This window comes from Aeromicrobium tamlense, assembly GCF_013408555.1.
GTDB classification, from domain to species: Bacteria; Actinomycetota; Actinomycetes; order Propionibacteriales; family Nocardioidaceae; genus Aeromicrobium; species Aeromicrobium tamlense.
Window position 1 is genome coordinate 1622918 of sequence record NZ_JACBZN010000001.1, and the last position, 113928, is coordinate 1736845.

The following is a 113928-nucleotide window of genomic DNA, read 5'->3' on the forward strand; positions in this document are numbered from 1 at the left end:
CCGTGAGGTCATGCCCCCGGCGGCTGGTCCGTCGGCGGCACGTCCTGCGTGGAGACCGGCGACTCCGCCTGCTTGGCGGCCCGGATGGCCTCCTCGACCGCGCTGGACGTCTCGGCCGGGCCGGACGACGCCGTCTCGACGGGCTCGTCGAGGTCGACCCGCTTCTGCGAGCCGCCACCGTCGACCGGGATCGACCCGACGACGTTGCCGATCGAGCTGAGCGCGGCGGTGACCTCGGCCGGGATGATCCACGTGGAGGCGTTGTGCCCCTGGGCGATCTTCGGCAGCGTCTGCAGGTACTGGTAGGACAGCAGCTTCTGGTCGGGGTTGCCGTCGTGGATCGCCTGGAAGACGGTCTCGATGGCGCGGCCCTCGCCCTGCGCGGTCAGGATCGCGGCGGTCTTCTCGCCCTCGGCGGTGAGGATCGCCGACTGCTTCTGGCCCTCGGCGGTGAGGATCGCGGCCTGCTTCTGGCCCTCGGCGCTCAGGATGGCCGACTGGCGCTCGCCCTCGGCCGTGAGGATCGCGGCGCGCTTGTCACGCTCGGCGCGCATCTGCTTCTCCATGGCGTCGATGATGGTCGGCGGCGGATCGATGCTCTTGAGCTCGACCCGGCTGACCTTGATGCCCCAGCGGCCCGTGGCCGCGTCGAGCTCGGCGCTCAGCGTGCGGTTGATCTGGTCGCGGCTGGTGAGCGCGTGCTCCAGCGTCATGCCACCGATGATGTTGCGCAGCGTGGTGGTCGTGAGCTGGTGGATGCCCTCGATGTAGTTGACGATCTCGTACGTGGCCGCCACCGGGTTGTTGACCGTGTAGAGGATGACCGTGTCGATCTCGACCGTCAGGTTGTCCTCGGTGATGACGCCCTGCGGCGGGAAGGAGACAACCTGCTCACGCTGGTCGACGCGGTACTTCACGCGGTCGAGGAACGGCACGATCAGGTGCGGCCCGGGGGTCAGGGTGGTGCGGTACTTGCCGAGTCGCTCGACGATCCCCGCGAAGTTCTGCGGGATGATCTTCAGGCTCATCGCTGCGGTGACGATCAGCAGGACCACCAGCAGGACGAAGAAGATCACGAGGGCGGATTCGAACATTCAGCTCTCCTTCCGGACGACGCGGGCCACCGCACCGTCGATGTCGGCGACGAGGAGCTCGTCGCCAGGTTCGTAGGTCGCCTCGGGGTCGATCGGGCGAGCGGTCCACAGGACGTCGTTGATGACGACGCGGCCGGCGTGGCGGCTCACCCGCTCGTCGACGATCGCCAGCTGCCCGACGAGGCCGTGCTGGCCCAGGGGCAGCGAGGGACCGTCGTGGACCCGGGCGGCGATGCGCGGGCGGACGAGCGCCAGGAGCGCGACCGAGAGGATGCCGAAGAGCGCCATCTGCAGCACGATCGGTGCCCCGAAGCCGGCGGCGAGGGCGGCCGAGAAGGCCGCGATGCCGAACATGAGGAAGATCAGCTCGCCACTGGCGAGCTCGATGAGGCCCATGAGCACGCCGAGCGCAGCCCACGTGAGCCAGATGTCGTCCCCGAACCAGTCCATGTGCCCTCCTAGTTCGCCCGCCGGCGCACCGGGGGGCGTCGTGCCGAGAATCGTCCCGCGTCGTGCGTGACATCGAGGCGCTGGCGGAACGCCGTCGACAGGTTCTGCGAGGTCAGGACGTCGGCGATGGGGCCCGAGGCCACGACGCCGCCGCCGGCCAGCAGCAGCGCATGGGTGAAGCCGGGCGCGATCTCCTCGAGATGGTGCGACACCATCACGAGCGACGGGCCGAGCTCGTCGGAGGCCAGCGCCTCCAGGCTCTCGACGAGGTCCTCGCGGGCGCCGACGTCCATGCCGGCCGCGGGCTCGTCGAGCAGCACGACCTCGGGATCGGTCATCAGGGAGCGCGCCAGCAGGACGCGCTTCTTCTCGCCCTCGGACAGCGTGCCGAAGGTGCGGTCGGCCAGCGGGGCGATCCCCAGCTCGGCCAGCATCGACATGGCCCGGCGGTGGTCCTCGTCGTCGTACTCCTCGTTCCAGCGACCCAGGACCGCGTAGGCCGCGGAGAGGATGAGGTTGCGGACGCTCTCCCCGGCGGGGACGCGCTCGGCGATCGCGGCGCTGGTGTGGCCGATCCGGGGGCGCAGCTCGAACACGTCGACCGCGCCGAGGCGCTCACCGAGGATCTCCGCCGACCCGGACGTGGGGTGCATGTTCGCAGAGGCCACCTGCAGGAGGGTGGTCTTGCCCGCACCGTTGGGCCCCACGATGACCCAGTGCTCCCCCGGTTCCACGCGCCACGAGACGCGGTCGAGGAGAGTCTTGCCCGAGCGCACGATGGTGACGTCGGTCAGGTCGAACACGGCGGTCACACCACCAACCTATCGGTTGGGCTCAACGTTCTGCCGATACCCTCGACACGATGAGCACGCCTGACTCGGGACACGTCCCCACGCTGCACCTGACCGAGCCCACGGTGCTGGTGACCTTCAGCGGTCCCGACCGCTCCGGCGTCTCCGGTCGCGTCTTCTCCGCCCTGGCCGCCCACGACGTCGAGGTCATCGACGTCGAGCAGCTGGTCGTGCGCGGCCGGCTCGTGCTGAGCGTCCTCGTGACCACCCCGGGCGAGCTCCCGGGCTTCCAGTCCGATCTCGACGCAGTGGGCGCCGACCTGGGACTCGAGGTCGAGGTCGTCCACGGCACGGGCGACAACCGCCCCCGGCGGGTGGGCCGCTCGCAGGTGGTCGTGCTGGGCGCCCCGCTGCGACCCGAGGCGATGGCCGCGCTGACCAAGGGCATCAACGCCCTCGGCGGCAACATCGACCGCATCGTCCGGATGGCCCGCTACCCCGTCACCGCGATCCGCATGGAGGTCTCGGGCGCCGATCCCGACGCGCTCCAGTCCGAGCTGGCCTCGATCGCCCACGACCACGGCACCGACGTGGCCGTGCAGGAGCACGGCATCCTGCGGCACGCGCAGCGGCTCGTGGTGATGGACGTCGACTCCACCCTCATCCAGGGCGAGGTCATCGAGATGCTCGCCGCCCACGCCGGCTGCGAGGAGGCCGTCGCCGAGGTCACCGAGCGGGCCATGCGCGGCGAGCTCGACTTCGCCGAGTCGCTGCACGAGCGCGTCGCCCAGCTGCAGGGGGTGCCCGCCGCGGCGCTCGACGAGGTCTACGAGAACCTCTCCTACACCCCCGGCGCGCGCACGATGATCCGCACGCTCAAGCGTCTGGGATACCGCTTCGCGCTGGTCAGCGGCGGCTTCACGCAGATCATCGAGCGGATCGCCGCCGACCTCGGCATCGACTACTTCGCCGCCAACGACCTCGAGGTGGTCGACGGCGCACTCACCGGCCGCGTCCTGGGCCGCGTGGTCGACCGCGCGGGCAAGGCCGAGGCCCTGCGCGACTTCGCGGCGCAGGCCGGCATCAACGTGCGCAACACCGTGGCCATCGGCGACGGCGCCAACGACCTCGACATGCTGGCCGCCGCGGGGCTCGGCATCGCGTTCAACGCCAAGCCGCTCGTGCGCGACCAGGCGCAGACCTCGGTGAACGTCCCCTACCTCGACGCGATCGTGTACCTCATGGGCATCACGCGCGAGGAGGTCGAGGCGGCCGACGCCGCCGACGTGACGACGGCGCCGTAGCCGTTCCTACTCGTCGTCCTCGAGGCGGAAGCCGATCTTGAGGGTGACCTGGTAGTGCTCGACCTCGTCGTCGACGATCTGGCCGCGGATGCCCACGACCTCGAACCAGTCCAGGTGCCGCAGGGTCTGCGACGCTCGCGCGATGCCGCTGTCGATGGCCTCGCTGACGCCCGCCGGGGAGGTGCCGACGATCTCGGTGACTCGATAGGTGCGGTTGCTCATGGGCTCATCGTCCCACCCGGCGGCGGGTGCCGTGCAGGACCCACGGCGTAGACTCGGGACATGGCCCGGCGCGAACCCGAAGAGGTGCACTCGATCACGAGTGCGCGCGAGCCCTACAGCTCCCAGGTCGACCATCGCGAGCGCAACTACCTGATCTCGATGGCCGTCCGCGTCGCCTGCTTCATCGGCTTCGTCGCGGTCGATCACTGGACCCGTTGGATCCTGCTCGTCGGCGCCGTGTTCCTGCCGTACGTCGCCGTCGTGATCGGCAACTCCGCCATCCGGAGCTCCGGCGACGGGCCGTCACCGTTCGGCGTCGACCGCAAGCAACTGGACCAGTAGGTGCTGCGCTTCCTGGTGAGCCCGCGCTGGATCGGGCTCGCGATCTTCGTCGTGCTGATGGCCGTCACGTGCTACGTCCTGGGCGGCTGGCAGTACGACCGCTGGGAGCAGCGCAAGGCCGACAACGCGATCGTCGAGGCGAACGTCGCCGGCGACCCCGCTCCGGTCGAGGACGTCCTCGCCGACGGCTGGGACCCCGACCTCGAGTACCGCACGGTCACCGCCACGGGCACGTTCGACAGCTCGCGCGAGATCACCGTCCGGTTCGCCCACCGCGACGGCGCCCCGGGCGTCCAGGTCATCACTCCCCTGCGGCTCACCGACGGTCAGGTCGTCCTGGTCGACCGCGGCTGGATCGCGGGACCGCGCGACGGCACGGCTCCGGACGACGTGCCGGCCGCCGCCCAGGATCCCGTGACGATCACCGGCTGGCTGCAGCGCGCGAGCACCGCCGACCAGGCCGCCACCACGCCGCGCGACGGCCAGGTCCGTGCCGTGAGCGGCGAGCGCTGGACCGACTTCCTCGGTGCCGAGCCGCTGCCCGGCTACGTCGCACTGACCTCGCCGGAGCAGGAGGGCCTGACCGGCCCGCCGCAGCCCGACCTCGGCACCGGACCCCACCTGTTCTACGCGATCCAGTGGTGGTTCTTCTCCGGCCTCGCGGTCGTCGGCTACTTCCTGTTCGTCCGCGCCGAGCTGCGCGAGCGCCGCCCGAAGGCGTCCGCCGAGATCACGCCAGGCTGATCAGGTCGGCGTACGAGTCGTTCCAGATGTCCTCGTCGCCGTCCGGCAGCAGCAGCACCCGGTCGGGGTCGAGCGCGCGCACGGCGCCCTCGTCGTGGGAGACCAGCACGATGGCGCCCTCGTAGGAGCGGATCGCGGCCAGCACCTCCTCGCGCGACGCGGGGTCGAGGTTGTTGGTCGGCTCGTCGAGCAGCAGCACGTTGGCGCTCGAGACGATGAGTCCCGCCAGCGCCAGTCGCGTGCGCTCGCCGCCCGACAGCACTCCAGCCGACTTGTCGGAGTCGTCGCCGGTGAACAGGAACGCGCCCAGCACGCTGCGCGCCTGGGTCTCGGTCAGGTCGGGCGCCGCCCGCTGCATGTTGTCGAGCACGGTCCGGCTCAGGTCGAGCGTCTCGTGCTCCTGGGCGAAGTAGCCGATCTTCAGGCCGTGCCCGGGGACGATCTCGCCGGTGTCGGGCTGCAGCGTGCCGGCCAGCATGCGCAGCAGCGTGGTCTTGCCGGCGCCGTTGAGGCCCAGCACCACGACGCGGCTGCCGCGGTCGATCGCGAGGTCGACGTCGGTGAAGATCTCCAGCGATCCGTACGACTTCGACAGACCCTCCGCCATCAGCGGGGTCTTGCCGCACGGAGCGGGCTTCGGGAAGTCGATCTTGGCGACCTTGTCGACCTGGCGGACGTCCTCGAGGCCAGCCATCATCTGCTCGGCGCGACGCAGCATCTGCTGGGCCGCGGAGGCCTTCGAGGCCTTGGCGCGCATCTTGTTGCCCTGCGCGATGAGCCGCTCGGCCGTCTTGGTGGTGATCTCGCGCTCGCGCTTGCGGCGCGCCTCGTCGGACTCGCGCTGGCGCAGGTAGTGCTTCCAGCCCATGTTGTAGATGTCGATCGTGGCGCGGTTGGCGTCCAGGTAGAAGACCTTGTTGACGGTCTCCTCGACGAGGTCCACGTCGTGGCTGATGATGATCAGCCCGCCGGAGTAGGTCTGCAGGAAGCCGCGGAGCCACACGACCGAGTCGGCGTCGAGGTGGTTGGTCGGCTCGTCGAGCAGCATCGTGTCGGCGTCGCTGAACAGGATCCGCGCCAGCTCGATGCGCCGGCGCTGACCGCCGGAGAGGGTCTGCAGCGGCTGCTCCAGGACCCGGTCGGGCAGGCCGAGGGCGTGCGAGATCGTCGCGGCCTCCGCCTCCGCGGCGTATCCACCCGCGGCGCCGAAGTCGGCGTCGGCGCGCGCGTAGCGGCGCATCGCGTCCTCGGCGACCGACGAGTCCTCGGAGGCCATGTCCTTCTCGGCCTGGCGGATGCGGCGCAGGGCGTCGTCGAGTCCGCGCGCCGAGAGGATGCGGTCACGCGCCGTGATCGACAGGTCGCCCGTCTTCGGGTCCTGCGGCAGGTAGCCGACGGTGCCCGACCGGGTGATCGAGCCCGACGCGGGCTCGCCGCCGGCGCCCGCCAGCATCTTCGTCAACGTGGTCTTGCCGGCGCCGTTGCGCCCGACCAGGCCGATCTTGTCCCCCTTCGTGACACGGAAGGAGACGTCGGACATCAGGACGCGCGCGCCGAAGCGCAGCTCCACGTGGGAAGCGGTGATCATGGAAGAGCCTTCGTGAGGGGTGAACGGGGCGAGGACGCGGGGTCGAGCAGGTGCTCGTGCGTCACTCCAGCCGGATCATGTCCACCGAGCCAGTCTACGGACCCAGCACCGGTGGCGCGAAATCCCGCCGAGCGTGGCTCGCCCGTTCCCACCTTTGGAACGCGATGCACGCTTTCAGGGGCGCGGACGGTGCAACGCGTTCCAAGAGTGTCGGGATGCGGTGGCGCGTCAGCCGATGTTGAAGCCGAGGGCGCGCAGCATCTCGCGGCCGTCGTCGGTGATCTTGTCCGGGCCCCACGGCGGCATCCAGACCCACTCGATCCGGAAGTCGTTGACCAGGCCGTCGAGCGCGGCGCGGGTCTGGTCCTCGATGACGTCGGTCAGCGGGCAGGCCGCGGACGTCAGCGTCATCTGCAGGATCGCGTTGCTGTGCTCGTCGACGTGGACGCCGTACACGAGGCCGAGGTCGACGACGTTGATGCCCAGCTCGGGGTCGACGACGTCCTTCATGGCCTCCTCGACGTCCTCCTGCGTGGTGGCGCCGGGGGCGACGGCGACGTCGGGCAGATCGCTGTGATCGGTCATGCTTCCTCCTTGGCCGAAGCCTGGGCGACGGCGTCCTTCCAGGCCATCCAGGACAGCAGGGCGCACTTGACGCGCGCCGGGAACTGGGCGACGCCCGCGAAGGCGATGCCGTCCTCCAGCACGTCCTCGTCAGGCTCGACCTGTCCGCGGCCCTGCATGAGCTCCTGGAAGGCGTCGAGTGTGGTCAGGGCGTGGTCGACCTGCTGGCCGACCACGAGGTCGTTCAGGACCGAGGCCGAGGCCTGGCTGATCGAGCAGCCGGCCGCGTCGTAGGACACGTCGGCCACCCGGCCGCCCTCGAGGTGCACGCGCAGCGTGATCTCGTCGCCGCACGTGGGGTTCACGTGGTGCACCTCGGCCTCGAAGGGCTCGCGCAGGCCCGCACCGTGCGGGTTCTTGTAGTGATCCAGGATGATCTCCTGGTACAGGGCGTCGACGTTCGATGCGTTCATGGTCAGGCTCCGAAGTACGACTGGGTGTGCCGGATCCCCGCGACGAGCGCGTCGATCTCGGCCTCGGTCGTGTAGAGGTAGAACGAGGCACGGGTCGTGGACTGCACCCCGAAGCACGCGTGCAACGGCTTGGCGCAGTGGTGACCCGCGCGCACGGCGACGCCCTGCGAGTCGAGCAGCTGCGCCACGTCGTGCGGGTGCACCCCGTCGATCGTGAAGCTGATCGCTCCCCCGCGGTCGACCGGCTCCTTGGGGCCGACGATCGTCACGCCGGGCAGGTCGTTCATCGCCTCGAGCGCGTACGCCGTGATCTGCTGCTCGTGCGCGGCGACGTTCTCCATGCCGATCGCCGAGAGGTAGTCCACGGCGGCGCCGAGTCCGACCGACTGCGCGATCGGCGGCGTGCCCGCCTCGAAGCGGTGCGGCGGCGCGGCGAAGGTCGTGGCCTCCATCGACACCGTCTCGATCATCTCGCCGCCGCCGAGGAACGGCGGCAGCTCGGCGAGCAGGTCGTAGCGACCCCACAGGACGCCGATGCCCGTCGGGCCGACCATCTTGTGACCCGTGAAGGCCACGAAGTCGGCACCGAGCGCGGCCACGTCGACCGGAAGCTGCGGCACGGCCTGCGACGCGTCGATGACGACGAGCGCGCCGACCTCGTGCGCGCGGCGGACGATCTCCGCGACCGGGTTGATCGTGCCGAGCATGTTCGAGACCCACGTGACCGAGACGACCTTCGTCCTCTCCGTCAGCGTGAGCGAGTCGAGGTCGAGACGGCCCTCGGGCGTGACGCCGTACCAGCGCAGGTCGGCACCCGTGCGCTGCGTGAGCAGCTGCCACGGCACCAGGTTGGAGTGGTGCTCCATCTGGGTGACGACGACCTCGTCGCCGGCGCCCACGCGTCCCGCGTCACCGAGGACGCGAGCCACGAGGTTGAGCGCCTCGGACGCGTTCTTGGTGAACACGACCTCCTCGCGCCGCGGCGCGCCGATGAACGACGCCACCTTGTCGCGACCGAGCTCGAACGCCTCGCTCGCCTCCGCACCGAGCTGGTGCATCGCCCGCGCGACGTTGGCGTTGTGCTCGAGGTAGTGACGCTCGATGGCCTCGACGACCTGACGCGGCTTCTGCGACGTGTTGGCGCTGTCCAGGTACACCAGAGGGCGGTCCCCCGCCATCGTCCTGGACAGGATGGGGAAGTCCTTGCGGATCGCCTCGACGTCGTAGCCGGCCATGATCAGACGGCCGCCTTGGTGAACTTGTCGTAGCCCTCGGCCTCGAGCAGCTCCGCGAGCTCGCGGCCGCCGGTCTCGGCGAGCTTGCCCGCGACGAAGACGTGCACGTAGTCGGGCTGGATGTAGTTCAGGATGCGCGTGTAGTGCGTGATCAGCAGCACGCCACGATCGCCCTGGCCCGAGTAGCGGTTGACGCCGTCGGAGACGACGCGCAGGGCGTCGATGTCCAGACCGGAGTCCGTCTCGTCGAGGACCGCGAACTTCGGGTTGAGCAGCTCGAGCTGGGCGATCTCGTGGCGCTTCTTCTCGCCGCCGGAGAAGCCCTCGTTGACCGAGCGGGAGGCGAACGACGGGTCGAGCGTCATCCGCTCGAGCGCGGCGTTGACGTCCTTGACCCACGTGCGCAGCTTGGGCGCCTCACCGTCGATGGCGGTCTTCGCGGTGCGCAGGAAGTTCGCGACCGAGACGCCGGGGATCTCGACGGGGTACTGCATCGCCAGGAACAGGCCGGCGCGGGCACGCTCGTCGACGCTCAGCTCCAGGATGTTCTCGCCGTCGAGCAGCACCTCACCCTCGGTGACCTGGTACTTGGGGTGGCCGGCGATCGAGTAGGCCAGCGTGGACTTGCCCGAGCCGTTCGGGCCCATGATGGCGTGGACCTCGCCGGAGTTGATGGTCAGGTCGACGCCGCGGAGGATCTCCTTCGCGCCGTCCTCGGTGTCGACGGACACGTGGAGGTTCTTGATCTCCAGAGTGCTCATGCGTTCTCTCCTTGGTTGGGGAGGTCGACCCAGACGGTCTCTCCCTCGATCTTGGTCTGGTAGACGGGGACCGGTTCGGTGGCCGGCAGGCCCAGCGGCTTGCCGGTGCGCAGGTCGAAGCGCGACCCGTGCAGGAAGCACTCGATCTCGCAGCCCTCGACGTCGCCGTCGGACAGCGGGATCTCGGCGTGCGAGCACCAGTCCTGGATGCAGTAGACGGTGTCACCGTCACGCACCAGGGCCAGGTCGTGGCCCTCGAACTCGATGCCGAGCGCCGCGCCCTCGGGGACGTCGGCGAGCTTCGCGACCTCCTGGAAGGTCATGCCGACACCGCAGACGGGTTGCCGACCACGGCGGCCAGCTCGTCCTCGATGGCGGACATGAGGCGCTCCTGCAGGTCCGCGACACCGATCCGGCGGATGATGTCGTTGAAGAAGCCGTGCACGACGAGGCGCTTGGCCTCGGTGGGGTCGATGCCGCGGCTCTGCAGGTAGAACAGGTGCTCGTCGTCGAATCGACCGGTCGTGGACGCGTGGCCCGCGCCGGCGATGTCGCCGGTCTCGATCTCCAGGTTCGGCACCGAGTCGGCGCGCGCGCCGTCGGTGAGGACGAGGTTGTCGTTCTGCTCGAACGTCTCGATGCCCTCGGCGACCTTGCGGATCAACACGTTGCCGATCCAGACGGTGTGCGCGTCCTGGCCCTGCAGCGCGCCCTTGTACTCGACGTTGCTGCGGGTCTTCGGGGCCGTGTGGTCGACGAACTGGCGGTGCTCGAGGTGCTGGCCCGCGTCGGCGAAGTAGATGCCGAGCAGGTCGACGCTGCCGCCGGATCCGCGGTAGTCGACGTTGGTCGACGAGCGGACGAGGTCGCCACCGAGCGTGAACTCGAAGAAGCGCACCGTGGCGTCGCGACCGACGCTGATGCCGTTCTGCACGGCGTGGACGGCGTCGTCCTCCCAGTCGGCCAGGTTGACGACGTCGAGCTGGGCACCGTCGCCCACCACGTAGGTGACGTTCGTGGCATAGGTGGCCGAGCCGACGTGGTCGAACGCGATCGTGGCCTTCGAGAACGGCGCGACCTTGACCACGATGTGACCCCACACGGTCTCGTCGACCGAGGGGCCGGTGAGCCGGATGCGCGCCGGGGCGTCGAGCTCGCCGTCGATCGACAGCAGCGTGGCACCGCCGGCGTTCTGCACGGCCAGCGCGGCGAGGCGGTCGAGCGGCGCGATGCCGCCGAGGGCCTTGGCCTCGTCGGTGGTGATCGTGGAGAGCGAGGCGCCCGCGGGCAGCTCGTCCTTCCACTCCAGGCAGGCGTCGGACGGTGTGCCGTCGAGCAGGCCACGCAGGCGCTTGAGCGGCGTGAAGCGCCAGATCTCCTCCAGGCCCGTGGGCTTGGGGTGGGCCTCGACGTCGTACGACGGCTCGGGGTGCAGGTGGGACTGGACGTGGTCCAGCTCCAGCGCCGCGGCCAGGCCGTTGTCGGTTCCCTCGATGGTTGCGGTCATCCGACAGCACCCTCCATCTGCAGCTCGATGAGTCGGTTCAGTTCCAGCGCGTACTCCATGGGCAGCTCGCGAGCGATGGGCTCGACGAAGCCGCGCACGATCATCGCCATGGCCTCGTCCTCCTCCATGCCGCGCTGCATGAAGTAGAAGAGCTGGTCGTCGCTGACCTTGGAGACGGTGGCCTCGTGGCCGAGGGTCACGTCGTCCTCGCGCACGTCGACGTACGGGTACGTGTCCGAGCGGCTGATCTGGTCGACCAGGAGCGCGTCGCACTTGACCGTGCTGGCCGAGCCGTAGGCGCCCTCGTTGACCTGGAGCAGGCCGCGGTAGGACGTGCGGCCGCCGCCTCGGGCGACGGACTTGCTCAGGATCGAGCTGGACGTGTTCGGCGCGACGTGCACCATCTTGGCGCCGGTGTCCTGGTACTGGCCCTCGCCGGCGAACGCGATCGACAGCGTCTCGCCCTTGGCCTGCTCACCCATGAGGTAGACGGCCGGGTACTTCATCGTGACCTTGGAGCCGATGTTGCCGTCGACCCACTCCATGGTGGCGCCGGCCTCGCACGTGGCGCGCTTGGTCACCAGGTTGTAGACGTTGTTCGACCAGTTCTGGATCGTCGTGTAGCGGACGCGAGCGCCCTTCTTCACGATGATCTCGACGACCGCGGAGTGCAGCGAGTCGGTCTTGTAGATCGGGGCGGTGCAGCCCTCGACGTAGTGGACGTAGGAGTCCTCGTCGGCGATGATCAGCGTCCGCTCGAACTGACCCATGTTCTCGGTGTTGATGCGGAAGTACGCCTGCAGCGGGATGTCCACGTGGACGCCCTTGGGCACGTAGATGAACGAGCCGCCCGACCACACGGCCGTGTTCAGTGCGGCGAACTTGTTGTCGCCGACCGGGATGACCGTGCCGAAGTACTCCTCGAAGATCTCGGGGTGCTCCTTGAGCGCCGTGTCGGTGTCGAGGAAGATGACGCCCTGCTGCTCGAGGTCCTCACGGATCGAGTGGTAGACGACCTCGGACTCGTACTGCGCGGCGACACCGGCGACGAGGCGCTGCTTCTCGGCCTCGGGGATGCCCAGCCGGTCGTACGTGTTCTTGATGTCCTCGGGCAGGTCCTCCCACGACTGGGCCTGCTTCTCCGACGAGCGGACGAAGTACTTGATGTTGTCGAAGTCGATCTCGTCGAGGTCGGCGCCCCACGTCGGCATCGGCTTGCGATCGAAGAGCTTGAGGCCCTTCAGGCGCAGGTCGAGCATCCACTGGGGCTCGCTCTTCTTGCCCGAGATGTCGCGGACGACGGCATCGTTCAGGCCGCGCTGGGCGCTGGCGCCGGCGACGTCGGCGTCGTGCCAGCCGAACTCGTAGTTGCCGACCTCCTTCAGTCCCGGGTTCAGGTCCTCGATCGAGGTCGTGTCGTTCGTGGTCGTCATGACGACTCCCCTTCAGTTGGAGACACAGCGTTGGTGGTGGTCTGGGTGGCGCGGGGCAGGTGAGTGGTGCACACCCCGTCGCCGTGGGCAATGGTGGCGAGACGCTGGACGTGCGATCCCAGCAGCTCGCCGAAGATCTCGGTCTCGGCCTCGCACAGCTGCGGGAACTCCTCGGCGACGTGGGCCACCGGGCAGTGGTGCTGACAGATCTGCTCGCCGAGCGGGGTGGTGCTGGCGGAGGCGGCGAAGCCGTCGTCGGTGAGCGCCCGGGCGAGCACCGCGGCCTGGTCCTCGACCGGGACCCCGTGCAGCAGTCGCTCGTAGCGCTGGCGGAAATCGGCGAGTCGGTGTCGCGCGAACTCCATGACGGCCGTGTCGCCACCCGTGGCGCGCAGGAAGCGCAGCGCCTCGGCGGCCAGGTCGTCGTAGGAGTGGGCGAAGGTGTCGCGACCGGCGGCGGTCAGCCCGAACACGCGGGCCGGACGGCCACGGCGGCGCTGGCCCCGGACCCGCTCCTCGCGCGACTCGACGAGACCCTGCTCGACGAGGTGCTCGAGGTGGCGGCGGACGGCCGCGGGAGTGAGTCCGAGCCGCGTCGCGAGGGTCGTGGCGGTGCTGGGACCGTTCTCCAGGATGCTCTCGGCGACGCGCTCGCGCGTGGAGAGGTCGTCGACGGACGACACCTCATGATTCACGCGCATGCTTTTCACAACACCATTGTGACGTTAATGATTCCCCCCGTTCAACGAAGGCTCGCCTCAGTGAGCCGCGCCTCACCACGCCGTTTGGCCATAAGGTCGGCCCATGGGGGCATCCGCAGCGGAGGTCGAGGCCGGAGGGCGCACCGTGCGCGTCTCCAGTCCCGACCGCGTGATCTTCGAGAAGACCGACCACACGCCGGACATCACGAAGCTCGAGGTGGTCGAGTTCTACGTCGCCGTCGGCGACGGGCTGATGCGCGCGCTGCGCGAGCGGCCGACCACCCTGGAGCGCTGGCCCAAGGGCGTGCGCGAGGACATGGTGATGGCCACGCGCGCCGACGGGCACGGCGACGCGTTCTACCAGAAGCGCGTGCCCAAGGGCGCTCCCCCATACCTGGAGACCGTGCGCATCCACTTCCCCTCGGGGCGTCGCGCCGACGAGATCTGCCCCACCGAGATCGCCGTGCCCGCCTGGGCTGCCCACATGGGGACGATCACGTTCCACCCCTGGCCCGTGCGCCGTGCCGACGTGGACCATCCCGACGAGATCCGCATCGACCTGGACCCGCAGCCCGGCACCGACTTCCACGACGCGCAGCGCGTCGCCCGGGTTGCCAAGGAGCTGCTCGAGGAGATCGGCATCCGCGGCTTCGCCAAGACCAGCGGCAACCGCGGGGTCCACATCTTCGCGCGCATCGAGCCGAAGTGGACGTTCACGGACGTGCGCCATGCCGCGCTGGCGTTCGGACGCGAGCTGGAGCGCCGCGACGACGGCGTCACCACGGCCTGGTGGAAGGAGGAGCGCGGCGAGAAGATCTTCGTCGACTTCAACCAGAACGCCCGCGACCGCACGATCGCCAGCGCGTACAGCCTGCGACCGAAGCCCGGCGCGCCCGTGTCCACTCCCCTGACCTGGGACGAGCTGTTCGACGTCGACGACCCGCGCACGCTCAACCTCACGACCGTGCCCGGCCTGCTCGAGCAACGTACGGACCCGTGGAGCGAGATCGACGACGTCCACCACTCCATCCAGACGCTGCTCGACTGGTACGACCGCGACGAGGAGAACGGCCTCGGCGAGATGCCGTACCCCCCGGACTACCCGAAGATGCCCGGCGAGCCCCGCCGCGTGCAGCCCTCGCGCAAGAGGACCGACTGAGCACGCGGAACGGGGGCCGACCGCCGCGCGGCCGACCCCCGTTCCTGCGTCACCTCAGCGGCGGACGGTGAGCCTCACCGCCTTCTTCGCGGACTTCACGTGCGCGTTGCCCAGGTAGGACACCGTCACGCGCTTCGTGCCGCTGCTCAGCCGCGGCAGCTTGACCGAGCCGCGGCCCTTCGCGTCGATCGTGACCACGTAGGAGCGCGATCCGACCTTGACGAGCGCCTTGCCGCGGACGTGGGCGCCCGGGGCCTTGACCGTGACCGTGACCCGCGCGCGCGTGCCAGTCGTGACCTTGCGCGGCGTGATCTTCACGCCGACCTTCGAGGACGCCTTCGTGACGCGCAGGACCACGGGGCTCGACGAGCTCGCGCCGACGTCCTGGGTGCCCCGGTAGGTCGCCGTGACGACCCGGGCACCGCTCGTGGCGAACGGTCCGAGAGGCGCCGTGGCGCGGCCGTTGCGGTCGAGCGAGACCGTCCGGTGCCGGACGCCGTCGACGAAGACGTCCACGACGCCCTTGCCGGCCGTCACGTCGCCGTCACGGTCGACCTTCACCGCGATGCTCGACGTCGCCCGCTTGCCCGCCGTGATGCTCTTCGGCGAGACCGTCAGGGCCACCGCGGCGCTCGGGACACCCGGCGCGGCCACGACCTTGAGCGCGACCGGCAGCGATGTGCTGCCCGCCAGCTCGGCACTGCCGCCGTAGCGCGCTGTCACCAGCTGGCTGCCGACCGCGCTGAGCGCGGGGAGGGCGACCTGCGCCCGCCCGCTGCCGTCGAGCTCGGCCGAGCCGACCGGCTCGTCGCCGACGTAGACCGTGACGACGCCCTCGGGATCCGGCTGGGCGCCGGCGCCCGTGGCCGCCACCTCGATGGCGGCGGTGACGCCGGTCTGGCCGGCGCGGATCTCGTCGCGATCGAGCGTCAGGGTCGTGGAGGACGCCGGGAGCGGCTCCTCGTACCCGACCTCGGCCACCCACGTGCGGTAGTTGCCCTCACGGCCCGGGACGAAGCCACGCTCCACGTTGCCGCGGGCGTCCACCGTGATCCAGCGGACCTCGGTGCCCTCGGCCACGCGGAGGCGCTCGCCGCCCTCGCGCAGACCCGCTGCGGCGTACATCGTCGACCGCAGGTTCGGGACCGTGCCGTCGGTCGTGTAGAACACGCTCGCCGGCTCGCTCGTGGCGAACTCCACGTTGACCTGGCCCTCTGTCGCGCTGGACGTGACCTTGACCTCGCTGGTGGGCGCGACCGTGTCGGTGTCGTGGTCGCGAGCGATCCGCAGCATCTCGACGAGGCCGTTGGAGAACTCCATCGCCTCCTGGTGGGCGCCGGCGCCCGTGGGCGTCTCGGCCTCGAACGGCGGCTGGAAGGTCGAGCCGACCTCGAAGTCCCAGGCGTAGATGCCGTACTTGTACCAGAGCATGTCGCCGGAGTTGCCGGCCGCCGAGTACAGGGTGTCCACGACGCGACCGGTGCGCGCCGGGGTCACCGACAGGCCGCGGTGCCGCTTGATCGCGGTGAGGATGCGCGACGAGGCGCCCTGGAACAGCGACTCCTCCTCGAGCGTGGGCTCGGGCGCGGTGATGCGTCCGGGCGTCCGGTAGGCGGCGGGCGACCACATGAAGTAGTTGCCCGAGCTGTGCACGTTCATCGACCACTTCATGTTCGGGTGCGCGGCGACCCAGTCGACGTTCTTGGCCTCGGGCTCGCTCAGCTCGGACGGACCCGCGTAGGTGTCGCCGTTGCAGTTGTTGGAGGCGCCCGAGTAGCCGTCGAAGAAGCTGTACTCGTCGTAGTTGCGGTTGACGTCGACGCCCCACTGGTTGCGCGCGTTCGCGTCGGTGTTGCCGCCCGCCGTCGTCCCGCAGTGCATCGTCATGTTCCGGCGCTGCGAGTTGAAGTCGTAGAACGAGTAGTGACCGCCGTCGGGGTTGACCGACGGGAGCACCCAGATCTCCAGGTTGTCGACGAGGTCACGCGTGGCCGCGTGCGAGTCGTAGTTGCGCAGCAGGCGCTCGGCCGTCTCGATCGTGACCAGCGGCGGCACCCACTCACGGGCGTGCTCCTGCGCGTAGAAGAAGACGCCCGGCTTGGACCCGTCGCGGACCTTGCCGATCTTGATCGCGTAGACCGCGTGCGGGTCGCGCGAGACGTTGGCCGGCGCGTTCAGGAAGTCCGAGAGCGCCACGGTCGCCGCGGGGACGACCCCGGCTCCCGCGTTCCCGCGGTAGGTCGCGGCCGACACCAGCGTGCTGGCCTCGGGGTGCGCGTTGATCGCCGCGGCGATCTGGGCCGCCGTGCTGGTGGCCGCACCGGAGCCGTCCGTCGCGGACGTCACCACGACGAGCGAGCCGTCGACCGCGACGGTCAGGGCCTGGTCGGCCGCCGTCGGGTGGTCGACCCGGACCGAGAGGGCGTTGCCGCCGTCCGAGCCGTAGGCCTTCGAGGTGATCGCGAGGCGGCGCGGGTTGTCGGCCGTCGCGGTGCCGGCGGGGATGACGGCCTGCGAGTGACGGCGGTAGCCGTTCGTCTTGTTCGGCAGCTCGACGATCTCGGCGAGGTCCGGGTGGTCGGTCGCCAGCTGGCGGATGCGGTCGTACAGCTGCGTCGGGTCGAGGTAGGACGTGATGAAGTCCTCTTGGTAGCCCGCGCCCTTGAACGGGTCGGCCTCGTCGCCGGTGGGCAGCCAGTCGGTGACCTTCGCGATCGCGACGTCTCCCGTCGGGCTGGTGATCCGGATGCGGTCGGGACGGCTGGTCAGCGCGGCGGCGCCCGTCGTGGGGCTGGCGCCGCGGTGGTAGAGGTAGACGCTCGCGTCGACGAAGCGCGAGATCGTCTGGGTGCCGCCGCTGCCGAACGCGGTGCCGGGACCGCTGTCGCGCTCCACGGTGAGCGTGGTGGTCGCGGTCTGGCCCTCGGCCCACTTGGCCTCCACCGAGAGGATCGGCACGCCGAACGACGTGAAGTACTCGGCGCGGGTGATCTTGACGTCCGACACGTCGGGGTGCGTCGCCTCGTCCGCGAACTCGGCGTTCTCGGCCTTCGCGGCGCGGATCGTCGCGGCGCGCTGCTCGAGCGCGTCCTCGGTGTCCTCGGCCGTGTAGAGGGTCTCGCCCGTCTCGAAGCCGGCCTGGCGCAGGGCCTTGGCCTCCGTGGGCGTGATGATCGCGCGCACCTCGAGGCCGTCGGGCCGCTGCTCCACGCCGTGGTCGAGGTCGACCCCGGTCGCCACGAGACGATCGAGCTCCTTCGTCCCCGGGACGGTGATCTCGACGACGTCGGGGACCTCGTCGGGCAGGCGCTCGAGGACCACGTCGGTGGGCGTCGAGGAGGACGAGGCGAGGGCGCTGGGCACGGCGGACACGGCGAGCAGACCGGGTGCCGCCAACGCGAGCGTCACGACCACCGCCTTCCTCCGCATCGAGAGGGATGAGGGCATGTGGCTTGTTCCTGTTCGTGTAGGACGTGTCAGGCGTCACACTAGGCCCAGCGAACAGCGCTGCACCAGCATCAGTTTTTCTTGCGGCTCCGGGCCGTGTCGCGCTTCGGGGCGGAAAGTGGGACAGAGCAACTGAGGGTTACGTCATGTTTTCCCACGAACCCCGTTCCACTGTCACGGGCCGTCCCGTCGGGCTCCCTCCGGCGGGGCGGTTCGCTACGCTCGGCGCGTGAATCAGCAGCAGCCGCCCGCGGGCTGGTACGACGATCCCGCCGGCAGCGGCGGACGTCGCTACTGGAACGGCTCGGCCTGGACCGAGCAGGTGCAGGGGGTCCCCACGCCCAGCAGCACCGATCGGCGCGAGCGCGTCCCGGAGGGGTGGATGCTGCTCAACGGGCAGCGCGTGCCGCTCGGGCAGACCCAGCCGGTTGCCCAGCGGCGACCCTCCGGCATCGGCGGCAACGCCGTCGCCGCGCTCGTCGTCCTGACCGTCGCCGTGCTCGCGCTCGTCACCGCGGGCCTCCTGGCCTCCGTCGACACCGACCCCACGCCGGTCGAGCAGCCGACCTTCGAGGTCGAGGAGCTCGATGACTACCAGGACTTCGAGGACCTCGAGCCCTGGTGAGTCACTGCAGCACGTCGCCGAGGTCGTAGCGGGCGACCTCCTCGAGCTGGGCGTACGTGCACGACTCGGGCTCGCGGTCCGGGCGCCAGCGCTGGAACCGGCCCATGTGGCGGAACCGGGCCTGGTCGCCCTCGCCCTCCATGTGCTCGTACGCGACCTCGAGCACTCGCTCGGGGCGCAGCGGCACGAACGACAGGTCCTTGGTGCCGGTCCAGCGGCTCTGCCCGCCGGGCAGTCGGCCCGAGGCCTGCGCCGCCTCGTCCTGCCAACGGTCCCACGGGTGGCTCTCCCCCTCCGCCAGCCGCAGCGGCTCGAGCTCGTCGACGAGCTCGGCCCGACGCGCCTCGGTGAACGACGCCGCCACGCCCACGTGCTGGAGCCGGCCGTCGTCGGCGTAGATCCCGAGCAGCATCGACCCGAGCAGCGGGCGCTCGGCCGTGGAGTTCTTGTGCAGCCGGTAGCCGGCCAGGACGACGTCGGCGGTGCGCGCGTGCTTGATCTTCAGCATCGTGCGGCCGTTCGGCGCATAGGCGCCCTCCAGCCGCTTCGCGATGACCCCGTCGAGCCCCGCGCCCTCGAACGTGGTGAACCAGTGCTCGGCCTCGTCGGGGTCCTCCGTGACCCGCGTGACGTGCACCGGCGGCTGCGCGGGCGCCAAGGCCTCCACGAGCGCCGGCCGACGGACCGAGAGCGGCTCGTCGACGTACGAGCGGTCGCCCAGCGCCAGGAGGTCGAACGCCACGAACGACGCAGGCGTCTCGCGGGCCAGCATCGTCACCCGTGAATCGGCGGGGTGGATGCGGTTCGACAGCAGGTCGAAGCTCAGCCGGCCATCCTGGGCGATGACGATCTCGCCGTCGAGCACGCACCGGTCGGGCGTGTGCGCGCGGATCGCCTCGACCACGTCGGGGAAGTACCGCGTCAGCGACTTCGTCGACCGGCTGGCGATCTCGACCTCGTCGCCGTCGCGGAACACGATGGCCCGGAACCCGTCCCACTTCGGCTCGTAGAGGTGGCCGTCGTCGTGCGGCACCTTCTTCGCGGACTTGGCGAGCATCGGCGCCAGCGGCGGCATCACGGGCAGGTCCATGGCCTCAACCTGCCACACCTAGAATGTTCTGGTGCCCTCGACGACGATGACTCCCGCCGTGGAGGTTCGCGACCTCGCCATGCGGTACGGGCGCGGCGACGCCGAGGTGCGCGCCGTCGACGGCCTGAGCCTGAGGGTCGAGACGGGCACCGTCACCTCGATCTTGGGACCCAACGGTGCGGGCAAGACCACCACCATCGAGACGTGCGAGGGCTTCCGCCGTCCGCAGTCCGGGCAGGTGCGCGTCCTGGGCCTCGATCCCGTCGCGCAGGCGGCCGAGCTGCGCCCTCGCGTGGGCGTCATGCTGCAGTCCGGCGGGGCCTGGCTGGGCGTCCGAGCCGGCGAGATGCTGCACCACATGGCGTCGCTCTACGCGAACCCGATGCCGGTCGACGCCCTCGTGGAGCGCCTCGGGATGGCGTCGTTCGCCCGCACGTCCTACCGGCGTCTGTCGGGCGGCCAGAAGCAGCGGCTCTCGCTCGCCATGGCGATCGTCGGCCGGCCCGAGCTGGTCTTCCTCGACGAGCCCACCGCCGGTCTCGACCCGCAGTCGCGCCGCGCCACGTGGGACCTCGTCGACGAGCTGCGTCGCCACGGCGTGACCACCGTGCTCACGACGCACTACATGGACGAGGCGCAGGAGCTCTCCGACCACGTCCACATCATCGACGCCGGCCGGGTGATCGCCTCGGGCACGCCCGACGAGCTCGTCGCCGCCGGCGCCCAGAACACGATCCGGCTGCGCACCCGCGCGGGCCTCGACACCGACTCGCTCGTCAAGGAGCTGCCCGAGGGCGCCGTCGTCGTCGAGACCGAGCCCGGCCAGTACGTCCTCTCGACCGAGGTCGACCCGGGCGTCCTGCACCGCATCACCGGGTGGTGCGCGGCGCACGACGTGCTGGTCGAGTCCGTCCTCGTCGAGCACCAGACCCTCGAGGACCGGTTCCTCGAGCTGACCGGCCGGGAGCTGCGATGACCGCCCTCGACCTCTCCCCCGCGCCCGGCGCCGCGTCGCGCCTGCGCCGCGTGTGGGCCCAGACCGCGATGGAGTTCCGGCTGACGGTGCGCAACGGAGAGCAGATGGTGGTCACGTTCGTGATCCCGGTCCTGCTGCTCGTGGTGGGCTCGCGCTCCGACCGCTTCTTCGACGGCGACGATCCGCTCGACGTGCTCGCGCCGGGCGTGCTTGCTCTGGCGATCGTCTCGACCTCGTTCACTTCCCTGGCGATCGCGACGGCGTTCGAGCGCCGCTACGGCGTGCTCAAGCGCCTCGGCGCCACTCCCCTGTCGCGCGGCGGACTGCTCGCGGGCAAGGTCGGCGCCGTGGCGATCCTGCAGGTCGCCCAGTTCGCCGTGCTCGGCGGCCTCGCGGTCGCGCTCGGCTGGCGGCCCGAGGCACCCGTCGCGGGCACGCTGTGGCTGCTCGTGCTGGGTCTGCTCGGCACGATCGCGTTCGGCGGGCTGGGTCTGCTGCTGGCCGGCACGCTACGGGCAGAGGCCACGCTCGCGCTGGCCAACCTCGTCTACGTCCTGCTGCTCGTCGGCGGCGGCCTCCTGCTGCCGCTGGCCCAGTACCCCGAGGCCGTCCGCGACCTCCTCTCCGTGCTGCCCTCGGCGGCGCTCGGCGAAAGTCTGCGGGAGGCCTTCATGACCGGATCGCCCGGTACGTTCGCTGTGGTGGTGCTCGCCGTGTGGTCCGTCGTGGCCGCGGCCGCCGCCGGAAGGTGGTTCCGATGGGAGTGAGCGCTGTCTCGCGGCGCACCGTGTCGCGCGCGACGGTCGAGAAGTGGGCCTGGGCCAACCTCGTCGCCAACACGCTGATCATCCTCACGGGCGGTGCCGTCCGCCTCACCGGCTCCGGCCTGGGCTGCCCCACGTGGCCGCGGTGCACCGACGAGTCCTTCGTCCCGCACGGCGCGCTCGGCTGGCACGGCGTCATCGAGTTCGGCAACCGCACGCTGACCTACGTGCTGATCGTCATCGCGATCGGCACCGTGATCGCCACGTGGCGCTGGGCCGACGCGACGCGGACGCAGCTGCGCCTCGTGCTCGGCATCGCCCTCGGCATCCCGTTCCAGGGCGTCATCGGTGGCATCACCGTGCTCACCGACCTCAACCCGTGGGTCGTCTCGCTGCACCTGATCCTGTCCATGGCGCTGGTCGTGGCGGCCACGGTCTTCCTGGTGAGCCTGCGTCCCGACGAGGGCACCGCCTCGCCGCGCGCCGCCTGGGTCGTGCGGATCGCCTACGGGGTGCTGCTCGTGGCGATCTACCTCGGCACGATCGTCACGGGAAGCGGCCCGCACGCCGGCGACGCCGATGCACCGCGCAACGACCTCGACCCCGTGTGGTGGAGCCGCGTGCACGCGCTGAGCGTGTGGACGTTCATCATCCTCACGGTCGTCGCGATCGTGCTGCTGCGTGGCCAGGCGCGCAAGGTCGGCCTGCTCGTGCTCGGGGCCGGACTCGCGCAGGGCCTGATCGGCTACGTGCAGTACTTCACTGATCTGCCGATCCTGCTCGTGGCGGCCCACCTCGTGGGTGCGGCCGTGCTGCTGGCGCTGGCCACGCGCTGGTGGATCGTGGCACGTCCCGTCGCATCGTGAGGGTGCCCTCGGCGTCCGGCGGAGCACCCGTCAGCGCGAACCCGCAGCCCTCGTAGAACGCGATCGCGGCGGCGTTGTCCGCCATGACCCGCAGCCGCAGTGGCCGTCCTCCGGCCTCGGCGACGACCGTCTCGACGAGCGCTCGCCCGACCCCGCCGCGGCGCGCCTCGGGCGCCACCCACATCGAGATCAGCTCGGGCTCGTCGCCGGGCGCCAGCCCGATCATGGCGACGTCGTGGTCCTTCTCGGCGGCCAGGTAGAGGCGGCCCGGCGCGGCGATCCGCTCACGCCACCGCTGCTCGGTGTCGCCGCCCTCGAGCCAGGCATGGGCGCTGCAGGCGAAGGCCGCAGCGTCCTCGGTGAGGGCACGCAGGCGAACGGCACGCCACCGCTCCCAGTCGTCGGGCTCGACGACCTCGATCCGGGCGCTCACGGCGCGGGGCGACGGCCCTCACGCCGCTGGCGAGCGGCGGCCGTGACCGTGACGACGACGACCGCGCCCACGATCGTCCCGAAGACCACCATGATCCAGCCGACGGCGAACATGCCGCTGTCGTCGTCGGACCAGCTGGTCCAGCACGCGGCGGCCACACCGACGACCGCGGAGACGATCACGCCCAGCAGCTCGGTGCGACGGGCCAGCCAGCCGCAGGCGACGCCGATGGCGACCAGGACGACGACGAGACCCGCGACCTGCAGCACCGTGTACTGGTCGTCCTCGTCCGTCCCGAGGAAGACCCACCACGCGGCGAACGTGGCGGCGGCGGGAAGGATCCAGGCGAGGAAGGCGCGCATGTGCCGAGCCTACGGCGCGTGGGTCGCTCAGCCGATGAACGGATCGATCGCGGCGGCGACGAACAGCAGCGCCAGGTACGCGTTCGAGAAGTGGAACAGCCGCATCGGCTTGATGACCGAGAGCTCCTCGGTCTCGCGGGCACGGGAGCGCAGGTCGTACGCCTCCAGCAGGAAGACGATGCCCAGCAGGATCGCGATCGACGGGTAGAACCAGCCCGTGTCGGCGACCGGCCACACGAGCACCGAGGTCAGCACGGTGGCCCACGTGTAGCGGACGATCTGGCGACCGACCTCGGCCGAGGTGGTCACCGACGGCAGCATCGGGACCTCGGCGGCGGCGTAGTCCTCGCGGTAGCGCATGGCGAGCGCCCAGAAGTGCGGCGGCGTCCAGAAGAAGACGACGAGGAACAGCAGGACCGGGGTCCACGCCAGCTCGTTGGTGACCGCGGTCCAGCCGATGAGCGGCGGGAAGCAGCCGGCGGCGCCGCCCCACACGATGTTCTGCGTGGTGCGTCGCTTGAGGATCATCGTGTAGCCCACGACGTAGAAGACGTTGGCGGCCAGCGCGAGCGCCGACGACAGCCAGTTGACCGTGAGGCCGAGCCAGAGCGTCGACAGCACGCCCAGGACGAGGCCGAATCGCAGCGCGTCCTGGGTGCCGACCTGGTGGCGCGGCAGCGGCCGGCGCGACGTGCGGCGCATCTTCTGGTCGATGTCGGCGTCGACCACGCAGTTCAGCGCGTTGGCCGATCCGGCCGACAGGGAGCCGCCGATCAGGGTGGCCACGACGAGCCACAGGTCGGGGACGCCCTTCTGCGCCAGGAACATCACCGGAACCGTCGTCAGCAGGAGCAGTTCGATGATGCGAGGCTTGGTGAGAGCCACGTAGGCGAGCACCACATCACGGCGGCTGGGCCGATCGATACGGGTGTGCTCGTCGGAGGCATGCGGGAGGACGGTCACGTGGCACAGTCTAATGCCCGACGGATAGGCTCGAGACGCAGACCTCGCTCGACCAACCTCGTGACGACCCAGGAGTGCCGCGGTGACCCACACCCCCCATGCCACTGAACCGACGATCGACTGGTCGGACGTGGACGACCGCGCCGTGAACACGGCGCGACTGCTGGCGGCGGACGCCGTCCAGAAGGCCGGTCACGGCCACCCCGGCACCGCGATGAGCCTGGCGCCCGCGGCCTACCTGATCTACCAGAAGCTGATGCGGCACGACCCCGCAGATCCGCAGTGGATCGGCCGCGACCGGTTCGTGCTCTCGTGCGGCCACTCGAGCCTCACCCAGTACATCCAGCTCTACCTCGCCGGCTACCCGATGTCGCTCGACGACCTGAAGGCGCTGCGCACGTGGGGCAGCCAGACCCCGGGTCACCCCGAGTACGGCCACACGCCGGGCGTCGAGGTCACCACCGGTCCCCTCGGCCAGGGCGTCGCCAACGCCGTCGGCATGGCCATGGCGGCACGCCGCGAGCGCGGCCTCCTCGACCCGTTCGCGGGCCAGGGCGAGAGCCCGTTCGACCACGACATCTACGCGATCTGCTCCGACGGCGACCTCCAGGAGGGCGTGTCGGGCGAGGCCTCCTCGCTCGCCGGCCTGCAGCAGCTGGGCAACCTCACGGTGCTGTACGACGACAACAAGATCTCGATCGAGGACGACACCGACGTCGCGTTCACCGAGGACGTCGCGCTGCGCTACGAGGCCTACGGCTGGCACGTGCAGACGGTCGACTGGACCCACGGCGGCGGCGAGTACCGCGAGGACGTCCACGCCCTCGCCGACGCGTTCGCCGCGGCCAAGTCCGTCAGCGACCGCCCGAGCCTCATCGTGCTGCGCACGATCATCGCCTGGCCCGCGCCGAACGCGCAGAACACGGGCGCAGCCCACGGCTCGGCCCTGGGCGCCGACGAGATCAAGGCCACCAAGGAGCTGCTCGGCTTCGACCCCGAGGTCGACTTCGCCGTCGACGACGCGGTCATCGAGCACACCCGCGGCGCGATCCAGCGCGGCGCCGAGGCCCGCGAGGAGTGGCAGACGCGCTTCGACCTGTGGGTCACCGCCAACGGCGAGCGCAAGGCCCTGCTCGACCGCCTCCAGTCGCGCGAGCTGCCCGAGGGCTGGGATGCCGACCTGCCGGTCTACGAGCCGAACGAGAAGGGCGTCGCCACCCGCGTCGCCTCGGGCGACTTCCTGTCCGCCGCGGCCCCGCACCTGCCCGAGCTGTGGGGCGGCTCGGCCGACCTCGCCGGCTCCAACAACACGACCCCGAAGGACCAGCCGTCCTTCCTGCCGCCGCAGAACTCGACGAAGAAGTTCAGCGGCGACTGGTACGGCCGCGTGCTGCACTTCGGCATCCGCGAGCACGCGATGGGATCGATCATGAACGGCATCGCGCTGCACGGACCCACGCGGCCGTACGGCGGCACGTTCCTGGTCTTCAGCGACTACATGCGCCCGGCAGTTCGCCTGGCCGCGCTGCAGGAGCTGCCCGTCACCTACGTGTGGACGCACGACTCGATCGGTCTCGGCGAGGACGGCCCCACGCACCAGCCGGTCGAGCACCTCGCCGCGCTGCGCACGATTCCCGGCCTCGACGTCGTCCGTCCCGCGGACGCCAACGAGACCGTGGCGGCGTGGAAGACGATCCTGCACCGCCACCACCGCCCGGCCGCCCTGGCGCTGAGCCGCCAGAACCTGCCGGTGTTCCCGCGCGACGGCGAGTACGCCCCGGCCTCCGACGTGGCCAAGGGCGCGTACGTCCTGCTGGACTCCCCCGCCGACCTGCACCACGCCACGCCGGACGTGATCATCGTCGCGACCGGCTCGGAGGTGCAGCTGGCCGTCGCCGCGCGCAGCACGCTGGCCGAGCAGGGCATCGGGGCGCGCGTCGTCTCCATGCCGTGCCGCGAGTGGTTCGAGGAGCAGGACCAGGAGTACCGCGACAGCGTCATCCCGCCGCACGTGCGGGCGCGTGTCGTGGTCGAGGCCGGCGTCGCGTTCGGCTGGCGCGACATCGTCGGCGACGCGGGGCGGATCGTCTCGCTCGAGCACTTCGGAGCCTCGGCGAACTACAGCGAGCTCTACGAGCGGTTCGGGATCACCGCGGCCACCACGGTGGCGGCCGCGCAGGAGTCCATCCAGGCCGCACAGCACGAGGGGGGCGTCCCGGTCTTCGCGCGACCGACCGGACCGGTGCTCCCCGACACGACCCACTGACACACCATCACAGGAGTGATCGACATGACCGAACGACTGAAGGCACTCAGCGACGCGGGGGTGTCGATCTGGCTCGACGACCTCTCCCGCGAGCGGATCGAGACCGGCAACCTCGCCGACCTGGTCAAGGAGCGCAGCGTCGTCGGCGTCACGACGAACCCGACGATCTTCGCCTCGGCGCTGGCCAAGGGCGAGCGCTACGAGAAGCAGGTCGCCGAGCTCAAGGCCTCCGGCGCGGACATCGACGCCACGGTCTTCGCGCTCACCACGACCGACGTCCGTGACGCCTGCGACGTGCTCAAGCCCGTCTACGACGCCACCGGCGGCTTCGACGGCCGCGTCTCGATCGAGGTCGAGCCGGGCCTGGCCCGCGACACCGACGGCACCGTCGAGATGGCCGAGCGGCTCTGGAGCGAGATCGACCGCGAGAACCTGCTCATCAAGATCCCCGCCACGCGCGAGGGCCTGCCGGCCATCGCGGCCGCGATCGCGAAGGGCATCAGCGTGAACGTGACGCTGATCTTCTCGCTCGAGCGCTACCGCGGCGTGATGGACGCCTACCTCTACGGACTGGAGCAGGCCGCGGCAGAGGGTCGCGACCTGTCGAAGATCCACTCGGTGGCCTCCTTCTTCGTCAGCCGCGTCGACGCCGAGGTCGACGGGCGCCTCCCCGAGGACAGCCCGCTGCGCGGCAAGGCCGCCCTGGCGAACGCCTGGCTCGCCTACGCGGCGTACCAGGAGGTCTTCGGCTCCGACCGCGCGAAGGAGCTGCTCGCGAAGGGCGCCCACCCGCAGCGCCCGCTGTGGGCCTCCACGGGTGTCAAGGACCCGGCCTACCCCGACACGATGTACGTCACCGAGCTCGTCGTCGACGGCACCGTCAACACGATGCCCGAGAAGACGCTCGAGGCCTTCGCCGACCACGGTGAGGTTCGCGGCGACACGGTCACCGGACGCGCGGCCGAGGCCCAGCAGGTGATCGACGACCTCGAGGCCCAGGGCATCTCGTACGACGAGGTGGTCGAGAAGCTCGAGGACGAAGGACTCCAGAAGTTCGACGACTCGTGGGCCGAGCTCCTCGAGACCGTCAAGGCCGAGCTCCACAAGGACTGACGATGACGAACCGGCTCCGCATCCAGACACCCCAGCACGAGTCGGTCGAGAGTGCCGTCGAGGCTCTCGTCGCGGAGCGGTTCGCGTCACGGCTCTTCGCCGAGGACCCCACCCTGTGGGGTCCCGAGGCGGAGTCGGAGGCGGCGATCCGCCTGTCGTGGGTGACCCTGCACGAGTCCTCGCGCGCGCTCGTCCCCGACATCGTCGCCCTGCGCGACGAGCTGCGCGGGCGCGGCGTGAGCCGTGTGGTCCTGTGCGGCATGGGAGGCTCGTCCCTGGCCCCCGAGGTCATCTGCGCGGCCGAGGGCGTCGAGCTCGACGTGCTCGACTCCTCCCAGCCCGACATGGTGCGGTCGGCGATCCACGACCTCGAGTCGACCGTCGTGGTGGTGTCGAGCAAGTCCGGCGGCACGGTCGAGACCGACAGCCAGCGCCGGATCTTCGAGCAGGCGTTCACCGACGCCGGCCTCGACCCGTCCGCCCACATCGTCGTGGTCACCGACCCGGGCTCCCCGCTCGACGAGCAGGCCACGGCCGCGGGCTACCGCGTCTTCCGGGCCGATCCGCACGTCGGCGGCCGCTACTCGGCGCTCACCGCGTTCGGTCTCGTGCCGAGCGGTCTGGCCGGCGCCGACATCGCGGCGCTGCTCGACCAGGCCGGCCAGGTCGTCGCCGATCTCGAGGACGACGCGGCCTCCAACGACGGACTGCGGCTCGGCGCCCTGCTCGGCGTCGCCGCGCGCGAGGGCGTCGACAAGGTCGTCCTGTTCGACCACGACGGCCGGGGGCTCGGCGACTGGATCGAGCAGCTCGTCGCGGAGTCGACCGGCAAGGACGAGACCGGCATCCTGCCCGTCGTCGCCCTCTCCCCCGGCGACCCCGTCACGTCCGACGAGATCGTCGTCCACCTCGGCACCGAGGACCTGCCGTCCCAGCCGTGGTCGGCCGCCGTGCAGGGCTCGCTGGGTGGTCAGTTCCTCATCTGGGAGGTCGCCACGGCCGTCGCCGGGCGGATCCTCTCGATCGACCCGTTCGACCAGCCCGACGTCGAGAGCGCCAAGGCCGCCGCGCGCGAGCTGCTGGGCGGAGACGCCTCGCTGCCCGAGCCCGACCACCGTGGCGACGTCGCCGACGTCTACGGCTCGTCCGCCACGAGCGTGGCCGACGCGATCGGCGAGCTGCTGCAGCAGGTCGGCGACCGCGAGTACCTCGCCCTGCAGCTGTACCTCGACCGCTGGGCGCTCCAGGGCCTCGAGTCCCTCGCGCCGCGGCTGGCCGCCCGCCTCTCCCGGCCGGTGACGTTCGGCTGGGGCCCGCGCTTCCTCCACTCCACCGGCCAGTACCACAAGGGCGGGACACCGGTCGGCGTCTTCCTGCAGGTCACGTGCGACCCGGCCGAGGACCTGCCGGTGCCCGGACGCGACTTCACACTCGGCCAGTTCATCGAGTCGCAGGCCGCGGGCGACGCCCAGGTGCTGCGCGACAAGGGCCGACCCGTGCTGCGCCTGCACCTGCACGACCTCGAGGCCGGACTCGCCGCGATCAAGGACGCCCTGGCATGAGCCCCAACCCACTGCGCGACCCGCGCGACCGCCGCCTTCCCCGGATCGCCGGACCCTGCACCGTCGTGATGTTCGGCGTCACGGGCGACCTCGCGCGCAAGAAGCTGATCCCCGCGATCTACGACCTGGCCAACCGCGGCCTGCTGCCGCCGGGCTTCGGCCTCGTCGGCTTCGCCCGTCGCGACTGGGGCGACGGAACGTTCGCCGCGCTGCTGAAGAAGGCCGCCAAGGCCGGCGCCCGCACCGAGTGGAGCGAGACCGTCTGGAAGCAGCTGGCCGCCGGCATCAAGTTCGTCCCGGGGCAATTCGACGACGACGACGCGTGGGAGGAGCTGGCCAAGACCCTCACGAAGCTCGACGAGCGCCAGGGCACGGGCGGCAACCACGCCTTCTACCTGTCGATCCCGCCGGGCCTGTTCCCCACCGTCGTGTCCAAGATCGACGAGCACGGACTGGCCAAGCCCGGCACGGGCTGGCGCCGCGTGGTCATCGAGAAGCCCTTCGGGCACGACCTCGAGTCCGCCAAGGAGCTCAACCAGCTGATCGGCAACGTCTTCGAGTCCGAGTCGGTCTTCCGGATCGACCACTACCTGGGCAAGGAGACGGTGCAGAACATCCTCGCGCTGCGGTTCGCGAACCAGATGTTCGAGCCCGTCTGGAACGCCCAGTACGTCGACCACGTGCAGATCACGATGGCCGAGGACATCGGCATCGGCTCGCGCGCGGGCTACTACGACGGCATCGGCGCCGCCCGCGACGTCATCCAGAACCACCTGCTCCAGCTGCTGGCCCTCGTGGCGATGGAGGAGCCCGTCGCGTTCGACGCCTCCAGCCTGCGGGTCGAGAAGCAGAAGGTCCTGCGCAGCCTGCGGCTTCCCGCCGACCTCGACAAGCACTCGGCGCACGCGCAGTACGTCGAGGGCTGGGCGGGCGGTCAGCCCGTCGTCGGGTACCTCGAGGAGGAGGGCACCGATCCGAAGTCCCTCACCGAGACCTATGCCGCGCTGCGCCTCGACATCGAGACGCGCCGCTGGGCCGGCGTCCCGTTCTACCTGCGCACCGGGAAGCGACTGGGCCGGCGGGTCACCGAGGTCGCGGTCGTGTTCAAGAAGGCGCCGCACCTGCCCTTCGAGAGCAACGACGTGACCGAGCTCGGGCACAACGCCCTCGTGATGCGCATCCAGCCCGACGAGGGCGTCACGATGCGGTTCGGGGCCAAGGTGCCCGGCACCACGATGGAGATCCGCGACGTCAACATGGACTTCGTCTACGGCGGCTCGTTCGTCGAGAGCAGCCCCGAGGCGTACGAGCGGCTCATCCTCGACGTGCTGCTCGGCGACCCGCCGCTGTTCCCGCAGCACCGGGAGGTCGAGCTGTCCTGGAAGATCCTCGATCCGGTGATCGAGCATTGGTCGCGCAAGCGCACGATCGACACCTACCAGGCCGGCACGTGGGGCCCGCAGTCCGCGGTCGACATGCTGGCTCGCGACGGCCGCGTCTGGAGGCGACCCTGATGGACCTGACCCTCGAGGACACCAACGCCGCGTCGGTGGCCAAGGCCCTGACCAAGGGACGCTCGCTCGCGGGCAGTCCCGCGATGGACATGGTGCTCACGTTCCTCATCGTCACCGACGACGAGAACGTCGCTGAGGCGATGAAGGCCGCGAACGTGCTGCAGCACGAGCACCCCTCCCGCGTCCTGGGCGTGATCCTGGGCGACGGGCGGGGCAAGCCGCGCCTCAACGCTCGCGTGCGCGTCGGCGCCGGGTCCCCGGGCGAGTCCGTGCTCCTGCGCATGTCCGGCCCGCTCGTGAAGCACGCGGAGTCCGCCGTGCTCCCCCTGCTGCTGCCCGACTCCCCCGTGGTCGTCTGGTGGCCCGGCGTGGGCCCGCTGGAGCCGTCGCTCGATCCGATCGGCCGCCTGGCTCGACGCCGGCTCACCGACTCCGAGCGCACGCCGGCGCCGGTGCAGTGGCTGCACAAGCTCGCGCCCGGCTACGACCCGGGCGACACCGACCTCGCGTGGACCCGTCTCACCCTGTGGCGCGCCCTGCTGGCCGCCGCGCTCGACCAGACCTCGGGGTCGGCCACCGGTGGCCGCATCCTGGCCGACGACATCAACCCCGTCGCCGTGCTCCTGCAGGCCTGGCTCGAGTGCCGCCTCGGCGTGCCGATCGAGTTCGTCGACGACGACTCCGGCTCGCAGATCCAGCGCGTCACGCTCTTCACCGACGTGGGCGACATCGACATCCGGCGCACCGACGAGATGGCCTGCGAGTTCAGCGTGCCGGGATCGTCGCCGCGCATCGTGCCGATCCGACGCCGCACGATCCCCGAGCTGCTCGCCGAGGACCTGCGCCGCCTCGACGCCGACGAGATCTACGGCGAGACCCTGCAGCACCTGGTCACCGGAAAGGACCGATGAGCCGATGACGATCCAGATCTTCGACAGCGCGAACGACCTCGCCCTCGCGGTGTCACGCCAGCTGGCCGCACGCGTGCAGTCGGTCACCGCCGCCGGCCGGCCGCCGCGGATCGTGCTCACTGGCGGCACCATCGCCGGGAGGATCTACGGCCGATTGTCCGGCGAGAACGCCGACTGGACCCGCGCCGAGTACTGGTGGGGCGACGAGCGCTTCGTCCCCGAGGGCCACGAGGACCGCAACGACCGCCAGGCGCGCGAGGGCTTCCTCGACCGCCTCGGCGTCCCGGCCGACCACGTGCACGCCATGCCCGCGCACGGCTGCGACCTGTCGATGGCCGACGCCGCCGACGCCTACGCGAAGACGCTGCCCGAGGACCCGTTCGACGTCGTGCTGCTCGGCGTCGGGCCGGACGCCCACATCGCCTCGCTCTTCCCCGGCCACCCCCAGGTGCACGAGACCGAGCGTCGCGCCGTCGAGGTCCTCGACTCCCCCAAGCCGCCGCCGCAGCGCATCACGCTGACCTACCCGGCGCTCAACCACACGCGGGCGACCTGGTTCGTCGTGTCGGGCGCCGACAAGGCCGAGGCCGTCGCGAGGGCGATGAGCGGCACCCCGATCGACGAGGCGCCCGCCGCCGGCGCCCGCGGCCTCGAGGAGACCCTGTGGTTCCTCGACACCGCCGCGGCCTCGAAGCTGCCGCGCTGAGCCGGGACGCTGAGGGCGCGGTGAGTCCTCAACCCTTCCCCGCGCTCCCCGGTTGGCCGTCAACCGCATGGGGCACCGTTGAGGTTGACAGCTCACCGCCTCCTCCGGCGGCCCGCCATGACGAAGGCCCGTCACCGCAGGGTGACGGGCCTTCTCAGATGGTGCTCAGAAGATGATCTCGCCGGTCTTGCGCTTGCTGCGCAGGGTGTCGAGGGCTTCCTTGAGGATGTCGGCGGCCTCGGTCTCGGAGCGGCGCTCCTTCACGTAGGCCAGGTGCGTCTTGTAGGGCTCGGTCTTCGGCGCGTCGGGCCGGTTGTCCGAGTCCATGCTGGCGGGCATGCCGCACTTCGGGCAGTCCCACTCCACCGGCACCTCGGCCTCGATGGCGAAGTTCAGCGTGACCGCGTGGTCGTTCGTGCAGAAGTACGAGACGGCCTGGCGCGGTGCGGCCTCGCCACGCTCGGCCTCGCCCATGGGGCCGGCGCCGATGCGGCTGCCGCGAATCGCTCCGGCGGCCATCAGTTGCTGACCTTCAGCAGCAGGCCGAGCGCGAAGACGCACACGACCCACACGACGGCGACGCCGATGGTGATCCGGTCGAGGTTGCGCTCGGCGACCGACGACCCGCTGAGCGAGCTCGAGACGCCGCCGCCGAACATGTCGGAGAGACCGCCGCCTCGGCCCTTGTGCATCAGCACGAGGACGATCATGAGCAGGCTGCTCAGGGCGAGCAGCACGGAGAACGCGATGACCACGTCGCTCCCTTTCGGTCAGGACCCCTGGAGGTCTGGCATGTCGTAGAACCGGGCGATCCCGGCGAACTCCTCCGCGACCAGACTCGCCCCGCCGACCAACGCTCCGTCGACATCGGGCTTCGCCATGATCGCGGCCACATTCGCCGCCTTGACCGATCCGCCGTAAAGGATACGTGTCTGCTGGGCCGCCTCGGTACCCCAGGTCTCCGCGAGTCGTCCACGGATGGCCGAGCAGACCTCCTGGGCGTCCTCGGGAGTGGCGACCTCGCCCGTGCCGATGGCCCAGACCGGCTCGTACGCGATGACGAGACCGGCGACCTGCTCGGCCGTGAAGCCGGCCAGCGAGCCGTCGACCTGGGCCAGCGTGTACGCCACGTGCTCGCCGGCCTGACGGACCTCGAGGCCCTCGCCCACGCACACGATGGGCGTCATGCCCGCCGCGAGCGTCTTGGCGGCCTTCGCGTTCACGAGCTCGTCCGACTCACCGTGGTACTCACGACGCTCGGAGTGGCCGACGACGACGTACGAGCAGCCCAGCTTGGCCAGCATGGCCGCCGAGATCTCGCCCGTGTACGCGCCGCCGTCGTGCGCCGAGACGTCCTGGGCGCCGTAGCCGATCGGTAGCTTGTCGCCGTCGATCAGCGTCTGCACGCTGCGCAGGTCGGTGAACGGCGGGATCACGACGACCTCGCTCTTGGCGTGGTCGTGCTTCTTGTCCGACAGGGTCCACGCCAGCTTCTGGACCAGGACCACCGCCTCCTGGTGGTTCAGGTTGGACTTCCAGTTGCCCGCCATCAGGGGCGTACGGCTCATGACGCCACCGCCTTGGGAGAAGTGCAGTGTGGCAGTGCCGTCATTCGTGTCCTCATGTTCGCTCGCTGGCGCTCGCTCATGCGTTCTCCTCCAGTACCGCCAGGCCCGGCAGGGTCTTGCCCTCCAGGTACTCCAGGCTCGCGCCGCCGCCGGTCGAGATGTGACCGAACTGGTCGTCGCTGAAGCCGAGCTGGCGCACGGCCGCGGCCGAGTCGCCGCCGCCGACGACCGACAGGCCGTCGACCTCGGTGAGCGCCTGCGCCACCGTGCGGGTGCCGGCCGCGAACGCCGCCATCTCGAACACGCCCATGGGGCCGTTCCAGAACACCGTCCTCGCACCGCGCACGACCTCGGCGAACGCCTCGGCCGACTCGGGGCCGATGTCCAGGCCCATCTGGTCGTCGGGGATCGCGTCCACCGTGACGGTGGTGGCCGGGGCGTCGGCCTTGAACTCCGGCGCCACGACGACGTCGGTGGGCAGCACGATCGACACGCCCAGCTCCTGCGCCCGCTCGAGGTAGCCCTTCGCCACCTCGATCTGGTCCTGCTCGAGCAGGGAGGAGCCGACCCCGTGGCCCTGGGCCGCGAGGAACGTGAAGACCATGCCGCCGCCGATGACGAGCGTGTCGGCCTTGGTCAGCAGGTGGTCGATGACCCCCAGCTTGTCCGAGACCTTCGAGCCGCCGAGCACGACCGCGTACGGCCGCTCGGGCGACTCGGTGAGGCGCTGGAGCACCTCGACCTCGGCCTGCACGAGGCCGCCGACGGCCGACGGCAGCCGCTCGGCGACGTCGTACACACTGGCCTGCTTGCGGTGGACGACGCCGAAGCCGTCCGAGACGAAGACGTCGGCGAGCGACGCGAGCTGGTCGGCGAACTCGCCGCGCTCGGCGTCGTCCTTGCTGGTCTCGCCGGCGTTGAACCGGACGTTCTCCAGCAGGGCGACCTCGCCGTTCTTGAGCTCCTGGGCGGTGCGCTGCGCGTCGACGCCGACGGTGTCGGACGCGAAGCGCACGGTCTGGCCGAGCAGCTCGCTCAGGCGCGCCGCGACGGGCGCCAGCGAGTACTGCGGATCGGGCTCGCCCTTCGGCCGGCCCAGGTGCGCGGCCACGAGGACGCGCGCTCCCTGGTCGAGCAGCCGCTGGATCGTCGGGACGCTCGCGCGCACGCGGCCGTCGTCGGTGATGGTGGCACCGTCGAGCGGCACGTTCAGGTCACTGCGGACCAGGACGCGCTTGCCCTTCAGATCGCCCAGGTCGTCGATCGTCTTCACGGAGGACCTCAGAGCGAGGAGCCGACGAGCGACGTCAGGTCGACGAGGCGGTTGGAGTAGCCCCACTCGTTGTCGTACCAGCCGACGACCTTCACGAGGTCACCGGTGACCTTGGTCAGCGGCGCGTCGAAGATGCACGAGTGCGGGTCGGTGACGATGTCGGTGGAGACGATCGGGTCCTCGTTGTACTTGAGGTACGTCGAGCCCTCGGCGGCCTTGCGGACGATCTCGTTGATCTCCTCGACCGAGGTCTCACGGCTGGCCGTGAACGTCAGGTCGGTGGCCGAGCCGGTGGGGGTGGGGACGCGCAGCGCGTAGCCGTCGAGCTTGCCCTTCAGCTCGGGCAGCACGAGGCTGACGGCCTTCGCGGCGCCCGTGGAGGTCGGGACGATGTTGAGGGCGGCGGCGCGGGCGCGACGCAGGTCCTTGTGCGGGGCGTCCTGCAGGTTCTGGTCCTGCGTGTAGGCGTGGATCGTGGTCATGAGGCCACGCTCGATGCCGATGCCGTCGTTGAGGGCCTTGGCCATCGGCGCGAGGCAGTTCGTGGTGCAGGAGGCGTTCGAGATGATCGTGTGGGCGCTCGGGTCGTACAGGTCGTCGTTGACGCCCATGACGATCGTGATGTCCTCGTTCTTGGCCGGGGCCGAGATGATGACCTTCTTCGCGCCGCCGTCGATGTGCGCCTTGGCCGCCGTCGCATCGGTGAAGAAGCCCGTGGACTCGACGACGATGTCGGCGCCGACCGAGGCCCAGTCGAGGTTCGCGGGATCGCGGTCCTCGAAGGCGACGATCTTCTGGTCGCCCACGTAGATCGCCGTGTCGTCGAAGTTCACGTCGGCGTCGAGGCGACCCAGGATCGAGTCGTACTTGAGCAGGGTGGCCAGCGTCTTGTTGTCGGTGAGGTCGTTGACGGCGACGATCTCGACGTCGGTGCCGGCGGCACGAACCGCGCGGAAGAAGTTACGGCCGATGCGGCCGAATCCGTTGATGCCTACGCGAACAGTCACGGGTTGCTCCTGGGTTGCCGGGTGGAAGTCTCGTTACGTCCTCACCCTACCGAGAGCGCCCGTCACATCGCACCGGGCGTCGCCGCTCGCGAGATCTCAACCGTCGGCGTACTGATCGGGGTTGAGCCCCGCCTCGGTGTCGTCGATCCCGAGGTCGTGCGCCCGCTTGTCGGCCATCGCCAGCAGGCGGCGGATCCGGCCCGCGATCGCGTCCTTGGTCAGCGGCGGCTCGTGCAGCTGGCCGAGCTCCTCCAGACTGGCCTCGCGGTGCTGCACCCGCAGCTCGCCGGCGAGGCGCAGATGGTCGGGCACCTCCTCCGCCAGGATGTCGAGCGCGCGCTGGGCGCGAGCGCCGGCGGCGACGGCCGCGCGGGCCGAGCGGCGCTGGTTGGCGTCGTCGAAGTTGGCGAGACGGTTGGCGGTGGCGCGCACCTCGCGGCGCATCCGACGCTCCTCCCACGCCAGCAGCGTCTCGTGGGCGCCCAGTCGGGTGAGGAGCGCGCCGATGGCCTCGCCGTCGCGGATGACGACACGGTCGCCACCGCGGACCTCGCGGGCCTTGGCCGAGACGCCGACGCGCCGGGCGGCGCCCACCATCGCGAGGGCGGCCTCGGGGCCGGGGCAGCCGATCTCGAGCGCGGACGATCGACCCGGCTCGGTGAGGGAGCCGCGGGCCAGGAACGCGCCGCGCCACGCGGCGACGGCGTCGCACGAGGGACCCGAGACGACCTGGGGAGGGAGGCCGCGGACGGGGCGGCCGCCACCGTCGACGAGGCCGGTCTGGCGGGCGAGCAGCTCGCCTCCGCGCGCGATGCGCACGACGTAGAGCGTGGTCTTCCGGACCCCGGCGCCCTGCTGGACGATGATCTCGCTCTCGTGGCCGTAGACCTCGGCGATCTCCTGACGCAGGCGACGCGCGGCGGCGGCGGTGTCGAGCTCGGCCTCGATCACGATCCGGCCCGAGACGATGTGCAGGCCCCCGGAGAAGCGCAGCGTCGTCGAGACCTCGGCCTTGCGGCAGCACGCCTTCGTCACGGGGATGCGGGCCACTTCCGCCTTCACCTGAGCCGTCATCGCCATTACGTCATCAGCCTCCAGTCCAGCGGTCCCGAGTAGCCCGCTCGGGCCACTCTATGCCCGGGCTGGTGACGCGGGGGCGAACGTGGTGGCAAAGACCTCGGCCAGCGCGGCCGGATCGTGCTGGTCGGCCTGCTCGGTGGAGCGGACGTCGGCCGTGACGAGGCGCGCGCCCAGTTGCGCGGCGGCCCGCGTGAGGGCGTCCACGTCGCGCGCGGCGCGGGTGTCGGCCACGACGACGTCGAGGCGCAGGTCGGGCGCGTGCGCCGCGAGCACCTCGAGGTGCTCCTCGGGCGTCAGGTGCTCGGTCTCCCCCGGCTGCGCCACGAGGTTGAGCACGAGGGCGCGCTTCGCGGGCGTGCGCAGCAGCGCCTGGCGCAGCTGAGGCACGAGGAGGGTGGGCATGACGCTGGTGAACCAGGAGCCGGGCCCGATCGTGACCCAGTCGGCGGCCTCGAGCGCCGCGACGGCCTGCGGGCACGCCGGCGGGTCGCCGGGCTCCAGGCGGACGGCCTGGATGCGTCCGGGCGTCGTGGCGACCTCGGCCTGGCCGCGCACGACCTCGATCCGGGCGGGCGGGCCGAAGTCGACGTCGGCCTCGATGTCGAGCGGGACGTTGGCCATCGGCAGCACGCGGCCGCGCGCGCCGAGGAGCTCGGCCACGAGATCGAGGCCGGCGACCTGGTCGCGCTCCATGTCCCACAGCGCCGCGAGCAGCAGGTTGCCGACGGGGTGGCCGGCGAGCGGGCCCGCTCCCCCGAACCGGTGCTGCAGGATCTCGGCCCACGCCCGGCCCCAGTCGTCGTCGCCGCACAGGGCCGCCAGCGCCATGCGCAGGTCGCCGGGCGGAAGGATGCCGAACTCGGTGCGCAGGCGCCCCGACGAGCCGCCGTTGTCGGCGACCGTGACGATGCCGGTGAGCCGACTCGTGACGTGCCGCAGCGCCGACAGCGTGGCCGCCAGGCCGTGCCCTCCCCCGAGCGCGACCACGGCGGGCCCCCCGGCCCGCTCGGTGGTCACTCGCGTCCCAGGTCGCGGTGGACGACGAGCGTCCGGACGTCGCGCGTGCGAAGTCGCTCCGAGAGGGCCTCGGCCATCGCGACGCTGCGGTGGCGGCCGCCGGTGCAGCCGATGCCGACCGTGAGGAAGAGCTTGTCCTCCTGCAGGAAGCCGTTGGTGATCATCGAGAGCAGCTCGACGTAGCGGTCGAGGAACTCCTGCGACCGCTCCTGCTTGTAGACGTACTCGCGCACGGGCTCGTCCTGGCCGCTGAGGGGACGCAGGTCGTCGACCCAGAACGGGTTGGGCAGGAAGCGCATGTCGGCGACCATGTCGGCGTCGATCGGGATGCCGTACTTGAAGCCGAACGACACGATCGTGACGTGCAGGCCGCGCTCGTCCTCCACCTCGAAGGCCTGGCGGACCCGGTGGGCCAGCTGGTGCACGTTGAGCCGGCTGGTGTCGATGACGAGGTCGGCACGGCCGCGGATCGTGCGCAGCAGCTCGCGCTCGCGGACGAGGCCGTCCATGAGGCGGCCCTGGCGGCTCAGCGGGTGGGGCCGGCGCGCCGCCTCCTGGCGGCGGACGAGCACCTCGTCGGCGGCCTCGAGGTAGAGCGTGCGCACGCGGACACCGAGGTCGTGGACGGACTCGATCGCGTCGACGAGGCCGAAGAAGAACGTCCGGGAGCGCGAGTCGACGACGACGGCGAGCCGGTCGATGTCCTCGGCCGCGTCGACCGAGCTGACGAGGTCGTTGAGCATGCCCGGGGGCAGGTTGTCGACCACGTAGTAGCCGAGCTTCTCGAGCGCCTTGGCCGCGGTGCTGCGGCCGGCGCCGGTCATCCCGGTGACGAGGACGAACTCGGTGAGCTTGGTCATGGTCGGGTCTCGTCCTCCAGGATCTCGCCGGTGGCCATGTTGACGGCCGGGGCCGGCGACTCCCCCTCGTGGAGTGCCGCCACGATGGATTCTGCCGTAGCCGGGCCGATCCCGGGGACGATGGTGATCTCCTCCGCGGTCGCGGCGCGCAGCTTCTTCACCGAGCCGAAGTGCTTCATGAGCGCGCGGCGGCGGGTCTCGCCGAGTCCGGGGACGGGATCGAGCAGGCTCTCGACCATCGACTTGCTGCGGCGCTGGCGGTGGTGCGTGATCGCGAACCGGTGCGCCTCGTCGCGCACGCGCTGGAGCAGGTAGAGGCCCTCGCTGGTGCGCGGCAGGATCACGGGGTCCTCGTCGTCGGGCAGCCAGACCTCCTCGAGGCGCTTCGCCAGGCCGCACAGCGCGACGCCGGTGATGCCGAGGGCGTCCATGGCCTGCTGGGCCGCCGCGACCTGCGGCGGGCCACCGTCGACCACGACCAGCGACGGGGCGTAGGCGAACCGGCGCGGCTTGCCGGTCTCGGGGTCGATCCCCGGCTCGGCGTCCTCGCCCTGGCGCTCGACCGCGCGCAGGTGGTGGGCGAACCGGCGGGTGATGACCTCGTGCATGGCGGCGACGTCGCTCTGGCCCTCGTGACGCACGGTGAACCGGCGGTACTCGGACTTGCGCGGCAGGCCGTCCTCGAAGACGACCATCGACGCGACGATCTCGGTGCCCTGCAGGTTCGAGACGTCGAAGCACTCGATCCGCAGCGGCGGCGTGGGCAGGTCGAGCGCCAGCTGGATCTCCTCCAGGGCGCGGCTCCGGGTGGTGAGGTCGCCGGAGCGCTTGAGCTTGTGGCGGGCGATGGCCTGCTTGGCGTTCTGCTCGACCGTCTCGAGCAGGGCGCGCTTGTCGCCGCGTTGCGGGACTCGCACCGTGACCTTCGCCCCGCGTCGCTCGGTGAGCAGCTCGGCGACGGCGTCGTGGTCGGCCGGCAGCTCGGGCACGAGCACCTCGCGCGGGATCGCCGACGGCGTGACATCGGCGTAGAGGGTCATGAGGGCGTTCTGCACGAGCTCGGGCAGGCCGGCGTCGTCCCCCTTGTCGGCCACCCAGCCGCGCTGCCCGCGGATGCGGCCCCCGCGGACGTTGAAGATCTGGACGGCGACCTCGAGCGGATCGTCGACGAAGCCGAGGACGTCGGCGTCGGTGCCGTCGCGCAGCACGACCGACTGCTTCTCCAGGACGCGCCGCATCGCCATGAGGTCGTCGCGGTACTTGGCGGCGAGCTCGTACTCCTGATCGGCCGCGGCGTCGCGCATGCGCTGCTCGATGCCGCGCTCGAACCCGGCGGTCTGGCCGCCCATGAACGACAGGAAGTCGTTGACGATGTCGCGGTGCTCGTCGGGCGAGACGCGACCGACGCAGGGCGCCGAGCACTTGCCGATGTCGCCGAGCAGGCACGGACGCCCGGCGGCCTTGGCGCGCTTGAAGACGCCGGCGCTGCACGAGCGCATGGGGAACACGCGCAGCAGCGTGTCGACGGTGTCGCGGATCGCCCACGCGTGGCCGTACGGGCCGAAGTACCGCACGCCCTTCTTCTGGGCGCCGCGCATCACCAGGACGCGCGGGATCTCCTCGCCCACCGTGACCGCGAGCCACGGGTAGGACTTGTCGTCGCGGTACTTGACGTTGAACCGCGGGTCGAACTCCTTGATCCAGGAGTACTCGAGCGCGAGCGCCTCGACCTCGGTGTTGACGACCGTCCAGTCGACCGAGGCGGCCGTGGTGACCATCTGGTGCGTGCGCGGGTGGAGGTTCCCGAGGTCCTGGAAGTACGAGCTCAGCCGCGGCCGCAGGCTCTTGGCCTTGCCGACGTAGATGACGCGGCCCTGCTCATCGCGGAACCGGTAGACCCCCGGGTCGGTGGGGATCTCACCGGGCCGCGGACGGTAGGTGGACGGGTCAGCCATGACTCGGGCCCTCCCCCGCCGTCACGACAGCAGCGGCGCGAGGAACCGGCCGGTGTGCGAGTCGGGGTGCGCCGCGATCTGCTCCGGGGTGCCCTGTGCGACGACGGTGCCGCCACCGCTGCCGCCCTCGGGACCCATGTCGACGATCCAGTCCGAGGCCTTGATGACGTCGAGGTTGTGCTCGATCACGATGACCGAGTTCCCCGCGTCGACGAGGCGTTGCAGCACGATCAGCAGCTTGCGGATGTCCTCGAAGTGCAGGCCCGTCGTGGGCTCGTCGAGGACGTAGACCGTGCGACCCGTGGACCGCTTCTGCAGCTCGGAGGCCAGCTTGACGCGCTGCGCCTCGCCACCCGACAGCGTGGGCGCGGGCTGGCCGAGCCGGACGTAGCCCAGGCCGACGTCGACGAGGGTGCGCAGGTGCCGTGCGATCGCGGGGATGGCCTCGAAGAACTCGACGCCCTCCTCGATCGGCATGTCGAGGACCTCGGCGATCGTCTTGCCCTTGTAGCGGACCTCGAGGGTCTCGCGGTTGTAGCGCGCGCCGTGGCAGACCTCGCACGGCACGTACACGTCGGGCAGGAAGTTCATCTCGATCTTGATCGTGCCGTCGCCGTGGCACGCCTCGCAGCGGCCGCCCTTGATGTTGAACGAGAAGCGGCCCTGCTGGTAGCCGCGCATCTTCGCCTCGGGCGTCTGCGCGAACAGCTTGCGGACGTGGTCGAACACGCCCGTGTACGTGGCCGGGTTGGACCGCGGGGTGCGGCCGATCGGCGACTGATCGACGTGGATGACCTTGTCGACGTGCTCGGTGCCCTCGATCGTGCGGTGACGACCCGGGATCGTGCGCGCCTTGTAGATCTGGCGCGCGAGCGAGGTGTAGAGGATGTCGTTGACGAGCGTGGACTTGCCCGAGCCGGAGACGCCGGTGACCGAGACCAGCTGGCCCAGCGGGAACGCGACGTCGACGTTCTTCAGGTTGTTCTCGCGGGCGCCCTTCACGACGAGCTGGCGGCCCTTGTCACGCGGACGGCGGACCTCGGGCACGGGGATCGACTGGCGACCCGACAGGTAGGCGCCGGTGAGCGAGTCGGGGCTGGCCAGCAGCTCCTCGACCGGACCGGACACGATGACCTGGCCGCCGTGCTCGCCGGCACCGGGGCCGATGTCGACGACCCAGTCCGAGGCGCGCACCGTGTCCTCGTCATGCTCGACGACGATGAGCGTGTTGCCGAGGTTCTTCAGCCGCACGAGGGTCTCGATGAGACGGTGGTTGTCGCGCTGGTGCAGGCCGATCGAAGGCTCGTCGAGCACGTAGAGCACGCCGACGAGGCCGGCGCCGATCTGCGTGGCCAGACGGATGCGCTGGGCCTCGCCACCGGACAGCGAGCCGGCCGCGCGGTCGAGGGCCAGGTAGTCGAGGCCGACGTCGAGCAGGAAGCGCAGGCGCTCGTGGATCTCCTTGAGGACGCGCTCGCCGATCTGCCGCTCGCGGTCGTTCATCACGAGGTCCTGCAGGAAGTCGGCCGCCTCGGCGATCGACAGGTGGCAGACCTCGGCGATGTTCATCGCGCCGAACCGCTCGGACTCGAGCGTGACGGCCAGGATGACCGGCTTGAGGCGGGTGCCCTTGCAGGTGGGGCACGGGACCTCGCGCATGAAGCCCTCGAGGCGGTCGCGGCTGGTGTCGGAGTCGGTCTCGGAGTGGCGGCGCTCGACGAACGCCTTGGCGCCCTCGAACTCGGCCCAGTACGAGCGCTGACGGCCGTAGCGGTTCTTGTACTGGACGTGCACCTTCGTGGAGTGCCCGTTCAGCAGGGCGTCCTGGAACTCGGGCTCGAGGTCGCTCCACTTCGTGTCGACGTCGAAGCCGAGCTCGTCGCCGAGCGAGCGCATGAGACGCAGGAAGTAGTCGGAGACCTGCGTGTAGGTCCACGCCGTGATGGCGCCCTCGGCGAGGGTCTTGTCAGGGTCGGGCACGAGCAGCTCGGCGTCGACCTCCTTGCGCGAGCCGAGGCCGTGGCACTCGGGGCAGGCGCCGTAGGGCGCGTTGAACGAGAACGAGCGCGGCTCGAGCTCGTCGACCTGGAGCGGGTGGTCGTTCGGGCAGGCGAGGCGCTCGGAGAAGCGGCGACGCCGCGCCGGGTCGTCCTCCTCGAGCCCGACGTAGTCGATGATGACGATGCCGTCGGCCAGGCCGAGCGCGGTCTCGACCGACTCGGTGAGGCGCTGCTTCGAGGAGGGCTTCACGGTGAGGCGGTCGACGACGACCTCGATCGTGTGCTTCTTCTGCTTCGCGAGCTTGGGCGGCTCGTCGGCGAGCATGATCGTCTCGCCGTCGACGATCGCCCGGCTGAAGCCGGACTGCTGCAGCTGGCGGAACAGGTCGAGGTACTCGCCCTTGCGGCCGCGGATGACCGGCGCGAGCACCTGGAAGCGGGTGCCCTCCTCGCCGGCCTGGATGCGGTCGACGATCTGCTGCGGCGTCTGCCGAGCGATCGGCTCACCGCACGTGGGGCAGTGGGGGCGGCCCGCGCGGGCGTAGAGCAGGCGCAGGTAGTCGTAGACCTCGGTGATCGTGCCGACCGTGGACCGCGGGTTGCGGGACGTGGACTTCTGGTCGATCGACACCGCCGGGGACAGGCCCTCGATGAAGTCGACGTCGGGCTTGTCCATCTGGCCGAGGAACTGGCGCGCGTACGCGGACAGCGACTCGACGTAGCGGCGCTGGCCCTCCGCGAAGATGGTGTCGAAGGCCAACGACGACTTGCCGGAGCCGGACAGACCCGTGAAGACGATGAGGGAGTCACGGGGCAGATCGACGGAGACATCCTTGAGGTTGTGCTCGCGCGCACCCCTCACAACGAGACGATCGGTCACCCGACAAGCCTACTGAGGAGCCCTGACAGAAACCTCTCGACGAGTAGGGTCGGGAGCATGACGTACACGGGAGAGGTCACGGTCGGCGGCGCGCCCGACACCCGCGAGGCCGGCGACCTGGTGATCACGAAGATCGCCGTGGGACCGATGGCCAACAACGCCTACCTGCTGCGCTGCGCGCTCACCGGCGAGCAGGTGCTGATCGACGCCGCCGCCGAGGCGCCACGCCTGCTGGAGCTCATCGGCGACGGTGGCCTGGCCCGCGTCATCACGACCCACCGGCACGCCGACCACTGGGGAGCTCTCGAGGAGGTCGTCCGCGCGACCGGTGCCGAGACGGTGGCCGGCGAGGACGACGCCGACGAGCTGCCGGTCGACGTCGACGTCCGGGTCCGCACCGGCGCCCGCGTTCGCGTCGGCTCGTGCGAGCTCGAGGTCATCGAGGTCGTGGGCCACACGCCCGGCTCGATCGTGCTGGTCTACGACGATCCCGACGGCGTGACCCACCTGTTCACCGGCGACTCCCTGTTCCCCGGCGGCGTCGGTCGCACGTGGTCCCCCGACGACTTCATGCGGCTGTGCGGCGACGTCGAGTCGAAGATCTTCGCGCGCTTCGACGACGACACGTGGTTCTACCCGGGCCACGGCGACGACTCCACGCTGGGCGCCGAGCGCCCGAGCCTTCCGGACTGGCGCGCCCGCGGCTGGTGACCGTCAGAGGGTGACGGGCAGGGACTCGATCCCGAACACGAAGCTGAGCTGGCGGAACTCCAGCTCGGACTCCGGCACCGCGAGGCGCAGGTCGGGGAACCGCCGCAGCAGCTTCGGCAGGGCGATGCGCAGCTCCATGCGAGCCAGCTCGGCGCCGATGCAGCGGTGGATGCCGTGGCCGAAGGCCAGGTGTCCGCTCGACGGGATCCGCAGCGGGTCGAACGTGTCGGGGGCCAGGCCGGCGTTGGCCTCGTCGCGGTTGGCCGCGCTGAGCGACACGAGGAGCACGTCGCCGGCCTTGACCTGCGTCCCGAACAGCTCCATGTCCTGCTTCGCGAAGCGCGGGAACGCGACCTGGACCACCGAGAAGTAGCGCAGCAGCTCCTCTATCACACGGTCGAGCGTCTCGCGGTTGCCCGAGCGGACGAGGTCGGCGTAGGCCGGGTCGCGCGACAGCATGATCGTGCTGAGCGCGATCATGCCGGCGGTGGTCTCGTAGCCGCCGGTGAAGACCCCGTCGGCGAGACCCGCGAGGTCGCGGTCGCTGATGAGCTCGCCCTCGTCGCGGATGATCTGCCCGATCAGGCCGGGGCCGGGCTCCTTGCGCTGGCGGGCCACCGCCTCGAACAGGAACTCGCGCTGCTCGGAGACGGCGCCGAAGGCCGCCGCTCCCCCGTTCGTGGCGTCGAAGCGGGCGCTGCCGAGCTTGGAGAACGCCTGCGTGTCCTCGTAGTCGAGTCCCAGCAGGGCGCAGATCGTGTTGAACGGGATCGGGAACGCGAAGACCTCCGCCAGGTCGGCCTCGGGACCGGCCGCTTCGAGGTCGTCGAGGGCGCGGTCGACGATCTGCTCGATCAGCGGCTCCAGCCGCGCGAGGCGGCGCATCGTGAACTCGGGCGTGATGATCTTGCGCAGCCGCGTGTGCACCGGCGGGTCGGTGAAGCCGAGTCCCCCGATGTCGTCCGACGTGGCCGGGCCGTCCCCGGAGAACAGGTGCCGGATGTCGGTGGAGTAGGTGTCGCGCGCCGTGAGCACCTGGCGCGCCTGCTCGTGGCCCGTGACGAGGTAGGCGGTGAAGTCGAACGGCAGGTCGAGCCGGTGCAGCGGCTCCTCTCGGCGGATGCGGGCCATCTCGGGCACGGGGTCCAGACCGATGCGCTGCAGCGGCGCCTTCGTGGGCTCGGGGATGAAGGAGAAGCTCGCGAGGTCGATCCCGCGCTTGGCGACGTGCCGTCGGGCCACCGACGACAACACCTTGGAGCGGATTCCCCGCAGCAACTTCACCCGCACACGATAGTCCGTCGAGGGGTCCGGATCCGGCATGGGTTGCCGGATCGGGCCCACGGGTCGACCCTGTAGGGAACTACGAGGGGGAGACATGGCGACCAGCACCGACGACCAGCCCACCGAGCTCAGGAGGGTCCTCGGACCCAAGCTGCTGCTGCTCTTCATCATCGGCGACATCCTCGGCACGGGCGTCTACGCCCTCACCGGACAGGTCGCGGCCGAGGTCGGCGGCGCCGCGTGGCTGCCCTTCCTCGTCGCGTTCGGCGTCGCGCTGCTGACCGCACTGTCCTACCTCGAGCTGGTCACCAAGTACCCGCAGGCCGCCGGTGCCGCGCTCTACGTCCACAAGGCGTTCGGCATCCACCTGTTCACGTTCATGGTGGCCTTCACGGTCATGTGCTCCGGCATCACGTCGGCCTCGACGGCCGCCCGCGCGTTCGCCTCGAACCTCGCCGTCGGCATCGACTGGAAGGCCTCGAACTTCGAGATCATGCTGATCGCGCTGGGCTTCATGCTGCTCGTGGCCGCGATCAACCTGCGTGGTGTGAGCGAGGGCGTCAAGACCAACGTCGTGCTGACGCTGATCGAGCTCTCGGGCCTGCTGCTGGTCATCCTCGTCGGCCTGTGGGCGATCGCCGGTGGCGACGCCGACTGGGGCCGCGTCGTCGCCTTCGAGACGCCCGACGACAAGAACGTCTTCCTCGCCGTCACCACGGCGACCTCGCTGGCCTTCTTCGCGATGGTCGGCTTCGAGGACGCGGTGAACATGGCCGAGGAGTGCCACGAGCCCAACCGCATCTTTCCCAAGATCATGCTGACCGGCCTGGGCGTCACCGGAGTGATCTACCTGCTGGTGTCCATCTGCGCCGTGGCGATCGTGCCCGTGGGCGAGCTGGCCGGCAACGACACCCCGCTGGTCACCGTGGTCGAGCGCGGCGCCCCCGACATCCCGATCGACCAGATCCTGCCGTTCATCTCGATGTTCGCCGTCGCGAACTCGGCGCTCATCAACATGCTGATGGCCAGCCGCCTGCTGTACGGCATGTCGAAGCAGGGCATCATCCCGCGCAGCATCTCCAAGGTGAGCAGCCGCCAGACCCCGTGGGCCGCCATCGTGCTCACGACGGCCCTCGCGCTGGGCCTGATCACGTACGTCTCGAACGCCAGCACCGAGGCCGTCGCGATCCTCGGCGGCACCACGAGCCTGCTGCTGCTGGCCGTCTTCGCGGTGGTGAACACCGCTGTGCTGGTGCTGCGCAAGGACCACGTGGAGCACTCGCACTTCTCGACCGCGGCGCCGATCGCCATCCTCGGCGTCATCACCTGCGTCTACCTGGTGACTCCCCTGTCGGGCCGTCCCGCGGAGCAGTACGAGATCGCCGGCGTGCTGCTGGTCATCGGCCTCGTGCTGTCGGTGCCGATGTACCTGCTGAGCCGCCGCCGGGGCGAGCGGCTGGAGGTGGGCTCGCCGGACGACCTGCCGCCCCACGACATCCCCTGACCCCCAGCCGCTCGGCGGCTGGCTCGCTTCCTAGTGGCCGCCGCCGACGCGCTCGGGGTACTTCTTGGAGTACCAGAGGCTGGCCACGGCCGTGATCGTCAGCGTCGCGATGATGACGCCCAGGCTGAGCAGCGTGGGCACCTCGGGCACCGGGACCGGGCCGATGTGGTGCACCGGCTCGCCGCCGTTGATGAACGGCAGCTCGTTCTCGTGCAGCGCGTGCAGCACCAGCTTGATGCCGATGTAGAACAGCAGGAACGCCAGGCCGTACGACAGGAACACGAGGCGCTGCAGCAGGTCGCCCAGCAGGAAGTACAGCTGGCGCAGACCCATCAGTGCGAACACGTTCGCGGTAAAGACGATGTAGGGCTCCTGCGTGAGCCCGAAGATCGCCGGGATCGAGTCGAGCGCGAACAGGATGTCGGTGGTGCCGAGCGCGATGATGACCAGCGCCATCGGCGTGATCGCACGACGGCCGTTCTCGCGGACGACCAGCTTCAGGCCGTCCCACGTGTCGCTCAGGTTGAAGCGCTTGCGCGCGAAGCGGACGACGGCGTTCTCGACGTCCTCGTCCTCGTCGTCGTTCTTGGCCAGCTTGATCGCGGTGTAGATCAGGAAGGCGCCGAAGATGTAGAACACCCACGAGAACTCGTTGATCGCCACGGCGCCGAGCGCGATGAAGATGCCGCGGAACACCAGCGCCAGGATGATGCCGACGAGCAGCGCCTCCTGCTGGTACTTCCGCGGGACGGCGAAGCTGCTCATGATGATGATGAAGATGAACAGGTTGTCGATCGACAGGCTGTACTCGGTGAGCCAGCCCGCGTAGAACTCGATGCCGTACTGGTGGCCGTGGAACGACCAGACCCAGGCGCCGAAGGCGACGGCCAGGCCGATGTAGAACGACAGGTAGAGCGCGCACTCCTTGGTGGTGGGCTCGTGCGGCTTGCGGGCGATGACGATGATGTCGAACAGCAAGATGGCGATGGTCACCCCGATGGTGACACCCCACTCGAGCGTGCTGACGTTCACAGGCGGTCCTCTGTTCTCTCCGGGTCGGCTACGACTCGGAGGTCTCTTCCACCGGGCTGTGCAGCGAGCCGGTCCGGCGTCCCGGGGTGGTCGACGATGACCCCCGTGCTGACGAGACGCCGGTGATGGGAATACTCCCCTCCGCCGGAACAGTCTCGCAGCACGGTGGTGACAGCGCCAATTCAGGTGCCGGCGCCGAGCATGCCGCGCAGCTCGCGCTTGAGCTCGCCGATCTCGTCGCGCAGGCGCGCGGCCACCTCGAACTGCAGGTCGGCCGCGGCCTGGTGCATCTGGTCGGACAGCTGGTCGATGAGCGCCGCGAGCTCGCCCGAGGGCAGGTCGGCGAGGTCCTTGGTGTGCTGGCCCAGCGGCACCGCCGCGCCCTTGCGCTTGTGGTCGCCGGTGGCGGCGAGCAGCGCGCGGGTGTCCTCGTCCTCGCGGGCGAGCATGTCGGTGATGTCGCCGATCTTCTTGCGCAGCGGCTGCGGGTCGATGCCGTTCGCCGTGTTGTAGGCGACCTGCTTCTCGCGGCGGCGGTTGGTCTCGTCGATCGCCGAGGCCATCGAGTCGGTGATCCGGTCGGCGTACATGATGACCTGGCCCGACACGTTGCGCGCCGCGCGGCCGATCGTCTGGATGAGCGAGCGGCCCGACCGCAGGAAGCCCTCCTTGTCGGCGTCGAGGATCGCCACGAGGCTGACCTCGGGCAGGTCGAGGCCCTCGCGCAGGAGGTTGATGCCGACGAGGACGTCGTACTCCCCCATCCGCAGCTCGCGCAGCAGCTCGACGCGGCGCAGCGTGTCGACCTCGCTGTGGAGGTAGCGGGTGCGGATGCCGGCCTCGAGCAGGTAGTCGGTGAGGTCCTCGGACATCTTCTTGGTCAGCGTGGTGACCAGGACGCGCTCGTTGCGCTCGACACGGTCGTTGATCTCGCCGATGAGGTCGTCGATCTGGCCCTTCGTGGGCTTGACGATGACCTCGGGGTCGATCAGGCCGGTGGGGCGGATGACCTGCTCGACGACGTCGCCCTCGACCTTGTTCATCTCGTAGTCGCCCGGTGTGGCCGAGAGGTAGACGGTCTGGCCGATCCGCTGGAGGAACTCGGGCCACTTCAGCGGCCGGTTGTCCATCGCGCTGGGCAGCCGGAAGCCGTGCTCGACGAGCGAGCGCTTGCGGCTCATGTCGCCCTCGTACATCGCGCCGATCTGCGGGATCGTCACGTGCGACTCGTCGACGACGAGCACGAAGTCCTGCGGGAAGTAGTCGAGGAGGCAGTTCGGGGCCGAGCCCGGAGGGCGGCCGTCCATGTGCAGCGAGTAGTTCTCGATGCCGGAGCAGGTGCCGACCTGCTCCATCATCTCGAGGTCGTACGTGGTGCGCATGCGCAGGCGCTGGGCCTCGAGCAGCTTGTTCTCGCGCTCGAGCACCTCGAGGCGCTCCTCGAGCTCGAGCTTGATCCGCTCGATCGCCCGGGCCATCACCTCGGGGCCGGCGGCGTAGTGCGTGGCGGCGCCGACGTAGAGCTCCTGGTCGTCGCTGAGCACCTCGCCCGTGAGCGGGTGCAGGGTCATGAGGCGCTCGATCTCGTCGCCGAAGAACTCGACCCGCACCGCCATCTCCTGGTAGACGGGGAAGATCTCGACGGTGTCGCCCTTCACGCGGAACGTGCCGCGGGTGGAGCTGACGTCGTTGCGCACGTACTGCGCCTGGACGAGCGTGCGCAGCAGGTGGTCGCGACCCATCTCGTCGCCGACCTTGAACCCGATCATGCGGTTCAGGTACTCCTGCGCCGAGCCGAGGCCGTAGATGCACGACACGGTGGCGACCACGATGACGTCGCGCCGCGTGAGCAGCGACCACGTGGCCGAGTGGCGCAGCCGCTCGACCTCCTCGTTGATCGAGGAGTCCTTCTCGATGTAGGTGTCGCTCTGCGCGATGTACGCCTCGGGCTGGTAGTAGTCGTAGTACGACACGAAGTACTCGACGGCGTTGTTCGGCAGCAGCTCGCGCAGCTCGTTGGCGAACTGCGCGGCGAGGGTCTTGTTGGGCAGCATGACGAGCATCGGGCGCTGGAGCTGCTCGGCCAGCCAGGCCGTGGTGGCGGTCTTGCCGGTGCCGGTGGCGCCCATGAGGACGACGTCGTTCGTCCCGCCCTGGATGCGCTGCGTGATCTCGGCAATCGCGGCGGGCTGGTCGCCGGCGGGCTGGTACTCGGAGACGACCTCGAACGGCGCCACCTGCCGCGTGAGCTCGGAGACAGGTCTCATGCGTCGAGCCTACGGGCGAGGTCCGACATTTCGCGCGTCGGCGAGAGAGGACCGGTCAGCGCCTGACGCGGTACCGCAGGTACATCAGCCCGGCGGCGCACTCGCGGCTCTCGACGAGGTCGAGGTCGACCCGCCGGCGACCGTGCGAGAAGAAGGGGATGCCCCCGCCGACCAGGACCGGACTCACCCGCAGCCGGTACTCGTCGATGAGGTCGAGGTCGGCTGCCTGCGCGGCCAGCGTGGCGCCCCCGATCGCGATGTCACCGTCGCCCGGCTCGGCCTTGAGCCGCTCGATCTCCTCCTGCAGCGTCCCGGTGGCCAGCCGCGCGGCGCCCTGCACCTCGGTGAGCGAGCGCGAGAGGACGACCTTCGGCAGCGGGTTCCACCGCTCGGTCCACCGACGCTCCAGGTCGCTCAGGTCGGGGTCCTCAGCAGCCGTCTCCCAGTAGAGCATCGTCTCGTAGACCCGCCGGCCCATGAGGTGCGTGGAGACGCCCGCGATCTCGTCGAGCGAGATCTCCATGATCTCGGTGATCGTCTCGTCGGTCGCGCCCCAGTCGAAGGAGCCGTCGGGCCCGACGATGTAGCCGTCGAGCGTCAGTCCCATCGAGTACGTCACGTCGTGCATCGCGTCTCCCCTGCCGTCGGTCGTCCGAACGTACGACGCCGGGTCTCAGTCCGTCGAGGGGTCGGGCGCGATCCCGAGCGTGCGGATCGTGGTGGCCAGGCCCCGGTACTGACCGACGAGCAGCGTGAGCTCGATCGCCTGCGCCTCGTCCCAGTAGGCGCGCAGCCGAGCCCAGGTGGCGTCGTCGATGCCCTCGTGCGCGATCAGCTGGTCGGTGGCGGCGAGCAGCACGGCGTCCGAGGGCCTCCAGCCCTCGAGGCCGTCGGCACGCGTGCGCTCGATCTCCTCGGTCGTCAGTCCGGCGCGCCGGCCGAGCCGCACGTGGTGACGGCGCTCGTAGTCGCTGTCGCAGTGGTGCGCGACGCGCAGGATCACGACCTCGGTCTCGCGCCGCGGCAGGCGGCCGCGCAGCATGAGGGCCCCCGAGTAGAGGAGCCAGGCCCGGAACAGCGAGCGGTTGCGGCCGAGCGTGGTGAACAGGTGGGCCTCGCGCACGCCGGCCCCGCGGGACAGCGCCTTGCCGAGCAGGAAGTTCACGAGCCCGAGCTGGCGGCGGCCGCCCGGGGCGACGCGGGGCGCCCTCATCGGCCCGCCCCGGCCTTCGCCTTGGCCCGCGTGAGGCTGCGGTTGAGAAGCCGCATCACCGCCTCGTACCCCCACGGGAACCAGCGCTGCGCGTAGTGGCCGAGGCGGATGTCGCGCGAGGTGTAGACCCAGTAGCGCCGACGCTCGAGCCCCTTCACGATCGCGGCCGCGGCCTCGTCGGGCCTGATCGCGTGCCGCAGGAACCGGCGCTCGACGGCTTGCATCGACGGCGCCGAGCGGTCGACGCCGACCACCTCGAGACCCTCGACGAGCGGCGTCGCCACCGCGCCCGGGCACACGAGGCTCACGCCGATCCCGTGGCGGCGCAGGTCGAACCGCAGCACCTCGGAGACGCCCCGGAGGCCGAACTTGCTGGCGCTGTAGGCCGCGTGCCACGGCAGGCCGAAGATCCCCGCCGCGCTCGAGACGTTGACCACGTGTCCCCCGCGGCGCGCCTCGATCATGGCGGGCAGGAACGACGACATCACGTGCACCGGTCCCATGAGGTTCACGTCGATGAGCCGGCGCCAGTGCTCCTCCTGGAGCCGGTCGATGGTCCCCCAGATCGAGATGCCGGCGATGTTGAGCAGCACGTCGAGCGCGCCCACCTCCGACCCGACCTCGGCGGCGAGGGCGCGCACGGCGTCGGCGTCGGTGAGGTCGACGGCACGCACCATGAGCACGCGTCCGCCCGCGGCACGCACCTCCTCAGCCGTCCGCTCGAGTCCCGCGGAATGGAGATCGGTGAGCACCAGGTGGGCCCCCTCCCGGCCGAGTGCGACCGCGGTGGCGGCGCCGATGCCCCCGGCCGCTCCCGTGACGAGGCACCGCTTCGTACGAATGTCCAACTTCCCCATGCCGTCACCCTAGCGGTGTCCTGCCTCACAGTTTCTGCCTCGGCGGGCCGACGCGGCCGGTGCAAACGCGGACCAGACCGATAGGGTCGGTGTCATGGCCATCGTCGAGCGCAGGGCGCAACGCACGCGCGAGATCCTCGATGCGACCCGCGCGCTCTTCGACGAGCGACGCATGCGGGACGCGCAGATCGAGGACATCGCCCGGGCGGTCGGCATCAACCGCGCGATCATCTACCGCCACTTCACCACGAAGGAAGAGCTCTTCGCGATGACGCTGGTGGACTACCTCAACCAGCTCGAGTCGCGGCTGGCCAAGTCCGACGACCCCGAGCTGACCCCGGGCCAGCGGATCGACACCATCACCGTGGAGTTCCTCTCCTACGGCACCGAGTACCCGGCCTTCGTCGACTGCGCGCAGTCCCTGCTGCGCCACCGCGGCTCCGAGCTGCTGGAGCAGATCAGCCTCGAGCGGCTCACCGAGCTGGGCGCGGCGATCAACCGCTGCTTCGACCACATCACGTCGGCGATCGAGGCGGGCAACGCCACCGGCGAGTTCGACGTCAAGGACCCCGAGCTCATCGCGAACATCATGTACACGCAGGGCCTGGGCATCCTGAACCTCGTGACCTTCCAGCGCTCGATCCGCGAGCTCAACTCCGGGCTGCCCACGATGGAGCACCTGCCCACGACCGAGGTCCTCGACCTCGCGAAGCGGTCGGTGCGCGCCATCGTCGAGCGCCCGGACTGACCCTCCCCCAGACGCGAAGCGGGGCCGGTGGCTGATGCCACCGGCCCCGCTGTCGTTCGTGCGTCAGCGCTCGAGGATCGCCACGACGCCCTGACCGCCGGCGGCGCAGATCGAGATCAGGCCACGGCCCGATCCCTTCTCCTCCAGCAGCTTCGCGAGGTTGGCGATGATGCGGCCGCCCGTGGCCGCGAACGGGTGCGCGGCGGCGAGCGACGAGCCCTTGACGTTCAGCTTGTCGCGGTCGATCGAGCCGAGCGGGCTGTCGAGGCCGAGGCGCTGCTTGCAGAAGTCCGCGTCCTCCCACGCCGCGAGGGTCGACAGCACCTGGCCGGCGAACGCCTCGTGGATCTCGTAGAAGTCGAAGTCCTGGAGGGTCAGGCCGTTGCGCTCAAGCATGCGCGGCACCGCGTACGCGGGCGCCATGAGCAGGCCCTCGCCGCCGTTGACGTAGTCGACGGCCGCGGTCTCGTAGTCGACGAGGAACGCCTTGACGTCCCAGCCCCGACGCGCGGCCTCCTCCTCCGAGGCCAGCAGAGCGACGGAGGCGCCGTCGGACAGCGGCGTGGAGTTGCCGGCCGTCATCGTGGCGGCGTCGCCCAGCTGCCTGCCGAAGACGGGCTTGAGCTTGGCGAGCTTCTCGACGGTGGAGTCGGGGCGCAGGTGGTTGTCGCGCTCGACGCCGTTGTAGGGCGTGACGAGGTCGTCCTGCCAGCCCGACTCCCACGCAGCGGCCAGGTTCTGGTGCGAGCGCGCGGCGAGCTCGTCCTGCGCCTCGCGGGTGATGCCCCACTCGTGGGTGGTGAGCGCCTGGTGGTCGCCCATCGACAGGCCCGTGCGGGGCTCGGCGTTGCGCGGCTGGTCGGGCGCGAGGTGGCTCGGGCGGATCTTGCCGAACAGCTTGAGCAGGGCCTTCTTGTCGCCCTTGGCGTTGGCCTGGTTGGCCTGCAGCAGGATCTTGCGCAGCTTGTCGTTGACGGCCAGCGGCGCGTCGGACGTGGTGTCGGTGCCGCCGGCGATGCCGAACTCGATCTTGCCCAGGGCGATCTTGTTGGCGACCTGGAACGCGGCCTGCAGGCCCGTGCCGCACGCCTGCTGGATGTCGGTGGCGGGCGTCGCGGGTGAGAGCTTGGAGCCCAGGACGACCTCGCGGGTGAGGTTGAAGTCGCGCGCGTGCTTCAGGACGGCTCCGGCGACGACCTCGCCGGCGCGCTCGCCCTCGAGGCCGAAGCGCTCGACGAGCCCGTCGAGGGCGGCGGTCAGCATGTCCTGGTTGGAGACGCCCGTGTAGACGGTGTTGGACCGCGCGAACGGGATCCGGTTGCCGCCGATGACGGCGACGCGGCGGATGGTGGCGGCGTCCTGGGAGGCGGCCTTCGAGGCCTTCGTGGAGGGCTTGTCAGCCATGAGGAACCTTTCGTCTGCGACCTTCGTCGCTTTCCTTTGCCGTGGCGCTGTCGTGCAGGCTAGAGTCACCTTAACGCGTTCAGATACCGATGGTATCTGAGAGATCCGAGAGATAGGACACACCCTGCGATGAGCGACCGTTACAAGTCGATGGTCCAGAACCCGATCGGTCAGTTCTTGGTGAAGAACCTGGGCCTGCCGAATCCGCCGGAGCTGGAGCGCTACCGCGGCGGCGCGCTGGTCGACGGTCCCGTCCTGATCGGTGGCGCCGGCCTGGTCGCCGAGTCCCTCCCGGGTCTGCTCAAGGGCGCCGGCATCGACACCACCACCGTGCGCGCCGAGGGTCGTCGCTACAAGGGCCTCGTCTTCGACGCCTCGATCATCGACTCCGCCGCCGGCACCGTCGCGCTCCAGGAGTTCTTCACGCCCGTCCTGCGCAGCCTCGCGTCCAGCGCCAAGATCGTCGTCGTCGGCGTGCTGCCCGAGCGCGCCGGCTCGGTCGGCGCCGCCATCGCGCAGCGCGGCCTCGAGGGCTTCGTGCGCTCGCTGGGCAAGGAGATCGGCGCCAACGGCAGCACGGCCAACCTCGTGTACGTCACGCCCGAGTCGAAGGACGCGATCGGCTCCACGCTGCAGTTCCTGCTCTCGCCGAAGTCCGCGTTCGTCGACGGCCAGGTCGTCCGCCTCGGCACCACCGACCTCGTCGAGGCCGACTCCCCCGCCGACCCCGCGCTCCCGCTGGCCGGGAAGGTCGCCCTCGTCACCGGTGCCTCGCGTGGCCTCGGCGCCGCGATGGCCCGCACCCTGCACCGCGACGGCGCCACGATCATCGGCCTCGACGTCCCGCCGCTGCAGGCCGACCTCGACGCGCTGATGGAGGAGCTCGGCGGCTCGTCGATCGTCTGCGACATCACCGCCGACGACGCGCCCGAGACGATCGCAGCCGGCCTCGGCGACGGCGTCGACCTCGTGGTGCACAACGCGGGCATCACGCGGGACAAGCGCCTCAAGAACATGAAGTCCGAGAACTGGGCGAAGGTCGTCGACATCAGCGTCGGCGCCCCCGAGCGCATCACGGCCCACCTGCTCGAGCAGAAGCTCATCCGCCCCGGCGGTCGCGTCATCGGCATCTCGTCGATCGCCGGCATCGCGGGCAACAACGGCCAGACCAACTACGGCACGGCCAAGGCCGGCGTCATCGGCTTCGTCCAGGCGCTCGCCCCGCAGGTGGCCGGCGACGGCATCACGGTCAACGCGATCGCGCCGGGCTTCATCGAGACCGACATGGTCAAGACGATGCCGCTGGGCATCCGCGAGGCCGGGCGCCGCCTCAGCTCGCTGTCGCAGGGCGGGCAGCCCGTCGACGTCGCCGAGGCGATCGCCTGGTACTGCCACCCCGGCTCGTCCGCGATCTCGGGGAACGTCGTGCGCGTGTGCGGCCAGGGCTTCCTCGGGGCCTGACATGAGCACCCGCACCTACGAGAAGGCCCCCGCGGGCCTGCCGCTCATGCTCAAGGCGGCGCTGCCGGCGATCCCGGTCGTCGGCACGCTGCCGGGCATCAAGCACGAGAAGGGCGGTCTGCCCGACGTCACGCTGCGGCGCACGCGGGTCGCCACCGACCTCGCCCACCTCGACCGCTACAACGAGGTCTGCGGCTTCTCGCGCGCGGACACGCTCCCGGCGACCTACCCGCACATCGCGGCCCACACGCTGCACCTGAGCCTCATGACGGACACGGCGTTCCCGTTCCCGCCGATGGGCGCGGTGCACCTGCGCAACCGCATCACGCAGCACCGTCCGATCGGCCGCGAGGAGATCTACGAGCTGTCGCTGCGCGCCACCTCCGACGACCCGCACCCGAAGGGCCGGCTCATCTCGCTGGTCAGCGAGGCGCACGTCGGCGGCGAGTTGGTGTGGGACGAGACGATGACCGTCCTGTTCCGCAGCCGTCACGGTGGCGACGAGCCCATGGTGCCGCCGCTGGCCGGCGTCGAGGCCCCGGAGGGGGTCGTGCACTGGAAGCTCGGCAGCGACCTCGGTCGTCGCTACGGCGCGGTCTCCGGCGACCGGAACCCGATCCACCTCTACCCGTGGACCGCCAAGGCGTTCGGGTTCCCGCGCCAGATCGCGCACGGCATGTGGACGAAGGCGCACGGCCTCGCCACGCTGCAGAACCGGCTGCCCGACGCCTACACGGTGGACGTCGAGTTCAAGAAGCCCGTCCTGCTGCCGTCCACCGTGGTGTTCGGCACCGAGTCCGAGGGCGACGTCACGACCTTCGGCGTTCGCGACGCGCGGAAGTCCGTCCCGCACCTCGTCGGCCGGATCACTCCGGCCTGACCGCCCTCCGGCCCGGCGGGGTCAGCGCTGCTCGCGCGGCTTCGCCGGCCGGATCAGGCCCTCCTGGGCCACGGTGGCCACGAGGGTGCCGTCCTGCGTGAACACGCGGGCGGTGCTCAGTCCGCGGGCACCCGACGCCGACGGGGACGTCTGGTCGTACAGCAGCCACTCGTCGACGCGGAACGGGCGGTGGAACCACACGACGTGGTCGAGCGAGGCCGGCTGGACCTTCGGCGAGCTGATCACCAGGCCGTGCGGCACGAGCGACGCGCCCAGCAGGCTGAAGTCGCTGTAGTACGTGAACGCGGCACGGTGCAGCTCGGGATCGTCGGGCAGCCGGTCGCTGGCCTTGAACCACATCCGCTGCACGACGGGGACGTACGGGCGCGTGGGATCGTCCTCCGGGCGCGGATCGCCGACGTAGCGCATGTCGAAGCCGCCCCACTCCTGCTTCCACTGCTCGGCGCCGTCGGGGCTGATGTACTTCACCAGGTCGAACATCGACGTGGCGTCCTCCGGGCCCGGCGTGGGCGGCAGGACGTCCTGGTGGTCCCAGCCCTCCTCGTCGCGCTGGAACGACGCGGTCATGTAGAAGATGACCTCGCCGTGCTGGCGCGCCGAGACCCGGCGCGTCGCGAAGGAGCGACCGTCGCGGACGCTCTCGACGTCGTAGATGATCGGGATGCTCGGGTCGCCGCCCAGGATGAAGTAGGCGTGCAGCGAGTGCAGGTGCTTGCCGTCGGTGACGGTGTGCTGGGCCGCGCTCACGGCCTGCCCGGCCACCTGGCCGCCGAAGACGCGCTGCAGGCGCGACTTGCGGGGCTGTCCACCGCGGAAGAGGTTCACCTCGAGCTGTTCGATCTGGAGCAGTTCGACGAGTTCGTTCACGGAGGCAGGCACGATCGCGATCCTATCGAAGATCGGCTCCGCCACCGGGGCGCCGGCGGCCCCAGGTGGCGGTAACCGTGGTCACAGGACGGGTCTGAGGGTCAGCCCTGGTCGTCCTTGCGCTGCCTGGCCAAGAACTGCTCCAGCTGGCTGGCGAGCTCGTCGCCCGTGGGGAGGCTGGCGTCGTCGGCGAGCAGCGACTCGGCCGCGCCGCGGCTGAAGATGTCGTACTGCTCCTCGAGGCCGTGCAGCACCTGCTCACCGTCCTGCTCGGCGATCTGCTGCTCGATCTCGGTGATCGACTCGGGCTGGCGGGCGCGCAGCTCCTCGAGGTCGAGGTCGAGCCCCAGCCGCAGGCCGACCGCCTCGAGCAGCGCGAGCGCCGCCGTGGGGTACTCGACCTGGGCGAGGTAGTGCGGCACGTGCACGACGTAGCCGATCGCGTCGAGGCCGTGCTCGCGCATGCGGTACTCCAGCAGCGACTGCGCGGACGACGGCACCGAGACCTCGGCGTTCCAGAAGTTCTTCCGGTCGACCAGCTCAGGGCGCGTGCCGTGCATCGTCAGCAGCGGCGGCCGCGTGTGGGGCACGCCCATCGGCACTCCCCCGAGGCCCACCGTCAACGGGACGCCCAGCTCGGAGATGACGTCGATCGTCTCGGCCGCGAAGGCCTCCCAGCCGAAGTCCGGCTCGGGGCCGGCCAGCAGCAGGTAGGGCGTGCCAGCGCGATCGCGGTGGCGGGTGATCTGCAGGACCGGCTCGACGTAGTCCACGTAGTGGTCGCGCCGGAACGTGATCGGGGGTCGCCGCGCGCGGTAGTCCAGCATCGAGTCGAGATCGAACTCGTGGACCACCTCGGCGTCGGCGGTGCGCAGGTGCTCCGCCGCGAGGACGGAGGAGGATCCCGCGCTGAGGAAGCCGTCGAGGGCGACGATCAGCGGGATCGGGTCGCGCTCGTACTCATCGGAACGTCGTCGTGAAAACCACTTCCGCGTCAACGTCGGTCACCCTCGGAGAATTCCCGGAGCCGGCCGAGCGCGTCCTCGGCGATCGACTCGGCGGTCAGGCCCAGGCGCTTCAAAATGACGTCGCGCTTGGCGTGGTCGAGGAACTCCTGCTCGACCGCGTGGATGCGCACCGGGACGTCGAGACCACGATCGCTCACGGCGTGCAGGATCGTGGAGCCCACACCGCCCTGGCGGCCGTTGTCCTCGATCGTGACGACGAGGCGGTGCTCGGCCGCGAGGTCGAGGACGGCCGGGTCGAGCGGCTTGATCCAGCGGGGGTCGACGGCCGTGGCGGGCACGCCCTCGGCCTCGAGGCGCTGGGCGACGTCGACGGCCGTGGCGGCCATCGTGCCCACGCCGACGACGAGGACCTCGGAGCCCTCGCTGCGGTGCAGGACGTCGACTGTGCCGACGCGGTCGATCGCCTCGAGGTCCGGAGCGACCGGGCCCTTGGCGAAGCGGACCACGCTGGGGGCGTCGTCGATCGTGACGGCCTCGCGCAGCAGCTCGCGCAGGCGGCTGCCGTCCCGCGGGGCGGCCAGGTGCAGGCCGGGGACCAGCTGGAGCAGCGAGAGGTCCCACATGCCGTTGTGGCTGGCGCCGTCGTCGCCGGTGACGCCGGCGCGGTCGAGCACGAAGGTGACGCCCAGGCGGTGCAGGGCGACGTCCATGAGGACCTGGTCGAAGGCGCGGTTGAGGAAGGTGGCGTAGACCGCGACGACGGGGTGCAGGCCGCCCATCGCCATCCCGGCCGCGCTCGTGACGGCGTGCTGCTCGGCGATGCCGACGTCGAGCACGCGGTCGGGGAACTTGTCGGCGAACGCGTCCAGGCCGGTGGGGTACAGCATCGCGGCGGTGATGCCCACGACGTCGGGGCGGTCGTCGGCGATGCGCACGATCTCGTCGCGGAAGACCGAGGTCCAGCCCGCCGGGGCGATGCTGATGGCCTCGCCCGTGGAGCGGTCGAACGGGTGCGCCTGGTGCATCTGGTCGTTCTCGTTGGCCACGGCGATGTCGTAGCCCTGGCCCTTCGTGGTGATCGCATGGACCAGCACGGGGCCGCCGAAGTTGCGGGCCGCGGTGAGCGCCTGCTCCATCGCGCGGCGGTCGTGGCCGTCGACCGGACCGAGGTACTTGATGCCGAGGTCCTCGAACATGCCTTGGGGCGCGAGCGCGTCCTTGAAGCCCTTCTTGATCGCGTGCAGCGCCTCGTAGGCGACCTCGGCGACCTTCGGACCGGTGGTCATCCGCTCGCGGATCGCGCTCAACGCGGGCTCGTAGCGCGGGTTCGTGCGGATCTGCGTGAGCCGGTTGGCCAGGCCGCCGACCGTGGGCGTGTAGGAGCGGCCGTTGTCGTTGACGACGATGACCACCCGGCGACAGTTGTCGGCGCAGATGTTGTTGATGGCCTCCCACGCCATGCCGCCGGTGAGGGCGCCGTCGCCGATCACGGCGACGACGTGGTCGTCCTTGCCCTGCACCGCGTTGGCGCGGGCCAGGCCGTCGGCGTAGGACAGCGACGTGGAGGCGTGCGAGTTCTCGACCCAGTCGTGGGGCGACTCGGCGTGGCTGGGGTAGCCCGAGAGGCCGCCCTCCTTGCGCAGGTCGCCGAACTGGTCGGCGCGGCCCGTGAGCATCTTGTGCACGTACGCCTGGTGGCCCGTGTCCCACACGATCTTGTCGTTCGGGGAGTCGAAGACGCGGTGCAGCGCGATCGTCAGCTCGACGACGCCGAGGTTGGGACCGAGGTGTCCGCCGTTGGCCGCGACCGACTCGATCAGCAGCTCGCGGACCTCCGCGGCGAGCCGCGTCAGCGACTCGTCGTCCAGGCGCCGCAGATCGGCGGGACCGGACACGGAGCTGAGCACTGAAGCCATTGCTCCATCGTAACGACGACCGACCAGCGCGGCCCCGCGACCAGCCGTGCCGCGTCGCTCAGCCGAGATCGTGGAAGCGGCCCCGGGCGTGGGCGGCCCCGGTGGCGGCCTCGACGGCCACCGTCCGCACCGTGCCGGTGACCCGCAGCGACCAGCCGAGCTCGGAGATCTCGTCGACGGTGAACCCGCACCATGACCGGTCGTCGAGGCGCGGACCCCAGTCCGAGTCGACCCAGGTGCCCACCGTGAACATGCCGCCCGGAGCCGGCGCCAGGCCGGCGAAGACCTCGGCGAGGAAGGCGTCCCCCGCCTGCAGGACGCTGGCCGCGGCGCGGGCGCCCACCTCGAGCGACTCCCCCAGCTCGGAGTCCGGGTCGACGAACACCTCGATGCGCGGAGGATCGCCGTCGACGAGCAGCAGCGACGACACCGTGAGACCGGCGCGGCCGCGGCCGGTGCCCGTCGCCACCACCGTGACCGGGGACGGCAGCCGTCCCCGCAGGCGCCGGAAGGCGTCCTTGTCGCGGTCGGCGGGCGCGAACGGGTGCTCGGAGTGGATCGTCACTCCCCCATCCCATCACGGCGGGACGCAGAACCGCCCGCCACCGAGACGGTGACGGGCGGTTCCGGGAGCGTTCGCTCAGTCGAGCAGCGAGCGCAGCACGCTCAGTCGAGCAACGAGCGCAGCACGTAAGGCATGATGCCGCCGTTGCGGTAGTAGTTCGCCTCACCGGGGGTGTCGATGCGGACGACGGCGTCGAACTCGATGTCGTCGGCCTTGACCTTCACCGTGCGCGGCGTGGTGCCGTCGTTGAGCTCGGTGATGCCGGTGACCGTGAAGGTCTCCTCACCGGTCAGGCCCAGCGAGTCGGCGTTCTCGCCCTCGGGGAACTGCAGCGGCAGGACGCCCATGCCGATGAGGTTCGAGCGGTGGATCCGCTCGTACGACTCGGCGATGACGACCTTGACGCCCAGCAGCGCGGTGCCCTTGGCGGCCCAGTCGCGCGACGAGCCCGAGCCGTACTCCTTGCCCGCCAGGACGACCAGCGGGACGCCGGCGGCCTGGTAGTTCTGCGAGGCGTCGAACACCGACGTGACCTCGCCGTCGGCGGTGAAGTCGCGCGTGAAGCCGCCCTCGGTGCCGGGCGCGATCTGGTTGCGCAGGCGGATGTTCGCGAACGTGCCGCGGATCATGACCTCGTGGTTGCCACGGCGCGAGCCGAGCGAGTTGAAGTCACGGGGCTGCACGCCCTTGTCCATCAGGTACTTGCCCGCCGGGCTGTCCTTCTTGATGGCACCGGCCGGGCTGATGTGGTCGGTGGTGACCGAGTCGCCCAGCTTGAGCAGCACGCGCGCGCCGTCGACGTCGGTGACCGGGTCGGGCTCCAGGCCCATGCCGTCAAAGTACGGGGCCTTGCGGACGTAGGTGGAGTCCTCGTCCCACGCGAACGTGTCGCCCTCGGGCGTCGGCAGGTTCTGCCAGCGCTCGTCACCGGCGAAGACGTCGGCGTACTCGCGGCTGAAGGTGTCGGCGTCGATCGCGCTGGCGATGACGTCCTCGACCTCCGACGGCGACGGCCAGATGTCCTTCATGAAGACGTCGTTGCCGTCCTCGTCCTGACCGAGCGGGTCGTTGAACAGGTCGACGTCCATCGAGCCGGCGAGCGCGTACGCGATGACCAGCGGCGGGGACGCGAGGTAGTTCATCTTGATGTCGGGGTTGATGCGGCCCTCGAAGTTGCGGTTGCCCGAGAGCACCGCGGTGACCGCCAGGTCGCCCTCGTTGACGGCGGCGCTCACCTCGGGGATCAGCGGACCGGAGTTGCCGATGCACGTGGTACAGCCGTAGCCGACGAGGTTGAAGCCGAGCTTGTCGAGGTAGACGTTCAGGCCCGACTTCTCGTAGTAGTCGGTGACGACCTTCGAGCCGGGCGCCAGCGTGGTCTTGACCCACGGCTTGCGCTGCAGGCCCTTCTCGACGGCCTTCTTGGCCAGCAGGCCCGCGCCGATCATGACCGACGGGTTCGACGTGTTGGTACACGACGTGATGGCCGCGATGGTGACGGCGCCGTGGTCGACCTCGAACGTGGTGCCGTCCTCGAGGGTCACGGTCTGCGGGTTGCGGACGCGCTCGCCCGGCGCGCCGGTGGCGTGCTCGTGCGGGCCCTCGCCGCCGTTGGCGTACGTGGACGTCTTCGGGGTGTCGGACGCCGGGAAGGAGTCCTCGACGGCCTCGTCGTAGCCGTTGAGCTGCTGCTCGCTGTGGTCGACGTAGTCGCGCAGCGACGCACGGAACGCGGTCTTGCTGTCGGTCAGCTCGATGCGGTCCTGCGGACGCTTCGGGCCGGCGATCGACGGGACGACCTCGGACAGGTCGAGCTCGAGGTACTCGGAGTAGCGCGGCTCGTGGTCGGCGTCGTGCCACAGGCCCTGGGCCTTGGCGTAGGCCTCGACCAGGGCGATCTCCTCAGCCGTGCGGCCGGTGAGCTCGAGGTACTTCGTGGTCTCCTCGTCGATCGGGAAGACCGCGATGGTGGAGCCGTACTCGGGGCTCATGTTGCCGATCGTGGCGCGGTTGGCCAGCGGCACGGCGCTGACGCCCGAGCCGTAGAACTCGACGAACTTGCCGACGACGCCGTGGTCGCGCAGCATCTCGGTGATCGTCAGCACGAGGTCGGTCGCGGTGGCGCCCTGGGGCAGCTCGCCCGAGAGCTTGAAGCCGACGACGCGCGGGATCAGCATGCTGATCGGCTGGCCGAGCATCGCGGCCTCGGCCTCGATGCCACCCACGCCCCAGCCGACGACGCCCAGGCCGTTGACCATCGTGGTGTGCGAGTCGGTGCCGACGCAGGAGTCGGGGTAGGCCACGACGCCGCCGTCGGCGTCGCGGGTGAACACGACGCGGGCGAGCTTCTCGATGTTGACCTGGTGGACGATGCCGGTGCCCGGCGGGACCACGCGGAAGTCGCTGAAGGCGCCCTGGCCCCAGCGGAGGAACTTGTAGCGCTCGCCGTTGCGCTCGTACTCGATCTCGACGTTGCGCTCGAACGCCTCGGGCGTGCCGAAGACGTCGGCGATCACGGAGTGGTCGATGACCATCTCGGCGGGCGCGAGCGGGTTGATCTTGGCGGGGTCGCCGCCGAGGTCGGCCATGGCCTCGCGCATCGTGGCGAGGTCGACGACGCACGGGACGCCGGTGAAGTCCTGCATGATCACGCGGGCGGGCGTGAACTGGATCTCCTTGCTCGGGTCCGCCGTCGGGTCCCAGGAGGCCAGCGCCTTGATGTCGTCGGCGGTGATGTCCGCGCCGTCCTCGGTGCGCAGGAGCGCCTCGAGCAGGATCTTGAGGCTGAACGGCAGGGAGGCGACGTCGAGTCCCTCGCCCTGGACCGCATCGAGCCGGTAGTAGTCGAAAGACGCGTCCCCGACCGACAGGGAGTCCTTGGCCTTGAATGTGTCGACGCTCATGGGCTTCTCCTTCGCTGGTGTTCCCATCCTGCCCCCGCGACAGCGCCCGCGGGCGATCAGGATGACCTAAGTCCCAGATATCTTGATGTCAAGATAAACGGTATCAAATGATGTCCCGGCGCGCCGTGCTCAGGTGACCCTCACCTCAGCGCGCCGAGGCGCGCCACGAGGGCGCGACCCTCCGCGACGCGCTTTTCCCAGGTCGTACCCACGAGCAGCAGCACCAGTCCCGCGGCGGCGATCAGGATCCACCGCGGCAGGCCGAGCGCGGTCGGCCCGACGTTCGCCAGCACGAGCAGCAGCAGCACCGCTGCACCCGCGATCACCGGGGCGCCCCAGCGCAGCACGACGCCCGCGCCCAGGACGGCGGCGGCGACGAGGGCCAGCAGTGCGGCCCTCAGGCTCGTCGGCTCGTCGAGCGCCTGCGGCAGCGACGGCAGCAGCGCGAGCACGAGACCCGGCGTGAGGGCGGTCCACGTGCGGCTCTCGGGATCCGTGCGCAGGCGCCACCAGCCGGCTGCGAGGACCGCGACGGCGAACGGCGCCGTGTAGGCCTCGATCGTGTCGACCTCGCTGGCCGCGAGCCGCGCCACCCAGGCGCCGCCGGTGAGGCCGAGGGCGACCCAGCGCAGGTACGTGCGGTCGTCGTCGAGCAGCCCCACGATCGCGGTCCCGACCGCGCCGATCGTCAGCAGCAGCGCGACCCGAGCGAGGTCGTCGCCGTCGCGGACCACGCACACGAACAGGGTCGCCGCGACGACGACCTCCACGGCGGTGCGGTGCCACGGCAGCTCGTCGAGCGCCAGCGTGAGCAGCAGCAGGCCCGCGGCGACGCCGAACACCACGACGCCCCACGCCTCGGGGGCGACGTCGGCGAGGTCGGCCACCTGGGCCACGGTCGCCACGATCGCGAACGCCGCCAGTCCTGCCGCCCCCGCGGAGACGAGGCGACGGGGCCCCGGCGGGTCCTCGTCGAGGCCGACCGCCGCGCATGCCAGGGCGCCCACCGCGGCCAGGCCCCAGGCCCACGCGGTCGACGGTCCGCCGAGCGGCACGACGACCATCGCGAGCGCCACCACCGCGACCGGGACGATGGACAGCTCCCAGCGAGCGGTGCGCAGGACCACGGCGAGCACGACGCCCACCACCACGAGCGTGATCGCGTGGACGAGGAATGGCAGGGACGAGGCCGCGACGGCCGTGACGACGGCGGCGCCCGCCGCGATCTCGGCGACCGGGACGCGCCACTCGTCCGGCAGGAGCCGCGGGGCCGGCCAGCGGGCGGTGGCGAGCCACGCGACGATCAACGGCAGCGCCACCGCGAGGACCCACCAGCCCTCCGTGATGGTCATGTCGGCCGGGCGGATCCACAGATCGCGCGGCGAGGAGAACCAGCCGGCCCGGTCCGTGCGCTCCAGGGTGGCCGTGCTCGCCGCGCCGCACCAGAGAAGCACGCCCGCGCCGGCGACGACCGCGCCCCACCGCACGCCGAGCGACCAGAGGTCGGGCCGGGTGACGAGCGCGGCGAGCACAGCGACGGCCACGGCGACCGCGACGAGCCCCGCGGCGGTCGTGTCGAGGTCGGCGCTCCACGCCCAGCCGTCGAACGCGACGCCCACCAGGAACAGGACGGCGACGACCGCGAAGGCGTTCAGCCAGGCGCGCAGCGGCGGGACCAGGCGCGCTCCGGCGACGGCCACTGCCGCGAGCACGAGAGCCGGCAGCGCGTCACTCGGCGTGAGGACACGGGAGCCGCCGAGGGCGGAGTCGATCGCGAGCACGACGAGCACTGCCGTGAGCAGGAGCGCGAGCAGGGCGCTGGGCCACAGCATCCAGCGCAGGCGCGTGCGATGGGCGACCGCGACGACCGCCAGCGGCAGCACCAGGGCGGCGGCCGCCGCCCAGAACCAGTGGTCGCCCTCCCCCAGATCTCCGAGCCTGATCATCACGGCGGGCGCGCTGACGAAGGGCGCGAACCCGCCCGCGAGCTGCGGGGTGATCAGGTCACGGTCCAGCCGGGGCCGAGCCCACCGCACGATGGCGACGCCGGCGCCCACGAGCACGGCGGTCCAGATCACCGAGACGAGGGCGAAGTCCGACCAGGACAGGCCGAAGAGGCCCTCGGCGACCGCGGCCAGGAAGTCGACCGTGACGAGGCCGAGGAACACGGTCCAGAGCGCCTCGGCCGTGCCGACGAGACCCCGTCGCGTGGCCCACGAGGCCGTCGCGCCGACGAGCGCGGTGACGGCGAGCAGGATCAGCGCGCGGCCGAGGATGCCGAGCGAGCCCCACGCCACGGTGGCGAAGATGATCGCCGCGACGATCAGGCACACGGCGCCCAGGCCGAGCAGGAGCGAGCCGGTCGACCACGTGCGGACCGGGCGCACGACTGCGGCGGGCATCGGGGAGGTGGGGGTCGCGGCGGGCGTGGCGGCGACGGGCGCGGTCACCTCGGCCGCCGTGGCTCCCTGGCGCGCGCGTCCCTGCGCGACGAGCCGGTCGGCCTCGAGGAACAGGCCCCACAGCCGCTGCGCCTCGGGCGAGCCGAGGACGAAGCCGCAGCGCGGGCAGGTGTCGACGCCGCCGATCGGGCCTCGGCAGGCGGGACAGGCGTGGGGATCGGCGTACGTCACGGGGGTGACTCAACCGGACGGGTCAGGCCCGCGCAAGCACCGCGACGCACTCGACGTGGTGCGTCATCGGGAACAGCGCGAAGCCGCGCAGCGACTCCAGCCGGTACCCGAGCGTGGCGAACGTGGCGAGGTCGCGTGCGAGGGCGGCGGGGTCGCAGGCCACGTAGACGATGCGCCGGGGCTCCAGCGCGGCGATGGCGGGGACGGCCTCCTTCGCTCCGGTGCGCGGCGGGTCCAGCACGACGACGTCGGCACGCGCACCGAGCAGTCCGCGACGCAGCGCGCGCTCGACGGGGGCGTGCACGATCGACGCGTTCGGGAGCTCGGCGAGATTGCCCCGCGCGTCGGCCGAGGCGCGGCGGTTGCCCTCGACGCTCACCAGCTCGCCCGGCGCACACGCCTCGGCGAGGAACGCCGAGAACAGCCCGGCGCCCGCGTAGAGGTCGAGCACCCGGTCGTCGGGACGGACGTCGGCGCCGGCGAGCACGGCCTCCACGAGGGTGGTGGCCGCGGCGGGATGGACCTGCCAGAAGCCGGATCCGCTCACCGAGAAGCGTCGGCCGCGCACCTCCTCGACGAGCGTGCCCGTGCCGGCGCGCACGGTGCCGTCGGAGGCGACGACGCCGTCGACCTGCGCCTCGAGGTCGTCCTCGATCGAGGCGTCGGTGACCAGCAGGCGCTGCCCGGTGGAGGACGCGATGGTCTCCACGCGCGGCTCGTCCCACAGCTGGCGGCTGACGTCGGGGATGTCGGGGTGCGCGATGGGGCACGACTCGACGGGGATCACGTCGTGGCTGCGGTGACGGCGCAGGCCGGCCATGCCGTTCTCGGCGACCGACCACACCACGCGCGTGCGCCAGTCCAGCAGCGGGCCGACCGCCTCGACGCGACCGTCCCAGTCGAGCCCGGCGAGCCGCTGCAGCTGCTCGCGGACGACGTCGGTCAGCAGCGTCAGCTGACCCTCCTCGGAGACGTGCTGGAAGTCGCAGCCGCCGCACAGCCCCGGACCCGCGAGCGGGCACGGCGGGGTGACGCGGTCGGGCGAGGGCTCGAGCACCTGCACCGCGTCGGCGCGCAGGAACCGCTTGGAGCGCTCGGTGACGCGGATCTCGACGACCTCGCCGGGCAGCGCATGGCGGACGAACACCACCTGCCCGTCGAGGCGCGCGACGCAGTGGCCCCCGTGCGCGACCGGTCCGACCGTGACCACGGCGTCGCTCATCGACGCTCCTCCCGGCGGATGCCCCGTCGCACGTCTCCGGCGGTGGGGTGCGAGTCGCCCGTGGCCACGCGCTTCGCCGAGGCCAGCTGGAACGGCACGCTGACGACGAGGACGCCCGGCACGAACAGCAGGCGGGCCTTGAGGCGCAGCGCGGTCTGGTTGTGGAGCGCCTGCTCCCACCAGCGGCCGACGACGTACTCGGGGATGTAGACGGTGATCAGGTCGCGCGGGTTCTGCGTTCGGCGGTTCTTGACGTAGCGCATGACCGGCCGCACGACCTCGCGGTAGGGCGAGTCGAGCACGCGCAGCGGGATCGGGACGCGCAGCTCGTCCCACCGGCGGGTCAGCTCGGCGGTCTCGTCGGGGTCGAGGTCGACGACGACGGCCTCGAGCGAGCTCGCGCCGGCCAGCCGGGCGTAGGCGATCGCGCGCATCGCCGGTTTGTGCAGCTTGCTGATCAGGACCACGCCGTGGACCCGCGCCGGCAGGGCGACGTCGGCGTCGTCGACGGCCAGCTCGGCGGCGACCCGGTCGTAGTGGGCGGCGATCGACCGCATCACCACGAACACCGCGATCATCGCCAGGATCGCGATCCACGCGCCGGCGAGGAACTTCGTCACGAGGACGATCACGAGCACCGTCGCGGTCATCGCCAGGCCGAAGGCGTTGACGCCGCGTGAGCGCTGCATGCGACGCCGCTCGGCGGGATCGGTCTCGGTGAGCAGGTGCCGGGTCCAGTGCCGGATCATGCCCAGCTGGCTCAGCGTGAAGGAGACGAACACGCCCACGATGTAGAGCTGGATGAGCTTCGTGACCTCGGCGTCGAACGCGACGATCAGCACGGCGGCCGCGGCGGCGAGCAGCAGGATGCCGTTGCTGAACGCGAGGCGGTCGCCGCGGGTGTGCAGCTGGCGGGGCAGGAAGCCGTCGCGGGCCAGGATCGAGCCGAGCACCGGGAAGCCGTTGAAGGCCGTGTTCGCGGCCAGCACCAGGATGACGCCGGTGCACGCGATGACGAAGTAGAACAGCGGCGGCACGTCGTGGAAGAGCGCCCCGGCCAGCTGGCCGATCACGGTCTCCTGGGTGTACCCCTCCCCCACGGGCTCGCCGTTGAGCAGCAGCTGGTGCGCCGGGTCCTCGACGTAGCGCAGGTTCATCAGGTCGGCCAGCACGATGATGCTCATCAGCATCGCGATCGAGATCGTGCCGAGCAGCAGCAGCGTGGTGGCCGCGTTGCGGCTCTTGGGCTTGCGGAAGGCCGGCACGCCGTTGCTGATCGCCTCGACGCCGGTCAGCGCGGCGCAGCCCGACGAGAAGGCGCGCGCCAGCAGGTAGGCCATCGCGATGCCGCTGACCGCCCCGGTGAACGGCTCCTCGGCGGCGATGTCGTACTGCGCGCTCTCCACCTCGGGCAGGGTGCCCATCGCGAACTCGACGTAGCCCCAGCCGGCCATGAGCGCGATCGCGATCATGAACAGGTACGTCGGCACGGCGAACGCCCGGCCCGACTCCTTGGTGCCGCGCAGGTTCATCGCCGTCAGCAGCGCGACGAGCCCGACCGCGGCGGTGGCCTCGTGGCCCTTGAGGAACGGCAGGGCGGCGGCGGCGTTCTGCACGCCCGAGGAGATCGACACCGCGACGGTCAGCACGTAGTCGACCATCAGCGCGCTCGCGACCGTGAGCCCCGCGTTCCGGCCGAGGTTCACCGTGGCGACCTCGTAGTCGCCGCCTCCGCTGGGGTAGGCGCGCACGTTCTGCCGGTACGACGCCACGACCGTGAGCATCACCACGACCACAGCGAGGCCGATCTGCCAGTTGAAGGCGTAGGCCGTGAGCCCGCCCATCGACAGGGTCAGGAAGATCTCGTCCGGCGCATAGGCCACGGACGAGAGCGCGTCACTCGCGAAGACGGGCAGCGCGACGCGCTTCGGCAACAGGGTCTCCCCCATTTGCGAGGTGCGCAGCTTCCGTCCGATGAGGGCGCGCTTCAGCGCACCGGTCATTCCCACGCGGTCGATGCTAGACCCGTTCGGGCCGGTGTACCGTCGCCGGTGTGCACATCGTGATCATGGGGTGCGGACGCGTGGGTGCGTCGCTCGCCCGGAGCCTGGAGTCGCGGGGGCACTCGACCTCCGTCATCGACTCCAATCCCGACGCGTTCCGGCGCCTCGGACCCTCGTTCGCCGGCGACACCGTCACCGGCATGGGCTTCGACCGCGGGGTCCTCGTGGCTGCCGGCATCGAGCGCGCCGACGCCTTCGCAGCGGTCTCCAGCGGCGACAACTCCAACATCATCGCCGCGCGCGTGGCCCGCGAGGTCTTCCGCGTCGGCAACGTCGTGGCGCGCATCTACGACCCGCGCCGCGCCGAGGTCTACGAGCGGCTCGGCATCCCCACCGTCGCGACCGTCCCCTGGGCGGCCGACCAGATGCTCAGGCGCCTGCTCCCGGCCGGGTCCGAGCCCGCGTGGCGGGACCCGTCGGGCCGCCTGCAGCTCGACAACGCCTACGCGCCGTTCGCGTGGGTGGGTCGCACCGTCGCCTCCCTCGAGGCCCACACCGGCGCGCGCGTTGCCTACATCACGCGCCTGGGCACCGGGCAGCAGGTCACGGGCGACACCGTGATCCAGGAGGGCGACTACCTCAGCATGTTCCTCGTGTCGGACGAGGCGGACACCGCGCTCGCCGCGCTCGAGGCCGGACCGAAGGAGACGGACTGATGCGCGTCGCGATCGCCGGAGCCGGGGCCGTCGGCCGCTCCGTCGCCCAGGAGCTCCTCGACCACGGTCACAGCGTCCTGCTGATCGACAAGTCCCCCACCTCGATCCGCAGCGATCTCGTGCCCGACGCGCAGTGGCTGCTGGCCGATGCCTGCGAGATGTCCACGCTCGAGGAGGCGCAGCTGCAGACGTGCGACGTCGCCATCGCCGCCACCGGCGACGACAAGGCGAACCTCGTGATGTCGCTGCTGGCCAAGACCGAGTTCACGGTGCCGCGCACCGTCGCGCGCGTGAACAATCCCAGCAACGAGTGGCTGTACGGGGAGTCCTGGGGCGTCGACGTCGCGGTGTCGACGCCGCGCATCATGGCCGCCCTCGTCGAGGAGGCCGTGGCGGTGGGCGACCTCGTCCGCCTGTTCACGTTCCGCCAGAGCGACACGAACCTCGTCGAGCTGACCGTGCCGGCCGACTCGGCCTACGTGGGCCGCCGGCTGGGTGACATCACCTGGCCCGCCGGCGTGCACCCCGTGGTCATCCTGCGTCAGCAGCAGTCGCTGCTGCCCGAGGCCGACCGCACGGTCGAGGCCGGCGACGAGCTGCTGTTCGTCACCCCGTCCGCCGCGGAGGGCGAGCTGTCGGCCCTGCTGGCCAACCACCGGGGCTGAGAGCGCCTACGGGGCCGGGGTCTCGTCCTCGATCTCCGTGACGGGCGTGCTGTTGCGACTGAGCAGCCACACCATCGCGGCGAGCGTGGCGATCTGCAGCGGCCAGCCCATGATCACCTTCGAGGTGCCGAGCCAGCCGATCTGGTCGGACAGGTAGAGCGGGTACTGCACCAGCACGCGCAGCACGCACGGCAGCGCGAACAGCAGCGTGAGGCGGTTGCAGAGCCTGCGCATGCCGGGATCGCGGCGCCAGCCGGAGAGGTCGCCCACGAGGGCGCCGATCATCACGCCGATCGCCGGCCAGCCGATCACGACCGTGGCGACGAGCACCACGGCGTAGCCGGCGTTGTAGATGATGCCCGGCAGGAAGACGTCGCGCGCCTCCCCCGACCGCGACGCGAACAGCGCCGCGATGCCGATGCCGACCAGGGCGTTGATGACGAACTGCGGGTTGGAGCGCTGCACCACGCGCACGATCAGCAGCACGGCGGTCAGCGCCGACGCCACGATGAGGCTCATCCTGAGCTCGCGCGTCGTCAGGTAGCAGAGCGTGAAGGTGATCGTCGGCACGGCCGCCTCGACGATCCCGCGGACGCCTCCGAACGCCTCCGCGAGGCGCTGGCGGACCACCTGCTCGACGGTGGCGACGTTCGCCTCGCGGGGCTCGGACATCTCAGGAGTCCAATCGGTAGGCGGGGTTGTACATGACCCGCTCGGAGCCGCGGTGGCCGATGCGGCCCGTGGCGGTCAGCGAGCGGCCGGCGGCGATGCCCTCGATGCGACGGCGGCCCAGCCAGATCAGCGTGATCGTGCCGGTGCCGTCGTACAGCGAGGCCTCGAGCGCCGTCACGTCGCCGACGGGGCGCAGCGTGACGTCGTGCAGCACGCCGTGGATGTCGACGCGCTCGCGCTCGGGGGCGTCCTTGATCGCGGCGCAGCCCGCGGCGGTGGCGCGGCCGCGCAGCTCGGAGTCCTCCTGGCTCTCGACCGAGAACCGGTCGAGCCACTTCGACACGACACCGGGCACGGGACCTACTCCTCCTCGACGCGCTGGGCGTCGGCGGGGATCACCAGCGGCAGCGACTCGCGCAGCATCCGCGGCTCCTCGCCGCGGCGCACGCGCAGGTCGCGCAGCACCTCCACGAACACGCCCTCGTCGGTGGACTCCAGGCCCGCAGCGCCCAGGATCGTGGCACGCACGACCCAGCGGGGGCCCTCGATGCCGATGAACCGAGCGGGCTGCACGCCCGCGGTGCCGTCGGCGGTGGTGGCGGGGAACTGGGCCAGGATCTCGGGGCCGAACGGGCCGTCGATCTCGGTGATCGTGCCGCCGCGCTTGTCGACCTCCTCGCGCAGGTCGGCGCGGACGCCGTCCCACGTGCCGCCGCTGCGGGCCCCGGCGAACGGGCGCAGCTCGACGGCCGAGCCGCCGGAGGTGACCAGGACGGCCGTGACGACGTCGTCCTCGGTGGGCAGCTGGACCTCGATGTCCGGACGCATCCGGATCAGCAGCGAGCCCAGGTCGACGTACTCGTCGGGCGACTCGATGGGGCGCTCGGTGACGTCGAAGGGTCCGTCGGCGCGCGGCCCGGCGACCTCGACGGGCTCAGCAGCAGCAGCGGCCGGGGACTCGGTCGCGCCGGCGTTCTTGCGACCAAACATCAGTGACTTCCTTCCGTCGATGCCCCGATCGAGGCGTGACCACCCGAGGAACCGTACCCGCCCTCGCCACGTACGGAGTCCTCCAGTCCGTCGACCTCGACGAAGCGCACGTGCTCGACGCGCTGGACCACGAGCTGGGCGATGCGGTCGCCCCGCGCGATGTGGACGGGCTCGCGCAGGTCGTGGTTGACCAGCAGCACCTTGATCTCCCCACGGTAACCCGCGTCGATCGTTCCCGGCGTGTTCACGACCGACAGACCGTGCCGCAGCGCCAGGCCCGACCGCGGATGGATGAAGCCGGCGAAGCCCTCGGGCAGCGCGAGGGCGATGCCGGTGGGGACCAGGGCGCGCTCCCCCGGCGCGAGGACGACGTCGATCGTGGAGACCAGGTCGGCGCCGGCGTCGGCGGGATGGGCGTACGCGGGAAGGGGGACGTCGGCGTCGAGTCGCCGGATCTGCACCTCGGTCACGTGGCGACGATACTGGCGCGAGACCCCTGCGGGCACGTCGGCCGCGGTCGGGCAGGTTGGCTCGGGTGAGGCACAGTGGACCCGTGCAGAAAACCCCCGAGCGTCACCGCGAGCGCCTCGTCGCCCCCGGCCTGTGGTGGGGCGGTGTCGTCGTCGCCTCCGTGAGCGTCGGCTGGCTGCTCCTCGTGGCCACCAGCCCGTTCGTCGCCGCCGGAGTGGGCCTGCTGACCCTCCTGATCGCCGGGGCCGGCCTGTGGAGGTACGGGTCGCTGCTGGTGACGGCCGAGCCGGGCCGGCTGCGCGCGGGCGACGCCCACCTCGAGGCGCCCGACCTCGGCACCGTCGAGGCCCTCGACCCCGCGTCCTGGCGGGCCGCCCTGGACCGCGCCGGCACCGATCGCGCCTTCCTCCTGACCCGCCCGTGGATCGACCGCGGGGTGCGCGTGGAGGTGGCCGATCCGGCCGATCCCACGCCCTACTGGCTCGTGTCGACGCGCCGTCCCGACGCGCTGAGTCGCGCCGTGGGCCAGACTGGTGCTCCCACCGACACCGGTGACCCCACGGACGAAAGGACCATCGATGGCCAGGAAGCGCGCGACGAAGGCGACGCCTGACGCCGGGACCACCTCGAAGGCCGAGGCCAAGGTCTCGAAGGGACGCGGCCGCGGCGCCTGGCGGGCGCTCGACACCGGCTCCGGCCTGCTCGCGGCCACGCTCGCCCCGTACGTGTCCAACCTGGCCTGGCGCGCGGTCACCGGCCGTCAGCCCCCGCGCAACACGCGCAGCCCCGAGCTCAGCACGAAGGAGGCCGTGGCGTGGGCCGCGATCGGTGGCGCCACCGTGCAGATCGTGCGCACCGTGGCCCGGCGCGGCGCGGCCAGCTACTGGCTCAAGTCCACCGGCGGCCTGCCGCCGGGGATGAAGTCGACGAAGGACGCCAAGCGCTGACGCGTCGCCCCCGACACACGAAGACGTCCGGCCCGCCGCGTGAGCGGCGACGCCGGACGTCGTGCGTTCGTCGGGGCGCGGACCTCAGTCGGCGCAGTCCTTGCAGATCGCCATGCCGTTCTTCTCGGTGGCCAGCTGGCTGCGGTGGTGCACCAGGAAGCAGGACATGCAGGTGAACTCGTCGGACTGCTTGGGGACGACCTTGACCGCGAGCTCCTCGTGCGACAGGTCGGCGCCGGGGAGCTCGAACGACTCTGCCGCCTCGACCTCGTCCTCGTCGACCTTGCCCGAGTTCTTCTCGTGGCGACGCGCCTTCAGCTCCTCGATGCTGTCCTCGGACTGCTCCTCGTCGGTCTTGCGGGGCGCGTCGTAATCGGTTGCCATCAACTCTCCATGCTGGTTCTCGTGGAACTCTGGTCGTGTTCTTGTGGAACGCGCAGATTCAACCACATGGGTCCAACTCGCGCGCACCCGGAAGACACAAGCCGCCCGGTGGCGCCGATATTCCCACCGCAGCCGCCGTTCCGCCAGTCGTGGAGGGCGCCGATGCGGCTCAGAAGCCGCAGCGTCGGACGAGCGCGAGGAACTCCTCGATCCCGCCCGCGGGAGCCGCGACCACGAGGCGGTCGGACGGCGGACCGTCCAGGCCCGTCACGACGAGTCCGGCCTCGCGCGCGATCAGTCCCGCCGCGGCGTGGTCCCACGGCTGGAGGCCCTGCTCGACGAAGGCGTCCAGGCGCCCCTCCGCGAGGTCCGTGAGGTCGAGCGCGGCCGCGCCGATCCGGCGGACATCGCGCACGTGGGGCAGCATCGCGCCGACCGCCTTCGCCTGGTGCTCACGCACCTCGGGCACGTAGTTGAAGCCGGTGGCCACGAGCATCTCGGCCGGCGGCAGGACGGGCGGGCCCGTCAGGCGTCGCGGCGCGGCCTCGTCGACCCGCCAGGCGCCCTCCCCCGCCACCGCCGCGTAGGACTCGCCCGTGGCGATGTTGACGACGACGCCCACGTGGTCGATGCCACCGACCCGGGCGCCGATCGCCACCGCGTACCGCGGGATGCCGTAGACGAAGTTGACCGTGCCGTCGATCGGGTCGACGACCCACTCGACGTCCGAGGTCCCGGGCACGTCCTGGCCCTCCTCGCCGACGAAGGCGTCGTGGGGACGGGCGGCGAGGATGCGCTCGCGGATGAGCTCCTCACATGAGCGGTCGATCAGCGTGACGAGGTCGGTGGGGCTGGACTTCGTCCCCGCCACGCCCACCCGGCCGGCGGGACGCTGCGCGGCGACGTGCTCGGCCGCCTCGGCCGCGACCCGGCGCGCGAGGTCGAGCAGCTCGGTCACGCCAGCACCGGGCGCATCGACCGCGGGTTGACGCAGCAGTCGCCCGGGCAGGTGTCGGCCTTCGGCCCGAACTCGCCGAGTGCCGGACGCTCCGGCGACTCGCCGCGCTCGGCCGCGGCACGCTCGAGCAGGAGCTCGCGCACCATCGCCGCGTAGCGCGGGTCGGCGTTGGGACTGGCGGCGCGCGCGAAGCGCAGGCCGAGGCGCTCGGCCGTCGCCTTGGCCTCGGTGTCGAGGTCGTACACGACCTCCATGTGGTCGGCGACGAAGCCGATCGGCACCAGCACGACGGAGGTGACGCCCTGCTCGGCCAGCTCCTCGAGGTGGTCGTTGACGTCCGGCTCGAGCCACGGCTGGCTCGGCGGGCCCGAGCGCGAGCAGTAGGCCAGCGACCACGTCGGCAGGTCGAGCGCCTCGGCGACGAGGCCGGCCACCGAGAGGTGCTGACGCTCGTACAGGCCGCAGCCGGGTCCGCCGCTCGCCTCGTTCATCTGGTCGGGCACCGAGTGGGTGACGAACACGACGCGCGCGTCGGGACCGACCTCGGCCAGCGCCGCGCGGGTGTACTCGGTGAACAGCTCGACGAAGACCGGGTGGTTGAAGTGGTGACGCAGCCGGTCGACCCGGATCGGGCGGTCGTGCGATACCTCGAAGAGGTTCTCGCGGTACTGGCGGCAGCTCGAGTACGACGAGTAGGCGCTGGTCATGAAGCACGCGACGCGCTCGACGCCGTCGGCCTCCATCTGGTCGAACGCATCGGCCAGGTACGGGTCCCAGTTGCGGTTGCCCCAGTAGACCGGCAGGTCGAGTCCCTGCTCGGCGAAGTCGGCCCGCAGCGCGGCCAGCAGGTCGCGGTTGATGTCGTTGATGGGCGACTTGCCGCCGAAGCCGAAGTAGTGCTCCCCGACCTCGACCAGACGCTCCTTCGGGATGCCCCGGCCGCGCGTCACGTTCTCGAGGAACGGGACCACGTCCTCGGGCTTCTCGGGGCCTCCGAAGGAGACGAGCAGGAGGGCGTCATAGGGGCGTGCGTCCATGCCGCCAGTCTTCCACGGGGCCCCTTCGGGCACGCTTCGGGCGAGCCGGTCCCCAGTTCGTCGGCGAGTGGGTCCAAGATGAGTCCCGTCATGCTCTCCGCCTACCGCTCGATCCTGTCGACGCCCGGCGCGCCCGCCTTCACCTCGGCCGGCGCCCTCGGACGCCTGCCCCTGTCCATGACGGGGCTCGGCATCGTGCTCCTGGTCTCGGGACGCACCGGCGACTACGGACCCGCCGGACTGCTGATGGCGGTCTACGTCGTCACGTCGGCGATCTGCGCGCCCGTCCAGGGTCGGCTCGCCGACCGCGTGGGACAGGCGCCCGTGCTCCTCACGGCCGGCGCGCTGTTCGCGTCGGGCATCACGATCCTGCTCACGACGGTCGACCTGTCGCTGTGGGTGGCCGCGATCGGCGCCGTGATCGCCGGCCTCGGCGCGCCGCAGGCCGGCAACATGGTCCGCGCCCGGTGGACGCACAACCTCTCCGACCGCGGTCGCCTGCAGACCGCGTTCGCCCTGGAGGCGGTGCTCGACGAGGTCGTCTTCATCGTCGGTCCCGTCCTCGTCACCGTCCTCACGCTCAGCGTCCTCGACTGGTCCGGACTCGCCGTCGCCGGCGCCGCCGCGCTCGTCGGCGCCTGGGGCCTGGCACTCCAGCGCTCCACCCAGCCGCCGCACCGCCGTCAGGCGGAGGGTTCCCGCGAGCCCCTGCCGTGGTTCCTGCTCGGTCCGCTGGTCGTGGCGGCGTGCGGGCTGGGCCTGCTGTTCGGCGCCGCCGAGGTCCTCGTGGTCGCGTTCACCGAGGAGCAGGGCCGTCCCGGCGCGGCCGGACTCGTCCTGGCGATCTGGTCCGCGGGCAGCCTCGCGGCGGGCCTCGTGATCGGTGCGCTGGCGCCGCCGGCCGACCCCGTCCGACGGCTGCGCCTGTCGACCCTCGGCCTGCTCGTCTTCCTCGCCCCGCTGCCCTTCGCGCCGAACATCGCGCTGCTCGCGGTCGGCTTCCTGCTGGCCGGCCTCATGCTCTCGCCGACGCTCATCACGGCGGTGCACCTGGTCGAGCTGTGCGTGCCGCCGTCGCGCCTCACCGAGGCCCTCACCTGGACCACCACCGGCATGTCCGCCGGCACCGCCGCGGGGGCCGCCATCGCGGGACTCATGGTCGACCGGTGGTCCGCATCGGTGGGCTTCACGCTGCCCATCGTGGCGGCGCTGATGACCACCTCGGTCGCCTTCTGGTTCCGCGGTCCGCTCCCCCAGCGTCACGCCCTCGCCGAGTGACCGACGGCGTCTCGGAAAACACATCCGGACACGGCGCGTCTCCCGGGATCGTCGCGGCCGTTCACTAGCCTTGAAGTCGGTGGCAGCAGCGACACGGGGAGGCTCGAACATGCGGGAACTCGCGACCGTGGGACTCAGCGACGACGGACGATTCCTCGTGGCCCGTGACGCGACCACCGGAGAACGCTTCCGACTCAGCATCGATCGCCGGCTCACCACGCTGGTCGATCGCACTCCCGTAGGGTCGAGTCGTTCCGGACAGATGGAGATTCCGATGGAGAGTTCGCTCACCCCCCGAGACATCCAGACCCGCATCCGCCGCGGCGAGTCGGTCGAAGAGGTCGCCGAGGCCGCCGGCATCACGGTCGAGCGGGTGCAGGGCTTCGCCGTGCCCGTCATCGCCGAGCGCGAGTGGATGGCCCAGTCGGCACGCGCCACGTCGGTGCGCCGCAAGCACGTCGGCGGACCCGCCGTCGCCCTGGCCGAGCTGGCGGACACCGCCCTGGCCGAGCGCGGCATCGCCCCCGAGAACGCCCAGTGGGACGCCTGGCGTCGCGAGGACGGTCGCTGGACCGTCCAGGTCGACCTCCAGGACGGCGCCGCGTCGTTCCTCTACGACCCCAAGAGCCGCTACGTGATCGCCGACGACGACGCCGCCCGCGGCCTGGTCGGCGACCTCGCCACGCAGGACCAGCACGACATGGCGCTGGCCGACCTCGTCACCGACGCGCCCGAGGCCTTCGGCGGCGCCATCGCCGAGGAGCCCGACCACGCCCCGCTCGTGCGCTCCATCAAGGAGGCGCGCGACCGCCGGGCCCTCGAGCAGGCCGTCTTCGAGGAGCCCGTCGAGGAGGTCGTCGAGGACCTGGAGGACCAGGCCCTCGAGGAGCGCATCGCCGTGCCCGACACCCCGAAGCCCCGCAAGAAGCACTCGCGCCGCTCGGTCCCCAGCTGGGACGAGATCATGTTCGGCGGCTCCTCGGACTGAGGACCCACCGCCCTCAGTCGAAGGGCAGGACGTCGGGCGAGAGCGCACCGGCCTTCGCGCGCGCGGCGGTCATCCGCTTGCGGTGGTGGCGACGGCACAGCACCTCGTACCCGACCTGCGGGGTCGGGCGGTCGGGATCCTCGACGTCGCCCACCACGATGACCTCGCCCTCGGTGACCATCTCGCCGTCCTCGGTGCGGGCGTTGTGCGTGGCACGGGCGCCGCACCAGCACAGCGCCTCGACCTGGAGCGTCAGCACGCGGTCGGCCAGCTCGACGAGTCGCTGTGAGCCGCTGAACAGCCGCGTGCGGAAGTCGGTGAGGATGCCGAAGCAGAACACGTCGAGGTCGAGCTCGTCGGCGACCTTGGCCAGCTGCTCGACCTGGCGCGCGGTGTAGAACTGCGCCTCGTCGCACACGAGGTAGTCGACGCGGGCGCCGCTGGTCAGCTGGCCGACGACGTCGTCCCAGAAGTCCAGCTCCTCGGTGACCTCGACGGCGGACGTCGACAGCCCGAGGCGGCTCGACAGCGTGGCCTCGCCGGCACGGTCGTGCGAGGAGTAGATGCGGCCCACACGGCCGCGCGCCCGGTGGTTGTGATCGAGCTGGAGCGCCAGTGTGCTCTTGCCCGAGTCCATCGTGCCCGAGTAGAAGACCAGTTCGGCCACGGCGTCAGCCCGCCACGAGGACCGGGATGCGGCGCTCGCGGTCCGTGATGGAGCCGTGGAAGCCGCCCAGCAGCAGCTCGACGGCGAAGGCGTCGGAGGCGAACACCGCGAAGTCGTCGAGGGCAGCCACGACGACGTCGCCGAAGCGCCCGCGGACGGCGGGGTCGATCGGGCCGAACCACTCCTCCGCGTCGTCGCGCAGGCGGACCTCGACGCGGTCACCCAGCGCCTCGCGCCAGCGCGCGGCCACGGTGGCCTCGGCGCCGGAGCGCGTGTGGACGTGCCGGAACCGCGCCTCCCCCGCCACCAGCACGACGTCGTCGCGCAGCTCGGGGTGGTCGACGAGGTCGAAGCGGTCGTCCTTGGGGACGTCGACCATGCCGTGGTCGGCGGTGACCAGCAGCACGACGTCGGGCGGCAGCGCCGCGCGCAGGTCGGCGACGTCGCGGTCCACCTGGACGAGCGCCTTGCGCCACTCCTCGGAGTCGACGCCCGAGCCGTGGCCCGTGTGGTCGACGCTGGACTCGTAGGCGTAGACGAGGGCGCGGTCGTCGCGCTCGACGGCCTCGACGACGGCCGCGAGGCGGTCCCACGCGTGGCGCACGCCGACGAACGGCACGCCGCGCTGGCTGACCTGCGTGAGGCCGCTCAGCTCGAAGCGCGCGTCGTTGACGACGGTGACCGCGATGCGCTCGTCGGCCAGCTGCTTCAGCACGGTGGGGTACGGCTGCCACTCGGCGGGATCGATCCGGTCGTCCCACTGCAGCGTGTTGAGGAAGCGCGAGGTGCCCGGGATGCGACACGTGTAGCCCGCCATCCCGTGCTGGCCGGGCCGAAGGCCCGTGCCGAGCGACGTGAGGCTGACGGACGTGGTGGACGGGATGCCCGCGAGGACGCCGTCGATGTTCAGGCAGGACGACAGGAAGGGCGCCAGCTCGGCGTGCTCGCGCAGGAGGTCGAGGCCGAGGCCGTCGACGACCATGACGACGAAGCGCTTCGCCTGCGGGAGTCCCAGGACGTCGGTGAAGCCGCTCGCGCCGAGGGCGCCGCCCACCGAGGTCATGATCTCGTGGATGCCGGCGTGGGGCGTGGTCATCGAGCCTCGGTGACGGTCGTGGCGGCCGTGAGCGCGCGGGCGAACTCGAGCAGGCCGACGACGGCAGCACCGCCCTCGGCGGCGGCGCTCAGCCGCAGCGAGAAGTCGTCACCGGAGATCGAGCCGGTGTAGCCGTGGTCGGCCTCGCACTCGGGGTCGTCGCAGCGGGCGGGCTCGAGCTCGACCCGGGACACGGCGCCCCAGCCGATCGTCAGGAGCGCCTCCTCCAGCTGCTGTGTCTGCGCCGAGACCATGCGGGTGACGACGACGCCGGAGACGCGCGACAGCGGCACCGCCTCGACCGAGGTGGAGGTGTAGGGCTTCGGCAACAGCGTGTCGCCGGGGTGCTCGTCGGTGTGCGTCAGCAGCAGGCGCGTGGGCGTGAGGACCAGCACCGACATGTGCCGGCGGATCTCCTCACGGTCGAACGTGGGCTCGTGGTGCACGACGAACGACTCGACGGGCTCGGTGGCGAGGGCGTCCTCGAGGGCGCCCGCCACGATCTCCGGGTAGTAGCCACTGCGGGAGATCGACTCGTACAGGTCCTTCGTGCGGTCCGTGGTTCGGGTCACCGACCCAGCGTATCCGTCGCCGCATCGGGCTGACTCAGCCGCCGCACGTACCAGTCGCCGCGGCTGTCGGACGACGGGATCACCTTCGCGCGGGCACTCAGGGCCGTGTAGCCGTCGGGATTGACCAGCACCGGCTCGAGGTCGAGCGACACCACCTCGGGCAGGTCGTCCTTCAGGGCCGCGAGACGCAGCACGATGTCCTCGAGCGACGCGACGTCGACGGGCTCGCTGCCGTGGTGGCCGAACAGCAGCGGCGCCGCGCGGATGCCGCTGACCATCGTGCGGGCGTCGACGTCGGTGAGCGGCGGAATGCCGTAGCTGCGGTCCTCCAGCAACTCGCTGGGGGCGCCGGCGATGCCGAACGACACGAGCGGGCCGAAGAGACGGTCCTCCGTGGCGCGGAACGCGACCTGGACTCCGTCGGGCGCCGAGCGCTGGACGAAGAACGTGGTGTCGGCGCGGATGCCGCTCCACGTGGTCATCTCGTCCCAGGCCTCGGCCATGTCCTCGGCGTCGTGGATGCCCCGCCAGACGTGCGCGAGGTCGGGACGGGCGCGCAGGTGCTCGCTGCCGGCCTTGAGGACGACGTCCCAGCCGAGCTGCTCGCCGGCCGCGATCGCCTCCTCCTTGCTGTGCACGTTGGTCCAGGTCCACAGGTCGATGCCGTAGCAGGACAGCAGGTAGTGGACCTGCTCGGTGGACAGCACCGCGCCGCGCGGAGCGATCGTCAGCACGTCGCGGATCAGCGCCTTCGCGTCGCCGGAGCGGTGCTCGGCGGCGACGTGGTACTCGCCGTGGTCGCGCGAGGCCCACTCGGCGTAGTTCGTGGCACGGGCCAGCGCCTTCACGGCCGCTTCGGGCGCCGCGTACGACGGCACCGAGCCGCGGCCGGCCGAGCCGCCCTCGAGGTCGGGCACGCGCAGCAGCACCGGGATGCCCTTGCTGGCCAGGAACGTGGAGACGATCGGCTTGTCGGACTGCTCGCCGATCGCGGCCAGCACGGTGGCCACCGCGTCGCTGTCGGTGGTGATGGGCGGCGTGTAGACCACGACGAGCGCGTCGACGTCGGGGCGCGCGAGCGCGGCCTCGATGGCGACCTCGAACTCCTCGGCGCCGGCGGTGGCGCCCAGCGCGATGGGCGGGGCGACCTGGAGGCCCTGCGACTTCGCGGCGTCGGTGACGATCAGTCCCACGGCGTCGGAGTTGCCGACCACGGCGATGCGATTGCCGCGCGGCAGCGGCTGGTGGGCCAGCAGCTGGGCGACGTCGAACATCTCGTCGAGGTTGTCGACCTGGATCACGCCCGCCTGGCGGAACATCGCGTCGACCGCCTGCTGGGGCGCCGAGCTGCGGCGCACCGTGTGGCCGACGGGCACACCCTGGGTGGACCGGCCCGACTTCACCGCGACGATCGGCTTGACCTCCGAGACGCGGCGGGCCAGCCGCGAGAACTTGCGCGGGTTGCCGATGTACTCGAGGTACAGCAGCACGACGTCGGTGCTGTCGTCCTGCTGCCAGTACTGCAGGAGGTCGTTGCCCGAGACGTCGGCGCGGTTGCCGGCCGAGACGAAGGTGGACAGGCCCAGGCCGCGCGCGGAGACGGTCTCGAGGATCGCCGTGCCGAGGGCGCCGGACTGGCAGAAGAAGCCCGCGCGGCCGGGCGGCGGCATCGTGGCCGACAGCGAGGCGTTCAGCTGGACGTCGGAGGACGTGTTGATGATGCCCAGGCAGTTCGGGCCGATGAGGCGCAGGCCGTGGATGCGGCACGAGTGCAGCAGCTCCTGCTGGCGCGCGCGCCCCTCGGGACCCTCCTCGGCGAAGCCTGCCGAGATCACCACGAGGCCGTGGACGCCCTTGGCGGCGCAGTCGAGGACGACGTCGTTGACGTGCTCGGCCGGCACCGCGACGATCGCGATCTCGACCTCGCCCGGGATGTCGCGCACGGTCGGGTAGGCCGTGAGGCCCGAGACGGCCTCGGCCTGGGAGTTCACGGCGTAGACGGTGCCGCCGTAGTCGCCCAGCACGAGGTTGCGGACCATGGCCTGGCCGATCGAGCCGGCACGGCGGCTGGCGCCGACGACGGCGACGCTGCGGGCGCCGAAGATGCGGGCGATCGAGGCGGCCTCGGCGCGCTGCTCGCGCGAGCGCATGACGCCGAGCGCGGAGTCGGTGGGGTTGATCTCGAAGGTGAGGCGCTGCACGCCGTCCTCGAGGGTGCCGCTGATGGTGTAGCCCATCTCCCGGAACACCTGGAGCATGCGCACGTTCTCGGGCAGGACCTCGGCGGTGAACTCGGTGAAGCCGCGCTCGCGACCGGCCTGGGCGAGGTGCTCCAGCAGCAGCTGGCCGATGCCACGACCCTGGTGGGCGTCCTCGACGAGGAATGCGACCTCGGCCTCGTCGTCGGAGACGGCGTCGTAGCGGCCGACCGCGATGATGTCGTCCTGCTGCGTCACCACGAACGCGACGCGCTTGTAGTGGTCGACGGTGGTGAACCGCTGCACGTCGCGGTCGGACAGCCGCGGGTACGGGGCGAAGAAGCGGAAGTACTTCGACTCGGCCGAGACGCGGTCGTAGAACTCGACGAACTTCGGGGCGTCCTCGGGGACGATGGGGCGGATCTGAGCGACGCGCCCGTCCTTGAGCAGGACGTCGGCCTCCCACGCGGGGACCGGGTGGGGCATCAGGCTCGTCTCGACCGGTTCGCTGCCACTCACGGGCACAAACCTACCCCGCACGCGGCGGGTCGGGCGCACCCCGCGCGGGGCGGGGCGGGAGAATGGCCGGCGTGACTGGATCGAGCACCGAGACCGTGGACTTCGAGGAGCACATCCTCGACACCGACGTCGGCGACGAGATGCGCTCCAGCTTCCTCGAGTACGCCTACTCGGTGATCTACGCCCGGGCGCTGCCCGATGCGCGCGACGGCCTGAAGCCCGTCCAACGCCGCATCCTCTACACGATGGACGAGATGGGCCTGCGCCACGACCGTCCGCACGTGAAGAGCGCGCGCCCCGTCGGCGAGGTCATGGGCAAGCTGCACCCGCACGGCGACAGCGCGATCTACGACGCGCTCGTGCGTCTCGTCCAGCCGTGGGCGCTGCGGCTGCCGCTGCTGGACGGCCACGGCAACTTCGGCTCGCCCGACGACCCGCCCGCCGCGATGCGCTACACCGAGATCCGGATGGACCGCGCGGCCGAGGCGATGACCGCGTCGCTCGACGAGGACACGGTCGACTTCAAGCCGAACTACGACGGCCGCCTGCAGGAGCCCACCGTGCTCCCCGCCGCGATCCCCCAGCTGCTGGTCAACGGCGCGTCCGGCATCGCGGTCGGCATGGCCACGAACATCGCCCCGCACAACCTCATCGAGGTCGTCCAGGCGCTGCGCCACCTCATCGACCACCCCGACGCCGACCTCGACGCGCTCATGCGGTTCGTGCCCGGCCCCGACCTGCCCACGGGCGGCAAGATCGTCGGCCTCGACGGCATCCGCGACGCCTACGCCACCGGCAACGGCTCGTTCAAGATGCGCGCCACCACCCGCATCGAGAACGTGACGCCGCGCAGGAAGGGCATCGTCGTCACCGAGCTGCCCTACAACGTGGGCCCCGAGAAGGTCATCGAGTCGATCAAGAAGCTCGTCCAGGCCAAGAAGATCCAGGGCATCTCCGACCTGAAGAACCTCACCGACCGCACCCACGGGCTGCGGCTGGTGATCGAGATCAAGAACGGCATCGTCCCCGAGGCGCTGCTCGAGCAGCTGTACCGCCAGACGCCGCTGGAGACCTCGTTCGGCATCAACGCCGTCGCCCTCGTCGACGGCCAGCCGCGCACGCTCGGTCTGCGCGAGATGCTCACGGTCTACCTCGAGCACCGCATCGACGTCGTCCGCCGCCGCACCACGTTCCGCCGCACGAAGGCGGCGGACCGGCTGCACCTCGTCGACGGCCTGATGATCGCGATCCTCGACATCGACGAGGTCATCCAGCTGATCCGCTCCTCGGAGAACCGCGGCGAGGCGCGCCAGCGCCTCATGTCCGTCTTCGACCTCTCCGAGCTGCAGGCCGACTACATCCTCGACCTCCAGCTGGGCCGGCTGACGAAGTTCTCGCGGCTCGAGCTCGAGCGCGAGGCCGACGAGCTGCGCCGCCTCATCGAGGAGCTCGACGCGATCCTCGCCGACGAGGGCACGCTGCGCTCGGTCGTCGGCGACGAGCTCGCCCAGATGGCCCAGCAGTTCGGCACGCCGCGGCGCACCGTGCTGCTGGAGTCGGCGGGCGTTCCCGTGCCGATCGCCAAGGGCGGCTCGCTCGAGGTCCCCGACGACCCGTGCTGGGTGCTGCTGTCCTCCACGGGACTCGTGGCGCGGACGTCCGATGCCGAGCCGCTGGGCGACCACGGCCGCCGGGCCAAGCACGACACCGTGGTCGCCGCCGTCCGCGCCACCGCGCGCGGCCAGGTCGGCATCGTCACGTCCGCCGGCACGGTCCACCGCCTCGAGGTCGTCGACCTGCCGGCCCTGCCGCCCACGGCCGACTCCCCCCGCCTCCAGGGCGGCGTCCCGCTGGGCGAGCTGCTGAGCCTCGACGGCGACGCGCTCACGCTCATGACGTTCGACGAGGACGTGCCCGGGCTCGCACTCGGCACCCGCGACGGCGTCGTCAAGCGGGTCAAGCCCGACCACCTGTCGAACCGCGACTCGTGGGAGCTCATCCGGCTGGAGGACGGCGACAAGGTGGTCGGCGCGGTGCCGCTGACCACGGGCGAGGAGGAGCTGGCGTTCGTCACCTCCGAGGCCCAGCTGCTGCACTTCCCCGCCTCGCTCGTGCGCCCTCAGGGCCGCAGCGGCGGCGGCGTCGCCGGCGTCAAGCTCGGCGGCGGTGCCCACGTGGTCGCGTTCGGCGCGGTGTCCGACGTCGAGTCGGCCCACGTCGTCACGGTGGCCGGCAGCTCCGACGCGCTTCCCGGCACGCAGGCCGGCTCGGCCAAGGTGAGCCCGTTCGCGATCTACCCGGGCAAGGGTCGCGGCACCGGCGGCGTCCGCTGCCAGCGCCTGCTGAGCGGTGAGGACGCCCTGGTGTTCGCGTGGGTCGGCGACGGCACCCCGGTGGCCTCCGCGGCCAGCGGCTCGCCGGTCGACCTGCCCGAGCCGGTGGAGAAGCGCGACGCCTCAGGCACTCCGGTGGGCCAGCCGATCACGGGCGTCTCATCGGCCGCGGCCTCCTTGCCGGGGGCGCGAGACGTGTCAGACTGACCGACGTGTTTCCTCGACTGCTGACCGCGACGATCCTGAGCAGCGCCCTGCTGCTGACCGCCTGCACCGGCGACGACTCCGACTCCGGCGACCCCGCCGAGCGCCTCGACGCCGCCTCACAGGCGCTGGCGGAGGCCGAGTCGTTCGACATCTCCCTCAGCACGAAGGAGCTGCCCAGCGGGCAGCGCGGGCTGCTCTCGGCGGACGGCGTCGGCGACCAGTCCCCCGCCTTCCAGGGCGACGTGAAGGTGGTCGCCGGTGGCGCCACCCTCGCGGCCGAGGTGATCTCGGTCGACGGCAAGACCTACGCCAAGACCGGCTTCTCGCCCGTCTGGGCGCCCCTCGACCCCGCCTCGCTCGGCGCACCCGACCCGGCCGACCTGGTGGGCACCGACGCCGACTCCGGACTCGCCGGCCTGCTGAAGGCCACCGAGGACGTCGAGGCCGGCGACCAGTCCCGCGACGGCGACCTCGTCCTCACCGAGATCACCGGCGACCTGCCCGGCGAGCGCATCGCGCAGCTGATCCCCACGGCCGACAAGACCGAGGACTTCGACGTCACGTACCGGCTCACCGACGACGACGAGCTGCACGACGCCAAGATCACCGGCCCGTTCTACGGCGGCGAGGACGTGACCTACACGCTGCGGCTGGAACCGCGCGACGAGCCCGCCGGCATCGAGGCTCCCTGAGCCGGTGGCGATGAAGGAGCTCGCGTCCCGCGGGCTGCTCGCGCTCGCGGCGGTGGCCATCGGCTTCGCCGCCGCGGACACGTACGTCGTCGTCCTGGCGCTGCCGGACATGATGACGGCCGCCGGCCTCACGGTCGCCGAGCTGCAGCGGGCCGCGCCGATCATCTCGGGGTTCCTGCTCGGCTACGTGGCGGTCCTGCCGCTCATCGGCCGGGTCTCGGACCTGCGCGGACGGGTTCCCGTGCTGATCGGCTGCCTCGTGATCTTCGCGATCGGCTCGGTGATCACGGCGGCGGGCTACGACCTCACCACGATCGTGCTCGGACGGCTGATCCAGGGCATCGGCGGGGGCGGGCTCATCCCGCCGACCCTCGCGCTCATCGCCGACACGTGGCCCGCCGAGCGGCGCGGGCTGCCGCTGGGCATCGTCGGCGCCGTCCAGGAGCTCGGCAGCGTCGTCGGCCCGCTCTGGGGCGCGGCGATCCTCGCCTTCGGCACGTGGCACGACATCTTCTGGCTCAATGCGGCGGTCGGTCTCCTCATCGGCGCCGCCCTCCTGCGTCACCGCCCCGCCGAGCACGAGCGAGGCTGGGACGTGCCCGGCCTGCTCCTGGCGCTGCTGGCGGGCGGCTGTCTCCTGCTGGTGATGCTCGAGCCCGAGCGGCTCACCACCGGTGTCACGAGCGGGCTGGCGTTCCTGCCGGTGGCCGGCGACTCGCGGTGGCTCACGCCGCTCGCCCTCGTCGGCTACGGCCTGCTCGTGGCCTTCGCGGTGCGCCAGGCCACCGCAGCCCGTCCGCTGCTCGCGTGGCGCGCATGGGGCGAGGTGGCACGCCAGACCGACCTGTGGGGCGCCACGGCGCTCACGGTGGCCCTCGGAGCCGTCATCCTGACGTTCGCCAGCGCGGAGCCCGAGCAGGCCGTCGTGTCCGAGGACGCGATCGTGCTGCTGCCGGTCGCGGCGATCGCGCTCGGTCTCTTCGTCTGGCGCGGACGGCACGCGGCGCACCCGCTCATCCCCCGTGACTCACTCACCGCCACTCCTGCGTGGGGCTCCATCGCGGTCTCGTTCTTCGTCGGCTCCGCGCTGATCGCCGCGCTCGTCGACATCCCGTTCTTCGCGCGCCTGACGATCGCGCCCGACGACCAGCTCGAGGCCGCGCTCGTGCTGCTGCGTTTCCTCGTCGCCCTGCCGGTCGGCGCCGTCCTGGGCGGCTGGCTGCTGCGGCACCTGCCGGCCGGGCCGCTGACCGGTGCCGCCCTCGCCCTCTCGGGAGGCTGCTTCCTCGTCATGGCGACGTGGGACCAGAAGTCGCTCGAGTCGTTCACGTCGACGATCGTGCTGGCGGCGTGCGGCCTCGGCTTCGGGCTCGCGATCGCGCCGGTGAACGCCGCGCTGCTCGAGCACACGGCCGACGACGTGCACGGCCTGGCGAGCGCGCTGCTCGTTGTCGCGCGGATGGTGGGCATGCTGATCGGCATCTCCGCCCTGACCACGCTCGGCCTGCGGGCGTTCCACTCCGCGGTGGAGCGGATCCCGCCCATCGAGGAGCTCTGCAACGGCTCGGCCACCGCGTGCCGCGCCTACAACGGGGCGATGCGCGACGCCGGGATCGCGCAGTTGCAGGCCGTCTTCACCGGCGCCGCGGTGGCGGCGTTCGTCGCGGCGGCCCTCGCCCTGCTGCTCCTGCGCCGGCGCGCTAGTTTCTCCTCATGACCACCTCTTTCGACGACCTGCTGGAAGCGAACCGGCGCTACGCCCAGGACCACGAGGGAGGCTTCGACGGCATCGCCCGTGCGGGCGTCCTCATGGTGACCTGCATGGACTCGCGCATCGATCCCCTCGCCATGATCGGCCTCCAGGAGGGCGACGCGAAGATCCTGCGCAACCCCGGCGGCCGCGTCACCGACCAGGTCCTCGTCGCGATCGTGCTGGGCGTGAGCCTGCTGCAGGTCAAGCGCGTCCTGGTCATCGAGCACACCCGCTGCGCCATGGCCTCCTCCACCGAGGAGCAGGTCAAGGAGCGCGTCGCGGAGTTCACCGGCACCGACGCCTCGTGGATGTCGATCGGTGTCATCGAGGACCAGCAGGCCACGATCCGCGCCGACGTGCACAAGGTCCGCAGCCACCCGCTCGTCCCCGACTCCGTCGAGGTCGGCGGCTTCCTCTACGACGTCGACAGCGGCCTGCTGACCCCCGTCGACTGACTCATGCCTGAGCGGTGAGCCGTCAACCGCTCCCGCGAAGGTCGCGGTGGCCCACCAACCGCATCGCGACCCATTACGGTTGGCAGCTCACCGCTCCAGACGCGCGTTGCACCCTCGGCGCTTAGCGGCGGTAGGCCGAGTAGGCGACCCGGCGCCCGCGGCGGAGCCATCCCGGGTCCGGGAGCCACCCCCGACCTGTGTCGTAGCCAGTCTCGCTGACGAACTCGCCGCTCAGCAGCGTGACGTCGGCGCGAGAGCGGCCCGGCCCGAAGGTCTCCACGACGTGTCCCGCGACGACGGCACGCGCCAGCTCCCAGATGAACTCGACGTCCTCCACCGCAGCGCCGAGCTCCCACCGTCCGCCGTGGCGGCCGGCCTGCACCTGCAGCGCTTCGACGGCATCGGAGTCAGACCAGAACTCGATCCAGTGGAAGCCGAGAGCGCCCGGAGCGATCGGTGCCACATCGACGAACCGCATGCCCGGCGCCTCGCTGGTCGTGACAGTGGCAAGACCGGCACAGGACCGCATCACGTCCTCTCGCAGCATCGTCAGCCGAAGCTGGACCTCGTCGTCCATCCCGAGTCGGGTCAGGCGTCGATGAGCTCGGAGTCGATCTCGTAGGCGCCCTGGATGATGAACTCCTTGCGCGGCGGGACCTCGTTGCCCATGAGCAGCTCGAAGACGTCGGCGGCGGCCTCGGCGTCGTCCACGGTGAGGCGGCGCAGGGTGCGGTGGCGCGGGTCCATCGTGGTCTCGGCCAGCTGGTCGGCGTCCATCTCGCCCAGGCCCTTGTAGCGCTGAGGCGCGTCCTTCCAGCGGATGTTGCGCTTCTTCAGCTCGGCCAGCTTCCGCTGCAGCTCGGGATCGGAGTACGTGTAGATGTACTTGTCCTGCCCCTTCTTGGGCGAGACGAGCTCGATCCGGTGCAACGGCGGGACGGCGGTGTAGACGCGGCCGGCCTCCACCATCGGGCGCATGTAGCGGAAGAACAGCGTCGCCAGCAGGCAGCGGATGTGGGCGCCGTCGGAGTCGGCGTCAGCCATGAAGATGATCCGGCCGTACCGCGCCGCGTCGAGGTCGAACGTGCGGCCCGAGCCGGCGCCCACCACCTGGATGATCGACGAGCACTCGGCGTTCTTCAGCATGTCGCCGATGCTGGCCTTCTGGACGTTGAGGATCTTGCCGCGGATCGGCAGCAGCGCCTGGAACTCGGCGTCGCGCGCCGACTTCGCGGTGCCGAGGGCCGAGTCGCCCTCCACGATGAACAGCTCGGAGCGTTCGACGTCGTTGCTGCGGCAGTCGGCGAGCTTCGCCGGCAGGGCGCTCGACTCGAGCGCGTTCTTGCGGCGCTGGGTGTCGCGGTGCTGACGCGCCGCCAGGCGCGTGCGCGACGCGCCGACGACCTTCTCCATCACCTGGCGCGCCTTGGCCTTCTGCGCGGTCTTGGTGGAGGTCAGGAACGCCTTGAGCTCGCGCGCCACGATCTTGTTGACGATGCGGGTGACCGGCGGCGTGCCGAGCACCTCCTTCGTCTGGCCCTCGAACTGCGGCTCGGCGAGGTTCACGGTGACGACGGCGGTGAGCCCCTCGAGCACGTCGTCCTTGATGACGTCGGGGTCGCCGTTCTTGAGCATGCGGGAGCTCCGCAGGACCTCGTTGAACGTCTTGGTGACGCCGCGCTCGAAGCCCGACACGTGGGTGCCGCCCTTGGGCGTGGCGATGATGTTGACGAACGACTTCACGACGGTGTCGTAGTCGGTGCCCCACCGCAGCGCGATGTCGACGCCGAGCGTGCGCTCGACGTCCTGGGGCGTCATGTGGCCCTTCTCGTCGAGCACGGGCACGGTCTCGACGAAGGTGTCCTCGCCCTGGATGCGCAGCACCTCCGAGACGGGCCCGTCGGGCGCCAGGAAGTCGCAGAACTCCGAGATGCCGCCCTCGTGGAAGAAGTCCTCCTCGCGCGGCTCGTCGGCGCGCTCGTCGCGGATGCGGATGCGCAGGCCGGGCACGAGGAAGGAGGTCTGGCGGGCGCGGGCGACGAGGTCCTCGTAGGAGAACTTGGCGCCCTTGATGAAGATCTGCGGGTCGGCCCAGTAGCGGACGCGCGTGCCCGTGCGCGCCCTCGCGACCTTGCCGATCTTGCGCAGCGTGTTGTCGGGGGTGAAGTCCGCGTCGGCGCCGTCGCCGGCGAACACGCCGGGCACGCCACGGCGGAAGGACATGGCCCACGTGGCGCCGCCCTTGTCGACCTCGACGTCGAGGCGCGCCGAGAGCGCGTTCACGACGGAGGCGCCGACGCCGTGCAGACCGCCGGTGGCGTTGTACGAGCCGCCGCCGAACTTTCCGCCCGCGTGCAGCTTCGTGTAGACGACCTCGACGCCGGTGAGGCCCGTCTTCGGCTCGATGTCGACCGGCACGCCGCGTCCGTCGTCGCGGACCTCCACCGAGCCGTCGCCGTGGAGCAGGACGTCGATGTGCGCGCCGTGACCGGTCAGCGCCTCGTCGACGGAGTTGTCGATGATCTCCCACAGGCAGTGCATGAGGCCGCGCGTGTCCGTCGAGCCGATGTACATGCCGGGTCGCTTGCGTACCGCTTCGAGCCCCTCGAGGACGAGCAGATTGCGTGCGTCGTACGTGGAAATGTCCGGTTCCTCCTCATCGATTCCCCCGGCTCTCACGGTATCGAGCCGGCCCCACCGGATCGCACGTGACACGCCCCCTCGGCGCGTCCGACGCGCGTTTGGCCGGATGAGGGAGTATTCATGGTGATGTTCGACGACACCCGACGAAATGAGGACACCGTGACGGCCACTGCCGAGTTCCCCGCCCTCACCGCCTCCGACCGCTGCGACCGCTGCGGTGCGCAGGCGCTGGTTCGCGTCGAACTGCCCTCGGGCGCCGACCTGGTCTTCTGCGGCCACCACGCCCGACTGCACGAGACGCGACTGCGCGAGATCGCCGTCGACTACCACGACGAGAGCGACCGACTCACGGTCTGAGGCGCACCCGCCCCAGCCGAGAACGACGACGGCGCCGAACCCCGAGGGGTCCGGCGCCGTTCTCGTCGCTCAGTACCTGAGGCTCAGTACTTGAAGACGCCGTACGACTTCGTCTGGGTGACCGAGCGCCAGTGCTCGACGTAGGCGTCGTACACGTCGGGGTCGGTCGTGATGGTCGTGATCTCGTCACTGGCCACCAGGTTCGAGCCCGTCAGGTTGGCCGAGCCGGCCAGCACGAGCTTGACGCGCGCACCGGACTTGGGCCAGACGCCGCCACCGGGCAGGCGCTCCTCGGGGTTCATCTTGTTCCGCTTGAGCTTCGCGTCGACCAGGATCGCCTTGTCGTGGATCTGCGCGTAGGCCGCGTCGACCTCGGTGCGCGAGGTCTTGAGCACGTCGAGGATCGGCTTGCACACGCGCAGCAGCTGGCGGCAGTGCTCGAGATAGTTCTTCTTCAGGTCGTCCTTGAAGGCCACGACCGACACACGGCAGCCACCGTTGTTGAGCGCCGCCAGCTTGTACGCCAGCGCGATTCGGCGGTACTTGAAGCGGTTCTCCATGACGCGGATGCGGCACTGCTCGTCGGGGACGATGCGGTTCAGCATGTTGAGGATCGGGTCGCGGCCGTTGGTGGGCGTCGCGCGCAGCGGCGTGACGTGGACCGTGTAGTTCGAGAGGTTCGAGTACAGCAGGCCGCGCTTGGCGTAGGCGCTGGAGTAGCCGTCGCGGGTGGCGGTGCGGTAGCCGTAGCGCGTGCTGCGCTTGGCGATGTAGCGACCGTAGTCCGAGCCGATGCGGCGCTCGGCCCACATGTCCTTCCAGACGCCGCGCATCTGGTACCAGAGCTTCTTGTCGTTGTAGACCGTGCTGCCGTTGTTGTACGTGCGCTCGGCGCTGCGGCCGCCGAAGTTCGTCGAGCCCGTCCACACGACGCCCTTGGCGCGCTTGTTGCTGCGCGTGTAGGTGTCGCTGACCATGACGATCTTGGAGTGCATGATCGCGCCGTTGACACGCGAGAGGCAGGCCATCGACTTGCCGTTGGAGCAGATGCGGAACTTGCCGTACTTCGTGGCGTTCAGCTGCTTGCGCAGCTTCTTCGAGGCGCCCGACAGGTGCGCGTTCGGGTGGATGAACTGCACGTTGACGCCGGCCTTCGCGGCGCGGACGAGCTCGCGGCCGATGCGGACCGAGTCCTCCATGCGCGAGTTGGCGGCGTAGACCGAGGTGGCGCGGCGCTGCTTCTTGCTCTTGTACTTGCCCTGCGGGGTCTTGTACGAGCCGCGGATGAGGCGCTCGAGGTCGTTCAGCAGGGAGTAGTCGCGGTTCGAGGCGCCGCGGTCGAAGTACGGACGCGAGAAGTTGGCCTCGACCTCGACCGGGTAGGCCGCGCCGTAGGGGCGACCGCGGACCGTGGTGGCGGCCGGCGCGACGGCCTGCGGGGTCACCGCCTGGGTCTCGACCCGGGGCGCCTCCTCCGTCGGCGCCGCCTGCGGCTCGACGGCCGCGGCGGGGTCGGCGACCTCGGTCTCGTCCGCTCCGAACGTGGTGGAAGCGGCGACGAGCGGCAGCACGAGCGCACCGAGGGCGGCGACACTCGCGAGTCGAAGTCGATGACTGACGGACACGGTGGAACTCCCCCGAGACGACAACAAGCGGTCGCGACAGCCTAACCCATGGCCGCGTGGGGTCACGGGACCGCGGCGGCCGGGCGCCGCGTCGGTATAGTCCAGCGGGTGGCGCGCATTCTCCTGAAGGTCCACCACCCCACGCTGGAACCGGCCGACGCCGCCACCGTCCTCGAGCGCAACCTCATCGGCAACAACGTCGGGAACCTGGCCTTCAGCCACGCCTCCGAGCGGCTCCTGACGCACCCCGGCGACGACGTCACCGCAGCGCCCACGGGCCCGTGGTTCGCCGACCCCGCTCGGGTGAACCGCGAGTTCGACCACGTGGTCTTCCCGCTCGCCAACCACTTCCGCGCCTCCAACCTCAAGGCCCTCGACCGCCAGTCGACCGCGATCGAGCAGCTCACCACCGGCTTCACCGTGCTGGGGGTCGGGGCGCAGGCCGACCTCGACGGCAACGCGCCCCGCGCGGAGCGCGAGGCCGTCGAGAAGGCCACCCGGCGCTTCGTCCGTGCGGTCCTGGAGCGCGGCCCGTCGATCGGCGTCCGCGGCGACTTCACCAAGGAGTACCTCGTCGGCCTGGGCTTCGACGACTCCGAGGTCGACGTCATCGGCTGTCCCTCGATGTTCCTCCACGGCCCCGAGCTGCCGCTGCGGCTCCCCGACGCGGTCGCGGCCGACGACCCGATCGCGATCACCATCTCTCCCTACGTGACCGAGATGGGGCCGATCCTCGAGCAGAGCCTGCGGCGGCACCGGCACCTGACCTACATCGGCCAGGACGTCCACACGCTGCGGCTGCTGCTGCGCGGGACGTCGCTGTCCGGCGACGACCCCCGACTGCCGCTCTCCCCCGAGCACCCGGTCTTCGCTCCCGGTCGCACGGTGTTCCCGCTCAACATCCCCGCGTGGCAGGAGTTCCTGCGCAGCCAGCGGTTCGCGTTCGGCACGCGGATCCACGGCACGATCGTGTCGTTGATCTCCGGCACGCCCGCGGTCCTGCTCGCGCACGACTCGCGCACCCTCGAGCTGGCGCGGTACCACCGCATCCCGTTCGTGCGGCTCGACGAGCGCGACCCGTCCGAGGTCTCGGTGCCGGACCTGTTCGCGCAGGCCGACTGGTCCGCGCTCGTCGACGGTCACCGCGAGCGATGGGACACCTACGCGGCATTCCTCGAGCGTCACGGGCTCCGGCACGGGTTCGGTCCCGCAGGCGGGGTCGAGCGCTTCGACGCCGCCGCCGCGGCCGTGGCCGCCGACCCGGGCTTCCCGCCCGTGGTCCGGTCGAACGCCGGCCCGGTCTCCCCCGCCCGTCGCCTCGCCCGCGCGGTGCGCCGCCGCCTCCGCTGACCGACGTTCCGCACGCGACTCTCACACGCAGAACGGCCCGCGACCGTGAGGTCGCGGGCCGTTCGCCGTGGGGTGAGGCTCAGTCGAGGTAGTCGCGCAGGACCTGCGAGCGCGACGGGTGACGCAGCTTGCTCATCGTCTTGGACTCGATCTGGCGGATGCGCTCGCGCGTGACGCCGTAGACCTTGCCGATCTCGTCGAGCGTCTTGGGCTGGCCGTCGGTGAGGCCGAAGCGCATCGAGACGACGCCCGACTCACGCTCGCTCAGGGTGTCGAGCACGGCGTGCAGCTGCTCCTGGAGCAGGGTGAACGACACGGCGTCGGCCGGGACGATCGCCTCGGAGTCCTCGATGAGGTCGCCGAACTCGCTGTCGCCGTCCTCGCCCAGCGGCGTGTGGAGGCTGATCGGCTCGCGACCGTACTTCTGGACCTCGACGACCTTCTCGGGCGTCATGTCCAGCTCGACCGCCAGCTCCTCCGGGGTGGGCTCGCGGCCCAGGTCCTGGAGCATCTGGCGCTGGACGCGGGCCAGCTTGTTGATGACCTCGACCATGTGCACCGGGATGCGGATGGTGCGCGCCTGGTCGGCCATGGCGCGGGTGATGGCCTGACGGATCCACCACGTGGCGTACGTGGAGAACTTGAAGCCCTTAGTGTAGTCGAACTTCTCGACCGCACGGATGAGGCCCAGGTTGCCCTCCTGGATCAGGTCCAGGAAGAGCATGCCGCGGCCGGTGTAGCGCTTGGCCAGCGAGACGACGAGTCGCAGGTTGGCCTCGAGCAGGTGGTTCTTGGCGCGGCGACCGTCGATGATGATCCAGTCGAGCTCCTCGCGGAGCTTGTCCGCGACGCGCTTGGACTTGGCGAGCTTCTCCTCGGCGAACAGGCCGGCCTCGATGCGCTTGGCGAGCTCGACCTCCTCGGCGGCGGTCAGCAGCGCGACCTTGCCGATCTGCTTGAGGTAGTCCTTGACGGGGTCGGCGGTGGCGCCGGCCACGGTCACCTGGACCGCGGGCTCGTCGGTGTCGTCGGCCGAGGAGAGCGTGAAGCTGGCCTCCTCGTCCTCCTTCAGCGTGGGGTCTTCCTTCAGGTCCTTCTCGAAGACCTCGTCGGCGATGTCCGGAAGGACCTTCTTGCCGTCGGCGTCGACCGCCGGCTTCGTCTCGAGCACGTCGGCCAGATCGACCTGGTCGCCGAGGACGACCTCGCCGCCCTTCGCGGCAGCAGCCTTCTTCACGGGCGCCTTCTTGGCGGCGGCCTTCTTCGCCGGAGCCTTCTTGGCGGGGGCCTTCTTCACGGCGGAGCTCGCGTCGGTGACCTCCTCCGACGCGCTCGCGGCCTTCTTGGACGCCGGTGCAGGCGCCTTCTTCGTGGTCGCTGCCTTCGCGGTCTGGGCGGCACGAGTCACCGGATCATCAACCTCACAACGTCGTTCGGGGCATGACAATGAGGCCTGCGGTCAACCTCTGGCACCAGTGTGCCACGGTGCCCAAGACGGACGGGTACCGGTTCAGTCGACGGGCCAGGAGTGCACCGGTTCGTTGCTGTGCATGTGCTCGGCGTAGCGGCGCGTGAGGGCTCGCATCGAGTCGAAGACGTCGCTGCCGCGCTCGTGGATCCGGTCGAACTGCTCGGTCATCCAGGTGGAGCCGTTCCGCCCGGTCACGCAGCGTCGCTCGATGATCGTGAGGAACTCGTCGATGACCGCGCCGTCCACGCCGCGACGCTCCAGGCCCACGTGCGCCAGGGGCAGCAGGTGGCGCAGGACCAGCTCGCGCACGGGAACGGTGCCGATGCCCGGCCAGTAGGCCTGCGCCTCGATCCCGGCGGCGGCGGCCTCGTGGAAGCCCTCCTCGGCCGCCTTGAACGACAGCTGGCTCCAGACGGGACGCTCCTGCTCGGTCAGCGCGGTCACGAGCCCGTAGAACAGCGCGGCGTTCGCCACGGTGTCCTTGACCGTGGGACCCGCGGGCAGCAGCCGGTTCTCGACGCGCAGGTGCGGCTTGCCGTCGACGACGTCGTAGATCGGCCGGTTCCAGCGCCAGATCGTGCCGTTGTGGAGGCGGAGCTCGGGCAGGACCGGGATCCGGCCGGCCTCGATCTCGGCCACCGGGTCCTCGTCCTCGACGATCGGCAGCAGCGCCGGGAAGTAGCGCGAGTTCTCCTCGAAGAGGTCGAAGACCGAGGTGATCCAGCGCTCGCCGAACCACACGCGCGGGCGGACGCCCTGCGCCTTGAGCTCGTCGGTGCGCGTGTCGGTGGCCTGCTCGAACAGGGCGATGCGGGTCTCGTGCCACAGCCGCTTGCCCAGGAAGAAGGGCGAGTTCGCGCCGACGGCGATCTGGACGCCCGCGATCGCCTGCGCAGCGTTCCACGTGGGCGCGAAGTCCTCGGGCTCGACCTGCAGGTGCAGCTGGGTGCTCGTGCAGGCGGCCTCGGCGATGATCGTGTCGATCGTCGTGCGCAGCCGCTCGACGCCGTTGATGACCAGGTGGATGTCCTCGCCGCGCGCGGTGAGGATCTGGTCGGAGAGCAGGTGGTACCGCGGGTTCGCCGAGATCGACTCACGCGTCAGGTGCGGCGCGTCCAGCGTGGGCAGGATGCCGATCATCATGAGGCCGGTGCCGACGCTCTGCGCCTTCCCCTGCGCGACGTTGAGGTCCTCGCGCATGCGCTCGGCCATGTCCGCCAGCCCGCGGCCCGCCACGGGGGCGGGCGGCACGTTGATCTCGACGTTGAACTGGCCGAGCTCGGTCTGGAAGTCCTCGGTCGCGATCGCGTCGAGCGTCTCGGAGTTCCGCAGCGCCGGGTCGCCCGAGTCGTCGACGAGGTTGAACTCGATCTCGATGCCGACGTGCGGATCCGGCACCGAGAAGTCCTGCTGCCCCAGCATCGCGGCGAGCACGTCGAGGTTGCGACGCACCTTGGCGCGGTACCGAGCCCGGTCCTCGCCCGTGAACTCCCGGGCCTCGACGTCCTGTCCCATGTCGCCAGCCTAGGGGCGGATCAGGGCCGCGCGCCCGCTGTGGCCCAGAGGTCGGGATGCATCCCGGCCTCCAGCGCGCCGCGGAGCAGCTGGCCCATCCGGTAGTGGGGCTCCAGCACGAGGGCACGCTCCAGCGCGAACCGGGCGCGGACACCGTCGCCCATCTGCCAGGCCGAGAACCCGGCGAGGCACAGGGACGCCGGCGCGAAGTCCTCCGCCGCGATGCGCGCGACCGCCGCCCACAGCTGGTACATCGGCCCGGCGTTGTCCCGGGTGATCCGCAGCCACGCGGTGTCGCGGACCTGCCGCCCCGAGGCGCGCACCGAGAGCTCGACGAGCTGGCCGTCGGTGAGGTGCACTCCCGCGAGGAACCGCTCGGTGAGCTCCGCAACGGCCGCGCACTCCCCCGCGAGGAACGCGTCGGGATCCGTGGTGAGCGCTCGGGCCATGAAGCGGCCCAGCTCCTCGTCGTGCGCCGCGTCGAGCCAGCGGCGGCGGGGGTCGCGTGCCGGAGCCACCTCGGCCGCGAGGTCGGACCGGTCGCGTGCGATGACCCGGCCCTCGGCGACGGCGCGCACGATCGCCTCGTGGTGGGCGTCGAGCGTGTACGGCTCGCCCTCGGGCGGGACCTCCGGGAGATCGGCCCAGAGCCGGTGGTCGTCGGCCCAGATCGTCAGCCAGTCCCGACCGGGCGGCAGGGCGTCGCGCAGCGCCAACGCCATCGTCCGGGCACGCTCGGCGTCGGAGGAGAGCCCGAAGACGAAGAAGCCCTCGTCCCCGTTGCGCAGCAGGTGCGGCGCGAGCTCGGCGGCCAGCGCGGCCTCCTCACCCGGCTCGGGCAGGTCGTGCCGCAGTCGGAAGCCGAACCGGCAGCGCGGGCCCGAGACCGCCATGCCGATGACGCACTCGCGGGGCACGAACCCGAAGAAGGTGGGCAGGGCGTTGAGGAGGTCCTCGTGGGTGTGGGCGCGGAACACGGATTCGGTCATGAGCCGACCCTCGTGCTCGAACGGGGCTCGGCTGAACCCCTCCCCCGCGGCCTGTGGACGATGCCGGGCTCCGATCCGCCCCTGTGGACGGAGGGCTAGTCCCGGTCGCTCCGCCGCCGTGCCACGACCGTGCCTGCGGCGACGGCGAGCACGAACGCCCCGACCACCAACGCGATCTGGGCGCTGTCGGCGCCCGGGGAGACGGTCGGCGGCTCCCGGACGGTCATCCGCGGGTCGACGGACTCCGCCGTCACCTCGAAGGCCGGCTGGGACCGAGCGCCTACACGTCCGTCCCCGCACTGCTGCTCGGACACGACCGCGACCTCCGGAGCCGCCTCCTCGCCGATGCGCGCCGTGACGAGGAACTCGGTCGCCTGTCCTGGCGGGATGCCGGTACCGGCGAACTCCACGCGCGGACCGTCGAGGACTCGCGTCCACCCGTCGGGCGCCGTGGCATCGATCAGCGACACGTCGTCAGGCACCTCGAGCGCCAACCCGGTGGTCGGGGCGTCGCCGCAGCCGTCCTCGACGGCGACCACGAGGACGGTGGTCCCGTCGCCCTGGGGCACGATCCCCTCGATCGCGGCATCGGCGATCGCGGGCGAAGCCGCCCCGACGACCAGAGCGACGGCGGCGCTCGCGGCGGCCAGGGTGAGTCTCGGTCGATCGCTCATGGGATCAGCACCTCCGTCGACACGACGGGCTCGTCGAACCGGGTCAGCCGCACGGCCACCAGCAGCCGCCAGGCGCCCGGCAGAGGGAGGTCCGCGGTGCCCTCCCAGTGACCCGGGCCCGTTCGGGTCAGCGGCCGGTTGATCGGGCCGACGTCTCCCTCCTCGAGCGAGATCTGCAGGCGTGGCGGATCGGGCAGGTCCACCACGCGGCCCGCGCCGTCCGTCAGTTCGATCTGCACGGCGTTCACTCCGCGGCGCGTGGGCGACACGACGACCTCGACACGGTGGGAGTCCTCCAGCTCGAGCTGCGCGCGCTGGACGGTCGGCACGTCCCTGACGACGGTGTCGGTCCGCGGGGGCGGGGTCTGCCCGACGAGCACGCCGGTGGCGAGCAGCACTCCGGCGATCACGACGGCCTCGAAGGCCACGGTGCGCCGGAGGACGCGCGCCCCCGCCTCGGCGTCGCGTCCGGAGACGCGGCGCACGACGAACCGACGGTTCCATGCCGCGACCGCGACCACGGGGACGAGCAGGAGCGCCTTGATCATCACCGATCTGCCGTACCCGGTCTCCCACAGGGCCGCGAACGAGTCCGCGACCCGCCAGTAGAGGACGATGCCCGCCGCGACGAGCCCGACGACCGACACCCCGGCAACGGAGGAGAAACGGGAGAGGGTGGCCGCGCGCTCCCGCACCCGCAGGGTCGAGCCCGACGCGAGGACGATCGCGAGGCCGATCAGTCCGCCCCACCAGACCGCGCCGGCGAGCACGTGCAGGACGTCGGCCGGGACGACGAGCCACCAGGGACCGTAGCTGCGGGTGTGCCCGACCGGCGCGAGCGAGGAGAGCATCAGCGCGACCCCGACCGCGGCGAGCACGGGCTCACGCGATCGCCCGCGCAGCGCCGCCGCCACTCCCAGGAGCGCCAGGAGTGTGGCCACGCCGGCGGACGAGGTCAGTCCGTCGCGCCAGGCATCGAGACGCGCGACCGCGGACAGCTCCTCCCCCGACTCCCACACGGCGGTGAGGGGTGCGAGCAGGACGGAGGCGATGACGGCGAGCGCGGCGAGTCGCCGCGTGGCTGCGCGCGTGCGTCGCTCGACGTCCTGCGCCCGGCGCACGGAGGAGGGCACCGCGAAGAGCGAGAAGGCGACGAGCCCGGCGAGCCCGAGCACACCGGCGTAGCGGAGGGCCTCGACGACCGACCGTCCCACGACGAGCTCGCGCTGGGCCTCGGAATCCGGCACGCCGATCGCGCCGGGCGTCGCCTCGCCCACCGCGAACGTGAACCCACCGGTGACGGGGTGGGAGTCGGCCGACACGACGCGCCACGTCACGACGTGGGTCCCCGTCGGCAGGGGCTGTTCGGGACGGATCGTGAGGACGGAGTCACGCACGGAGAACTCCGCCGGCTCCTCCTCGCCCGTGGCGTCGAGCACGGCGTTGCCGTTCCCCGCGAGCGTCACCGGCTCCGTGAACGACACGGTGAGCTCGCTCGGCGAGGACGTCAGCACCTGCCCGTCCGCGGGGTTGCTCCCGATCGGCGTGGCGTGGCCGAACGCGGCGGCCGGCCACACCAGGAGCAGGAGCAGCCCGGAGAGCACGGCGGCGAGCCGTGCTCTCCGGGCGCGTGGGGCGAAGGTCACGCGCGCTTCCGCGTGCGACCCAGCGCGAGTCCGCCGGCCGCGAGTCCCAGCGCGCCGAGCACGACGCCGGCCCAGCCCAGCGCGTCGGAGCCCGAGCCGGCCTCGGCCGTCTCGTCCGCGTCCGCGCCGGCGTCGGCGTCGGCGTCGCCATGACCGCCGTGACCGTCGGTCTCGGCGGCCGTCGTCGTGATGAACGGCGCCGGGGACTCGGGCTCGTCCTGACCCTCCTCATAGGTCTGCGTCCAGGCGGTCTCGCCCTTCTCGCAGGTCTGGATCACGGGGAAGACGAGCTTCTCGCCCTCCTCCTCGGGCAGCGGCAGCTGCAACGAGACGGTGTCGCGCAGACCGTCGGCCAGCGGCGTCTTGGCCGTGTAGACGACTTCCGCGACGCGCTCGGTGTACTCGCTGCCATGGCTCCCCTTGACGGCGGACTCGAGCTTCTCGATCTTCTTCTCGACCGTCCAGTTCGGGTTGACCGTCGGCGTCACGGCGATGACCTCCTCAGGGATCTGGAAGGTCAGCTGCGTCGTCGGCGAGGCCTCGCAGCCGTGGCCGACCGAGAAGGTCAACACGGCGTAGGAGCCGGCAGCCGTCGAGGACGGCGTGACCGAGACGTGGGCCGAGGCCGCTCCGGCGCCGAGGACCACGAGGGCCGAGGACGTGAGGGCGAGCGCTGCCGTCCGGGCAGCACGAGGGGCAAGGGACATGGTTCTTCTCCTGGTTCGGTGACCGCCTGAGGTCAGGCGGAGAGGAGTCACCCGCAGATGCGGGCGACCGGGGCGGTGACGACCCGGGAGAAGGGCGGACCTCGCCGCACCACGATGTGCTCGAGCAGAGCGGACGGATGCAGCGGCTCGGCCCCACGGAGCGCGAGCGCGACCGGCACCGGCGCCGTGACGGGACGGACGAGGCGCAGGACGAAGGTGACGTGGCGCCACCACGACCACCAGAGGCGCTCGGCCAGCGCGATGCCCGCCGCGACGACTCCGAGCCCGAGCACGTGGGCGACCAGCATGCCCACGCCCGGGACCACGTCGTGGCCGTGGACGTAGCCCGTCAGCACGTGGACGACGACCTGCGGGACCGCGAGCAGCCCGAGGGCGACGGCGAATCCGATCCGCCGCGCGGCGGCCCACCAGGCCAGCGCGGCCCCGGCGGCGACGACCGGCACGAGCACCACGGCCGGGGGCGGCTGACCGCTCCCGGAGACGTGCGCGCCGACGGCGATGAGGGTCGACCACAGGCTCACGGAGCCGGCACGCACGACGCGTGCGACCGGAGCGGCGGGGGCGACCATGACGTCAGCGTAGGGCCACGCGTCCCCGCTCCCGACGCCGGTGACCTGATGTTTACACGCCCGTCACGGCCCTGCGGCCCCTCAGTCCCATTCGGTGTCTCATTCACGATCGCGACTCCTTCACATCGACGGCGCTTTCGTAACGCGCCAGTTCCCGCCGCGACCGCCGCGTGAAACGCGTCGCCACCAGATTGATGGCCGAATCGACCCCGGCCAGAAGGAACTTCCCCGCATGTCTGCTACTCGCGTCCTGTCCCAGCTCACCGCAGCCGCCGTCGCCACGACGGCCCTGGCGACCCTCACCTCGTCGGTCGCGCACGCGGAGGCGACGGGCGTCATCCGCGGCACCGTCCTGGAGACCGGACACGTCATCGCGCCGGGCATCGACGTGTCGCTCTACCGACTCAGCGGAGAGTTCGTCCAGGCGACGGTCGCCGACTCGTCGGCAGGAGGGTACGCCTTCACCGGACTGGAGCCCGGCTCCTACATCCTGTGGTTCGAGAACCAGAACGAAGCCGTCAGCGAGTGGTACGACAACCAGCCCGACAAGCCTCAGGCCACGCCGATCACGCTCGGCGCCGGGCAGACGTACGTCGCCGACGCGTACCTGACCCAGATCAGCGAGAACCTCGCCGTGCCGACGATCTCGGGCACTCCCACCGTGGGCTCGGTGCTGACCGCGAGCCGTGGCACCTGGTACCCGACGCAGGGCGTCGAGTTCAGCCACCAATGGCTGCGTGACGGCGCCGTCATCGCCGGCGCGACGACCTCCACCTACCGACTGCGCGACGCGGACGGCGGTCACCGCATCTCCGTCCGCTCCGTGGCGATGGTGCAGGGGGCCACGGAGACGGCCACGAGCGCGTCCACCGCACTCGTCACGGGTGGGACGGCCCCGGTCGAGACGATCGCGAACGTCGCGAAGCCCGCGATCTCGGGGTCCACGACCGTGGGCTCCGTGCTCACGGCCACCCCGGGAAGCTGGACGCCGGCCGACGCGAGCGTGACCCTCCAGTGGCTGCGAGGCGACACGGTGGTCGGGACCGGAAGCAGCTACACCACGGCGACCCAGGACATCGGCTCGGTGCTGCGCGTGCGGGCCACCGCGTCGAGGTCCGGCTGGACCGCCGGCGTCGCCGAGTCCACCGACTTCGGACCGATCACCAGCGCCGCCCCCGTGCTGGTCGCACCGGTCCTGGTGACTCCGCCGACCGTGTCCGGCACCGCCCGCGTCGGCAGCACGCTCACGGCCACGACCGGATCGTGGAGCACCGCGGCCTCCCACGCCTTCCGGTGGACGCGCAACGGCAAGGCCATCTCCGGCGCGACCGGCCGGTCCCACCGTCTCACCCCCGCCGACGCCCGCGCCCGGATCGCGGTCGTGGTGACCGCGAGCAACCCTGCGGGCGGCGCGAGCGCCACCAGCGCCGCGCGTCCGGTCGCCCGGGCCACGACCCGCCTGAGCGCCTCGGCGAAGCCGCTGCGCAAGGGACGGCTGAAGGTCACGGCCAAGGTCACCTCGCAGGGGTCGCGCACCGGGCGGGTCACCATCACGGTCAAGTCCGGCGGCAAGACCAAGGTCGTCCGCACGACGCTCTCCCGCGGCAGCCGCACCCTCACGATCAAGGGCCTGCGCAAGGGCCGCGCGACGGTGCGCGTCGTCTACGCCGGAGACGCGTCCACCAGCGGCGCCTCCCTCACCAGGAAGACGACCGTGCGCTGACCCACGCGGCCTCGCCGCTCCCCAGACCTCGGACCGTCGGCGATCGACGGCCCGAGGGACCGGCTCCCCGGGCCGGTCCCGACGGCTCCGGCTCCTCCGGCGTCGATCACCCAACCAGCCCCACAAGGAGACCATGTGAATGCGTCACAGCGCGTGCCCTGGAGGACACGCAAAGTCGCCGTCGCTGCACTCGCCCTCGGACTGACCGCCGCCGCGACGACCTACGTCATGGCGCAACAGGACGTGAGCGGCACCGACTCCGGCGAGAGCAGCAAGTTCACCGTCGTCGGCGACGGCGACCTGCCCACCAGCAAGCCGAAGCTCGGCGCCGACCGAGCCACGCTCTCGGCGGAGGAGACCGGCTACGCCATCCACGTCGCGTCCACCGACGCGAGCATCCCCGCGGACGCGACCGACGTGCGGGGGAAGGCGGGGCCGGAGTTCCTCTACGCCGACCTGCCCGACCTGGGTGACGACTACACCGGCCGCAAGGCCGTGGTCGCGCTGTACGACTACACGCACGACATCGCCTACGACCAGGTCGTGGACCTCGGCGCCGGCAAGGTCGTGGACTCCACGAAGTCGGCCAAGGCCCAGCCTCCGACCTCGGCCACCGAGGCGGACCTGGCCATGCGGATCGCCGTCGAGTCCGAGGAGAAGCTGGCGTTCAAGGCCGAGTTCGAGGAGAACATGGGCGTCCCGCTCATCGATCCCGACCAGGTCGACTACGTCGCCGGCTCGTGGGTCTTCAACAAGACCACCGCCAAGGGCAAGGAGTGCGGCGAGGACCGCTGCGCCCAGCTGATGGTCTCGACCGCGTCCGGGGTGTACCTCAACACCTTCGACTTCGTCGTGAACCTGTCCACCCAGAAGATCGTCCGCACGCAGTGAGCAGGGAGAGAAGTCCGATGCGAAAGAAGACAGTGACGCGGATCGTCGCCGCCGGCGCGACCGCACTCCTCACGGCAGGCCTGGTCTCGGTCCTGCCCTCGACGGCGGCGACCGCCGCCGAGTCGCCCCTGGCGTGTGCGGACAGCCTCATCGAGAAGGAGCTGGAGAACGGGTCCGCGTGGCGGATGTGCGCGCGCATCCACCCGATCAAGGGCCTCATCCTCGAGCAGATCGAGTTCAAGCCGGCCACGGGCGACTACGAGTACGCGGGCTACAAGCGCGTGCTCGACCAGCTCAACATCGCCCAGCTGAACGTGCCGTACGACACCGGTCACGTGCAGTACAACGACATCACCTCGTACGGGTTCGGCAAGCAGTACCTGATGACGCAGGGGCCCGAGGTGTGCTCCGGCGAGGCGCTCGACGTGGACCAGTCGTTCACGTACAGCGGACGTCTCGTGGAGCGGACTATCCCGGGCATCTGCGTGCAGGAGGACCCCACGGGACTCATGACGCACGCCCAGGAGACCCAGATCGGCGGCGGCACGCTGTACGCCGACCAGGGCACGACCCTCGCCGTCTCGTCCATCTCGAAGATCAGCTGGTACGAGTACCAGCAGCGCGTCTCCTTCGACGACCACGGTCAGATCGACGTCGGCCTCGGCGCCACGGGCGACATCGCACCCGGCTGGGCCTCCGAGAGCCAGACAGGTGCGTTCTTCGGCACCAACCCCAAGGTCGGCTGGCCCCTGTCGGGCAAGTCCACCGTGACGTCGACCCAGGGCGGCCAGACCACCACCAAGGAGGTCCAGTCGTACGCGGGCTCGCACTGGCACAACGCGATCTACAAGGTGGACTTCGGCATCGACAAGGCCGAGCGGCAGACGGTCGAGCAGTGGGACTTCAGCAGCCCCGGGTCCGGGACGCGCGCTCCGATCGTCGAGGGCACGGGAACGGTCAAGAGCTCGGCCTTCTCCTCGGTCGAGAACGAGGACCACGACCAGCTCAGCTGGTGGCGCGTGCTGAACCCCAACAGCAAGAACAAGGACGGGCACGCGCGCTCGTACGAGATCGTGAACAACAACACCTCCAACGCGCTGATCCCGGTCACGTCGCCGGCGGTGTCGTTCACGAACTACCGCTCGTGCGAGGAGTACGCCTCGGACAACCTCAACGCGGGGTGCCCGGGACAGACCATCCTCGACTACGTCGCGAACGACACCCACGAGCTGACCGACCCGGTCGCGTGGGTGAACGTCGGGTTCCACCACACCGACAAGGACGAGGACCAGTCGCCGATGCCGATCCACTGGCAGAAGTTCCAGCTGGTCCCGCGTGACTTCTTCGCCCAGAAGCCGACGATCAAGGATGCGCGCAAGTGCATCAACGGTCCGTTCTCCTCGGTGAACGCGGTCACGAAGCCGTGCACGCCGGAGAACACGGTCAAGCCGAAGATCACCGACAAGGCCGACAGCACCGCGACCGTCGTTCCCGCCGTGGGCAAGGTCCTGACGTCGAGCGCGGGCACGTGGCGCAGTGCGGCCCAGAGCCTGACCTACGCGTACACCTGGTTCCGCAACGGCGAGGCCGTGTCGACGGGCCAGGACTACACCCTGAGCGAGGCCGACATGAACGCATCGATCTCGGTCAAGGTGAACGCATCGGCCGCCGGCTTCCCGTCGAACGTCGCCGAGTCCGACGCGGTCGTGTGGGGCACCCCGCCCACGACGGCTCCCACCCCGGAGCCGACGACCGAGCCGACGACCGCCCCGACGACGGCGCCCACCACGGCACCGACGACGGCGCCCACCACGCGGCCCGTCGCCAAGGCGACGCCGCGCGTGGCGGTGCGGCTGGCGGCCAAGACCGTGAAGCCCGGCCGGAAGAACAAGGTCGCCGTCACGGTGACCGCGGCCGGCAAGCCGGTCTCCGGGAAGGTGCGACTCACGGTGAACGGCAGCGTGAGGACGCTGACCCTGGTGAAGGGTCGCACCAACCTCACCTTCACGGCACCGAAGAAGCCGAAGGGGTACGTCGTGAAGGCGTCGTACGCCGGAAGCGGCACGGTCAAGTCGGGAACCGCCGCGGTGAAGTACGTGGTCAGGAAGTGACAACCGGCTGAGCCGTGGGCCGGGACGCCATCCGCGCGGGTGGCGTCCCGGTCCCCTCCCCCTCCCTTCGACGACGGAGCACCCATGCGCGTGACGACTCTCCTTCGCCCCCTCGCCCTCGTGGTGGCGACGCTGGCCCTCACCGGCTGCGGATCGCAACCCCAGCAGGTGGCGCTCGGCGGCACCCAGGCCTCCGAGACCGCGGCGGACCGGCCCACGGTGGAGCGCCCGTGGGGCACCGTGAAGACCTTCCCCCGACTGCAGAAGGCGGAGCCGCCGGCGGCGGCCGACATCGCGTTCGCGCGGGACATGATCCTGCACCACCGGCAGGCCATCGAGCTCTCGGAGAACGTCCGCCGTCATGCGGGCCTCGACGAGCGCGTCAGCGCCTCGGCCCGGTTCATCGTCCAGGACCAGCGCAACGAGATCACGACCATGAAGGCGTGGCTGCGCGCCTGGCAGCAGCCCGTGGACGATGCCGCCGACGATCACGACCACACGGCGGGCACGATGCCGGGCATGATCGCGGCCGAGCGCGTGGACGAGATCGCGACGCTCCCCACGCCCGACGCCCAGGTGGCGTTCCTCCGAGCGATGATCGAGCACCACGAGGGTGCCATCACGATGTCGCAGGACTACCTGCCCGTTCAGTCGAACGCGTTCGTCCACAGCACCGCGACGCACATCATCGCCGAGCAGACCACCGAGGTGCGCTACATGGAGGGTCTGGTCCGGGAGTGGTGCGAGACCAACGGGCCCCGGACGTGCCCCGCGAGCTGACCTCGCGTCGTCCCCGCCGCCTGGGCTGGTGGGCGGGCGCGACCCTCGCCGCGACCCTGGCGATGTCCTTCCTCACCGGACTGCTCGGGCACGCGACGGTCACCTCTCCGTCGATGGCGCCCACCCACGACGTCGGCAGCACCCTGCTGACGACGTCGCTCGGGGCGCGACACCCCGACCGCGGCGAGGTCGTCGTGTTCGAGGCTCCGCGCAGCTGGCGCGAGGCCCACCGCGCCCGCTCCGGCGCCGCGGGAGACGAGGTCGGCGCGCAGGACGCGATGGTGAAGCGCGTGCTCGGGCTGCCCGGCGACCGGATCACATGCTGCGCGCCCGGTGGAGCCCTGATGCGCAACGGGCGCGTGCTCGACGAGCCGTACCTCGCGGAGCCCCCGATCGACGTCTCGAACGTGGCCTACGACGTCACGGTGCCCCCGGGGCACCTCTGGGTGCTCGGCGACAACCGCCGTCGCTCCTTCGACTCGCGTGCCATGCAGGCACGCGGGGGCCAGACGGGCCTCCTGCCGCTGACGGCGGTCCGGGCCCGCGTGCTGCGCGGCTGGCCCTGACGCCTCGCGGCCGTCAGGGATCGACCGTCGTCCCGAGGGAGTCGGTCCCTCGGGCGAGGTCCCGCACCCGCTGACCGAGTGCGAAGCCCGACAGGTCGGGACTGCGCACGAGGTACTCCTGCTGCACGAGGTGCTTGAGGATCCGGTAGGCGGTCGCGCGCGGCATGCCGAGGTTCTCGGCGATCTCCCGCGCGGACACCCCGGCTCCCGATCGGGCCACCTCCTCGAGGATCGCGAAGGCGTTGTCGACCGCACCGGGCTCACGGCCGCGGAAGGCCGCGGGCGGCACCTTCGACGACTGACCCGATCCGCTCATGCGCCCAGCAGGTCCGTGCTGATCGTCTCGTCGTGGATGCCCATCCGCCGCAGCGAGGAGGGCCGGAGCCACCGCAGCCCGACGAACCAGAGCAGGCCCGAGCCGAGCGAGCCGAGCGTGAGCGTCAGCCCCCCGAGGTCGCCCCCGCGCACGTCCTCCACGATGGCGAGTCCTGCCAGCAGCAGCGTCAGCGCCGCGGCGAGACCGGCGAGGACCAGCGGCCCCGGCGTCAGCTCGTCGATGCGGTGCAGGAAGACCGGGAGCGCGAGGGCCACCAGTGCATACGCCACGAACAGGACGAGGACGGCGTGCTGGAGCAGCGCCATCGACAGCACGCCCACCTGGCGTCCTGTGACCAGGGTGAGGGTTGCGGGAGCGATCGCGACCGGCGCGACCACCAGCAGCGCCCCGACGGGCGACCCCCACCGGTCGTGCGTGCGACCCAGCACGGCAGGCAGGACGCCCTCGCGGGCGAACGAGAAGATCACCCGCGCCAGCGCGTTCCACGCGCAGAGGGTCAGCGCCAGGAACGAGACCGCCAGCAGCGAGCTCAGCACGGCGTCGGCGACGTGGGCGTCCACCGACTCCGGGAACCACCACTGCGCGGGACCGCCACGGCGCTCCCCCTCGGGGGCGGTCAGGGTGCCGACGGCCGTGAACGCGACGGCGTAGAGCGCCGCGGCCACCAGCAGCGCGCCGGTCATCGCGCGCGGGACGCTCCAGAAGGGTCGTGCGGCCTCGCCGCCGAGCGCCGCCGACGACTCGAAGCCCACCGTGATGCCCAGGACCGCGACGGCACCGAGCAGGACCCGCCACGGATCGGCGCCGTCGAGCGACAGGATCGCGAGGGACGGTGCGCCCTCCCGCGCGAACGTGAGCCCGGCGAGGACCAGCAGACCCACGACCAGCGCCGACTCCACCACCAGCGCCAAGCGGGTCGCGACCCGCACGCCACGCACGGAGACCAGCAGGCAGACCACCACGACCGCGGCGCCGATGCACCACTGGGAGCCGGCCCCGAGCGCGGGCGCGGAGGGGGCGGCCGACGCGACGGCGTCCGTCGACCGGCGCATCGTCTGCGACAGGCCGAACGCCACCAGGATCGCGTAGCCGAGCAGCATCGACGCTCCCACGAGCAGCCCTGCGCAGGGTCCGAGCGACCGCGTCACCCACGTGTACATCGAGCCGGGCGCGGCGATGCGGGTCGCGTAGTGCGAGAACACCCCGGCCAGCAGCAGCGCCAGCCCGAATCCGAGCACCGCGCTGAGCCAGGCGCCGGGCCCGACCACGGCGAGGAGCACGAACGGGACGCTCAGGGCGCTGGCTGCGGGCGCGATGACGGCGACCGAGTTCGCCAGCAGGTCCTCCGCACGAACGGACCGGCGGTCGAGTCCCGCGAGGTCGGAGGCCTCACGCACATCGGGGACCTCGGGCGGATCGGCGATCGCTCGCTCGAGGGCCGCGGGACCGGGCAGACCGTTCATGGTGCCGTCAGGCTAGAAATCTCTCGTATCCCGCGCGTTACGCGCCCGTGTCGGCGGGGGAACGACCGCGAGACGTGACGTCGGCGTGACAATGGGCGCATGCGTCCGACGGCCTCGATCCTGCACCTGGACCTGGACGCCTTCTTCGCCTCGGTCGAGCAGCGCGACAAGCCGTCCCTGCGCGGCAAGCCCGTGATCGTCGGCGGGATCGGTCAGCGCGGCGTGGTCTCCACCGCGTCGTACGAGGCACGGAAGTTCGGGGTCCGCTCCGCGATGAGCATGGCCGAGGCCCGATCGCGCTGTCCCCACGCGGCCTTCCTGTCCGGCCGGTTCGACGCGTACCGCGCGGCCTCGCGGATCGTCATGGACCGGCTGCGCGCCCTCTCCCCCGCCGTCGAGCCGCTCTCGCTCGACGAGGCCTTCGTCGACCTGGCCGCCGGCGAGGACTTCGACCCCGACCGGCTGCCCGAGCTCGTGGACGAGCTGCGCTCCGACGTCACGCGCCTGACCGACGGGCTCACGGCGTCGGTCGGCGTGGCGTCGTCGAAGCTCATGGCCAAGATCGCGAGCGAGATCGAGAAGCCGGACGGCTCCTTCATCGTCGCCCCCGGCACGGAGCGGAGCCTGCTGGAGCCGATGCCGATCGGCGTCATCGCGGGCGTCGGCCCGGCGACCGAGGCGCGGCTGCGCCACATCGGCGTCACGACCGTGGGCGACGTGTGGCGTCACTCCGAGGCCGAGCTGGTCGACCTGCTCGGGTCAGCGTCCGGTGCCTCGCTGCACCGACTCTCACGCGGCATGGACGACCGTGCCGTCAGCTCCCACCGCGAGAACAAGTCCGTCAGCACCGAGGACACCTTCGAGACCGACATCGTCGACCGGGCCGAGCTCGGGCTCATCTGCGACTCGCTCGCCCGCAAGACCGCTGAGCGGCTGCGACGGGCGCAGCTGTCGGGCCGCACCGTGACGCTCAAGGTCCGCTACCACGACTTCACGACCCACACCCGCTCCCTCACGCTGCCCGGGCCCACCGACCAGACGCGCCTGATCGTCCAGACCGCCCGCCGCCTGCTCGACGCCACGGACACCGGCGGCGGCCTGCGGCTGCTGGGCGTGGGGATCAGCGGGCTGGCCGACTGGGTCCAGGACGACCTGTTCGCCGAGGACACCGCGGACGACGAGCCCGTGCTGCCCGAGCCGGTCGAGGAGGTCCCCGCCGTCCCCGAGCCGCGCCGCGACTGGTCGCCGGGCATGGACGTCCACCACGTCGAGCACGGCGACGGCTGGGTGTGGGGTCGCGGCATGGGCCTGGTGACCGTGCGGTTCGAGACCCGGCACACCCCCGTCGGGCCCGTGCGGACCCTGCGCGCGGACGACCCCGATCTGGTTCCCGGCCATGCGGGGACGGTGTCGCAGCCGGCCGGTACGGTCGGGGAATGACCGACCAGCGGCCGACCGTCCCCTCCGCCCCCCGCCGTCCGGTGGAGCGCACGCACCACGGCGACACGGTCGTCGACGCCTACGACTGGCTGCGCGACAAGGACGATCCCGAGACGATCGCCTACCTCGAGGCCGAGAACGCGTGGGCCGAGGACACCACGGCGCACCTGGCCGACCTCCGCGAGCAGGTCTTCACCGAGATCAAGGACCGCACGCTCGAGACGGACATGTCGGTCCCGGTGCGCCACGACCGCTGGTGGTACTACTCCCGCACGGTCGAGGGACGTCAGTACGGCATCCGCTGCCGGGTGCCGCTGGCCGGCCCCGACGACTGGGAGCCGCCCGTCGTCGAGCCCGGCGCCACCCTGCCCGGCGAGGAGGTGCTGCTGGACTCGAACGAGGAGGCCGAGGGGCACGAGTTCTTCTCCCTCGGCGCGTTCAGCATCTCCGACGACGGCGACCTGCTGGCCTGGTCGGTCGACACCCAGGGCGACGAGCGCTACACGATCCGCGTCCGGCGACTCTCCACCGGCGAGGTCCTGCCCGACCTCGTCGAGGGCGCCGCGCCCGGCGCCACCTGGTCGGCCGACGGCCGCCACCTCTTCTACGTCACGGTCGACGAGGCCTGGCGCCCGCACCGCGTGTGGCGCCACGAGCTCGGCTCCACCGAGGACGACGTGCTCGTGTTCGAGGAGCCCGACGAGCGCTACTTCGTCGGCCTGGGCCGCACCAGCTCCGAGCGCTTCCTGGTGATCGCCGTCGGGTCCAAGATCACCACCGAGGTCCGTCTGCTCGACGCGCACGACCCCACGGGCGAGTTCTCCGTCGTGTGGCCGCGCCGCGAGGGCGTCGACTACTCCGTCGAGCACGTCGTCGTCGGCGGCCGCGACCAGCTCGCGATCCTCCACAACGACGGCGCCGTGAACTTCGAGCTGGTCCTGGCGCCGCTGGAGGACCCCACCGACACGCGCGTGCTCATCCCCGGGTCCGATGACGTCCGCCTCGAGGCGGCCGACGCGTTCGCCCACCACCTCGCCGTCTCGTACCGGCGCGACGCCACCACGCGCCTGGCCCTCATGGACATCGGCGACGACGGCATCGGCGCGCCGCAGGAGCTCGAGTTCGACGCCGAGCTGTTCACGTGCGGCCTCGCCGGCAACGCCGAGTGGGACCCGCGCTACCTGCGGATCGGCTACACGTCCTACGTCGAGCCCGCCACCATCTGGGACCTCGAGCCGGCCACCGGTGAGCGGATCCTGCGCCGCCGCGCGCCCGTGCTGGGCGACTTCGACCCGCAGGACTACGAGCAGCACCGCGCCTGGGTGCGCGCCGACGACGGCGCCCTCGTCCCGCTGTCGATCGTGTGCCGTCGCGGCACGCCGCGCGA

General features: G+C 71.1%; 105 protein-coding genes (2 of these 105 only partly in view). 38 read left to right on the forward strand and 67 right to left on the reverse strand.

The annotated features are described in order from the left end of the window. The 4 genes in view from BJ975_RS08105 to BJ975_RS08120 are tightly spaced (at most 8 nt apart) and all read right to left on the reverse strand, a layout consistent with a single transcriptional unit that may run on beyond the window. Window positions 1-12, reverse strand: partial view of a lytic transglycosylase domain-containing protein gene (locus BJ975_RS08105; RefSeq protein WP_179424716.1) — the 5' end (the start) only. It extends 699 nt beyond the left edge of the window; 12 of the gene's 711 nt are visible here — the first part of the coding sequence; it begins with the start codon at window positions 10-12; its stop codon lies beyond the left edge, outside the window. Next, entirely contained in the window at window positions 9-1094 is a 1086-nt protein-coding gene (locus BJ975_RS08110) for an SPFH domain-containing protein (protein ID WP_179424718.1), read from the reverse strand. The genes BJ975_RS08105 and BJ975_RS08110 overlap by 4 nt, the downstream gene beginning before the upstream one ends. After that, window positions 1095-1544 carry an NfeD family protein gene (locus tag BJ975_RS08115; protein ID WP_179424720.1) on the reverse strand — a complete coding sequence of 150 codons (450 nt, stop codon included), beginning with the start codon at window positions 1542-1544 and terminating at the stop codon, window positions 1095-1097. An 8-nt stretch (window positions 1545-1552) separates the two neighbouring features. Next, window positions 1553-2356 (reverse strand): ABC transporter ATP-binding protein, encoded by an 804-nt coding sequence (locus tag BJ975_RS08120; RefSeq protein WP_179424722.1) that lies wholly within the window; start codon window positions 2354-2356, stop codon window positions 1553-1555. A gap of 50 nt (window positions 2357-2406) precedes the next feature. On the opposite strand from BJ975_RS08120, the gene serB reads away from it, so the two are divergent. Next, a complete protein-coding gene (gene serB / locus BJ975_RS08125) occupies window positions 2407-3639 on the forward strand; it encodes a phosphoserine phosphatase SerB (RefSeq protein ID WP_179424724.1) in 1233 nt (410 codons plus the stop codon). Between the two features lie 6 nt (window positions 3640-3645). Here the strand turns inward: serB and BJ975_RS08130 are convergent, their stop codons facing one another. Further along, the gene (locus tag BJ975_RS08130) at window positions 3646-3861 is read right to left on the reverse strand and encodes a dodecin (protein ID WP_179424726.1); all 216 of its coding nucleotides are present in this window, start codon (window positions 3859-3861) and stop codon (window positions 3646-3648) included. A 60-nt stretch (window positions 3862-3921) separates the two neighbouring features. Between BJ975_RS08130 and BJ975_RS08135 the strand changes: the two genes are divergently transcribed. Then, window positions 3922-4203, forward strand: coding sequence for a DUF3099 domain-containing protein (locus tag BJ975_RS08135; protein ID WP_179424728.1), 282 nt, complete (start codon window positions 3922-3924; stop codon window positions 4201-4203). Then, a complete protein-coding gene (locus BJ975_RS08140; RefSeq protein WP_179424730.1) occupies window positions 4204-4947 on the forward strand; it encodes an SURF1 family cytochrome oxidase biogenesis protein in 744 nt (247 codons plus the stop codon). Here BJ975_RS08140 and abc-f read toward each other — a convergent pair. The 9 genes from abc-f to BJ975_RS08185 form a co-directional block, all read right to left on the reverse strand. Beyond that, entirely contained in the window at window positions 4934-6535 is a 1602-nt protein-coding gene (abc-f, locus tag BJ975_RS08145; protein ID WP_179424732.1) for a ribosomal protection-like ABC-F family protein, read from the reverse strand. The two genes, BJ975_RS08140 and abc-f, sit on opposite strands and share 14 nt — an antisense overlap. Window positions 6536-6763: 228 nt before the next feature. Beyond that, a complete protein-coding gene (locus BJ975_RS08150; RefSeq protein WP_179424734.1) occupies window positions 6764-7120 on the reverse strand; it encodes a metal-sulfur cluster assembly factor in 357 nt (118 codons plus the stop codon). Next, window positions 7117-7572: a Fe-S cluster assembly sulfur transfer protein SufU gene (gene sufU, locus BJ975_RS08155; RefSeq protein ID WP_179424736.1), complete on the reverse strand. Its 456-nt coding sequence runs from the start codon at window positions 7570-7572 to the stop codon at window positions 7117-7119. Before sufU ends, BJ975_RS08150 begins: the two co-directional genes overlap by 4 nt. Before the next feature lie 2 nt (window positions 7573-7574). After that, entirely contained in the window at window positions 7575-8807 is a 1233-nt protein-coding gene (locus tag BJ975_RS08160) for a cysteine desulfurase (protein ID WP_179424738.1), read from the reverse strand. A 2-nt stretch (window positions 8808-8809) separates the two neighbouring features. Then, window positions 8810-9568, reverse strand: coding sequence for a Fe-S cluster assembly ATPase SufC (gene sufC / locus BJ975_RS08165; protein WP_179424740.1), 759 nt, complete (start codon window positions 9566-9568; stop codon window positions 8810-8812). Beyond that, entirely contained in the window at window positions 9565-9891 is a 327-nt protein-coding gene (locus tag BJ975_RS08170) for a Rieske (2Fe-2S) protein (RefSeq protein ID WP_179424742.1), read from the reverse strand. Before BJ975_RS08170 ends, sufC begins: the two co-directional genes overlap by 4 nt. After that, window positions 9888-11075, reverse strand: a complete 1188-nt coding sequence (gene sufD, locus BJ975_RS08175) for a Fe-S cluster assembly protein SufD (protein ID WP_179424744.1) — start codon at window positions 11073-11075, stop codon at window positions 9888-9890. The genes BJ975_RS08170 and sufD overlap by 4 nt, the downstream gene beginning before the upstream one ends. Beyond that, window positions 11072-12508: a Fe-S cluster assembly protein SufB gene (gene sufB / locus BJ975_RS08180; RefSeq protein WP_179424746.1), complete on the reverse strand. Its 1437-nt coding sequence runs from the start codon at window positions 12506-12508 to the stop codon at window positions 11072-11074. The genes sufD and sufB overlap by 4 nt, the downstream gene beginning before the upstream one ends. Further along, window positions 12505-13209: a helix-turn-helix transcriptional regulator gene (locus BJ975_RS08185; RefSeq protein ID WP_179424748.1), complete on the reverse strand. Its 705-nt coding sequence runs from the start codon at window positions 13207-13209 to the stop codon at window positions 12505-12507. Before BJ975_RS08185 ends, sufB begins: the two co-directional genes overlap by 4 nt. Window positions 13210-13312: 103 nt before the next feature. Between BJ975_RS08185 and BJ975_RS08190 the strand changes: the two genes are divergently transcribed. Then, on the forward strand, window positions 13313-14368 hold the full coding sequence (locus BJ975_RS08190; RefSeq protein WP_179424750.1) for a DNA polymerase domain-containing protein: 1056 nt from the start codon (window positions 13313-13315) through the stop codon (window positions 14366-14368). A 54-nt stretch (window positions 14369-14422) separates the two neighbouring features. Here the strand turns inward: BJ975_RS08190 and BJ975_RS08195 are convergent, their stop codons facing one another. After that, window positions 14423-17815 carry a M14 family zinc carboxypeptidase gene (locus BJ975_RS08195; RefSeq protein ID WP_179424752.1) on the reverse strand — a complete coding sequence of 1131 codons (3393 nt, stop codon included), beginning with the start codon at window positions 17813-17815 and terminating at the stop codon, window positions 14423-14425. Window positions 17816-18044: 229 nt separating this feature from the next. Here BJ975_RS08195 and BJ975_RS16540 point away from each other — a divergent pair, with 229 nt between their 5' ends. Then, complete coding sequence (locus BJ975_RS16540; RefSeq protein ID WP_218845777.1) at window positions 18045-18440, forward strand: DUF2510 domain-containing protein; 396 nt, start codon at window positions 18045-18047, stop codon at window positions 18438-18440. 1 nt (window position 18441) lies between these two features. Here the strand turns inward: BJ975_RS16540 and BJ975_RS08205 are convergent, their stop codons facing one another. Then, on the reverse strand, window positions 18442-19530 hold the full coding sequence (locus BJ975_RS08205; protein WP_179424754.1) for an ATP-dependent DNA ligase: 1089 nt from the start codon (window positions 19528-19530) through the stop codon (window positions 18442-18444). Window positions 19531-19561: 31 nt separating this feature from the next. Here BJ975_RS08205 and BJ975_RS08210 point away from each other — a divergent pair, with 31 nt between their 5' ends. From BJ975_RS08210 to BJ975_RS08220, 3 genes are read left to right on the forward strand one after another with little or no spacing between them, the layout of a single operon-like run. Further along, window positions 19562-20506, forward strand: coding sequence for an ABC transporter ATP-binding protein (locus BJ975_RS08210; RefSeq protein WP_269306697.1), 945 nt, complete (start codon window positions 19562-19564; stop codon window positions 20504-20506). Continuing rightward, window positions 20503-21273 (forward strand): ABC transporter permease, encoded by a 771-nt coding sequence (locus BJ975_RS08215; RefSeq protein WP_179424756.1) that lies wholly within the window; start codon window positions 20503-20505, stop codon window positions 21271-21273. The genes BJ975_RS08210 and BJ975_RS08215 overlap by 4 nt, the downstream gene beginning before the upstream one ends. Continuing rightward, window positions 21264-22136 (forward strand): COX15/CtaA family protein, encoded by an 873-nt coding sequence (locus tag BJ975_RS08220; protein ID WP_179424758.1) that lies wholly within the window; start codon window positions 21264-21266, stop codon window positions 22134-22136. Before BJ975_RS08215 ends, BJ975_RS08220 begins: the two co-directional genes overlap by 10 nt. Here BJ975_RS08220 and BJ975_RS08225 read toward each other — a convergent pair. The 3 genes from BJ975_RS08225 to BJ975_RS08235 are packed head-to-tail and all read right to left on the reverse strand — an operon-like array spanning window position 22030 to window position 23894. After that, complete coding sequence (locus BJ975_RS08225; RefSeq protein ID WP_179424760.1) at window positions 22030-22569, reverse strand: GNAT family N-acetyltransferase; 540 nt, start codon at window positions 22567-22569, stop codon at window positions 22030-22032. The two genes, BJ975_RS08220 and BJ975_RS08225, sit on opposite strands and share 107 nt — an antisense overlap. Beyond that, window positions 22566-22931 (reverse strand): hypothetical protein, encoded by a 366-nt coding sequence (locus BJ975_RS08230; protein WP_179424762.1) that lies wholly within the window; start codon window positions 22929-22931, stop codon window positions 22566-22568. Before BJ975_RS08230 ends, BJ975_RS08225 begins: the two co-directional genes overlap by 4 nt. Window positions 22932-22958: 27 nt before the next feature. Next, the gene (locus BJ975_RS08235; protein ID WP_179424764.1) at window positions 22959-23894 is read right to left on the reverse strand and encodes a heme o synthase; all 936 of its coding nucleotides are present in this window, start codon (window positions 23892-23894) and stop codon (window positions 22959-22961) included. Between the two features lie 82 nt (window positions 23895-23976). Here BJ975_RS08235 and tkt point away from each other — a divergent pair, with 82 nt between their 5' ends. Genes tkt through pgl form a run of 6 tightly spaced genes read left to right on the forward strand, consistent with a single transcriptional unit; the run spans window position 23977 to window position 31966 of the window. Further along, window positions 23977-26160 (forward strand): transketolase, encoded by a 2184-nt coding sequence (gene tkt / locus BJ975_RS08240; protein WP_179424766.1) that lies wholly within the window; start codon window positions 23977-23979, stop codon window positions 26158-26160. Between the two features lie 24 nt (window positions 26161-26184). Then, window positions 26185-27273 (forward strand): transaldolase, encoded by a 1089-nt coding sequence (gene tal / locus BJ975_RS08245; RefSeq protein WP_179424768.1) that lies wholly within the window; start codon window positions 26185-26187, stop codon window positions 27271-27273. 2 nt (window positions 27274-27275) lie between these two features. After that, on the forward strand, window positions 27276-28835 hold the full coding sequence (locus tag BJ975_RS08250; RefSeq protein WP_179424770.1) for a glucose-6-phosphate isomerase: 1560 nt from the start codon (window positions 27276-27278) through the stop codon (window positions 28833-28835). Next, complete coding sequence (gene zwf, locus BJ975_RS08255; RefSeq protein WP_179424772.1) at window positions 28832-30349, forward strand: glucose-6-phosphate dehydrogenase; 1518 nt, start codon at window positions 28832-28834, stop codon at window positions 30347-30349. Before BJ975_RS08250 ends, zwf begins: the two co-directional genes overlap by 4 nt. Continuing rightward, window positions 30349-31260 carry a glucose-6-phosphate dehydrogenase assembly protein OpcA gene (locus BJ975_RS08260; RefSeq protein WP_179424774.1) on the forward strand — a complete coding sequence of 304 codons (912 nt, stop codon included), beginning with the start codon at window positions 30349-30351 and terminating at the stop codon, window positions 31258-31260. The genes zwf and BJ975_RS08260 overlap by 1 nt, the downstream gene beginning before the upstream one ends. A gap of 4 nt (window positions 31261-31264) precedes the next feature. Next, on the forward strand, window positions 31265-31966 hold the full coding sequence (gene pgl / locus BJ975_RS08265; RefSeq protein ID WP_179424776.1) for a 6-phosphogluconolactonase: 702 nt from the start codon (window positions 31265-31267) through the stop codon (window positions 31964-31966). A 165-nt stretch (window positions 31967-32131) separates the two neighbouring features. Here pgl and BJ975_RS08270 read toward each other — a convergent pair whose 3' ends face one another. The 10 genes from BJ975_RS08270 to uvrA form a co-directional block, all read right to left on the reverse strand. Continuing rightward, entirely contained in the window at window positions 32132-32488 is a 357-nt protein-coding gene (locus BJ975_RS08270; RefSeq protein WP_395487673.1) for an RNA polymerase-binding protein RbpA, read from the reverse strand. Beyond that, a complete protein-coding gene (gene secG, locus BJ975_RS08275; RefSeq protein WP_179424780.1) occupies window positions 32485-32721 on the reverse strand; it encodes a preprotein translocase subunit SecG in 237 nt (78 codons plus the stop codon). The genes BJ975_RS08270 and secG overlap by 4 nt, the downstream gene beginning before the upstream one ends. Window positions 32722-32736: 15 nt before the next feature. Beyond that, window positions 32737-33534, reverse strand: coding sequence for a triose-phosphate isomerase (gene tpiA / locus BJ975_RS08280; protein ID WP_179424782.1), 798 nt, complete (start codon window positions 33532-33534; stop codon window positions 32737-32739). A 76-nt stretch (window positions 33535-33610) separates the two neighbouring features. After that, window positions 33611-34807 (reverse strand): phosphoglycerate kinase, encoded by a 1197-nt coding sequence (locus BJ975_RS08285; RefSeq protein ID WP_179424784.1) that lies wholly within the window; start codon window positions 34805-34807, stop codon window positions 33611-33613. A gap of 8 nt (window positions 34808-34815) precedes the next feature. Next, window positions 34816-35814 (reverse strand): type I glyceraldehyde-3-phosphate dehydrogenase, encoded by a 999-nt coding sequence (gene gap, locus BJ975_RS08290; protein ID WP_179424792.1) that lies wholly within the window; start codon window positions 35812-35814, stop codon window positions 34816-34818. A gap of 96 nt (window positions 35815-35910) precedes the next feature. Further along, window positions 35911-36894, reverse strand: a complete 984-nt coding sequence (gene whiA / locus BJ975_RS08295; protein ID WP_179424794.1) for a DNA-binding protein WhiA — start codon at window positions 36892-36894, stop codon at window positions 35911-35913. A gap of 51 nt (window positions 36895-36945) precedes the next feature. Beyond that, the gene (locus BJ975_RS08300; RefSeq protein ID WP_179424796.1) at window positions 36946-37911 is read right to left on the reverse strand and encodes a gluconeogenesis factor YvcK family protein; all 966 of its coding nucleotides are present in this window, start codon (window positions 37909-37911) and stop codon (window positions 36946-36948) included. Next, on the reverse strand, window positions 37908-38771 hold the full coding sequence (rapZ, locus tag BJ975_RS08305) for an RNase adapter RapZ (protein WP_179424798.1): 864 nt from the start codon (window positions 38769-38771) through the stop codon (window positions 37908-37910). Before rapZ ends, BJ975_RS08300 begins: the two co-directional genes overlap by 4 nt. Further along, window positions 38768-40726: an excinuclease ABC subunit UvrC gene (gene uvrC, locus BJ975_RS08310; protein WP_179424800.1), complete on the reverse strand. Its 1959-nt coding sequence runs from the start codon at window positions 40724-40726 to the stop codon at window positions 38768-38770. Before uvrC ends, rapZ begins: the two co-directional genes overlap by 4 nt. Before the next feature lie 21 nt (window positions 40727-40747). Beyond that, the gene (uvrA, locus tag BJ975_RS08315; protein WP_179424802.1) at window positions 40748-43606 is read right to left on the reverse strand and encodes an excinuclease ABC subunit UvrA; all 2859 of its coding nucleotides are present in this window, start codon (window positions 43604-43606) and stop codon (window positions 40748-40750) included. Window positions 43607-43663: 57 nt separating this feature from the next. On the opposite strand from uvrA, the gene BJ975_RS08320 reads away from it, so the two are divergent. Beyond that, the gene (locus tag BJ975_RS08320) at window positions 43664-44317 is read left to right on the forward strand and encodes an MBL fold metallo-hydrolase (RefSeq protein ID WP_179424804.1); all 654 of its coding nucleotides are present in this window, start codon (window positions 43664-43666) and stop codon (window positions 44315-44317) included. Between the two features lie 3 nt (window positions 44318-44320). On the opposite strand, the gene BJ975_RS08325 is transcribed toward BJ975_RS08320, so the two are convergent. Continuing rightward, window positions 44321-45601, reverse strand: coding sequence for a cytochrome P450 (locus tag BJ975_RS08325; protein WP_269306680.1), 1281 nt, complete (start codon window positions 45599-45601; stop codon window positions 44321-44323). Between the two features lie 94 nt (window positions 45602-45695). Between BJ975_RS08325 and BJ975_RS08330 the strand changes: the two genes are divergently transcribed. Then, complete coding sequence (locus BJ975_RS08330; protein ID WP_179424808.1) at window positions 45696-47105, forward strand: APC family permease; 1410 nt, start codon at window positions 45696-45698, stop codon at window positions 47103-47105. A 30-nt stretch (window positions 47106-47135) separates the two neighbouring features. Here BJ975_RS08330 and BJ975_RS08335 read toward each other — a convergent pair whose 3' ends face one another. From BJ975_RS08335 to BJ975_RS08355, 5 genes are all read right to left on the reverse strand, one after another. After that, window positions 47136-48137 (reverse strand): TerC family protein, encoded by a 1002-nt coding sequence (locus BJ975_RS08335; protein WP_179424810.1) that lies wholly within the window; start codon window positions 48135-48137, stop codon window positions 47136-47138. Window positions 48138-48319: 182 nt separating this feature from the next. Then, on the reverse strand, window positions 48320-50404 hold the full coding sequence (gene uvrB, locus BJ975_RS08340) for an excinuclease ABC subunit UvrB (RefSeq protein ID WP_179424812.1): 2085 nt from the start codon (window positions 50402-50404) through the stop codon (window positions 48320-48322). A 55-nt stretch (window positions 50405-50459) separates the two neighbouring features. Then, entirely contained in the window at window positions 50460-51032 is a 573-nt protein-coding gene (locus tag BJ975_RS08345; RefSeq protein ID WP_179424814.1) for a dihydrofolate reductase family protein, read from the reverse strand. A 45-nt stretch (window positions 51033-51077) separates the two neighbouring features. Continuing rightward, on the reverse strand, window positions 51078-51617 hold the full coding sequence (locus tag BJ975_RS08350; protein WP_179424816.1) for a carboxymuconolactone decarboxylase family protein: 540 nt from the start codon (window positions 51615-51617) through the stop codon (window positions 51078-51080). Then, window positions 51614-52474: an SDR family oxidoreductase gene (locus BJ975_RS08355; RefSeq protein ID WP_179424818.1), complete on the reverse strand. Its 861-nt coding sequence runs from the start codon at window positions 52472-52474 to the stop codon at window positions 51614-51616. Before BJ975_RS08355 ends, BJ975_RS08350 begins: the two co-directional genes overlap by 4 nt. A 94-nt stretch (window positions 52475-52568) precedes the next feature. Between BJ975_RS08355 and BJ975_RS08360 the strand changes: the two genes are divergently transcribed. After that, entirely contained in the window at window positions 52569-53222 is a 654-nt protein-coding gene (locus BJ975_RS08360; RefSeq protein WP_179424820.1) for a TetR/AcrR family transcriptional regulator, read from the forward strand. A gap of 63 nt (window positions 53223-53285) precedes the next feature. Here BJ975_RS08360 and BJ975_RS08365 read toward each other — a convergent pair whose 3' ends face one another. Continuing rightward, on the reverse strand, window positions 53286-54626 hold the full coding sequence (locus BJ975_RS08365; protein WP_179424822.1) for an acetyl-CoA C-acetyltransferase: 1341 nt from the start codon (window positions 54624-54626) through the stop codon (window positions 53286-53288). Window positions 54627-54755: 129 nt separating this feature from the next. Between BJ975_RS08365 and BJ975_RS08370 the strand changes: the two genes are divergently transcribed. Next, entirely contained in the window at window positions 54756-56087 is a 1332-nt protein-coding gene (locus BJ975_RS08370) for a 3-oxoacyl-ACP reductase (protein WP_179424824.1), read from the forward strand. A gap of 1 nt (window position 56088) precedes the next feature. Then, entirely contained in the window at window positions 56089-56967 is an 879-nt protein-coding gene (locus tag BJ975_RS08375; protein WP_179424826.1) for a MaoC family dehydratase, read from the forward strand. 21 nt (window positions 56968-56988) lie between these two features. Here the strand turns inward: BJ975_RS08375 and BJ975_RS08380 are convergent, their stop codons facing one another. From BJ975_RS08380 to BJ975_RS08415, 8 genes are all read right to left on the reverse strand, one after another. Then, window positions 56989-57867, reverse strand: coding sequence for an acyl-CoA thioesterase (locus tag BJ975_RS08380; protein WP_179424828.1), 879 nt, complete (start codon window positions 57865-57867; stop codon window positions 56989-56991). Window positions 57868-57956: 89 nt separating this feature from the next. Continuing rightward, window positions 57957-58853: a proteasome assembly chaperone family protein gene (locus BJ975_RS08385; RefSeq protein WP_179424830.1), complete on the reverse strand. Its 897-nt coding sequence runs from the start codon at window positions 58851-58853 to the stop codon at window positions 57957-57959. Continuing rightward, the gene (dxs, locus tag BJ975_RS08390) at window positions 58850-60739 is read right to left on the reverse strand and encodes a 1-deoxy-D-xylulose-5-phosphate synthase (protein WP_179424832.1); all 1890 of its coding nucleotides are present in this window, start codon (window positions 60737-60739) and stop codon (window positions 58850-58852) included. The genes BJ975_RS08385 and dxs overlap by 4 nt, the downstream gene beginning before the upstream one ends. A 58-nt stretch (window positions 60740-60797) precedes the next feature. Continuing rightward, entirely contained in the window at window positions 60798-61304 is a 507-nt protein-coding gene (locus BJ975_RS08395) for a flavin reductase (RefSeq protein WP_179424834.1), read from the reverse strand. A 101-nt stretch (window positions 61305-61405) separates the two neighbouring features. Next, complete coding sequence (gene acnA, locus BJ975_RS08400) at window positions 61406-64207, reverse strand: aconitate hydratase AcnA (protein WP_179424836.1); 2802 nt, start codon at window positions 64205-64207, stop codon at window positions 61406-61408. Window positions 64208-64347: 140 nt separating this feature from the next. After that, window positions 64348-66840 carry an SCO7613 C-terminal domain-containing membrane protein gene (locus tag BJ975_RS08405; RefSeq protein WP_179424838.1) on the reverse strand — a complete coding sequence of 831 codons (2493 nt, stop codon included), beginning with the start codon at window positions 66838-66840 and terminating at the stop codon, window positions 64348-64350. 22 nt (window positions 66841-66862) lie between these two features. Next, complete coding sequence (locus BJ975_RS08410) at window positions 66863-68062, reverse strand: class I SAM-dependent RNA methyltransferase (RefSeq protein ID WP_179424840.1); 1200 nt, start codon at window positions 68060-68062, stop codon at window positions 66863-66865. Beyond that, on the reverse strand, window positions 68059-70065 hold the full coding sequence (locus BJ975_RS08415) for an APC family permease (RefSeq protein WP_179428146.1): 2007 nt from the start codon (window positions 70063-70065) through the stop codon (window positions 68059-68061). The genes BJ975_RS08410 and BJ975_RS08415 overlap by 4 nt, the downstream gene beginning before the upstream one ends. A 65-nt stretch (window positions 70066-70130) precedes the next feature. On the opposite strand from BJ975_RS08415, the gene BJ975_RS08420 reads away from it, so the two are divergent. Together BJ975_RS08420 and BJ975_RS08425 are read left to right on the forward strand one after the other, a co-directional pair. Continuing rightward, window positions 70131-70781, forward strand: a complete 651-nt coding sequence (locus BJ975_RS08420) for a potassium channel family protein (RefSeq protein WP_218846626.1) — start codon at window positions 70131-70133, stop codon at window positions 70779-70781. Further along, on the forward strand, window positions 70781-71446 hold the full coding sequence (locus tag BJ975_RS08425; RefSeq protein ID WP_179424844.1) for a potassium channel family protein: 666 nt from the start codon (window positions 70781-70783) through the stop codon (window positions 71444-71446). Before BJ975_RS08420 ends, BJ975_RS08425 begins: the two co-directional genes overlap by 1 nt. A gap of 6 nt (window positions 71447-71452) precedes the next feature. On the opposite strand, the gene BJ975_RS08430 is transcribed toward BJ975_RS08425, so the two are convergent. Genes BJ975_RS08430 through dut form a run of 4 tightly spaced genes read right to left on the reverse strand, consistent with a single transcriptional unit; the run spans window position 71453 to window position 73578 of the window. Further along, entirely contained in the window at window positions 71453-72118 is a 666-nt protein-coding gene (locus BJ975_RS08430) for a DUF3159 domain-containing protein (protein WP_179424846.1), read from the reverse strand. Between the two features lies 1 nt (window position 72119). Then, complete coding sequence (locus tag BJ975_RS08435; RefSeq protein ID WP_179424848.1) at window positions 72120-72473, reverse strand: OB-fold nucleic acid binding domain-containing protein; 354 nt, start codon at window positions 72471-72473, stop codon at window positions 72120-72122. Window positions 72474-72478: 5 nt separating this feature from the next. Continuing rightward, window positions 72479-73108, reverse strand: coding sequence for a DUF3710 domain-containing protein (locus tag BJ975_RS08440; RefSeq protein ID WP_179424850.1), 630 nt, complete (start codon window positions 73106-73108; stop codon window positions 72479-72481). After that, the gene (gene dut, locus BJ975_RS08445) at window positions 73108-73578 is read right to left on the reverse strand and encodes a dUTP diphosphatase (RefSeq protein WP_179424853.1); all 471 of its coding nucleotides are present in this window, start codon (window positions 73576-73578) and stop codon (window positions 73108-73110) included. The genes BJ975_RS08440 and dut overlap by 1 nt, the downstream gene beginning before the upstream one ends. Before the next feature lie 83 nt (window positions 73579-73661). Here dut and BJ975_RS08450 point away from each other — a divergent pair, with 83 nt between their 5' ends. After that, complete coding sequence (locus tag BJ975_RS08450) at window positions 73662-74192, forward strand: DUF3093 domain-containing protein (protein WP_179424855.1); 531 nt, start codon at window positions 73662-73664, stop codon at window positions 74190-74192. Further along, the gene (locus tag BJ975_RS08455; RefSeq protein ID WP_179424857.1) at window positions 74158-74526 is read left to right on the forward strand and encodes a DUF4235 domain-containing protein; all 369 of its coding nucleotides are present in this window, start codon (window positions 74158-74160) and stop codon (window positions 74524-74526) included. The genes BJ975_RS08450 and BJ975_RS08455 overlap by 35 nt, the downstream gene beginning before the upstream one ends. Before the next feature lie 84 nt (window positions 74527-74610). Here the strand turns inward: BJ975_RS08455 and BJ975_RS08460 are convergent, their stop codons facing one another. The 3 genes from BJ975_RS08460 to BJ975_RS08470 all read right to left on the reverse strand — a co-directional run bounded on the left by BJ975_RS08460 (window position 74611) and on the right by BJ975_RS08470 (window position 76905). Further along, window positions 74611-74910, reverse strand: coding sequence for a DUF4193 domain-containing protein (locus BJ975_RS08460; protein ID WP_078698323.1), 300 nt, complete (start codon window positions 74908-74910; stop codon window positions 74611-74613). 169 nt (window positions 74911-75079) lie between these two features. Next, the gene (locus tag BJ975_RS08465) at window positions 75080-75868 is read right to left on the reverse strand and encodes an inositol monophosphatase family protein (RefSeq protein WP_179424859.1); all 789 of its coding nucleotides are present in this window, start codon (window positions 75866-75868) and stop codon (window positions 75080-75082) included. Then, complete coding sequence (locus tag BJ975_RS08470; protein WP_179424861.1) at window positions 75865-76905, reverse strand: ferrochelatase; 1041 nt, start codon at window positions 76903-76905, stop codon at window positions 75865-75867. The genes BJ975_RS08465 and BJ975_RS08470 overlap by 4 nt, the downstream gene beginning before the upstream one ends. A gap of 78 nt (window positions 76906-76983) precedes the next feature. Here BJ975_RS08470 and BJ975_RS08475 point away from each other — a divergent pair, with 78 nt between their 5' ends. Continuing rightward, a complete protein-coding gene (locus tag BJ975_RS08475; RefSeq protein ID WP_179424862.1) occupies window positions 76984-78183 on the forward strand; it encodes an MFS transporter in 1200 nt (399 codons plus the stop codon). Between the two features lie 109 nt (window positions 78184-78292). Further along, window positions 78293-79171, forward strand: a complete 879-nt coding sequence (sepH, locus tag BJ975_RS08480) for a septation protein SepH (protein ID WP_179424864.1) — start codon at window positions 78293-78295, stop codon at window positions 79169-79171. Window positions 79172-79184: 13 nt separating this feature from the next. Here the strand turns inward: sepH and BJ975_RS08485 are convergent, their stop codons facing one another. The 4 genes from BJ975_RS08485 to BJ975_RS08500 are packed head-to-tail and all read right to left on the reverse strand — an operon-like array spanning window position 79185 to window position 84223. Next, window positions 79185-79838 carry a thymidine kinase gene (locus BJ975_RS08485; protein WP_179424866.1) on the reverse strand — a complete coding sequence of 218 codons (654 nt, stop codon included), beginning with the start codon at window positions 79836-79838 and terminating at the stop codon, window positions 79185-79187. 4 nt (window positions 79839-79842) lie between these two features. Beyond that, window positions 79843-80934 (reverse strand): alkaline phosphatase family protein, encoded by a 1092-nt coding sequence (locus tag BJ975_RS08490; protein WP_179424868.1) that lies wholly within the window; start codon window positions 80932-80934, stop codon window positions 79843-79845. Then, window positions 80931-81506 (reverse strand): DUF5998 family protein, encoded by a 576-nt coding sequence (locus BJ975_RS08495; protein ID WP_179424870.1) that lies wholly within the window; start codon window positions 81504-81506, stop codon window positions 80931-80933. Before BJ975_RS08495 ends, BJ975_RS08490 begins: the two co-directional genes overlap by 4 nt. After that, window positions 81503-84223: a GNAT family N-acetyltransferase gene (locus BJ975_RS08500; RefSeq protein WP_325064606.1), complete on the reverse strand. Its 2721-nt coding sequence runs from the start codon at window positions 84221-84223 to the stop codon at window positions 81503-81505. Before BJ975_RS08500 ends, BJ975_RS08495 begins: the two co-directional genes overlap by 4 nt. Window positions 84224-84285: 62 nt before the next feature. Between BJ975_RS08500 and BJ975_RS08505 the strand changes: the two genes are divergently transcribed. Genes BJ975_RS08505 through BJ975_RS08520 form a run of 4 tightly spaced genes read left to right on the forward strand, consistent with a single transcriptional unit; the run spans window position 84286 to window position 89663 of the window. Next, entirely contained in the window at window positions 84286-86763 is a 2478-nt protein-coding gene (locus tag BJ975_RS08505) for a DNA gyrase/topoisomerase IV subunit A (protein ID WP_179424872.1), read from the forward strand. A 5-nt stretch (window positions 86764-86768) separates the two neighbouring features. Then, complete coding sequence (locus tag BJ975_RS08510; RefSeq protein ID WP_179424883.1) at window positions 86769-87455, forward strand: LppX_LprAFG lipoprotein; 687 nt, start codon at window positions 86769-86771, stop codon at window positions 87453-87455. 10 nt (window positions 87456-87465) lie between these two features. Next, on the forward strand, window positions 87466-89172 hold the full coding sequence (locus tag BJ975_RS08515) for an MFS transporter (protein ID WP_179428150.1): 1707 nt from the start codon (window positions 87466-87468) through the stop codon (window positions 89170-89172). Then, complete coding sequence (locus BJ975_RS08520) at window positions 89169-89663, forward strand: beta-class carbonic anhydrase (RefSeq protein ID WP_179424885.1); 495 nt, start codon at window positions 89169-89171, stop codon at window positions 89661-89663. The genes BJ975_RS08515 and BJ975_RS08520 overlap by 4 nt, the downstream gene beginning before the upstream one ends. A gap of 121 nt (window positions 89664-89784) precedes the next feature. Here the strand turns inward: BJ975_RS08520 and BJ975_RS08525 are convergent, their stop codons facing one another. Further along, window positions 89785-90141 carry a hypothetical protein gene (locus BJ975_RS08525; RefSeq protein ID WP_179424887.1) on the reverse strand — a complete coding sequence of 119 codons (357 nt, stop codon included), beginning with the start codon at window positions 90139-90141 and terminating at the stop codon, window positions 89785-89787. Between the two features lie 110 nt (window positions 90142-90251). Further along, window positions 90252-92378: a DNA gyrase/topoisomerase IV subunit B gene (locus tag BJ975_RS08530; RefSeq protein WP_179424889.1), complete on the reverse strand. Its 2127-nt coding sequence runs from the start codon at window positions 92376-92378 to the stop codon at window positions 90252-90254. Between the two features lie 54 nt (window positions 92379-92432). Between BJ975_RS08530 and BJ975_RS08535 the strand changes: the two genes are divergently transcribed. Continuing rightward, complete coding sequence (locus BJ975_RS08535) at window positions 92433-92663, forward strand: DUF7455 domain-containing protein (RefSeq protein WP_179428152.1); 231 nt, start codon at window positions 92433-92435, stop codon at window positions 92661-92663. A gap of 83 nt (window positions 92664-92746) precedes the next feature. Here BJ975_RS08535 and BJ975_RS08540 read toward each other — a convergent pair whose 3' ends face one another. Continuing rightward, window positions 92747-94288: a phospholipase D-like domain-containing protein gene (locus BJ975_RS08540; protein WP_179424891.1), complete on the reverse strand. Its 1542-nt coding sequence runs from the start codon at window positions 94286-94288 to the stop codon at window positions 92747-92749. Window positions 94289-94396: 108 nt separating this feature from the next. Between BJ975_RS08540 and BJ975_RS08545 the strand changes: the two genes are divergently transcribed. Beyond that, window positions 94397-95638, forward strand: coding sequence for a polysaccharide pyruvyl transferase family protein (locus tag BJ975_RS08545; RefSeq protein WP_179424893.1), 1242 nt, complete (start codon window positions 94397-94399; stop codon window positions 95636-95638). A 79-nt stretch (window positions 95639-95717) separates the two neighbouring features. Here the strand turns inward: BJ975_RS08545 and BJ975_RS08550 are convergent, their stop codons facing one another. The 7 genes from BJ975_RS08550 to BJ975_RS08580 all read right to left on the reverse strand — a co-directional run bounded on the left by BJ975_RS08550 (window position 95718) and on the right by BJ975_RS08580 (window position 103230). Continuing rightward, the gene (locus BJ975_RS08550) at window positions 95718-97046 is read right to left on the reverse strand and encodes an RNA polymerase sigma factor (RefSeq protein WP_179424895.1); all 1329 of its coding nucleotides are present in this window, start codon (window positions 97044-97046) and stop codon (window positions 95718-95720) included. Between the two features lie 102 nt (window positions 97047-97148). Next, window positions 97149-98624, reverse strand: coding sequence for a glutamate--cysteine ligase family protein (locus BJ975_RS08555; protein ID WP_179424897.1), 1476 nt, complete (start codon window positions 98622-98624; stop codon window positions 97149-97151). 20 nt (window positions 98625-98644) lie between these two features. Then, window positions 98645-99613, reverse strand: coding sequence for a DUF4192 domain-containing protein (locus tag BJ975_RS08560; protein ID WP_179424899.1), 969 nt, complete (start codon window positions 99611-99613; stop codon window positions 98645-98647). 95 nt (window positions 99614-99708) lie between these two features. Then, window positions 99709-100287, reverse strand: a complete 579-nt coding sequence (locus tag BJ975_RS08565) for a DUF1775 domain-containing protein (protein WP_179424901.1) — start codon at window positions 100285-100287, stop codon at window positions 99709-99711. After that, a complete protein-coding gene (locus BJ975_RS08570; RefSeq protein ID WP_179424904.1) occupies window positions 100284-101933 on the reverse strand; it encodes a copper resistance CopC/CopD family protein in 1650 nt (549 codons plus the stop codon). The genes BJ975_RS08565 and BJ975_RS08570 overlap by 4 nt, the downstream gene beginning before the upstream one ends. Continuing rightward, a complete protein-coding gene (locus BJ975_RS08575; protein ID WP_179424906.1) occupies window positions 101930-102640 on the reverse strand; it encodes a YcnI family copper-binding membrane protein in 711 nt (236 codons plus the stop codon). The genes BJ975_RS08570 and BJ975_RS08575 overlap by 4 nt, the downstream gene beginning before the upstream one ends. Window positions 102641-102687: 47 nt before the next feature. Continuing rightward, window positions 102688-103230: a hypothetical protein gene (locus BJ975_RS08580; RefSeq protein ID WP_179424908.1), complete on the reverse strand. Its 543-nt coding sequence runs from the start codon at window positions 103228-103230 to the stop codon at window positions 102688-102690. Window positions 103231-103462: 232 nt separating this feature from the next. On the opposite strand from BJ975_RS08580, the gene BJ975_RS08585 reads away from it, so the two are divergent. From BJ975_RS08585 to lepB, 5 genes are all read left to right on the forward strand, one after another. After that, window positions 103463-104953, forward strand: a complete 1491-nt coding sequence (locus BJ975_RS08585) for a hypothetical protein (protein WP_179424910.1) — start codon at window positions 103463-103465, stop codon at window positions 104951-104953. Between the two features lie 135 nt (window positions 104954-105088). Further along, window positions 105089-105844, forward strand: coding sequence for a hypothetical protein (locus tag BJ975_RS08590; RefSeq protein ID WP_179424912.1), 756 nt, complete (start codon window positions 105089-105091; stop codon window positions 105842-105844). Window positions 105845-105861: 17 nt separating this feature from the next. Then, window positions 105862-107955, forward strand: a complete 2094-nt coding sequence (locus BJ975_RS08595) for a copper amine oxidase (RefSeq protein ID WP_179424914.1) — start codon at window positions 105862-105864, stop codon at window positions 107953-107955. Window positions 107956-108039: 84 nt separating this feature from the next. Continuing rightward, window positions 108040-108735 (forward strand): DUF305 domain-containing protein, encoded by a 696-nt coding sequence (locus BJ975_RS08600; protein ID WP_179424916.1) that lies wholly within the window; start codon window positions 108040-108042, stop codon window positions 108733-108735. After that, window positions 108720-109301 (forward strand): signal peptidase I, encoded by a 582-nt coding sequence (gene lepB, locus BJ975_RS08605; protein ID WP_179424918.1) that lies wholly within the window; start codon window positions 108720-108722, stop codon window positions 109299-109301. Before BJ975_RS08600 ends, lepB begins: the two co-directional genes overlap by 16 nt. 13 nt (window positions 109302-109314) lie before the next feature. Here lepB and BJ975_RS08610 read toward each other — a convergent pair whose 3' ends face one another. Continuing rightward, complete coding sequence (locus BJ975_RS08610; protein WP_179424920.1) at window positions 109315-109617, reverse strand: helix-turn-helix domain-containing protein; 303 nt, start codon at window positions 109615-109617, stop codon at window positions 109315-109317. After that, a complete protein-coding gene (locus tag BJ975_RS08615; RefSeq protein ID WP_179424922.1) occupies window positions 109614-111101 on the reverse strand; it encodes an APC family permease in 1488 nt (495 codons plus the stop codon). The genes BJ975_RS08610 and BJ975_RS08615 overlap by 4 nt, the downstream gene beginning before the upstream one ends. A 99-nt stretch (window positions 111102-111200) precedes the next feature. On the opposite strand from BJ975_RS08615, the gene BJ975_RS08620 reads away from it, so the two are divergent. Both BJ975_RS08620 and BJ975_RS08625 read left to right on the forward strand, forming a co-directional pair. Next, window positions 111201-112541 (forward strand): DNA polymerase IV, encoded by a 1341-nt coding sequence (locus tag BJ975_RS08620; protein ID WP_179424923.1) that lies wholly within the window; start codon window positions 111201-111203, stop codon window positions 112539-112541. After that, window positions 112538-113928, forward strand: partial view of a S9 family peptidase gene (locus BJ975_RS08625; RefSeq protein ID WP_179424924.1) — the 5' portion only. 742 nt of this gene lie beyond the right edge of the window; the window shows 1391 of its 2133 coding nt (coding positions 1-1391); it begins with the start codon at window positions 112538-112540; the stop codon falls past the right edge of the window. The genes BJ975_RS08620 and BJ975_RS08625 overlap by 4 nt, the downstream gene beginning before the upstream one ends.

Bases quoted from the DNA above. Each gene is read 5' to 3' on its own strand.
- BJ975_RS08110 (WP_179424718.1), bottom strand. From the start codon at position 1,094: ATGTTCGAATCCGCCCTCGTGATCTTCTTCGTCCTGCTGGTGGTCCTG.
- BJ975_RS08115 (WP_179424720.1), bottom strand. From the start codon at position 1,544: ATGGACTGGTTCGGGGACGACATCTGGCTCACGTGGGCTGCGCTCGGC.
- serB (WP_179424724.1), top strand. From the start codon at position 2,407: ATGAGCACGCCTGACTCGGGACACGTCCCCACGCTGCACCTGACCGAG.
- BJ975_RS08130 (WP_179424726.1), bottom strand. From the start codon at position 3,861: ATGAGCAACCGCACCTATCGAGTCACCGAGATCGTCGGCACCTCCCCG.
- BJ975_RS08135 (WP_179424728.1), top strand. From the start codon at position 3,922: ATGGCCCGGCGCGAACCCGAAGAGGTGCACTCGATCACGAGTGCGCGC.
- abc-f (WP_179424732.1), bottom strand. From the start codon at position 6,535: ATGATCACCGCTTCCCACGTGGAGCTGCGCTTCGGCGCGCGCGTCCTG.
- BJ975_RS08150 (WP_179424734.1), bottom strand. From the start codon at position 7,120: ATGACCGATCACAGCGATCTGCCCGACGTCGCCGTCGCCCCCGGCGCC.
- sufU (WP_179424736.1), bottom strand. From the start codon at position 7,572: ATGAACGCATCGAACGTCGACGCCCTGTACCAGGAGATCATCCTGGAT.
- BJ975_RS08160 (WP_179424738.1), bottom strand. From the start codon at position 8,807: ATGGCCGGCTACGACGTCGAGGCGATCCGCAAGGACTTCCCCATCCTG.
- sufC (WP_179424740.1), bottom strand. From the start codon at position 9,568: ATGAGCACTCTGGAGATCAAGAACCTCCACGTGTCCGTCGACACCGAG.
- BJ975_RS08170 (WP_179424742.1), bottom strand. From the start codon at position 9,891: ATGACCTTCCAGGAGGTCGCGAAGCTCGCCGACGTCCCCGAGGGCGCG.
- sufD (WP_179424744.1), bottom strand. From the start codon at position 11,075: ATGACCGCAACCATCGAGGGAACCGACAACGGCCTGGCCGCGGCGCTG.
- sufB (WP_179424746.1), bottom strand. From the start codon at position 12,508: ATGACGACCACGAACGACACGACCTCGATCGAGGACCTGAACCCGGGA.
- BJ975_RS08185 (WP_179424748.1), bottom strand. From the start codon at position 13,209: ATGCGCGTGAATCATGAGGTGTCGTCCGTCGACGACCTCTCCACGCGC.
- BJ975_RS08190 (WP_179424750.1), top strand. From the start codon at position 13,313: ATGGGGGCATCCGCAGCGGAGGTCGAGGCCGGAGGGCGCACCGTGCGC.
- BJ975_RS08195 (WP_179424752.1), bottom strand. From the start codon at position 17,815: ATGCCCTCATCCCTCTCGATGCGGAGGAAGGCGGTGGTCGTGACGCTC.
- BJ975_RS08205 (WP_179424754.1), bottom strand. From the start codon at position 19,530: ATGGACCTGCCCGTGATGCCGCCGCTGGCGCCGATGCTCGCCAAGTCC.
- BJ975_RS08215 (WP_179424756.1), top strand. From the start codon at position 20,503: ATGACCGCCCTCGACCTCTCCCCCGCGCCCGGCGCCGCGTCGCGCCTG.
- BJ975_RS08220 (WP_179424758.1), top strand. From the start codon at position 21,264: ATGGGAGTGAGCGCTGTCTCGCGGCGCACCGTGTCGCGCGCGACGGTC.
- BJ975_RS08230 (WP_179424762.1), bottom strand. From the start codon at position 22,931: ATGCGCGCCTTCCTCGCCTGGATCCTTCCCGCCGCCGCCACGTTCGCC.
- tal (WP_179424768.1), top strand. From the start codon at position 26,185: ATGACCGAACGACTGAAGGCACTCAGCGACGCGGGGGTGTCGATCTGG.
- BJ975_RS08250 (WP_179424770.1), top strand. From the start codon at position 27,276: ATGACGAACCGGCTCCGCATCCAGACACCCCAGCACGAGTCGGTCGAG.
- zwf (WP_179424772.1), top strand. From the start codon at position 28,832: ATGAGCCCCAACCCACTGCGCGACCCGCGCGACCGCCGCCTTCCCCGG.
- BJ975_RS08260 (WP_179424774.1), top strand. From the start codon at position 30,349: ATGGACCTGACCCTCGAGGACACCAACGCCGCGTCGGTGGCCAAGGCC.
- pgl (WP_179424776.1), top strand. From the start codon at position 31,265: ATGACGATCCAGATCTTCGACAGCGCGAACGACCTCGCCCTCGCGGTG.
- tpiA (WP_179424782.1), bottom strand. From the start codon at position 33,534: ATGAGCCGTACGCCCCTGATGGCGGGCAACTGGAAGTCCAACCTGAAC.
- whiA (WP_179424794.1), bottom strand. From the start codon at position 36,894: ATGGCGATGACGGCTCAGGTGAAGGCGGAAGTGGCCCGCATCCCCGTG.
- rapZ (WP_179424798.1), bottom strand. From the start codon at position 38,771: ATGACCAAGCTCACCGAGTTCGTCCTCGTCACCGGGATGACCGGCGCC.
- uvrC (WP_179424800.1), bottom strand. From the start codon at position 40,726: ATGGCTGACCCGTCCACCTACCGTCCGCGGCCCGGTGAGATCCCCACC.
- BJ975_RS08320 (WP_179424804.1), top strand. From the start codon at position 43,664: ATGACGTACACGGGAGAGGTCACGGTCGGCGGCGCGCCCGACACCCGC.
- BJ975_RS08330 (WP_179424808.1), top strand. From the start codon at position 45,696: ATGGCGACCAGCACCGACGACCAGCCCACCGAGCTCAGGAGGGTCCTC.
- uvrB (WP_179424812.1), bottom strand. From the start codon at position 50,404: ATGAGACCTGTCTCCGAGCTCACGCGGCAGGTGGCGCCGTTCGAGGTC.
- BJ975_RS08345 (WP_179424814.1), bottom strand. From the start codon at position 51,032: ATGCACGACGTGACGTACTCGATGGGACTGACGCTCGACGGCTACATC.
- BJ975_RS08350 (WP_179424816.1), bottom strand. From the start codon at position 51,617: ATGAGGGCGCCCCGCGTCGCCCCGGGCGGCCGCCGCCAGCTCGGGCTC.
- BJ975_RS08355 (WP_179424818.1), bottom strand. From the start codon at position 52,474: ATGGGGAAGTTGGACATTCGTACGAAGCGGTGCCTCGTCACGGGAGCG.
- BJ975_RS08360 (WP_179424820.1), top strand. From the start codon at position 52,569: ATGGCCATCGTCGAGCGCAGGGCGCAACGCACGCGCGAGATCCTCGAT.
- BJ975_RS08365 (WP_179424822.1), bottom strand. From the start codon at position 54,626: ATGGCTGACAAGCCCTCCACGAAGGCCTCGAAGGCCGCCTCCCAGGAC.
- BJ975_RS08370 (WP_179424824.1), top strand. From the start codon at position 54,756: ATGAGCGACCGTTACAAGTCGATGGTCCAGAACCCGATCGGTCAGTTC.
- BJ975_RS08375 (WP_179424826.1), top strand. From the start codon at position 56,089: ATGAGCACCCGCACCTACGAGAAGGCCCCCGCGGGCCTGCCGCTCATG.
- dxs (WP_179424832.1), bottom strand. From the start codon at position 60,739: ATGGCTTCAGTGCTCAGCTCCGTGTCCGGTCCCGCCGATCTGCGGCGC.
- acnA (WP_179424836.1), bottom strand. From the start codon at position 64,207: ATGAGCGTCGACACATTCAAGGCCAAGGACTCCCTGTCGGTCGGGGAC.
- BJ975_RS08410 (WP_179424840.1), bottom strand. From the start codon at position 68,062: ATGAGCGACGCCGTGGTCACGGTCGGACCGGTCGCGCACGGGGGCCAC.
- BJ975_RS08415 (WP_179428146.1), bottom strand. From the start codon at position 70,065: ATGACCGGTGCGCTGAAGCGCGCCCTCATCGGACGGAAGCTGCGCACC.
- BJ975_RS08420 (WP_218846626.1), top strand. From the start codon at position 70,131: ATGGGGTGCGGACGCGTGGGTGCGTCGCTCGCCCGGAGCCTGGAGTCG.
- BJ975_RS08425 (WP_179424844.1), top strand. From the start codon at position 70,781: ATGCGCGTCGCGATCGCCGGAGCCGGGGCCGTCGGCCGCTCCGTCGCC.
- BJ975_RS08430 (WP_179424846.1), bottom strand. From the start codon at position 72,118: ATGTCCGAGCCCCGCGAGGCGAACGTCGCCACCGTCGAGCAGGTGGTC.
- BJ975_RS08440 (WP_179424850.1), bottom strand. From the start codon at position 73,108: ATGTTTGGTCGCAAGAACGCCGGCGCGACCGAGTCCCCGGCCGCTGCT.
- BJ975_RS08455 (WP_179424857.1), top strand. From the start codon at position 74,158: ATGGCCAGGAAGCGCGCGACGAAGGCGACGCCTGACGCCGGGACCACC.
- BJ975_RS08460 (WP_078698323.1), bottom strand. From the start codon at position 74,910: ATGGCAACCGATTACGACGCGCCCCGCAAGACCGACGAGGAGCAGTCC.
- BJ975_RS08470 (WP_179424861.1), bottom strand. From the start codon at position 76,905: ATGGACGCACGCCCCTATGACGCCCTCCTGCTCGTCTCCTTCGGAGGC.
- BJ975_RS08475 (WP_179424862.1), top strand. From the start codon at position 76,984: ATGAGTCCCGTCATGCTCTCCGCCTACCGCTCGATCCTGTCGACGCCC.
- sepH (WP_179424864.1), top strand. From the start codon at position 78,293: ATGCGGGAACTCGCGACCGTGGGACTCAGCGACGACGGACGATTCCTC.
- BJ975_RS08490 (WP_179424868.1), bottom strand. From the start codon at position 80,934: ATGACCACGCCCCACGCCGGCATCCACGAGATCATGACCTCGGTGGGC.
- BJ975_RS08505 (WP_179424872.1), top strand. From the start codon at position 84,286: ATGGCCGGCGTGACTGGATCGAGCACCGAGACCGTGGACTTCGAGGAG.
- BJ975_RS08515 (WP_179428150.1), top strand. From the start codon at position 87,466: ATGAAGGAGCTCGCGTCCCGCGGGCTGCTCGCGCTCGCGGCGGTGGCC.
- BJ975_RS08520 (WP_179424885.1), top strand. From the start codon at position 89,169: ATGACCACCTCTTTCGACGACCTGCTGGAAGCGAACCGGCGCTACGCC.
- BJ975_RS08525 (WP_179424887.1), bottom strand. From the start codon at position 90,141: ATGCGGTTCGTCGATGTGGCACCGATCGCTCCGGGCGCTCTCGGCTTC.
- BJ975_RS08535 (WP_179428152.1), top strand. From the start codon at position 92,433: ATGTTCGACGACACCCGACGAAATGAGGACACCGTGACGGCCACTGCC.
- BJ975_RS08555 (WP_179424897.1), bottom strand. From the start codon at position 98,624: ATGGGACAGGACGTCGAGGCCCGGGAGTTCACGGGCGAGGACCGGGCT.
- BJ975_RS08560 (WP_179424899.1), bottom strand. From the start codon at position 99,613: ATGACCGAATCCGTGTTCCGCGCCCACACCCACGAGGACCTCCTCAAC.
- BJ975_RS08565 (WP_179424901.1), bottom strand. From the start codon at position 100,287: ATGAGCGATCGACCGAGACTCACCCTGGCCGCCGCGAGCGCCGCCGTC.
- BJ975_RS08575 (WP_179424906.1), bottom strand. From the start codon at position 102,640: ATGTCCCTTGCCCCTCGTGCTGCCCGGACGGCAGCGCTCGCCCTCACG.
- BJ975_RS08580 (WP_179424908.1), bottom strand. From the start codon at position 103,230: ATGGTCGCCCCCGCCGCTCCGGTCGCACGCGTCGTGCGTGCCGGCTCC.
- BJ975_RS08585 (WP_179424910.1), top strand. From the start codon at position 103,463: ATGTCTGCTACTCGCGTCCTGTCCCAGCTCACCGCAGCCGCCGTCGCC.
- BJ975_RS08595 (WP_179424914.1), top strand. From the start codon at position 105,862: ATGCGAAAGAAGACAGTGACGCGGATCGTCGCCGCCGGCGCGACCGCA.
- BJ975_RS08600 (WP_179424916.1), top strand. From the start codon at position 108,040: ATGCGCGTGACGACTCTCCTTCGCCCCCTCGCCCTCGTGGTGGCGACG.
- BJ975_RS08610 (WP_179424920.1), bottom strand. From the start codon at position 109,617: ATGAGCGGATCGGGTCAGTCGTCGAAGGTGCCGCCCGCGGCCTTCCGC.
- BJ975_RS08615 (WP_179424922.1), bottom strand. From the start codon at position 111,101: ATGAACGGTCTGCCCGGTCCCGCGGCCCTCGAGCGAGCGATCGCCGAT.
- BJ975_RS08620 (WP_179424923.1), top strand. From the start codon at position 111,201: ATGCGTCCGACGGCCTCGATCCTGCACCTGGACCTGGACGCCTTCTTC.